This is a genomic window from Pseudorhodoferax soli, assembly GCF_003337555.1.
Classification (GTDB): domain Bacteria; phylum Pseudomonadota; class Gammaproteobacteria; order Burkholderiales; family Burkholderiaceae_C; genus Pseudorhodoferax; species Pseudorhodoferax soli.
Genome location: NZ_QPJK01000002.1, coordinates 560,407 through 671,922 on the forward strand (window position 1 = coordinate 560,407; position 111,516 = coordinate 671,922).

Sequence of the window (111,516 nt, forward strand, 5' to 3'; positions counted from 1 at the left end):
TGTGGATGAACGACGTGGCAGCAGCCTGGCTCATGACCTCGCTGACCACCTCGCCGGTCTGGGTGGCACTGGTGCAGACGGCCGCCACGCTGCCCGTGTTCCTGTTCGGCCTGCCGAGCGGGGCCCTGGCCGACATGCTGGACCGGCGCCGTTTCTACATCGCCACCCAGTTCTGGGTGGCGGGCGTGGCGCTGGTGCTGTGCGCCACGGTGCTGACGGGCACGGTCACGCCGCCGCTCTTGCTCTTGCTGACCTTCGCCAACGGCATCGGCCTGGCGATGCGTTGGCCGGTCTACTCGGCCGTGGTGCCCGAACTGATCCCGCGCACGCAGCTGCCGGCCGCACTGGCGCTCAACGGCATCACCATGAACGCCTCGCGCATCGTCGGCCCGCTGCTGGCCGGCGCGTTGATCGCCAGCATCGGCAGCGCCGCGGTGTTCGTGCTCAACGCCGTGCTGTCGCTGGCCTCGGGCTTCATGTTGATGCGCTGGAAGCGCGAGCACAAACCCGACCCGCTGGGCCGCCAGCGCCTGTGGAGCGCCATGCGGGTGGGCGTGCAGTTCGTGCGCCAGTCGCCGCGGCTCAAGGCCGTGCTGCTGCGCATCGCACTGTTCTTCTTCCATTCGACGGCGCTCATCGCGCTGCTGCCGTTGGTCGCGCGTGGCCTGCAGGGCGGCGATGCCGCCACCTTCACCGTGCTGCTGGCCTCCATGGGCATGGGTGCGATCGCCACCGCCTTCCTGATGCCCCGGCTGCGCCAGCTGCTGGCGCGCGACCAGGTGGTGCTCTACGGCACGCTGCTGCAGTCCGGCGCCACGCTGATGATGGCGTTCGCGCCCAACGTGGCCGTTGCCGTGCCGGCGATGTTCGTGGCCGGCATGGCGTGGATCGCCACGGCCAACTCGCTGTCGGTCTCGGCCCAGTTGGCGCTGCCGGATTGGGTGCGCGCCCGCGGCATGTCGATCTACCAGATGGCCATCATGGGCGCCAGCGCCTTCGGCGCCGGGCTCTGGGGCCAGGTGGCGGCACTCAGCACCGTGCAGCTCAGCCTGCTGGTGGCCGCGCTCACGGGCGGCACGGCCATGTGGCTGGCCACGCGCTTCGTGGTCGACCTGCAGATCGAGGAAGATCTCACGCCCTCGCATGTGCTGCCGGTTCCGGTGGCAGAGCAGCCGCCGGCCACGGGCCATGTGCTGGTCAGCATCGACTACCGCATCGATCCCGCGCGCGCGGCCGACTTCGAGCGCGTGATGCAGGACAGCCGGCGCAGCCGCCTGGCCCAGGGCGCGCTCGAGTGGCACCTGCTGCGCGACATCAGCGACCCGGGGCACTACACCGAGCAGATCGTCGACGAGTCGTGGACCGAGCACCTGCGCCGCTTCGACCGCGTGACGGCTGCCGACATCGCCCTGCGCGAGCGCAAGCTCGCCTTCCACCTGGACGAAGCGCCGCCGCGCGTCACGCGCTACGCCGTCGACACACCGCGCACATAGCGCCGGCGCAGTTCGACGGCGGCAATGCACACGGCCAGCCAGGTCAGGCCGGACGCGAAGCCCGCCAGCACATCGCTGGCCCAATGCACCTGCAGCAGCACCCGGCTCACGCCCATGCAGTAGGCCAGCAGCGCCGCGAGCAGCACGGCCGCAAGATGCCAGCGCGCGGGCAGCAGGCGCACGCACAGATAGGCTAGCATGCCGTAGACCACGACCGAGCCCGAGGTGTGGCCGCTCGGGAAGCTGTAGCCCTCGGCCACCGCGAAGCCATGCTCGTGCAGCGGCCGCACGCGCGCGAAGATCTTCTTGAGGCCCTGGTTCAGCACGCCGTTGCCGGCGCAGGCCACGACCCAGCCCAGCGCGAGCCAGCGGTGCCCGCGCCACAGCAGCGCCACGGCCACTACCACGACGAGCGCCGTCAGCGTGAGCGGATCACCCACATGCGTGGCCGTGCCGACCACGCGCAGCGCCGCAAGCGGCAGGCGCTGCGACAGCACCTCGGCCAGCCGCTGGTCGAACAGGCCGAGTTCCTCGTCGGCGTCCAGGGCCTCCATCGCCTCGGCGAACAGGGCCGCCGTGGCCAGCATGAAGCCGCCGCCCAGCGCGACCCACAGGCCCAGCCAGACCCAGGGCGGCAACCAGGCGCGTGGCGCGCGCAGGTGCAACTGGCGCACGCCCGCGAAGAGCAGGCCGGCACAGGCCAGCGTGGCCAGCAGGCCACAGCCGGCCGCCACCAAGGCATGCTGGCCCAGCCACTCGGCCAACGCCTGTGCCCGCTGTGCGTCTTCAGACATGGCCGGAACCCCGGTCCAGGTCCAGCGCACGGCTGGACACGCAGGCGAAACGCTGAGAGGCCTCGTCGAAATCCCAGCGTTCGACACGCGCCGCCGCCCCCGCGCGGTGCAGCACGTTCACCGAGTTGTTGGCCTCGCGCCGCAGCCGCGAGGAGACGGCGGTGCCGGCCTGCACGCACCACATGCGCCGCGCCAGGCCGGCGTGCAGCTCGTGCAGCGGCAGCACATAGGGCAAGTGGATGTGGCCGCCGGCCACCACGTCCGCGCCGGCAGCGGCCCAGGCGCGCACCGCCTCTTCGTGGCCTCGGAGAAGGTCGCCTGCATCGCGCGGCGTCGGCACCGCCACGGGCTGGTGCACGACCACCACGCGCAATTGCCCGGGCTCGGCCTGGCGCAGGCGGGCCGCCACCCGCGCCGTCTGCTCGCGCGAGACCTGGCCATGCTGGTGGCGCCAGCGGCGCGTCGTCTTCACGCACACCACCAGCCAGTCCGGGCTGGCGTGCACGGGTTCGAGCTCGGGCCCGAAGGCCTGCCGGTGGCGCGCATAGGGCCACAGCAGCCGCGCAGCCAGGTTGACGAGGGGGATGTCGTGGTTGCCGGGGATCGCCAGCACGGGCCGGCGCAGGCGCCTGCAGAACGCCTGCGCCGCGGCGAACTGCGGCACCGTTGCGCGCTGCGTGATGTCGCCCGACAGCACCACGAGTTGGGGCGCCAACTGGTCGGCCAGCGCGAGCAGCGCCTCGACCACGGGCGCACGCTCGGTGCCGAAGTGGGTGTCCGAGACCTGCAGCAGAACGCTCATCGCGAACCTGCGACCTGCCGTTCTTCGGCGCGAGCGCCCACGGGCGGCCGGGCGGCGCTCACGCGGGCTCCACCCGGTCTTCGGGCAATGGCGTCAACAACCACAGTGGCCGCGGCGAGACGCGGAATGTCAGCGGCGCACGCAGCCAGCAGATCTCGCCGTCGGTCGCCACCTTGACGCGTGCAGTGCGGCGCGGCGCGGCAGGCCGCATGCCCAGACGCTCGAAGCCGAAGCGCAGCACATCCTCGGCCTCGCCAAGCCGGCCGAACGCGCCGCGCAGCATCAGCCCGAGCATGGCGAGGGTGCGCACGGGGCGCAGCATCAGCGCGACCAGTTGGCCCTCGGCGAGCAGGTCGGCCTCGGGCACCCCGATCTGCTGCAGTTGCAGGCGGTTGTTGCCCACGAACAGCGTGGACGTTCGCACCGGCTGCTGACGGCCCTGGCATTCGATCTGCAGCCGCAGGGGCCGGTATACGTGCAGCAGCGTGACCAGGGCCGACCAGAGCGCCACCAGGCGGCTGCGCCCGTAGCGCTGCTTGTAGGCCTCGCGGTCTTCCAGCAGCTGCGGGTACAGGCCCACGCTGGCGTTGACGAGGAACAGCCGCTCGTTGACGAGCCCGACCTGCACCGGCTCGGGCCTGGCGCGCAGCAAGGCGCGCGTGGCCTGCTCGGTGTCCGAGGAGATGCCGTGCGCGCGGCTGAAGTAGTTGAAGGTGCCTTGCGGCAGCACGCCGAACGGCAGCCCGGCCGGCAGCACGACCTGGGCCACGGCGTTGAGCGTGCCGTCGCCACCCGCCGCGACCACCGCGCCGCGCCGGCCCTGCGCGCGTCGGACGGCCTCGGCCGCAACCTGGGCCACGTCCATGCCGCGCTCGATGCGCAGCACCTCGTGCGGACGGCCCGCGGCATCCAGGATGGCGGAGATGGTGCGCTGGGTCTCGTCGGCATCGGCACGGCCGGAACCGGCATTGAGCACGATGAGCAGCGGGCCGTCGGCAGCGAACTCGGGTGGGGCAGAGGCGACGGCAGTGGGCAGGGTCACGGGCCGGCAGCTTAGCAGCGCAACGCATGGCCGCATGTCGGACGGGGCCGCTGCCCGCGGGTGCGCACAGTTCTGGTGCAACGTGGACAATCGCGGGCTTCGCGCCGCGACGGCGCACCGGAGACCGGCCATTCGCTCCCACGACAACACCCGCGGCATCCTGGCCATGCTCGGCGCCATCAGCTTTTTCGCCTGGATGGACGCGGTCATGAAACTGCTGGCCGCGCACTACCCTGCCGTGCAGGTTGCGGCCCTGCGCGGCATCGCCGGTCTGCCGCTGGTCTGCCTGTACCTGTGGTGGCGCGGCGAGGCGGGCCGCGTGCTGCAGGTGCGCTGGCCGCTGCACCTGCTGCGCGGCGTGCTGGGCGTGACCATGCTCTCGCTGTTCGCCTACGGCCTGCAGAGCCTGCCGATGTCGGTGGCATACACGCTGTTCTTCATCGGGCCTATCCTGATCGCGCTGCTCTCCGTGCCGGTGCTCAAGGAGCGCGTGCGGCGCTCGCACTGGTTGGCGCTGGCGGCCGGCATGCTCGGTGTGCTGGTGGCTCTGCGGCCGGACCAGGACGCGCTCATGAGTTGGGGCGCGTTGGCGGTACTGGTGGCCGCCTGCTGCTACGCCGTCTCTGCCATCACCGGCCGCGTGCTGACCCGCACCGACTCCAACGGCAGTCTGGTGTTCTGGATGACCCTGCTGGTGGCCGTGGGTGCCGGCGCGTTGGCCGCGCGCGGCTGGGTGCCCCTGCGCGCCGAGCACGGCTGGACCATCGTCGCGCTGGCCGTCACCGGCTTCATCGGCCAGATGTGCATCACGGAGGCCTTCCGCCATGGCCAGGCCGCGGTGGTCGCTCCCTTCGAGTACGCCGCGCTGGCCTGGGCAGTGGGCCTGGACTGGCTGCTGTGGCGCACGCTGCCCGACGCGGCGACGCTCGTGGGCGCCGCCATCATCGTGGCCAGCGGCCTCTACCTCGTGCAGCAGGAGCGCCGCGCGCGCCGCCTCGGCTAGCGCCGCGTGCCCTTCTTCTTGGCATGGCGCTCGTGCCACTCGGCGAGCGAGAAGTCCGGGTAGCTGTCGAAGCGCGGATCGCCGCGCTTGCCCTCCACCACCACCCAGTCGGCCTTGGAATCGAGCAGGATGTGCGCGTTCTCGGGCGGCACGGGCAAGGGCGTGTCGATGGCGCTGGCATGCGGGTGCACCAGCTCGGGCCAGGTCGGGTCCCAGAGCCACAGCGCGCTGCCGCAGCGCCCGCAGAAATGCCGTTGCCCACTGCTCTGGCGGTCTGGCTTGCCCTCCTCGCGCATGACCGCCTGGTACTTGCGCAGGTAGCGCTTGCCACGCACCTTGAGCGTGCCGGCATCGGCCCCCAGGTTGATCGCGTAGCCGCCACCGCCTGCGGTCTTGCGGCAGATCGAGCAGTAGCAGCGCATGAACGGCACGGGCGACGGGGCCTCGACCGAGAACTTCACGCTGCCGCAATGGCAGGAACCTTCGAGTTGCATGCCGGCCTTTCGACAAAGAGATCGTCAGAAAGCAAAACCGCCGGGCAAGGCCGGCGGTTCGGGGGAGCGGGAGAAGATCAGACCGAGAAGCTCGACCCGCAGCCGCAGGTGGTGGTGGCGTTCGGGTTCTTGATCACGAACTGGGCGCCCTGCAGGTCTTCCTTGTAGTCGATCTCGGCGCCGACCAGGTACTGGTAGCTCATGGCGTCGATCAGCAGCGACACGCCGTTCTTGGTCATGGTCGTGTCGTCCTCGTTGCTGATCTCGTCGAACGTGAAGCCGTACGAGAAGCCCGAGCACCCGCCGCCCTGCACGAACACGCGCAGCTTGAGCTCGGGGTTGCCTTCCTCGGCGATCAAATCGGCCACCTTGGCCGCGGCCGCATCGGTGAACAAGATGGGCTCGGGCATGACTTCGATGTTTTCGGCAACTGCGCTCATGGGGGTGTGCTCCGGAGAAAGATTCGGTCGATGCTAATGCAATCGGCCCGTCAGCGCCCTGCCCGTCAACAAGCCGGCAATGCAGGTGCGGTCATTCACAAAAAGAAAAACCGCCCAGGGGGCGGTTCTTCTCGGGTTCGCCAGGGCGCGATCAGCGCTTGGAGAACTGCTTGCGGCGGCGTGCAGAGTGCAGACCGACCTTCTTGCGTTCCACTTCGCGGGCGTCGCGGGTGACGTAGCCTGCAGCGCTCAGTTGCGGCTTCAGCGTCGCGTCCCAGTCGAGCAGCGCGCGCGTGATGCCGTGGCGCGTCGCGCCGGCCTGGCCGGATTCGCCGCCGCCGTGGACGTTGACCTGGATGTCGAAGGTCTCGACATGGTTGGTCAGCACCAGGGGTTGCTTCGCGATCATGATGGAGGTCTCGCGGCCGAAATAGGCCTGGATGTCCTTGCCATTGACCGTGATGTTGCCGCTGCCCTTTTTCAGGAACACACGGGCGACGCTGGATTTGCGACGGCCGGTGCCATTGTTCCAATCACCAATCATTGCGTGGCTCCTCAGATTTCCAGGGCTTTGGGCTGCTGGGCGGTGTGCGGGTGCTCGGCACCACCGTAGACCTTCAGCTTCTTGATCATCGCGTAGCCCAGCGGGCCCTTGGGCAGCATGCCCTTGACGGCCTTTTCCAGCGCGCGGCCGGGGTGCTTGGCCTGCATGTCGCGGAAGTTGGTTGCCGTGATGCCACCGGGATAGCCGGAGTGGCGGTAGTACACCTTGTCCAGGGACTTGGCACCGGTCACACGCAGCCGGGCTGCATTGACGATGACGATGAAATCGCCGGTGTCGACGTGAGGCGTGTAAATGGCCTTGTGTTTGCCGCGCAAACGGAGAGCAACTTCGCTGGCTACTCGTCCGAGGACCTTGTCGGTCGCGTCAATCACAAACCACTCATGCACGACCTCAGCGGGTTTTGCGCTGAAAGTAGTCATGTTTCTCTCTTTGGAAAGATGGGTTTGGGCAGCTCTTTTCCACGGTCGGTGTTTCTCTGAAGGAAACCTCTTAGGTGGGAGATGGTTCTTCGCCGCGGAGCCAGCCTGTCGCTGCGAAACCGCGCATTATAGGCAGAACTGGCCAAAGCGCCAACTAGGAGGCGTCAGGGCGGTGGTTCTCGCGCAGGCGGCGCGTGTTTTCCACGCACACCGGCATGGCCGCATACCGCGCTTGCTGGCAGGCCCGGAACAGGCACATGGGCCGGGTGAAGAAGTTGCTGTCGGGGCAGATCTGCTCGGCCGACAGTGCGCGCGGCGGGGTCGGCGCGCGGCGCGCCGGCGGGGGCGCATCGGGCTGGACGGGTGGCTCGACGGGCGTCAGCACCTCTGGCGGCATCGGCGCGGGCGGCAACGGTGCGGGCGCTGGCGCTGGCGCAGCCACCTCCACCGCAGTATCCGCCTTCGCTGGCTTCCTGGGCGGCGCCGGTGCCACCGCCGCCGGTGGCGGATCGCCCGGCGAGGCCACGATACCGACGGCCGCCAGCAGTCCCAGGACCAGCGCCGCCACCCCGGCCTTGGGCCACCAGGTGCCCCTCGTCGCACGCGTTGCCGTGGGCTGCGGCACCGCCGCCGGCCTCACAGCAGGCGCGGGCACGGTGATGCCCACGGTGCTGCTCTCCAGCGGCGCCTGCCACTGCGTGGGCGCGTCCTGGTGCGCCTGGCTGGTCGTGCGGCGCGGCGCAGACCAGCCCGGGCCGAGTTCGGCGCGCCAGTCGAAGCGCTCCATCCCCGGCACCGGCTGCAGTTGCAGCAGCGCGCCGAACGCAGCCAGGTCGCGCGGCCGCCGCTCCGGGTCGAGCGCGAGCCCGGCCGTCAGCGCCTCCACCAGCGCCGGTGTGTACGCCAGCCCATGCAGGCTGTGCAACTCCTGCGCCAGCTCGGCCGGCGGCCGCAGGCTGTCGCGCAGCACGCGCACGCTGGCCGGCACGGGCGGTGCCTGGTTCAGGCAGCCGTAGACCACGGCCGCCAGCGCGTAGACATCGCTCCAGGGCCCTTGGCGCATGCCCTCGGCATCGGCGTACTGCTCGATCGGCGCGTAGTTCACCTTCAGGATGGCGGTGTGCTGCGGCTCGTCCTGGCCCAGCGCCTGGCGCGCCGCCCCCAGGTCCAGCAAGACGGGCGGGCCGATGTCCTGCAGGAAGATGTTGTCGGGCGAGATGTCGCGGTGCACCGTGCCGCGGCGGTGCAGCAGTTCGAGCGCCTGCAGCACCGACCACAGCAGCTTGCGCAGCCAGGGCTCGGGCGGCGGAGCGCGCATCTGCGCGCAGGCTTCCTTGAGCGTCACGCCCTGGTACAGCGGCATCGCCATGTAGGCCGTGCGGTTCTGCTCCCACACGCGCAGCACCTTGACCAGCGCGGGGTGGTCGAACTGCGCCAGCAGCCGCGCCTCGTTCATGAACGAGCGCAACCCCTCCTCGAAGCGCCGCGCATCGGCCCCGGTACGCAGCGTCACGGCATGGCCGATGCGGTCGGCCAGGCCGCCCGGCAGGTACTCCTTGATCGCCACCGTGCGGTGCAGCGAGTGGTCGTAGGCGCGGTAGACCATGCCGAAGCCGCCCGCCCCGAGCAGGCCGTGCAGCTCGAACTCGGCCAGCCGCGTGCCGGGCGGCAAACCTTGCGAGGGATAGCGGGCGGTGGCGTTCACGGGGCAGGGCTGGCGGGCGGCAACGCCGGCCAGTGTAGAGGGCGCCCGCCGCGACGGCCGCGGCCGCCAGCGCCCCCCGCACTGGCCCCAGTACGGGCCCCAGTACCATTGGCCGATGTTCAGTTACCGCCACGCCTTCCATGCAGGCAACCACGCCGACGTGCTCAAGCACATGGTCCTGGTCGCCACCCTGCGTCACCTTGCCGAGAAGGAGACCGCGCTGGCGCTGCTGGATTCGCACGCCGGCGCCGGCCTCTACCGGCTCGATGGCGACTACGCTGCTACCAGCGGCGAGGCCGCCGATGGTGTGCTGCGGCTGCTGCAGGTGCCCGCCGCGCAGCGCGCGGAGTGGCCCGCCGCGCTGACCGATTACATGGAGCTGCTGGCCGGCTTCAACCCGAGCGGCGGCCACCGCATCTACCCCGGCTCCCCCTTCGTGATGCACCGGCTGGCGCGCCCGCAGGACCGGATCAAGCTGTTCGAGATGCACCCCACGGACGGCAAGACGCTACAGGCCAACATCGACCAGCTCGAGGCCGGCCGCCAGGTCGTGGTGTTCCGCGAGGACGGCTTCGAGGGCGTGCGCCGCTTTCTGCCGCCGCCCTCGCGCCGCGCACTGTTGTTGTGCGACCCGAGCTACGAACTCAAGAGCGACTACGGGCGCGTGGTGGAGCTGCAGACCATGGCACTGCAGCGCTTCCCGACGGGCAGCAGCATGGTCTGGTACCCCATCATCGCGCGCAACGAGGCGCACATCCTGCCGCGCAAGCTCAAGAGCGTGGCCACGCGCGCGGGCAAGCCCTGGCTGCACGCCACGCTGACCGTGAAGGCGGCCAAGCAGGTGGCCGCAGGCGAACGCCGCCCGGGCCTGCCGGGCAGCGGCGTGTTCATCGTGAATCCGCCCTACACGCTCAAGCCGGCGCTGGAGCAGGCATTGCCGCTGCTCGTGAAGCTGCTGGCGCAGGACGAGAACGCCACCCACACGCTGGAGACGCAGGGCGGCTGAGCGGCGCCTCGCGCCGCCTGCTGCCTCAGAAGTGGTAGTCGGCGCGGACCATCGGGGTCTTGGCCAGCGAGCCCGGCACGCTGTGCGGGTTGCCGAACTTGTTGCGCCAGTACTGGTAGCCCACGCCCACGCGGAACGAATTCTTGCTGGCGCCGATGTGCGGCGACACGTCGTAGAACAGCGTCATGTCCAGGTTGGTCTCTGGCGACGTCGGCCCGCCGAACTCGTTCTTGCCCTTGTCGCCGATGTAGTTCAGGAAGCCCTCGAACGACAGGCCGGTGTTGCCCACGGGGATGCCCCAGGCCAGGTTCAGCATCGGGTGCACGTCGTAGGAATACCGGTCCGCGATACCGACCGGCTTGTTGCTCTCCCACAGCGCGTACACGCCGACATTCAGGAAGCCGGCGGGCACATCGACCATGAAGGTCGGACCAGCCACCACCATGCGCTTCTTGGAGCTGTAGCCCGGGTCGTTCTTGGTGTTCACGTCGAAGCCGGCCGTCAGGCCCAGGCCCTTGACCGGCCCGAAGGCGAACGACTTGCCCGTGACCTTGCCCAGGTCCAGCGTGTGGCGGTAGACCACGTAGATCTCCTGCGCATTGCTGTCCTTGCCGTCGGACATCAGAAAGTCGACGTTGAGGAAGTTGCTACCGTACTTGTAGCCGCTGGCATGCGTGAAGTTGACGATGGTCTTCTCGATGTCCTGCGGGTTGTAGGGCTCGGCGAACTTGGTGCCCCAGCGCACGCCCATGGAGGTGTCGCTCCAGTCGGCGGCCTGGGCGCCGATGGCGGCGCAGGTCAGCGCGGCGGCGGCCGCGAAACGGAAGATGTCTTGGTTTTGGTGCATGGGGAAGGTTCCAGTTGTCATCGCACAGCTGTCACAGCAACCAGCGTGCCATGTACTGTGTGAACGATCGTAGCCATGCCCGGCACAAGGACCATCCGGCTTTCAGTGCGTACTCCATACGCAATGGCATATACCGCGCAGCCGCGACGCCCGCCCGTACGCGTGCAGCGTGCCGGGATCAAGGCGGTGCGGCCAGCACCTCGCGCGCCACCGCAACGAACGAGGCCAGCACGGCCAGGCCGGCGTCTTCCTTGCGCCAGGCCAGCGCACCCACTGTCAACGGCACCAGGCCGCGCACGGGCACCAGCCGCGCCCCGCGCATGCCGGCCTGCGCCAGCGAGGCCGGCACCAACGCCACGCCCAGGCCGGCAGACACCATGGCCACCACCGTGAGCCACTGCCGTGCCGCATGGCGCGTGCGCGGATGGATGCCGGCCCGGTTGAACACCGCGATCACGTTGTCGTAGTTGGCCGGCGCCACGTCGCGCGCGAACATCACGAAGTTCTCGTCCGCCAGGCGCTTGAGGTCGAGGCTCTTCTCGCCCGCCAGCGGATGCGCCTCGGGCAGGCAGCACACCAACCGGTCGTCGGCCAGCGGCAGGCTGGCCAGCGCGGCGGGGAAGGCCCTGGCGTTGAGGAAGCCGGCGTGCATCTGCCCATGGCGCAGGGCTTCGAGCTGCTCCGCCGAAGACATCTCGCGCAGATGGACCTCGATGTCGGGCCGGCGCGCGCTGAAGGTCTCGACGATGCGCGGCACCTCGCGGTAGACCATGGAGCCGGTCATGCCCAGTTCCAGCCGGCCGCGCATGCCCGCAGCCACGGCCTGGGCCGCGTCGCGCGCCGCGGCCACCCGCTCCAGCACCAACCGGGCCTCGGCCAGATAGGCCGCGCCGGCCGGCGTCAGCGTCACCTGCTTGCTGTTGCGCTCCAGCAGGCGCACGCCCAGTTCGTCCTCCAGCGCCTTGAGGGCCGAACTCAGCGGTGGCTGGGTGATGGCCAGGCGCTGGGCGGCGCGGCCGAAGTGCAGTTCCTCGGCAAGGACGACGAAGTAGCGCAGCAGGTGCAGTTTCATGGTGGGCCGCGATTGTGCGACCCCTGCTCCTCAATACGACTTGGGCAACCCCAGCACCTTCTCCGCGATGAAGCACAGGATCAGCTGCGGGCTGACCGGCGCCAGCCGCGGAATCCAGGCCTCGCGCATGTAGCGCTCCACGTGGTACTCCTTGGCGTAGCCCATGCCGCCGTGCGTGAGGATGGCGTTCTCGCAGGCGTGGAAGCAGGCCTCGGCGCCCAGGTACTTGGCGGCATTGGCCTCGGCGCCGCAGGGCTGGTGCGCGTCGTAGAGGCTGGCGGCCTTGTGCACCATGAGGTGCGCCGCCTCCAGCTCCATCCACGACTTCGCCAGCGGATGCTGGATGCCCTGGTTCTGGCCGATGGGCCGGTCGAACACCACGCGCTCCTTCGCGTACTGCGCTCCGCGCGCGAGCGCCGCGCGGCCCAGGCCGATGGCCTCGGCCGCGATCAGGATGCGCTCGGGGTTCAGGCCGTGCAGGATGTAGCTGAAGCCCTTGCCCTCCTCGCCGATGCGGTCCTCCACCGGAATGCGCAGGCCGTCGATGAAGACCTGGTTGGAGTCCACCGCCTTGCGGCCCATCTTCTCGATCTCGCGCACCTCCACCGTGCTGCGGTCCAGGTCGGTGTAGAACAGGCTGAGGCCTTCGGTGCCGCGCGCCTCCTCCACGGGCGTGGTGCGCGCCAGCAGCAGGATCTTGTTGGCCACCTGGGCCGTGGAGATCCAGACCTTCTGGCCGGTCACGACATAGTGGTCGCCCTGGCGCACGGCGCGCGTCTTCAGGCGCAGCGTGTTCAGGCCGGTGTTGGGCTCGGTCACGCCGAAGCACGCCTTGTCGCGCCCTGCGATCAAGGGCGGCAGCCAGCGCTGTTTTTGCGCGTCGCTGCCGAACACCACGGCCGGGTGCAGGCCGAAGATGTTCATGTGCACCGCCGAGGCGCCCGACAGGCCCGCGCCAGTGGCGCTGATGGTGTGCATCATCAGCGCCGCCTCGGTGATGCCCAGGCCGGCGCCGCCATAGGCCTCGGGCATGGCGATGCCGAGCCAGCCGGCCTGCGCCATGGCCTGGTGGAAGTCGTCGGGAAAGCCGCCTTCGCGGTCGCGGCGCAGCCAGTAGTCGGAATCGAAGGGTGCGCAGACGCGCTGGACGGCGTCGACGATCTGCTGCTGTTGTTCGCTCAGGTTGAAGTCCATGGCTTTCCTCAGGAGCGGCGCACGCGCGCCGGGTCTTCGCCGTAGGGCGGGCTGTAGATGACGAGCAGGCGTGCAGGCTGCGCACTGGTGACGGTGAAGACGTGCATGGCGTCGGCCGGGAACAGGCAGCAGTCGCCGGGCTGCATCTCGAACACCTCGCCACCGACCTCGGCACGCGCCGTGCCTTCGAGCAGGTAGCAGACCTGCTCCATGCCCGGGTGCGCATGCGGCAGCGCGCCCCCGCCCGCGCCGATGGTGCCCAGCACCACCTCCAGATGGCGGGCGCCATTGGCCGGGCCGATCAGGCGCTGGTTGTGGGTGTGGTCGTGGTTGGCCGGGCTGTAGCTCGGCACTTCGCTGCTGCGCACGAACAAGGGGGATCTCATGGCGTGGTCTCCTGCAATGGTTCGGCCTGGCGGCAGGCGCCGCCGGCCAGCAGTGCTGCGATCTCGGCGTCGGCAAACCCAGCCTCGCGCAGTACCGCCGAGGAATGCTCGCCCAGCCGCGGGGCCGGCCCGGGCTGGTCGGCCGGCGGCGTGCCGCTCCAGCGCGTCGGCACACCGGTGCCGACCAGCCGGCCTTCGCTGGGGTGGTCTAAGCGGCGCACGAAGCCGGTGACTGCGTGGTGCGGGTCTGCAAGCAGATCGGCGGGGCCCATCATCGGCATGTTGGGCACGTCGGCGGCGTCCAGCAGCGCCTGCCACTCGGCCGTGCTGCGCTCGCGCATGAGGCGTGCCACCTCGGCATACACCGCATCGATGTGCTGGGCGCGGGCGCTGTGCGTGGCGAAGCGCGGGTCTTCGGCCAACGCCCGGCCCGGTGGGCCGATGGCCGCAAAGAAGCTGCGCCAGTGCTTGTCGTTGTAGATCAGCACGCACAGGTGGCCGTCGCGCGTGCGGTAGGGGCGGCGGTACGCCGTCAGCAACCGGGCGTAGCCGGCGTCGCCGTGCGGCGGCTCGAAGGCCAGGCCGGCCAGGTGGTCGCCCAGCACGAACTGCGTCATGGCCTCGAACATCGGCACCACGATGGCCTGGCCTTCCCCGGTCTTCTCGCGCGCGAACAGCGCGGCGGTGATCGCGTAGACCGCGTGCAGGCCGGTCACGCGGTCGGCCAGCGTGATGGGGGCGTAGGCCGGCTCGCCGCCCGCGTAGGCCTGCGTCAGCCAGGGAATGCCGGTCGCGCCCTGGATTAGGTCGTCGTAGGCCGGCCGCGCGGCGTAGGGGCCGTCCTGGTCGAAGCCGCAGCAGTTCACGTGGATCAGGCGCGGGTGCGCGGCACGCACGCTGGCCGCGTCCAGGCCGAGGCGGGCCAGGGCCTGCGGGCGCACGTTGCTGATCAGCACGTCGCTCTGCCCGGCCAGCCGCAGCGCGGCGGTGCGTGCGGCGGGCTGCTTCAGGTCGAGCACGATGCTGCGCTTGCCCTGGTTGGCCTGCAGGAAGATGTGGCCCATGCCCGGGTTGCGCATGGGGCCCACGTGGCGCATGTTGTCGCCCTCGGGGCTTTCGAGCTTGGTCACCTCGGCGCCCAGCGAAGCCAGAATCTGGGTGGCGAACGGGCCCATGATGACCGAGCTCAGGTCGAGCACCTTGACGCCCGCGAGCGGGCCTTGCGGGGAACTCATTCCGGCTTTACGCCGGACTGGCGGATCAGCGCGCCCCAATGCGCCAGCTGGTCGGCCACGTACTTGGTGAACTCCTCGGGCGTCTTGGACGGCCACACCTCGAAGCCCAACTGGCGCAGCTTGTCCTGCGTGTCGGGCTCGGCCAGCACCTGCTGCAGTGCGCCGTTGATGCGGTCGACCACCGGCTTGGGCAGGCCGGCCGGACCGAAGATGCCGTTCCAGGAGGTCAGGTCGAAGCCCTTGACCGTGGCACCCACGGGCGGCACGCCGGGCAGGATCTGCGACTCGCGCGCCGTGGTGATCGCCAGCGTACGGATCTTGTCGGTTTTGAGCATGGCCATGCCCGAACCCAGATCGGCCACGTAGACCTGCACCTGGCCACCGACCAGGTCGGTCATGGCCTGGGGGCTGCTCTTGTAGGGAATCTGCGCGATGTCGATGCCGGCGATGCGCTTGATGGCCTCCATGGCCACGAGCGATGTGCTGTTGGGTGTGGCATACGACAGCTTGCCCGGATTGGCCTTGGCGTACGCGATGAACTCGGCCAGTGTCTTGGCGGGCACCGAGGGGTGCACGGCCAGCGCGAACGGCAGCTCGCCCACGCGCGCGATCGGCGTGAAGTCCTTGATCGGGTCATAGCGCAACTCCTTGTACAGCGCCGGGTTGGCGGAGTGCGAGGTGTTGGTGGTCATGAACAGCGTGAGCCCGTCGGGCTTGGCCTTCGCCACGTACTGCGCAGCGACCTGGGCGTTGGCGCCGGGCTTGTTGTCGATGACCACGGTCTGGCCGAGCTTCTCGGCCAGCTTCTGGCCGACGGTGCGGGCCACGGCATCGGTGCCGCTGCCGGCCGCGAACGGCACGACCAGGGTGAGGGGCTGGGGGTTCTGGGCCTGCAGGCTGCCGAACGGCGCGGCAGCAAGCAGCGCCAGCAACAGGCGGCGGTGTCTCCACATGGACTTGTCTCCTCGGGGTGTGATGGGGAACGCGTCCGCATCTTCCCTGGGGCCAAGCATTGGCGTCCAATTGCAAATTCGGCTGGAAGCATTCGTTGTGCGAATGCTTGGGCCGCGCCCGCCGTGGCGGCGGGCGGTGCACCGCTCAGGATGCGCTGTAGTCCACCAGGCCCTTGAGCAGCTTGTCGCTCAGCTTGCGGCGCTCCAGCCTGAACACGCCCACACCCGACCGGCTGCCGTCGTTGTTGGTGTTGCCTTCGACCGTCACGAGACGGCCATCGGGCAGCACGCGCTCCACGATGCCGGCATGCCCGAGCCCGTGGCCGAAATCGCAGATGAACACCTGCCCCGGCTTGACGAGCGAGATGTCGGCCAAGGCCTCGGCGCCCGTGATGCGGACCACGCCCGGCACGAAGCGGGCGCGGCCCCAGTGGTCGAGGCAGCCCGCGGTCCGAGGCACCACATTGGGCGTCCCCAGGTGCACGGCCGCCTGGTGGAAGGCCCAGTAGACGAAGGCCATGCACCAGGCACGCGTGTCCGGGCTGCCGGTCAGCGGAACGCCGGTGACCGTGAGGTAGTGATCGACCATCGGCCCGCGGTTGCTGCCGAGTGGCACCTCCATCTGCCCGATCTGCGACGCTGCGACGCCCAGGGCCTGCAACGCCAGCGGCGACGACGGCGCCGGCACTTCCGTGGCTGCGGCCACGCCGAACAGCGCCCCCCAGGTGAAGCGGCCGATCTCGCCATCGACCACCAGCGCGTTGCCCTGGCTGTCCACATTTTGGGTTTGGAACACCTTGACCACGGCCACCATCTGCGCATCGAACAGACCGGCCGTGAACGGGCCGTAGCCGTGGCCCTTGAGTGCTGTCTGCACGGCCCTGACGAGCGCCGCGTCGGCCTCGCCCTTCTTGATCAGGTGGTTCGGGAACGGGCGGGGGGTCGTCGTTGCCATGGCATTTCTCCTGTGCGGCCGATCCTGCTCCGCGCCGGCAGGCCGCACATCCTTTGCCTTGAGGATGCGCCGAGGGCGCCGCCCTGCGTTCAGGCCAGCGGCACGCGCTGGCGGATCTCGGCCAGCCGCGCCTGGTCGTAGACCGGCTGCGGCGGCATGCCCTCCAGGTGGGCGATGTCGGCCCAGTCCAGGATGTCCAGGCGGTGCGCATCGTCCTTGACAAGCACCTGCACCTGGCTCACGCCGGCATTCGGGATGTGGGCCTCGCGCGGCCCGTCCAGCGAGCGCGCGCGTGCGCTGCGCCAGACCATGTCGAGCACGCCGCCATGCGTGACCACCACCAGCGTCTCGCCGGCATGGGCATTGGCCAGCTCGCGCAGGCCCTGCAGCACGCGGCCATGGAAGCGGCGCGTGCTCTCCCCGCCCTCGAAGGCGTAGTCGGCACGGAAGTCGACCCAGTCGTTCCAGGCTGCCGGGTGCAGGCGCTTGATCTCGTCCACGCTCATGCCGTCGACCACGCCGAAGCTCTGCTCACGCAGGGCCGCGCTTTCGATGGGGTCGGGGCCGCCGCGCCGCGCCAGCAGCTCGGCCAGCGGGGCGGCGGTCTGGCGGGCCCGCGCGAGGTCGCTGCTGACCACGCGGTGCACCTCCCCGCTGGCCAGGCGCCGCGCGACACGCAGCGCCTGCTCGTGGCCGGTGGCGTTCAGCGGCACATCCACCTGGCCCTGAAAGCGCAGTTGGCGGTTCCACTCGGTTTCACCATGGCGCACGAGAATCAGACGGGTCATGCCTGGGATTATCCAAAAGCTGCCAGCGGATAAGCTCAGGTGCTGCACGAGTTCTATCGTTGATTCTGAGCATAAATGGACAAGTTGATCCTGATCCCCGGCCTGGCCTGCGATGGCGGGCTCTGGCATGCGCTGCTGCAGGCCCTGCCCCCGCAGTGGAATGCGCACGTCACGGACGTGGCCGAACGCAGCGCCAGCATCGAGGAGATGGCCGAGCGCCTGCTGGCCGAGCACGACGGCCCGCTGGTGCTGTGCGGGGCCTCCATGGGCGGCATGGTCGCCATGGAAGCGGCGCGCCAGGCCCCGGCGCGCCTGCGCGGCCTGGCCCTGTTGGGCACCTCGGCCCGGCCGGAGACGCCGGACATGCGCCAGCTGCGCGAGCAGGCCATCGGCCTGTTCGAAAGCGGCCGTGCCGACGAGGTGCTGCGCGCCAACGTGCCCTTTGCCTTCGACCGGCGCCACCCGGAGCTCAAGGCCTTGGCGAAGAGCTACCTGGAGATGGTGCTGCGCGTGGGCGCCGCGCAGCTGGTGCGGCAGAACCGCGCCGTGATGGCCCGGCCCGACGCGCGCATCCACCTGCCGGCGCTGCGCTGTCCGGTGCTGGTGGCCAGCGGCGCATCGGACAGCCTGACGCCACCCGATTGCGCACGCGAGATCGCAGCGCTCGTGCCGCATGCCGAGCTGCACCTGCTGCCGCTGTGCGGCCACATGCTGACGATGGAGCAGCCGGCGGCGGTCAACGCGCTGCTGCTGGACTGGCTGGCGCGGTTGCCGTGACCGCCGCCCGGCCGCCCGAAGGCGCTCGCAACGCAGCCGAAGCCGAAGGTTTCCAGTGAACGCTCAGCCCGTGCGGCCCACCTTGGCCAGCAGGCAGCGCAGCACATAGGGCGAGACGAACTTCTCGACCTCGCCGCCCAGCGTCGCGATCTCGCGCACGAAGGTGCTGGAGATGAACTGGTACTTGTCGCCCGGCGTCAGGAACACGGTTTCCACGTCGGGCATCAGCGTGCGGTTCATGCCGGCCAGCTGGAACTCGTAGTCGAAATCGGTCACGGCCCGCAGGCCCCGCACCATGGCCTTGCCGCCCTTGGCCACGACGAAGTCGCGCGCCAGGCCGGCGTAGCTGTCGACCTGCACCTGCGGATACGGCTTGACGGACTCGCGCACCATCTCGATCCGCTCCTCCAGCGAGAACAGCGTCTTCTTGTGGTGGCCAGCCGCCACCGCCACGACCACGGTGTCGAACAGCTGGGCCGCACGCCGCACCACGTCTTCGTGGCCCAGCGTCATCGGATCGAAGGTGCCGGGATAGACGGCGATCACATGGTGGCTCATGGGCGGCTTTCTCCTGGGCTTGTCTCGTGCGGCGCGATTATGCGCGGGCGAGCAGGTGCGCATGCACGGCACCGGCCTTCAGGTGGCGCTCGGCCACGAGGCCATGGCCTGCCAGGCGCTCAGCGCCCCAGAGTTCGGGCGCTTCCAGGTACAGCCGGCCTTGCGGCGTCAGCACGCGCAGCGCTGCGGCGACAGCGGCCGTGTACTGCGTGGTGTCGAACGGCGGATCCACCAGCACCAGGTCGATGCTGGCCGCGCCCAGACGGCCCGCCAACGCCACGCCGTCGCCGCGCGTGACCTGCAGCTGCGTGGCCCCGAGCCGGGTCTTGAGTTGCACGAGTTGCGCCACCAGGGCGGCGTCGGTCTCGAACAGATGCACTTCGGCAGCACCGCGCGAGGCGGCCTCCAGGCCCAGCGCGCCGGTACCCGCGAACATGTCCAGGCAGCGCCAGCCGCTGAGATCCTGTCCGAGCCAGTTGAACAGCGTTTCGCGCACGCGGTCGGGGGTTGGGCGCAGGCCGGGCTTGTCGGCCACGGGCAGCTTGGTGCGCTTCCACTGGCCGCCGATGATGCGGATTTCATTCGGGCGGGCCGGCGCGGCGGTCTTCTTGGTGGTCTTCTGAGCAGTGGGACGGGGCATGCGGCGAGCTTACGCGACGCCGGCGGCCCGCCACGCCAGCCCCGCGGCCAGCACCAGCATGGTGGCGCCGATGAAGCGGTCCAGCCACTGCCAGGCGCGCGGCCGCGCGAACCACGGCGCCAGCCAGCGCGCGCCGAAGCCCAGCGCCGCGAACCAGCCGGCGCTGGCCAGCGCCGCGCCGGCCACGAAGGCCACGCGCGCCAGCGCCGCATGCTGGGCGCCGACCGAGCCCACCAGCAGCACCGTGTCCAGATACACATGCGGGTTCAGCAGCGTGAAGGCCGCCGCCTGGCCCAGCACGGCGACGCGGCCGGCCGATCCCTCCGCGGCGGGCTGCAGCGCGGCAGGCCGCCGGCTGCGCCACAACGCGCGCAGCCCATAGGCGGCCAGGAACACGGCGCCCACCGCAGCCAACGCGCGGGCCAGCAACGGCTGCGCGCCCAGCAGGCTGGCCATGCCGAAGACACCGGCGGCGACCAGCAGCGCATCGGCCAGCGCGCAGAACAGCACGACCTGCGGCACATGGGCGCGGCGCAGGCCCTGCCGCAGCACGAAGGCGTTTTGCGCGCCGATGGCGACGATCAAGGCGAGGCTCAGCGAGAAGCCCTGGAGGAGTGCAGACATGGGTGCGGAGCATGCCGGCGCGGCGCCCGGCGGGCCAGCGCAAACTTCTAAACTCGGTTCAGTTTTTCTTCACCGATGGGGGATGCCGTGCTCGACTATGCCGCCCTTGCCGCGCTGGCCGCCGTGGTCCGCGAAGGCAGCTTCGAACGCGCCGCCCAGGCGCTGCACGTGACGCCATCGGCCGTTTCGCAGCGCGTGCGCCTGCTCGAGGAACGCGTGGGCTGTGCACTGGTCGTGCGCGGCCAGCCCTGCCGCGCCACGGACGTGGGCCAGCACCTGTGCCGCCACCTGGCCCAGGTGCGCCTGCTGGAGCACGATCTGCAGGATGTGTTGCCGGTGGCAGCGCCGACCGCCGAGCGCGCGCGCCTGCCCGTGGCCGTCAACGCGGACAGCCTGGCCAGCTGGTTCGCGCCGGCCGCCGCGCAGTACGCGGCCACGGCGCAGGTGCTGCTCGAACTGACCGTGGACGACCAGGACCACACGGCCGAGCGCCTGCGCAGCGGCGCCGTGCTGGCGGCCGTGACGGCGCTGGCCAAGCCCGCAGCCGGCTGCAACAGCCAGGCCCTGGGCACGCTGCGCTACCTGGCCGTGGGCAGCCCGGCATTCATGGCACGGCATTTCGCCGAGGGTGTGCAGGCCCGCAGCCTGGCGCTGGCCCCGAGCCTGCTGTTCGACCGCAAGGACCAGTTGCAGGCCCGCTGGGTACGCCGGCAATGCCGCAAGGCGGTGCCGCTGCCCTGCCACCTGCTGCCTTCGCCGCAGGCCTTCATCGAAGCCGGGTTGGCCGGCATGGGCTGGGGCATGCAGCCGCTCCCGCTGGTGCAGCCGCTGTTGGCGGCCGGCCGGCTGGTGGAACTGGTGCCGGGCACGCCGCTGGACGTGCCGCTGTACTGGCAGCACGCGCGGGCCGCCTCGGCGCTGCTCGACGGGCTCGGCCGCGCAGTGCTGGTGGCTGCGCGCGCGGCGCTCGGCTGAGCGGTGGCAGTGCGGATCAGGCGCCGCCGACCACCACCGTCACCATGCGCTCGGGCTGCAGCATGCGCGCGAACGCAGCGCGGACCTGCGCCACCGTGATGGCCTCCACACGCTGCGTCCAGGTGTCCAGGTAGTCCAGCGGCAAGCCGTTCCAGGCGATGTTGGCCACGTTGCCGAGCAGCTTGCGGTTGCTGTCCAGCCGCAGCGCGAAGCCGCCGACCAGGTTGTCCTTGGCCGCCTTCAGCTCCTCTTCGGTCGGACCCTCGGCGACGAAGCGCGCCAGTGTCTCGCGCGCCACGGCAATGGCTGCGCCGGCCTGGTCGGCACGGGTCTGCAGGCCGACCGTGAACGCGCCGGCATGGCGGCCCGGCGAGAAGTCGCTGGACACGCCGTAGGTGAGCCCACGCTTTTCGCGCACCTCGTGCGTGAGACGCGAGGTGAAGCCGCCGGCGCCCAGGATGTGGTTGCCCACGAGCACGGCGAAGAAATCCGGGTCATCGCGCTTGATGCCAGGCTGGCCGATCAGCACCTGCGCCTGGTTGGACGCGAACGGGATGCGCCGCTCCTCGGCCTTGCCCAGTGCCGGCACCTCGCCCACGGCTGGCAGCGGCGCGCAGGCGGTCTGCGGCAGCCGCGAGAGCAAGGCCTGCACCAACTGGTCGGCCTGCTGGCGCGTCACGGCGCCCACCACGCTGACCTTGGCGCGGCAGGGCAGGATGCTGCTGGCGTAGAAGGTGCGCAGCTGGTCGACCGAGATGGCGGCCAGGGTCTGCTCCGTGGTCTCGCGGCCATAGGGATGGCCGCCGTAGACCAGCTCCTGGAAGGCGCGGCTCGCCACCGGGCCGGGCCGCGTGTAGGACTCGCGCAGCGCCGCGCCGATGCGCTCGCGGTCGCGCTGCCACACCGCGGCATCGAAGGCCGGCGTGCCCAGCTGGCGCGCGGCCAGCGCGACGGCCTTGGGCAGCAGATCCGGATAGGTCAGCGTGCGCAGCGAGAAGCTCATGCGGTCGCGGCTGGCACTGGCACCGAACGAGGCGCCCAGGTCGGCCCAGGCTTCGCCCAGCGCGTTCTCGTCCAGGGCGGGCTCGGGGCCCTGCGCGGCGATGCCCTTGTTGGCCTGCCCCGCCGTGGCATCGGCCAGACCCGCCTGCGCGGCCGGGTCGCGGCGCGAGCCGGCATCGAAGTCGAGCTGCACGTCGACCATGGGAATGCCCGGGCTTTCGACCAGATAGACCTCGGCGCCACTGGCCTGGGTCCAGCGCTGCAGCGGAATGGCGGCGCTGGCCCAGCCGGCGGCCATGAGCAGGGATGCGGCCAACGACAGCCGCGCGCAAGACATCAGTTTGTTCATCGGCTCGGCTCGCTGGCAGGGGCTTGGCGCGCACCGGCGGGTGCGTTCTTGCGGGTGGCGGCATCCACGGGCTGCGGCCGCAGCACGGCCACGTTGAGCTGGTCGTCGCCGAAGTAGCGGGCCGCCACCGCCTGCACCTGCTCGGCCGTGACCAAGCGCAGCCGCTCGATCAGGCGGTCGGAGAAATCGGGTGCAAAGCCGGTGACCCACTGGCTGCCGAGTTCGCGCGCCTGGTTGAACAGCGAATCGCGCTTGTAGACCTGACCGGCCACCCACTGCGTCTTGACGCGCGCGAGCTCGGCGGCGCTGACACCCTCGCGCGCCACGCGGGCCACCTGCTCGCGCAGCGCAGCCTCCAGCTGTTCGGTGGTCTTGCCGGGCGCCGGCACCCCGTCCAGCACGAACAGCTGCGGGCCGCGGCCCATGAGGCCGTTGCTGGCGCCGGCACTGTCGGCCAGGCGGTCGGGGCCCTGGGTCAGCGCGCGCTCGAGCCGGGCGCCAGGGTAGCCGTCGAGAACGGCGGACAACACGGTCAGCGCCAGCGCGTCCTCGCTGTCCTCGAGCTGGGTGACCTGGGGTACCTTGAACGCCATGGCCAGGTAGGACTGTTCGGCCGGCGCCTTGAGTTCCAGCCGCCGGATGCCGCGCTGCGCCGGCTCCTCGCGCGGCTTGCGGCCCGGCACGGCTGCGGCCGGGATGGCGCCGTAGGTGCGTTCTGCCAGTGCGCGCACCTGCGCCACGTCCACGTCGCCCACGATCACCACAGCGGCATTGGCCGGCACGTACCACTTGCGGTAGAACTGGCGCACGTCGTCGGGCGTGAGGCTGTCCAGGTCGCCCATCCATCCGATGATGGGCCGGCGGTAGGGCGCGGCCTGGTAGGTCATGGCGTAGAGCGCCTCGTACAGCCGGGCGCGCGGTGCATCGTCGGTGCGCATGCGCCGCTCTTCTTTGATGACAGCCAGTTCGCGCGTGAATTCGTCGTCGGCCCAGCGGTTGTGGGCGAAGCGGTCGGACTCCAGGCGCATCACCTCCTCGAGCCGGCTGGACGGGATCTGCTGGTAGTAGCCGGTGTAGTCGAAGGAGGTGAAGGCGTTCTCGGAGCCGCCGATGGCCGCCACGCGGCGCGAGAACTCGCCCGGCTGGAGCTGCTCCGTGCCCTTGAACATCATGTGCTCCAGCGCATGGGCGACGCCGCTGGTGCCATCCACCTCGTCCATGCTGCCCACGCGCAGCCAGACCATGTGCACCGCCGTCGGCGCGCGCCGGTCGGGCTTGATGATCAGCCGCATGCCGTTGGCAAGCTGGAATTGCTGGGCGGCGACCGCGGCGCTGGCGCCTGCGGCCGCCGAAGGCGCTGGGGGTGCTGTCTGGGCCTGCAGGCCGGGTGTCGCCCAGGCCAGCGCGAAGGCCATGGTGCACGCTGAAAGAATGCGTTTCATAGAATCATCCGATTCTAAGAACGCCCCAAATGTTCAGTTTCTTCAAGAAAAAACCGCCCGCACCGGAGCCGGCACCCGCCGAAGCGACGCCCGCCCCTGCGGCGGCCGAGCCGCCGGAGCCCGCCGGCCGCAATTGGCTGCGCAATCCCTTTGGCGGAAGCAAGCCAGAGGCGGCACCCGATCCACCGCCCGCCGAGGTGGCTGCCGAGGTGGCCGCCGAGCCCGCAGCCCGCACCGGCTGGGTGGACCGCCTCAAGCTGGGCCTGCGCAAGACCGGCAGCAGCATCACCACCGTCTTCACCGGCACCCGCATCGACGAGGCGCTGTACGAGCAACTCGAAGAAGCCCTGCTGATGGCCGACGCTGGCGTGAAAGCCACGACGGTGCTGCTGGACGACCTGCGCCGCCGCGTGAAGGAGGCCCGGGCCACCGAGCCTGCCGCCGTGCGCGGACTGCTGGTCGATGCCATCGCCGACATGCTGCGGCCCTTGCAGAAGCCGCTGGTGATCGGTGAGCACAAGCCTACCGTGGTGATGGTGGCCGGCGTCAATGGCGCGGGCAAGACCACCTCGATCGGCAAGCTCACACGTCACCTGGCGGCGCACCAGGCCTCGGTGCTGCTGGCCGCGGCCGACACCTTCCGGGCCGCTGCACGTGAGCAGCTGGCCGTCTGGGCCGACCGCAACTATGTGGAGACCATCAGCCAGCAGGGCGGCGACCCGGCGGCCGTGGCCTTCGACGCCGTCAATGCCGGCCGCGCCCGCGGCAAGGACGTGGTGCTGGTCGACACGGCCGGCCGCCTGCCGACCCAGCTGCACCTGATGGAGGAGCTCAAGAAGATCCGCCGCACGCTGGTCAAGGCCGACACCGCCGGCACCGGCGTACCGCACGAGGTGCTTCTGGTCATCGACGGCAACACCGGCCAGAACGCGCTGATGCAGGTCAAGGCCTTCGACGACGCGATCGGCCTGACGGGCCTGATCGTGACCAAGCTGGACGGCACGGCCAAGGGCGGCGTGCTGGCCGCCATCGCCCAGGAGCGGCCCGTGCCGGTTTATTTCATCGGCGTGGGCGAGAAGCTGGAAGACCTGGAAACCTTCGACGCGCGCGAGTTCGCGCAGGCATTGCTGGGCTGAGCGCCGGGCTGCACACCACCGCTCAGGGCCGCGTCTCGCAATCGCCCTTGAACAACTGGCGGCCGTCGTCGCGCAACAGGCGGGCATGGCGCTTGCGGGTGTCCACGCGCCACTGCGCGCCGACGCCGAAGACGACCTCGTCGCCCGCCACGAAACCCGAACTGAGCCATTGCCCGTTCACGGCCACGGCGTTCTCGGCCGCGCTGTAGCGCACCTCCACGCGCCGCGCCGCGCGCCCGGCATCGGGCTGCATGCCGCAGTACAGGCTGCGGCTGTCGGGCGGACTGCCGCGCGCCGCGAGTTCGGCAGCGATCTGGGCGGCCCGGCCGGGCGCGCCGCTGGCCTCGCAGCTGAACCGGGCCACCAGGGCGGTGCCATCCATGGTGTGCACGGGCTCGAACACCAGACTGGTGAGGTCCGTGCGGCCGCTGCGCCGCGGCGGCTGCACGAAGGGTTGCTCGGGCTCAAGCCGACCCGAAGGCATGACGGAATTGAGGATGGCAATGCGCTGGGGCATGCGGCAATCCACGACGTAGTTCGCATAGCCGACCAGGGGCGACGGCCGCTGGGCATGCACGAGGAAGTACGTGCCGGCCACATGGTCGCGGTCGACCACGTCGAGCGCGATGGCGTCCACGCCGACGAGCATCTCGTCGATGCGCTGCACCATGTGGAAGCTGGCCGGCGCGGTCTGGGCGGCCGCGGACAGGGCGACGAACGAGGCGGCAAGGCAGAAGGGAAGTCGGCAGGACGGCATCAAGAAGTTCAGCGCCCCGCCGGTGCCGCACTCGCGGACCTACATGGCGGGCTTGTCGCTCAAGGCCTTCAGATTGTCGCGCAGCTGCTGGCTCATCGGCAGACCGAGGTTGATGCCGCGCGGCGGGATCGGCGACATGAACCACTTGTTGTACAGCCGCTCGAACTCTCCCGACTTCATGGCATCGGAGAACACGCCATCGACCAGTGCCTTGAAGGCCGGGTCGTCCTTGCGCAGCATGCAGGCATAGGGCTCGACCTGCAGCGAATCGCCAACGACATCGAGCTGGTCCGACATCTTGGAGTTGGCGCGCAGGCCGAACAGCAGGATGTCGTCCATCGCAAAGGCGACGGCGCGGTCGCTCTCGACCAGCAGCAGCGAATCGTCGTGGTCCTTGCCCAGCACCACCGTCATGCCGAGGTTGTTGTCCTGGTTGTACTTGCGGATGACCTGGGCATTGGTGGTGCCGGTGGTGGTGGCCACGGTCTTGCCGGCGAGGTCGGCGTAGTTCTTGACGCCGGAGGTCTTCTTCACCAGCAGGCGTGTGCCGGTGTAGAAATGGTTGATGGCGAAGGCCACGTCCTTGCCGCGCGCGCTGTTGTTGGTGGTCGAGCCGCATTCCAGATCGATCGTGCCGTTGGTGAGCAGCGGAATGCGGTTCTGCGAGGTCACCGCCATGGTGCCCACTTCCAGGCTGGGCTTGTTGAGCTTCTTCTTGACGGCCTCGACAACGGCGTCGGTCAGATCGACCGCGAAGCCCACGGCCTTGGTCGAGCCGGCCAGGTAGCTGAATGGCACCGACGACTCCCGGTACGCCACGGTGATCTTGTTGTTCTCGGCCACCTTCTTCAAGGTGTCGGCATGGACAGCGGACAGGCTCGCGCAACACAGGGCGATGGCACTCAGGCGGGACAAGGCAGGCATGGACTTCCTCGGTCAGGCGAATGGGATTTGCAGTGTAGGTACGCCGCACGCCTGCGGAAGCAAGGGATATGCCTGAGGCCGAGCGATGCGCTGGCCATCGAGACCGGTCGGTGCACGTGCGCGGATTGCGCCCCAAAGGGGCGCCGCTCCACACTGGCCCACGGCCTGGCACGGCAGCTAGCCGCCGGATGTGGGCCGGTAAAACCCGCTCACGCGCACCGCGCAGCTTGCTTACGCTGGCGGCCTTTCACCCACGACAAGGAGATCCGCCACCATGCCACCCGCCTCACGCCGACTGTTGCTGTCCACTGCCCTGCTCGCTCTCGCGGGCAGCAACCTGCCCGCCATGGCGCAACCGGCGGCTTGGCCGAGCAAGCCCGTCCGCATCGTCGTCACATTCCCACCCGGTGGCGCGCCGGACACGCTGGCACGCCTGCTGGCCGACAAATGGAGCGCATTGGGCCAGCCGGTCACGGTGGACAACAAGCCCGGCGCGGGCGGAAACATCGGCGCTGACATCGTCGCCAAGAGCCCGGCTGATGGCGCCACACTGGTGTTGGGCACGGTGGGCACGCACGCCATCAACGCGGCGCTGTACGACAAGATGCCGTACAACAACCTCAAGGATTTCACGCCGATCAGTTTCCTGGCCAGCACACCGAACCTGCTCGTCGTCAACAAGACGGTGCCAGCCAACAACGTCCAGGAATTGGTGGCGCTGGCCAAGCGCGAGCCGCTGGCATTCGGCTCGTCGGGCAGCGGCACCTCGATCCACCTGTCGGGCGAACTCTTCAACACACTGGCCGGCGTGAAGATGCAGCATGTGCCCTACAAGGGCCGCGCCCAGGCGATTCCGGATCTGTTGGGCGGGCGCATCGCCATGATCTTCGACAACATGCCGTCGGCGCTGCCGCTGGTGAAGTCAGGTGAGCTCAAGGCCCTGGGCGTGACCAGTGCGCAGCGCTCACCCGCCGCGCCGGACATTCCGACGATCGCCGAGGCTGGCCTGCCCGGTTTCGAAGCGACCTCTTGGTTCGCGCTGCTCGGGCCGGCCGGCATGCCACGCGAAGTTCAGCTGCGCATCAACCAGGAAGTCGCGCGCGTGCTGGCGCTGCCCGACGTGAAAGAGAAGCTGGCCACCCTCGGCCTGGACCCGAACCCAGGCACGCCAGACGCCTTGATGGCGCTAATGCAGCGCGAGACCGCCAAATGGGCTGGGGTGGTCAAGGCGTCCGGGGCCAAGCCAGACTGAGTTATAATCCCCGGTTCCCTTACTCATCAGCAAGGGAACCGCCTGGCCAGGCAACGCCGAATCTCACGGCGGCACGTCGACAAGATCGCTCACGACGAAAAACGCAGAGTGGTCCTGCATGCGAAAGTGCCGTAAACGTGGACCGCGTAAGAGTCCACGACCAAGTTCCCCCAGGCAAATTCCGAACTGCTGAATCGCCAGTCCATCACTCGACCGACTGGCGTTTTGCGTGTTTGCGCGGCTCTCTCCAAGCCGCCCGCGTGATGGTCGATGCTGCAGTGGGCAAGGCTGTGGACAAGCACCGGTACATCTGCGCAAACCGAGGCCCCATGCGCTCCCCAGCGACGCGGTGTTCGCAAACAGGCAAGAGCCCGCCAAAAGAAAAGCCCCGCTGGTGCGGGGCCTGGAACAGATGCCGAACGCTCATCGACCTAGGTCGGCAAACCCTTGGTGGCATGCCGCTTGTGGTCATCAGCGCCCGCCCGAACCGGTACCGTTTTGCTCGGCACATACGGCACGGTCATCGCGCTGTTCACATGGGTTCTAGGCTCGACGGCCGCCGATGCGGGCGGTGCGGGCTTCGAACTGTCGCTCCTGGTTTGATCGCTCATGCTTGAAGAATCCGGTTCGGTGATCAGGTCAGCGGCGTGCCAAGCGCGCATCAGGTGCACCCAGGCATTCTTTCGCCCAGGTCCTGACGCGTGGGATGCAACATCCGCGCCATGCGCGCGACCGCAATGAAATCAACAGACAACCGTCTGCACCGCAGTCTCGCCCAGTCATTGTGTAAGAAGCTCCGACAGGAAGCACCTCATGCGCACAATTTCATGGTCTCGAAGTCGATCCACGTACGTCACCAAGCGACTGCCACTGACATCGCCAGATGCCCAACCGGGCCACGATCGTCCCAACTTCTTTCAGAAAGGACAGCGATGGGCAACGAAGACATCAACTTGGCGCCGAATGCGACCGGCATTGACCGCATTGACACCAGCTCAGACGAGGCACTGCGCCTTTGGGCAGGCCGACTGAACGCAACTGCGGACCAGATCCGACAGGCCGTCTCGGAAGTTGGAGACCGCGCAAGCGACGTGGAACTGCATCTCAAGGGCAGCCGCAGCACAACGAACGACGACCGGATCAACGCTACCCGGTGACTTGCCAAGGTCTAAGAATGTAGGAAAAGGCTGATGACGGCACACGTTACACACCGGCCGGGAATACCCTAGGAACCGTGCCAAGTGATTGATTTCGAAGGGCGGCACATAGCTTGCTATAGCTGATGGATGATCTCCATTCAACTGCTGAAGCGCCCTTTGATCGCCATTGCATCGCTGCTTGCCGTCTCCGCAGCGTTCGCATTGGGTGCATATCCCGACCTTCCATCGGTCCAAACACTCCCTGGAGCTGCGGCTTCTTGGGCGACCTCCACGTTCAGCGGCGACCATAGCGGAATGTGGGAAGTGGTTGCAGCGCTTGCGGTCATGGCCGTGATCGCCAAGCGCAACGGCAAGGCCTGATCGCTGCGACGCAGTTTTCAGTCTGGTGCGCAGGTGCCATGCAAAAGATGTGCGGCATGTCACATTAGAAACACGGTGTCTTGGTTACGCTCGCGCACCATGAAACAAATTCGCATCTCAAGCACGCGCGAAGTGGCGCAGAACCAAGGCCAACGCTTCGTCTGCGAGTGGATGGAAGGCTCGCTGATGAACCGCTGGCTGCTGAAGAACCGTTTGGCCGAGGCATTGGAAGTGCACGGCGAAGGCAGCCACTGGGTCGAATCGCGCGACACGGAACACGTGCGCCAACCTGCTCACGCCTGACACGCAACGACACCGCCGTGGCTGCACGCGCAGTCGCGGCAGCCCCTCCCAAGGCAGCCGTCAACTGCCAAAGAAAAAGCCTCTGAAGTCATCGACTTCAGAGGCTTTGATTTTGGTGGCGCTTCACGGATTCGAACCGCGGACCTGTGGATTATGATTCCATCGCTCTAACCGACTGAGCTAAAGCGCCGAGCCGCACACTATAGCACGGATTTCACGGAGGTTTCAACTGTTGGTGAAGCCAGCCTTGCGCTTGTTCATGAAGGCGTCCATGCCTTCCTTCTGGTCTGCAGTGGCGAACAAGCCGTGGAACAGCCGGCGTTCGAACATCACGCCGTCGGACAGGCCGCTCTCGAAGGCGCGGTTGACCGACTCCTTGGCGGCCATCACGGCGATCTGCGAGAAGTCGCAGATCGACAGAGCAGCACCCAAGGCTTCATCCATCAGCTTGTCGAGCGGCACCACCCGGCTGACCAGGCCTGCACGCTCGGCTTCGGTCACGTCCATCATGCGGCCCGTCAGAGCCATGTCCATGGCCTTGGCCTTGCCGACCGCGCGCGGCAGGCGCTGCGTGCCGCCGGCACCAGGAATCACACCGAGCTTGATCTCGGGCTGGCCGAACTTGGCGTTGTCGGCCGCGATGATGAAGTCGCACATCATCGCCAGCTCGCAGCCACCGCCCAGCGCGAAGCCACTGACGGCCGCGATGACGGGCTTGCGGATGCTGCGGATCTGTTCCCAGTTGCGCGTGATGTAGTCGCCCTTGTAGACGTCGGCAAAGCTGTACTTGGCCATGGCGCCGATGTCGGCCCCGGCGGCAAACGCCTTCTCGCTGCCGGTGAGCACGATGCAGCCGATGCTGTCGTCATGGTCCAACTGCTTGAGTGCATCGCCGAGCTCGTTCATGAGCTGGTCGTTCAGCGCATTGAGCTGCTTGGGACGGTTCAGCGTGACGATGCCGACTTTGCCGGCTTCCACACGCAACGTGATGGTCTCGTACTCCATGGGTCTCTCCGATGTTCTCAAACAGCAAAAACGCCAGCGACTATACCGAGCAGTCCCAGGTCGCTCAGACCCTTTCGCGACGCAGTTCGCGCCGCAGGATCTTGCCCACGTTGCTCTTGGGCAGCTCATCGCGGAACTCGATGTGCTTGGGGCGCTTGTAGCCGGTCAGGTTGTCCTGGCAGTGGCGCGAAACGTCTTCTTCCGACAGCGAAGGGTCGCTGCGTACCACGAACACCTTGATGGCCTCGCCCTGCTTCTCGTCCGGGATGCCGATGGCAGCGCACTCGACCACGCCGGGACACAAGGAGATGACATTCTCGAGCTCGTTCGGGAAGACATTGAAGCCGCTGACCAGGATCATGTCCTTCTTGCGGTCGACGATGCGAAAGAAACCCTGCGCGTCCATGGTGCCGATGTCGCCGGTGCGCATGTAGCCGTCGGGCGTGAAGGCGGCAGCGCTCTCGTCGGGACGCTGGTAATAGCCGCGCATCACGTTCGGCCCCTTGATGACGATCTCGCCGGGTTCGCCCTGCGCCAGCGACCGGCCTTCGTCGTCCTTGATGGCGATGTCGATGCCGGGCAGCGGCAGGCCGATGGTGCCGCTGAAGGCCGTCGCCGTGACCGGGTTGTTGGTACCAATGGCCACCGTCTCGCTCATGCCCCAGCCTTCGATCATGGGGCAGCCCGTCACCTCGAACCACTGCCGCGCCGTGCCTTCCGAAGCTGCCATGCCGCCGGCCTGCGTGACGCACAGCTGCGAAAAATCCAGGTGCTTGAACTGCGGATGCTGCAACAGTGCATTGAACAGGGTGTTGACGCCGGGCAGAAGGTGGAACGGCCGGGCCTTGAGGGTGTCCACGAACTTGCCGATGTCGCGCGGGTTCGGCACCAGCGTCAGGTGCGCGCCGAGCCGGATCGCCAGCAGGCACAGCGTCAACGCGAAGATGTGGTACAGCGGCAGTGCCGCGATGCTGTTGACCTTGCGCAGATCGCCCACGCGCGCGAGCGCAGGCGAGAACCAGGCCTCGGACTGCAGCACGCCGGCGATCACGTTCGCATGCGTCAGCACCGCGCCCTTGGAGATGCCGGTGGTGCCGCCCGTGTACTGCAGGAAGGCGATGCTGTCCAACGTGGCCTGGCCCGGTCGCAGGCTGCGCCGGCCACCTTCGGCCAGCACCGTGCGGAACGATGTGGCGGTGCGCTCGCCGTTCAGCGGCAGCGTGAACTCCGGCACCATCTTGGCCAGGTGGCGCGCCGCGAAGGTGACCCACGGGCCATAGAAGGTGCCCAGCATGTCGCCCATCGAAGCCACGACCACATGCCGCAGCGGTGTCTCGGCGATCACCGTCTCCAGCGTGTGCGCGAAGTTCTCCAGAATCACGATGGCGCTGGCGCCGGAGTCCTTGAGCTGATGCGCCAGCTCGCGCGCCGTGTAGAGCGGGTTGACGTTCACGCAGGTATAGCCCGCGCGCAACACGCCGGCCATGGTCACTGCGAACTGCGGGATGTTGGGCAGCATGATGGCCACCCGTGCTCCATCCTCCAGGCCCAAGCCCTGCAGCCAGGCGCCGACCGCGGCTGACGCCTCGTCGAGCTCGCGGTAGGACATCCAACAGTCCATGCAGACCGAGAACGGCTGCGCGGCGTTCTTCTTGAACGACTCTTCCAGCAACTGGGCGAGCGAGCGGTAGCGCGCGACATCCACATCGTGCGGCACATTCGGGGGGTAGCTGTCCAACCAGGGCTTTGCCATCTGCATCTCCTTGTGCGGCGGCATTGTGCTCAGCGCCTGCGCCACCGCCAGCGGGGCTTGCCCTAGGGCGACAATGCCCACCGCCCCACCGCACCGCGCCCCCATGCTTGCACGCTTGCAACGACTGCTCTGCCTGCTTCTCGCCTCGCTGGCCCTGGCCTGGCTGGTGGGCTTCTGGTCCGTGTCGCCGCTGCTGGCCCTGGCCGGTCTGGCATGGCCGGCACTGGGCTACGGCGCCCTGCTGGCCGGCGAGTTCGCGCTGCTCGCGCGCCAGCACGGCGACCCCGCACCACGGCCCACGCCGGCGCAACTGCTGACGGCCTGGTGGGCCGAGTTGCGCAGCGGCATGCAGGTGTTCTTCTGGCGTCAACCCTTCCGCGAACATGCCGAGCCCGACCACCTGCCGCCGGGCACGCGCCGGCGCGGCGTGGTGTTCGTGCACGGCCTGTTCTGCAACCGCGGTTTCTGGGCGCCGTGGATGCGGCGCGCCCGCGCGCTGGGCCTGCCCCACGTCGCCGTGAGCCTGGAGCCCGTGACAGGGTCGATAGACGCCTATGTGCCGGCCATCGATGCCGCGGTGGCCAGGCTCATGGCGGCAACCGGCCAGCCGCCGGTGCTGGTGTGCCACAGCATGGGCGGCCTGGCGGCGCGCGCCTGGCTGCGCACTCCAGGGGCCACGGACTGCGTGGCGCACGTGGTCACGATCGCCAGCCCGCACAGCGGAACCTGGATGGCGCAGCTGGGCCATGGTGAGAACGCACGCCAGATGGAGCGCAACAGCCGCTGGCTGGCCCGGCTCGCGCGCGACGAGGCCCAGGCCCAGGCCGTGCCCTTCACCTGCTGGTACTCCAACTGCGACAACGTGGTGTTTCCCGTGTCCACCGCCGCACGGGCCGGCGCCGACAACCGCTTCGTGCCGGGCCATCCCCACGTGGCACTGGCGTTCCAGGAACTGGTGCTGCACGACAGCCTGCAGCTCGTGCGCGCCGCCTGAATCCAGCGGCAAAATCCCCCTCTCGATTTCCTTCAAAGCAGGAGCGGACTTGGAAACGCTGGACAAGCTGGATCGCCAGATCCTGAACGCGCTGCAAACCGACGGGCGCGCCACCTACGAGCAGATCGCCGAGCAGGTGGGCCTGTCGGCCAGCGCCGTGCTGCGGCGTGTCAAGCGGCTGGAGGACAGCGGTGTGATCGACCGCTACGTGGCTCTCGTCAAGCCCGAATCCGTAGGCCTGGCGCTGACGGCCTACCTCAACGTGCGGCTGGAGAAGCTGGCCGAAACCCACAAGCGCAACCCCATGGACCTGTTCCGCGCCAGCGTCGTCACTTGGCCCGAGGTGGTGGAATGCGAGGCCCTGACGGGCGACATGGACTACCTGCTGCGCGTGGTGGTGCGGGACATGGCGCACTACCGCAGCTTCGTGATGGGCACCCTGCTCAAACACCCCAGTGTGCAGGACTGCAAGACCAGCTTCGTGCTGGACCGTGTCAAGGCCACCACCGCCCTGCCGCTGTAGTTCAGTTCAATGGTCGGCGCGCATCTGCGCCGCGTTGCGCACCAGGCCGCGTGGGATATCGGTGCGCAGCACCTCCAGACCGGTGCGCGCATGCTCCTCACGGTCCAGCAGGCCGGAGAACATGAAGCTCACGTCGCTCATGCGCTGGCGCGCCAGCAGCAGGCCCTCATGGTCGGCCAGCGCCGCCATCCAGTCGCCGCGCAAGGCCCACAAGGCTTCCGGACCGGCGGCCGATTTGATGCGGACAGCCAGGTTCGCCCGCTGCTCCGCATGGGCCACCGTTGCGAGCTGGGCCAGCATCAGGCGCCGTATATCTTCCAGGCGGCCGTCCCGTCGGGACCACAGCCAGCGCAACCAGCCCTGGCGTACAGCACGCTGCGCTGAATCGGAGTGATCGCCGGAAGCGTTACCGAGGGTCGTCAAAGGCACGGGGTTCTCCTGCTGCGGACCAACTTCATGCGCCGCAGTATCCAAAGGGCTGGTTACAGCCAGATTGCAGTCCGCACGAAGCTTTGTTTCGTTTGTTGCGTGTGCCAATTGACCTTCAGTCTGGGCCGAAATCCGTGCGGTACTGCCTGCGACGAGGGCGCGTTGGTCGTATATTGCTGCAATGCAGCATAACACCCGAACCCCAGCGCCGTCCGCGGTCGACGGCACATCACGCGCCCATGGGCGAGACGGGGTCGAACAACGCCGCACCGCCCCGGTCATCGTGCCGATCCGCTCCCTGGGCCCGGAGCACCGCGAACGCATTGCACGCCACCTGATGGCATTGAGCCCGCACGACCGCTACCTGCGTTTCGGCTACGCGGCCGCCGACGAGCACGTGCGCCGCTATGTCGACAGCCTGAACTTCACACGGGACGAGATCTTCGGCATCTACAACCGCCGGCTCGAACTGATCGCCATGGCGCACCTGGCCTTCTCCATCGATCCCTCGCTGACCTCGTGCGCCGAATTCGGCGTGTCGGTGTCCGATCATGTGCGCGGGCGCGGCTATGGCGCACGCCTGTTCGAGCGCGCCGTCATGCACGCCCGTAACGAGGGCGTGCAAAGCCTGTTCATCCATGCGCTCAGCGAGAACACGGCCATGCTCAAGATCGCGCGCAACGCAGGCGCCACCGTAGAGCGCGACGGCTCCGAATCCGAGGCCTTCCTGCGCCTGCCGGCTGCCACCCTGGACTCCCGGGTGAACGAACTCGTGCAGCAGCACCTGGGCCTCACGGACTACCATCTCAAGGCCCAGGCCCAGCAGTTCCGCAGCTTCCTGCAGGGCTTGCAGGAGGTGCGCCAAGGCGTGCAGGACGCGCGCCAGAAGTCCGGCCGCTGAGCGCTGCCCGCGCACTCGGCCGGGTGCCCCGGCGGCGATCCGCTATCCTTGCGGTTCCCCCACAGCCGCACGCCGTGCACCCCGTCAGTGTCAGACCCCTATCCTGGGCGCTCCGCGTCCGGTAGTCCAGAGCGCGAAGACAAGCGCAGCTTCCTGCAACGCCTGGCTGAATTCATCCATCCCGGCCCGGACTCGCGGGCGGAATTGATCGAAACACTCAACGACGCGGAACAGAACGACATCATCGGGCCCGACGCCCGCGTGATGCTCGAAGGCGTGATCCGCATGGCCGACCAGACGGCCGGCGACGTGATGGTGGCGGCGACGCGCATGGACTGCCTGGACATCGACGCGCCCTACGAGGAATTGCTGCACCAGGTCATCAACACGGCGCACTCGCGATTCCCGGTCTACGAGGGCGAGCGCGAGAACATCATCGGCATCCTGCTGGCCAAGGATCTGCTCAAGCTGCAGCGCGCGCCCGAGCTGAACCTGCGCGCGCTGCTGCGTCCGGCCGTGTTCGTGCCCGAGAGCAAAGGCCTGAACGACCTGCTGCGCGAATTCCGCGGCAACCGCAACCACCTGGCGGTGGTCATCGACGAGTTCGGCCGCGTGGCCGGGATCATCACGATCGAGGACGTGCTCGAGCAGATCGTCGGCGAGATCGAGGACGAATTCGACATCGTGGAAGACCACGGCGACATCTTCGGCCTGGCCGATCGCACCTACCGCGTCAGCGGCGACACGCCGGTCGAGCGCGTCGAAGAGGCTTTCGCCGTCACGCTGCAGACCGGGCCGGAAGATGACCGCTTCGACACCATCGGCGGCCTGATCGCGCACGAGGTCGGCCATGTGCCGCGCCGCGGCGAGAGCCACGACCTGGCCGGCCTGCGCTTCCTGGTGCTGCACACCAAGGGCGGCGCGGTGCGCTGGTTCAAGGTGTTTCCCGCGGCCGAATCCGGCAACGCGACCCCATGAATTTGCGCGCCCTGCCAGGCGCCTGGGTGGCCATGGCGGGGGCGCTTCTGGCCGGCGGGGCCCATGCGCTGTCCATCGCCGCGCCCTGGGACGGCCAGCCGCAGTGGTGGTTGCAGCTGTTCGCGCTCGAGGTGCTGGTGCGCCTGGTCGACACCGCGCCCACCCCGCGCGCCGCAGCGCTGCGCGGCTTCCTGTTCGCGCTGGCCTGGCTGGGCGGCACCTTCTGGTGGCTGTTCATCTCGCTGCATGTGTATGGCGGCCTGCCGGCCGTGCTCGCCGTGCTGTCGGTGGCGGCACTGGCGGCCTTGCTGGCCCTGTACTACGCGCTGGCCGCCGGCATCGCGCGCCACTGCAACATCCGCAACCCGCTCGGCCGTGCGCTGCTGTGGGCCGCGCTCTGGACACTGGCCGAACTCGCGCGCGGCCTGCTGTTCACTGGATTCCCCTGGGGAGCGGCGGGCTACGCGCATGTGGACGGCCCGCTGGCGGCGTTCGCGCCCTGGGTCGGCGTCTACGGCATCACGGCCATCGCCGCGCTGTCGGCCGCACTGTTGGCCTCGGTCGCCGCCTCGGCACAGGGCCGCCTGCCAGCTGCGCTGGCGCTGGTGAGCGTCATTGCGCTCTCCGTCGGGCTGGGCCGCATCCAGCCTGCGGCAGAGAGCGCCGTCATCGCCCAGCCGCTGCGGGTGAGCCTGCTGCAAGGCAACATCCCGCAGGACGTCAAGTTCGAGCCCGGCATCGGCATCGAGCAGTCGCTGCAGTGGTACGGACAACAGCTGAACCTGGCCTCGGCGCCGCTGGTGGTCGCGCCGGAGACGGCGCTGCCGCTCTTGCCGGAGCAGTTGCCGATCGGCTACTGGCAGGCGTTGCAGGCGCGCTTCGCGGCGGGTGGCCAGACCGCGCTGATCGGCATGCCCATGGGCGACATGCGCAGCGGCTACATCAACGCGGCCGTGGGTTTCACCCCGGGCCGCACGGCCCACTACGAATACGCCAAGCACCACCTGGTGCCGTTCGGCGAATTCATTCCCCCGCTGTTCCGCTGGTTCACCGAGATGATGCACATCCCGCTCGGCGACTTCCGCCGCGGCGATGTAGGCCAGGCCTCCATGGTGCTGGGCGCACAGCGGCTCGCGCCCAACATCTGCTACGAAGACTTGTTCGGCGAGGAACTCGCAGCGCGCTTCGTCGACCCGGCCAGGGCGCCCACCATCTTCGTGAACATGAGCAACATCGCCTGGTTCGGCGACAGCATCGCGATCGATCAGCATCTGTCGATCTCGCGCATGCGCGCGCTGGAGTTCCGCCGGCCCATGCTGCGCGCCACCAACACCGGCGCCACCGCCATCGTCGACGCACAGGGCCAGGTCACGCATGCGCTGCCGCGCCTCACGCGCGATGTGCTGACGGGCGAGGTCTACGGCCGCACCGACATCACACCGTTCGCCTGGTGGGCGGGACGCTTCGGCCTGGCACCGCTGTGGGGGCCGGCGCTGGCCATCGTGGCGCTGGCGCTCTGGATCGGACGGCGCAGGCAGCGCCCGTAGAATCTGCGGTTTGCGCGCCCACGGCGCGCCGCCTTCGACTCCATTGCCGGCCCTGGGCCCGGCGCCGCATCGATGCTGTCATTCCAACAAATCATCCTCAAGCTGCAGACGTACTGGGCCGAGCAAGGCTGTGCACTGCTCCAGCCCTACGACATGGAAGTGGGCGCCGGCACCTCGCACACCGCCACCTTCCTGCGCGCACTGGGCCCTGAGCCGTGGAAGGCCGCCTATGTGCAGCCCAGCCGCCGCCCCAAGGACGGCCGCTACGGCGAGAACCCGAACCGCCTGCAGCACTACTACCAGTACCAGGTGGTGCTCAAGCCCGCCCCCAGCAACATCCTGGAGCTCTACCTGGGCTCGCTCGAAGCGCTGGGCTTCGATCTCAAGAAGAACGACATCCGCTTCGTCGAGGACGATTGGGAGAACCCCACGCTGGGCGCCTGGGGCCTGGGCTGGGAGGTGTGGCTCAACGGCATGGAGGTGACGCAGTTCACCTACTTCCAGCAGGTCGGCGGCATCGACTGCAAGCCCATCACGGGCGAGATCACCTACGGCCTGGAGCGCCTGGCGATGTACCTGCAGGGCGTGGACAACGTCTACAACCTGAAGTGGACCGAAGGCCTCAGCTACGGCGACGTCTACAAGCAGAACGAGGTGGAGCAGTCCACCTACAACTTCGAGCACTCCGACGCCGACTTCCTGTTCACCGCCTTCGCCGCGCACGAGAAGCAGGCCAAGCACCTCATGGAACAGCAGCTCGCGCTGCCGGCCTATGAGCAGGTGCTCAAGGCCGCGCACAGCTTCAACCTGCTGGATGCCCGCGGCGCCATCAGCGTGACGGAGCGGGCCGCCTACATCGGCCGCATCCGCAACCTCGCGCGCGCCGTCGCGCAAAGCTATGTGGACAGCCGCGAACGCCTGGGCTATCCGATGGCACCGCGCGAATGGGTCGCGCAGATCCCGAAGAAAGACAAGGCGGCGGCCTGAACATGACTGCACAGAACCTCCTCGTTGAACTGTTCGTCGAAGAACTCCCGCCCAAGGCCCTGCGCAAGCTCGGCGATGCGTTTGGCAGCCAGCTGCTCGAGCACCTGCGTGCCCAGGGCCTGGCCGGCGCCGATGCGCAGCTGACCGCATTTGCCTCGCCGCGCCGCCTGGCCGCCCACGTCACGGGCGTGCTCGCACGCGCGGCCGACAAGCCGCAGTCGACCAAACTCATGCCCGTCTCGGTGGGCCTCACCGCCGAGGGCCAGCCCACGCCGGCGCTGCTCAAGCGCCTGGCGGCGCTGGGCGCCGACGCTTCGGCCGTGCCGCAACTCAAGCGCGCACCCGACGGCAAGGCCGAAGCCCTGTTCTTCGACAGCGTGCAGGCCGGTGTGGCCCTGGCAGAGGGCCTGCAAAAGGCCTTGCTCGAGGCCATCGCCAAGCTGCCCATCCCCAAGCTCATGAGCTACCAGCTGGAAGAAGGCTGCGAACTGCCAGGCTGGACCAGTGTGAGCTTCGTGCGCCCGGCCCATGGCCTGGTGGCACTGCATGGCAGCGCCGTCGTGCCGATCGGTGCGCTGGGACTGCAAGCCGGCAACAGCACGCAGGGCCACCGGTTCGAGGCGGCCAAGTCACCCGTGGTGCTGGCACACGCCGACTGCTACGCCGAAACGCTGGCCGAAGACGGTGCCGTGATCGCCGGCTTCGATGCGCGCCGCGCCGAGATCGCACGCCAGCTGGCTGCCGCGGCTGCGCAGGTCGGTGGCGGTGTGCGCGCCATCGAGGACGAGGCCCTGCTCGACGAAGTGACCGCCCTGGTCGAGCGTCCCAACGTGCTGGTCTGCGCCTTCGAGGAAGAGTTCCTCGGCGTGCCGCAGGAGTGTCTGATCCTCACGATGAAGGCCAACCAGAAGTACTTCCCGCTGCTGGACGCCGAGGGCCGGCTCACCAACCGCTTCCTGGTGGTCAGCAACATCCGCCCCGCCGACGCCAGCGCCGTGACCGGCGGCAACGAGCGCGTGGTGCGCCCGCGCCTGGCCGACGCCAAGTTCTTCTACGACCAGGACCGCAAGAAGACGCTGGCCGCCCGCGTGCCCGGGCTGGACAAGGTGGTCTACCACAACAAGCTGGGCAGCCAGGGCGAGCGCATCGCCCGCGTGCGCGCCATCGCGGCAGCCATCGCGCAACAGATCGGTGGCGCCGACCTCGCGGCCCAGGCCGACCAGGCCGCGCAACTGGCCAAGAGCGATCTCGTGACCGACATGGTCGGCGAGTTCCCCGAGCTGCAGGGCACCATGGGCCGCTACTACGCGCTCAACGACGGCCTGCCGCAGGCCGTGGCCGACGCCATCGAAGACCACTACAAGCCCCGCTTCGCCGGCGACGCGCTGCCGCGCAACGACGTGGGCCTGGTGGTCGCGCTGGCCGACAAGCTGGAAACGCTGGTCGGCATGTTCGGCATCGGCAACCTGCCCACCGGCGACCGCGACCCGTTCGCGCTGCGCCGCCATGCGCTGGGCGTGCTGCGCATGCTGTCCGAAAAGGACCTGCCACTCGCGCCCGAGGCGCTCGTGCGCGCGGCCGTGCCAGCCTTCGGCGACAAGATCCAGGACCCGACCGAGGCCCTGCTGACCTTCCTCGACGAACGCCTGGCCGGCAGCCTGCGCGAGCAGGGCTACAGCGCCCAGGAAGTCGACGCCGTGCTGGCCCTGCGTCCCGCGCGCCTGGGCGAGGTGCCCAAGCGCCTGGCGGCCGTGCGCGCCTTCGCCGCATTGCCCGAGGCCGCTGCCCTGGCCGCAGCCAACAAGCGCGTGTCCAACATCCTCAAGAAGGCCGGCGAGGTCGATCCGCACGTCAGCGAACTGCTGCTGCAGGAGCCCGCCGAGAAAGACCTGTACGCCGCGCTGCAGCGCATCGCGCCCGCAGCCGACGCGCAGTTCGAAGCCGGCGACTACACCGCCTCGCTGCAGACCCTGGCAGCCTTGCGCGCGCCGGTCGATGCCTTCTTCGACGGCGTGATGGTCAATGCCGAGCAAGCCGACCTGCGCCTGAACCGCCAGGGTCTGCTCAAGTCCCTGCACGCCGCGATGAACCGCGTCGCCGACCTCTCGCGCCTTGCCTAGTTCCGCCATGAAACTGGTCATCCTGGACCGCGACGGCACCATCAACGTCGACAGCGACGAGTTCGTCAAGTCGCCCGAGGAATGGGAGCCGCTGCCCGGCGCGCTGGAAGCCATCGCCCGGCTCAACCATGCCGGCTGGCATGTGGTGATCGCCACCAACCAGTCGGGCCTGGGCCGCGGCCTGTTCGACGTGGTCTCGCTCAACGCCATCCACACCAAGATGCACAAGGCCTTGGCCGCGCTGGGTGGCCGCGTGGACGCGGTGTTCTACTGCCCGCACACGCCCGACGAGCACTGCGCCTGCCGCAAGCCGCAACCCGGCCTGTTCCTGCAGATCGGCGAACGCCTGGGCGTCGACCTGAAGGACGTGCCCACGGTGGGTGACAGTGCGCGCGACCTGCAGGCCGGCGTCGCGGCCGGCTGCGAACCGCACCTGGTGCTGACCGGCAAGGCCGCCGCCTGGCGCGACCAGGGCACGGCACCGCCGCTGCCCAACGACTTTCCCGCCCACACCATCGTGCACCAGGACCTGGCGGCCTTCGCCGAGTTCCTGACCGCGCGCGAACTGCTGCAACGCCAGGCCCCTGCACCATGAGAAAAGCCCCCACGCTCCCCCGCTGCGCGAGGTCCGACGCCCCTCGCGGGGGCGCTTCTCATCTTGGGGCGGCCCGGCGATGAGAAACGGCCTTTCCCCCGGCGCCTGGCTGCTGGCCTTCGTGCGTTCGGTGCTGCACCTGCTCTGGATGGTGGTCACCATCGTGCCCTGGGCCACCTTCGCGATCCTCGCCTCGGTGTTCGTGAGCCCCACGCGCATGTACTGGATCTGCGCCGGCTGGCTCAAGACCGCCGTCAACGGCGGCCAGTGGATCCTGGGCATCCGCAACCGCATCACCGGCTTCGAGCACCTGCCCCACGGCTCGCTCGACGCCGCCGTGCTGCTGGTCAAGCACCAGTCGACCTGGGAGACGCTGGTGATGCCGGCCATCATGCCGCACCCCCTGGCCTACGTGTTCAAGCGCGAGCTGCTCTACATCCCGTTCTTCGGCTGGTCCATGGCGCGCATGGACATGATCCACATCGACCGCAAGGACGGCTCGCGCGCCTTCGCCAAGGTGGTGCAGCAGGGCCGCCGGCTGCTCAAGCAGGGCAACTGGGTCATCATGTTCCCCGAAGGCACGCGCATCCCGCGTGGTGGGGTGGGCAACTACAAATCGGGCGGCACGCGGCTGGCGATCGCCTGTGGCGCGCCGGTGGTGCCGATCGCCGTGACCTCGGCTAAATGCTGGCCACGCAAGGCTTTCGTCAAGCGGCCCGGCATCGTCGACATCTCCATCGGCAAGCCCATTCCCACCGAGGGCCGCAAGGCCGACGAACTCATGCGCGAAGTGCAGGCCTGGATCGAGAGCGAGATGCACCGGCTCGACCCCGAGGCATACCCGGGACTGAAGTGAAGCCGCTGGTCCAGCTGGCGCTCGACTTCTTCGCGCCGCCCGCCGCGCCATCGCCTGCGCCCGCAGCGGCGCTGCCGGACGCCGCGACGGTCGTGCGCTTCTCGCATCCGCAAGCGAACCGCCAGGCCCTGCTCGGCCCGGCGGTGGTCGACTACCTGTTCCGGCGCGCCAAGCGGCGCAGCATCGGCTTCGTGGTGACGGCCGACGGCCTGGTCGTCAGCGCGCCGCGCTGGGTGCCGCTGCCGGAAATCGACACGGCCGTGCGCGACAAGAGCGGCTGGATCCTGCGCAAGCTCGGCGAGTCCCAGACGCGCCAGCAGCGCATGGCCGATGCCCGCATCGTCTGGCAGGAGGGTGCCGCGCTTCCCTTCCTGGGCCAGCACATCCGGCTCGAACTCGACCCCGGCCACCGCTTCGCCGGCAGCGGCGGCGCCGCGCTGGACGCCGAGCGCGGCGTGCTGCAGCTGGCACTGCCCGGCCATGCCGCGCCCGAGCAGATCCGCGACACCGTGCAGGCCTGGCTCATGCGCCAGGCGAAGCACCTGTTCACCGAACGGCTGCAGCACTACGCGCCGCAGCTGGGCGTGCAATGGACCAAGCTCACGCTGTCCAGCGCCGGCACGCGCTGGGGCAGCGCAAGCAGCAGCGGCTCCATCCGGCTGAACTGGCGGCTGGTCCACCTGCGCCTGTCCATCATCGACTACGTGGTCGTGCACGAACTCAGCCACCTGCGCGTGATGGACCACAGCCCCCGCTTCTGGGATACGGTGGCTTCCATCGTGCCCGACTACGCCGCGCTGCGCGGCCAACTCAAGGACGAGCCCATTCCCCAATGGCCATGACGCAATGACCGAACTCCTGCTGCTGCTGGCCGTGCTGGGCGTCGTCGCGCAGGTGCAGAAGACGCGCGAACAGCAGGCCCGCGTGGTCCTGCTGGCCCAATACCTGCGCCCCTATCAGATCGAACAGCAGATGGAGGCGCTGACAGACGGCTACCTGCGCTGGCTCGGCGAGGCCGACGAAGAGCGCGCACGCCAGGTGCGCGGCGTGCTGGCCGGAACCGAGCAGGCGCTGGCCGGCCAGTTCCAGCGCTTCGCCACCGACGTCGCCACCATGCCCGCCCCGCAGGCCCAGGTGAGCAAGCTGCCGATGTGGATTCCCTGGGCGCAGCAGCTGCTGCCGCGCTACCGGATGTTCGACGTGCGCGAGGCGTTCAAGATCCACGCGCGCGGCATCGCCGAGGTGGCGGCCAACAGCACGGGCCTGGCCGAGAAGACCGTGGCGCGCCGCATGATGGCCGAGCTGCTGCTCATGCAGCACACCTGCCACTGGTTCTGCCGCTCCAAGGCCGTGGCCGATGCACGGCTAGTGCTGCGCCACCAGACCGCCTGGCAACAGGCGCTGGACACGGCCTCGCCGCAGACGGCGCGTGCCTACCGCGAACTGCTGGGCCTGCCTTCCGCCTGAGGGCGGTCCGCTGTCAATTGGGCGTGCCCGCCACCCGCACGGCCTCGGCAGCCTGACGCACCCCGCGCGCGCCCTGCACCACCAGTTGCAGCCGGCGCTGCAGCCAGGGCAGCAGCGGCGCCTGCGGATCGGGCCAGTCCAGGCCCGCATCGGCCATGCCGCCCACGCCGGACTCCACGGTTCCGGCCAGCACCCCCGCCACCTCGGCCTGCGCCGCCACCAGCGCCTGGCGCGCCGAGGGCGCGTCGAGCCGCTCGCGCCTGCGCTCCAGCATCGTGCGCACGGCCGACAGCTGCGCCAGCAGCACATGGCAGCGCGTGAGCAGCGTGGCCATCGCGGGCACCGGCAGCTGCACGCGCGTGGGCTCGGCATGGCTGCGCTGCGCGCTTGCGGCGATCGAGCCGATGGCCTCGTAGAACTCGCGCCGCGCCAGCCGCAGGGCCAGGTCGGACTCACCGGGCTCGGGCCAGCGCAGCGCCTCGGCCGCGAGCACGCGCGCCGCCTCCTGCACCCGCGCGCCCAGCCGCGTGAGGCTGCGCCGCTCCCAGGCCGGCAGCACATAGCAAAAGCCCCAGGCCAACAGCGCGCCCAGCAGCGTGTCGGCCAGGCGCTCGCCGATGGCATAGCCGCCGGCCGGGTGCGCCATGTGGGCCTGCAGCAGCGCCATCATGGTCGCGGCCGTGGCGGTGACGAGGTAGCGCACGTTGACGAAGGCGTGGGCCACGCCCACGGCCAGCAGGAAGGCCGCGCCGGACAACCAGGTCTGCCCCAGCCAGGCGAACAGCAGCACCAGCAGGCAGCCCAGCACGGTGCCGGCCACGCGCGCGTCGCGCCGGGCCAGCGTCTGGTCCAGGTTGCCGCGCAGCACCACGGCCACGCTGAGCACCAGCCAGTGCGGATGCGAGGCCCAGGGCAGCGCCAACGCCAGGAAATAGGCCGTCCCAAGCGCCGCGGCGCTGCGCAGCGCTTGGCGCAGGATGGGCGAGGACAGCCGCCGGTGCGGCGCCAGCGCGGCCAGCGGCCAGCCTTCCGGCGAGACGAAGAACTGCAGCTCGGCCGCGCTCAGGGGCGTGGGCTGGGCCTGCCCGCGCCAGGTCTGCAGCATGCGGTTGAGGTCGTCGGCGATGTGCTGGGCCCGCTCGCCCAGGGCGGCGGCCAGCGCGCTGCGGCGCGGATCGTCGGCAAAGGCGGTCAGCGCGGCCTGCAGGCCCTGGTCGCCGACCGGCGCGGCGGCCATGGGCCGGTCCCACTGCACGGCCTGGGCGAGCCAGTGCAGCGTGTCGGCCGTGGCCGCGATGCGCGCGGCCAGCGCCAGCCGCAGCCGTTCGGCCGCGGCATCGTCGCCGAGCAGGTCCAGGTCGAGCTCGCTGCCCAGGAGCGTGTCGCGCAGCGCGATGGCGTGCAGCAGGATCGCGATCTGGCGCTGCGCGCCGTGCGCCTCGGTGGCCGAGAACAGCAGGTCGCGCGCCGGCTGCAGGCGCTCGTCCAGCGCGACCTGCCGCTGCATCCAGTCCTGCAGCGGCAGCGCCCCTGCGATCTCGCGCGGGCCGGCCGAGAGCATGGCGGCCCGTGAGCGCAGCAGCGCGGCCGTGCCCTCGACCACGGCCGCCAGCGCCAGCGCCCGGTAGCGAGGCTGCAGCCAACGCGAGGCCACGAGTGCCCAACCCAGGTAGACCAGGCTGCCGAACGCTGTCCACAGGGCATGCGCGGCCTGGGCCTGCCAGGAGACCGGCGCCGGCCCGGCCATGGTGAACACGATGGCCAGCACCGGCACGAAGGAGATCGGCCCGGCGCGGGGCCCCCAGGCCAGCAGCATGCTCGCGCCGAACGCCAGCAGCGCGACCACCCCGCCCAACGCCACCGCATGGCCGCGCAAGGCCGTGATCAGCACGCTGGAAACCAGGCCCACGGCCGCGGCCATCGCCACGCGGCGCCAGGTGCGGTGCGGTGGATTCGGCGTGTCGGCCAGGCTGGCGTAGATGGCGCCGCCCGAGGCCAGCAGCGAGGCTTCCAGGCCACCCAGCGCCCCCGCCAGCAGCTGCACGAGCAGCACGCCCAGCGCCGTGCCGATGCCGTTGAGGCCATAGGCGGGCAGTTGCACCAGCCAGCGGCGCACGGCTTCGAGGGGAGATGTCAACGCGGGGCCTCCATGAGGCCGGCGATCTTAGACGCCGCCGGTGGCACATAAGCGGCCCATCCGGCCTCGGGCGCCCGCATGGCCTCGGCCAGGTAGGCCACCATCGAGGCGATGCGCACCGACACGGCCGACTGCTGGTGGTAGACCGCGTGCACGGGCCGGGGCTTGTGCAGTGTGGCCTGCGGCAGCACCTCCACAAGCCGGCCCTGCGCGATGTCGCGCGCAATCATGAAATCGCCCAGGTAGGTGATGCCCATGCCCGCGATCGCCATCTGGCGCAGCGTCTCGCCGCTGGACGCCAGCAGCGTGGGCTGCACGCGCGCCGCCCTGCCATCGGCATGCTGCAGGGGCCACAGGTTCAGCACCTCGGGCTGGCTGAAGCCCAGCAGTTCATGCGCGCGCAGCGCCTCTGCATTGGCCGGCGTGCCGCGGCGGGCCAGGTAGTCCGGGCTGGCCACGAGCCGGTTGCGCACCTGGCCCAGCAGCCGGCTGTGCAGCGTCGAGTCCTTGAGTTCGCCGATGCGGATGGCCAGGTCCACACGCCGCTCCAGCAGGTCGATGAAGCCCTCGTTGCTGTTGAGCACCAGATCCACGCCCGGATGCAGCGCGCGGTAGCCCGGCAGCAGCGGCACCAGCACATGGAGCATGAACGGCGAGGCCGCATCGATGTGCAGCGGCCCGGCCAGCCGGCCGCGCCGCGCCATGAGCCGGTCTTCGGCCACGCGCACCGACTCCAGGATCTGGCGCGCATCCTGCGCAAAGTTGCAGCCCTCGTCGGTCAGGTCCAGCCGCCGGGTGGTCCGGCGCAGCAGGGTGGTCTGCAATTTCTCTTCGAGCCGCGCCAGCAGCCGGCTCGTGGTGGAGACGGGCTGGCCCAGGTGCTCGGCCGCGGCGGTCAGCGAGCCCATGTCCACCACGGTCAGGAACACGGTGACTTCTTCAAGAGTCAGTTTCATCTTCTCAGCCGTAGCAAAAGTATTTTCGAAATTCTGCCGTTTACTGGAAAGGTCTGCATCGCCACAATCGCCAACCTCGGGTTAACCCTAGACACACCACCCTGGCCATGCAAACCACCACCTCCTCTGCCCCGGCTGCGGCCGGCGATTCCCACCGCAGCGCCACGGGGCCGCTGCTGGCCCTGGCCATCGGCTCCTTCGGCATCGGCACGACGGAGTTCGGCCCCATGGGCATGCTGTCGTCCATCGCCGCGGGTGTCGACGTGTCCATCCCTTCCGCCGGCCTGCTGGTCTCGGCCTACGCCATCGGCGTGACGCTGGGCGCGCCCTTCATGACACTGCTGCTGGGCCATTGGTCGCGGCGCAAGGCCTTGATGGTGCTGATGGCCATCTTCACGCTGGGCAACCTGCTGTCCGCACTGGCGCCCGGCTATGCCAGCCTGATGGTGGCGCGCGTGGTGACCAGCCTCACGCACGGCGCCTTCTTCGGCATCGGCGCGGTGGTCGCGGCCAGCCTGGTGCCGCCGAACAAGCAGGCCAGCGCGGTCGCCACCATGTTCATGGGCCTCACGCTGGCCAACATCGGCGGCGTGCCGGCCGCCACCTGGCTGTCGGACAGCGTAGGCTGGCGCCAGTCCTTCGCCGCCATCGCGGCGCTGGGCGTGTTGGCCATGCTCGCACTGCGACTGGCGTTGCCGCGCGACCACGCGCCGCGGGCGCGCACCGACGTGCGGGCCGAGATCCGCGTGCTCACGCGGCCCGTGGTGCTGGCCGCCATGCTGACCACGGTGCTGAGCTCGGCCGCGATGTTCTCGCTCTACACCTACATCACGCCTGCGCTGAAGACCTTCAACGCCGCATCGCCCGCGCTCATCACCGGCCTGCTGGCGCTGGCCGGCGTCGGCTTCACGATCGGCAACAGCCTGGGCGGCAAGTTCGCCGACCGCTCGGTGGACAAGACGCTGATCGGCTTCCTGTTGCTGATCGCTGCCAGCATGCTGGCCTTCCCATGGCTGGCGCAGACGCACATCGGCGCGGCCGTGGGCGTGCTGGTCTGGGGCATCGGCGCGTTCGCGGTCGTGCCGCCGATCCAGATGCGCGTGATGCGCTCTGCGGCCGAGGCCCCGGGCCTGGCCTCCGCCGTCAACATCGGCGCGTTCAACCTCGGCAATGCCGTGGGTGCCGCCATGGGCGCGGCGGTGCTGAGCGCGGGCTTCGGCTATGCGGCCGTGATGGTCGCAGGCGCTGCGGTGGCAGTGCTGGCGCTGGCACTGGTGGTCTGGTCCGCGCGCCGTGCAGGCGGGACGCATGCATTGCCCGCCACGGCGCACAACGCCTGCTGCTGACTAGCCTTCGCGGGTGCAGGCCACGCTGTAAGCCCAGGGCGCGACCGATAGCGTGAACCGGTAGCCGGCCTCGGGCGCGTCGATGGCGAAGGCGATGGGCACGACATCCAGCAAGCCGGCCGCGGTGCCCGGCTGCCGGTGGTAGTCGCCCAGGTGCAGGCGCAGTTCGTAACGGCCCATGCGCAACGGGGCGCCGGCCAGCAGGGTCAGGCCGCAGCCCTCCTCCACGGATGCGGCCAGCAGGGCGCCATCGGCGTCGTGCAGCGCCACGCGCAGGCCCTGGGCCGGCAGGCCACGCCGGCTGTCCAGCACATGCGCCGCCACGCTGCCATGCAGGCCGTCCAGGCCGTGGTCGGCGATGCGCTCGGCCAGCCGCAGCCGCGTGATGCGGCCGATCTCGGCCAGCGTGCCGGCCAGTTCGGTGGCCAGATCGTTGGCCAGGCGCGCCTCGAAAACGGCCAGCGCCGTGGCCCGCGTGTGCCGCTTGATGCACAGGATGAACGGAAAGCCGAAGCGCGCGCGGTAGGCCGCGTTCAGCGCATCCCAGCGCGCGCCGTCTGCCGCGTCCAGCGCGCCCAGCGCCAGGCCGCCCTGCTCGCGCACCGAGTCGGAGGTCATCTGGCCCAGGCGCGCGGCCGCGCCGGCCAGTTCGGGGTGGCCGTTGAACAGCGCCACGCGCGCCTCCTCGGGGCATGCGGCCACGGCGGCCAGCATGGCGCGGTGCAATGCGTCCGTGCTGGCGAATGGCCGCTGGCCGACGACGGCCGCGGCCACCCAGGGCGCGTGCTCGAACACCCCGCCCAGATGGTCCAGGAAGGCGGCGGCGTCTGCCGCGTTCAGTTGCGCAAGCGTGGGCAGGGCTGGCAGGGTTCGGAGCGGCATGGCGATGGGTCGGGTGCGGGAATGGGGCGGATCGTAGAAACCGCCTGCATTGCCGTCCATCACCGATTCAGCAGGCTTGCATTCGAAAAATGCGTATGCTTTGCGGCCATGCCGCAATCCCTTGTCTCCGCCAACCTGCGCTACCTGGACCAGGTTGCACGGTCCGGCTCCATCCAGGCGGCCGCCAAGGAACTGCATGTGGCGGCGTCGGCCATCAACCGCCAGATCCTGCAGCTGGAGGAGCAGCTCGGCGCGCCGCTGTTCGAGCGGGTGCCGCGCGGCATGCGGCTGACGGTGGCCGGCGACGCCGTCGTGACGCTGGCCCGGCGCTGGCGCCAGGACGAGCGCCGGCTCGAGAGCGAGATCCGCCGCTACCAGGGTGTGCACCAGGGCCAGGTGACGCTGCACGCCATGGACAGCCACTCCACCAGCGTGCTGCCGGCCTTGGTCGCCGCGCTGGGCGAGAGCCACCCGCTGATCTCGCTGTCGGTCAACCTGGGCAGCACCGATGAGGCGCTGGCCGCCGTGATGGCGGGCACGGCCGACCTGGTGGCCGCCTTCAACCTGCCGCCGCGGCGCGAGCTGCTGGTGCTGTGGCGCACCGAGCTGCCGTTCGGCTGCGTGGTCGCGCCCAGCCATCCGCTGGCCGGCGCGCGTTCGGTCAGCCTGCAGGAGGCGGCGGCCTACCCGGTGGCGCTGCAGAGCCGCGCGCTGGCGATCCGGCGCTACCTGGACGCGCAGTACGGCTGGCTGTTCACCGAGGCGCGCGGGCGTTTCGAAAGCAACTCGCTGCAGCTGGTCAAGCAGCTGGCGCTCGGCGGTCGCCATGTGGTGTTCACCTCGGAGCTGGACGCCGCGCCCGAGCTGGCCGCCGGCCTGCTGCGCTTCGTGCCCGTGCGCGACAAGGGCGCGGAGCCGCAGACCATCGGCATCGCGGTGGACGCGACACGCCCGCCGGGCCCGCTGGTCAAGGTGGTGGCCGAGCACTTGCAGGCCGCCATCGAACGGGCATTGGAGGCCAGCCGCGCCGGGGCTTCTAAAATCGCACCCCCAGCCTCTGGATGAACACCATGAACCGCTGCCGTACTTCGCTTGCGCTGATCGCCACCACCGCCTTCCTCCTCGCCCCTGCCGCACAAGCCCAGGTGCGCGAGTTCCCCGCCCCCGCGCTGCGCGGGGTGCTGCAGGTCACCCAGCCGCCTGACATCGTGCTGGACGGCAAGGCCGACCGGCTCTCGCCCGGCGCGCGCATCCTCGGGGTGCGCAACGAACTCGTGATGTCGGCCAGCATCGTCGGCGAGCGCCTGGTGGTGAACTACACGCGCGAACCCAACGGCATGGTCCACCAGGTGTGGCTGCTGAACCAGCAGGAGGCCGCGCTCAAGCGCCCCAGCGCCACGCGCGAGCGCAACTTCCTCTTTGCCTCCGAAGAAGACACCCGGCCCAAGGACGACGGCAAGACGCCGTTCCATCTGCTGCCCAAGTACGGGCAGTGAACGCCACCATTGCCATTCGAGGAGAGCGGCAGACAGCCGCCCCTTCGCCCATTCCCCGCGAGACCGCCATGACGAAAAAAGTCTTCATCAAAACCTTCGGCTGCCAGATGAACGAGTACGACTCGGACAAGATGGCCGACGTGCTGCACGCTGCCGAGGGCTACGAGTCCACGCAGGACGTGGACGAGGCCGACCTGATCCTCTTCAACACCTGCTCGGTGCGCGAGAAGGCGCAGGAGAAGGTGTTCTCCGACCTCGGCCGCGTCAAGCACCTGAAGAAGAAAGGCGTGCAGATCGGCGTGGGCGGCTGCGTCGCCAGCCAGGAGGGCGAGGCCATCATCGCCCGCGCGCCCTTCGTCGACGTGGTGTTCGGCCCGCAGACGCTGCACCGCTTGCCCGAACTGCTGCGCCAGCGCCGCACGCAGGACCGTGCGCAGGTCGACATCAGCTTCCCCGAGATCGAGAAGTTCGACCACCTGCCGCCCGCGCGCGTCGAAGGCGCCACCGCCTTCGTCTCGATCATGGAGGGCTGCTCCAAGTACTGCAGCTACTGCGTCGTGCCCTACACGCGCGGTGAAGAAGTCTCGCGTCCGTTCGAGGACGTGCTGGTGGAGATCGCCGGCCTGGCCGACCAGGGCGTGAAGGAGGTCACGCTGCTGGGCCAGAACGTCAACGCCTACCGCGGGCGCATGGGTCCACCTTCCAAGGGTGACAGCGAGATCGCCGACTTCGCCATGCTGGTCGAGACCGTCGCCGAGATCCCCGGCATCGAGCGCATCCGTTACACCACCAGCCACCCCAACGAGTTCACGCCGCGGCTGATTGAGGCCTACGCGCGCGTGCCCAAGCTGGTGAGCCACCTGCACCTGCCGGTGCAGCACGGCTCGGACCGCATCCTGATGGCCATGAAGCGCGGCTACACGGCGATGGAATACAAGTCGACCGTGCGCAAGCTGCGCGCGATCCGCCCCGACATGGCCATGAGCAGCGACTTCATCGTCGGCTTCCCGGGCGAGACCGAAGAGGACTTCGGCAAGATGATGAAGCTGATCGACGACATCGGCTTCGACAACAGCTTCTCGTTCATCTTCAGCCCGCGCCCCGGCACGCCGGCCGCCAACCTGGCCGACGACACGCCGCACGACGTGAAGTTGAAGCGCCTGCAGCACCTGCAGGGCGTGATCGACACCAATGTGCGTGCCATCGCCGCACGCCGCGTGGGCACGGTGCAGACCATCCTGGTCGAAGGCCCGTCCAAGCGCAGCCATGCCGGCCAGCCCGAACTCATGGGCCGCACCGAGTGCAACCGCGTCGTCAACTTCGCCGGCCCGCAGCGCCTGGTCGGCCAGATGGTGGACGTGCGCGTGACCGAGGCGATGTCGTACTCGCTGCGCGGCGAGGTCTGCACGCGCGAGACCGCGCCGGCCGCGTGAGCCGCCCGCGCCTGTCCTTCCGCCAGCTGCTGCTGCTGGCCTTCCTGCTGATCGCCGCGCTGCTGGGCGGCGTGGCGGTGCGCGCGGTGTTCACCTTCGACATCCTGATGCAGCGTAGCCTGGGCTTCTCGGCACGCACGCTGCAGCTCAACGGCGTGGCGCAGACGCTCAGCGAACGCAGTGCCACGGCCGAGCGCGCCGCGCGCCAGTCGCTGATCTTGAACGACGCGCTGCTGCGCCGGCGCTTCGCCGACAGCGCGCGCGACGCCCAGGGCCTGGTGGCCGGCCTGCAGCCGGCCGACCTGCCGCCGGCGCTGGCGGCGCGCTGGCGTGGCCAGATGGGCAAGATCGAGCAGCTCATGGAGGGCCCGACCGAGACCGCACTGGACCGCGAGCGCGCCGTGGCAGCCGAGTTCCGCGAACTCGACGTGCTCAACGTGACGCTGGCCCAGCAGATGCAGGCCGCCATCGAGCAGCGCCGCCAATCGCTCAACGCCGAACTCGACGCCAGCCGCATGCAGCTCACGCAGCAGGTGATCGGCATGGTGGTGCTGGCCGTGCTGCTGGCCATCGCGCTGGGCCTGTGGCTGGCCCGCCCGCTCAAGCGCGTGGAGCGCGCCATCATCGGCCTGGGCGAGAACCGGCTCGACCAGGCCATCGAGATCCAGGGCCCCTCCGACGTGCACCGCATCGGCCAGCAGCTGGACTGGCTGCGGCTGCGGCTGTCCGAACTCGACGCCGACAAGGCGCGCTTTCTGCGCCACATCTCGCACGAGCTCAAGACGCCGCTGGCCGCGCTGCGCGAGGGCGTCTCGCTGCTCGAGGAGGGCGTGGCCGGCGAGCTCAACGACAACCAGCGCGAGGTGGCCGGCATCCTGCGCCAGAACACGGTGCAGCTGCAAAGCCAGATCGAGGCCCTGCTGCGCTTCAACGCAGCAGCCTTCGAGGCGCGCCAGCTCAAGCGCGAGCGGGTCGACCTGCTGGAACTCATCGAGGCCCAGGTCGACGCCCAGCGCCTGCAGTGGCGCGCCAACCAGCTCACGGTGCAGGTCGAGGGCGAAAGCCTCACGACGCGTGTGGACGCAGACAAGATCGGCACGGTGCTGGCCAACCTGCTGTCCAACGCGATCCGCTTCTCGCCGCCGCGCGGCCGCATCCTGATCCAGCTGCAGCAACACGACCAGATCGTGCAGATCGATGTGCAGGACGAGGGCCCCGGCGTGGCCGAGCCCGACCGCGAGCGCATCTTCGAGCCCTTCTTCCGCGGCCAGCGCCAGCCCGAGGGCGCCGTGAAAGGAACAGGCATCGGTCTTTCCATCGTGCACGAGTACATCGCCGCGCACGGTGGCAAGATGGCGCTCTTGTCCGGCTCGCCCGGCGCCCATTTCCGCATCGAACTACCCCATGTGTCCTGAACCACGCGCGGCACGCGCGTCTTCCCCCCTGGTGTGCGCGCTGGCCGCGGCGCTGCTGGCCGGCTGCGTCGTGCCGCCGCCCGCGCCGCCGCCTGCCCCGCCACCGCCGCCGGCGGTGGCCCCGGTGCCGCCGCCGCCCGCCGCGCCGCCGGTCGAATCGGCCGTGCCGCGGCCGGTACAGGGCGGCCAGCCCGGCGGCGTGCGCACCGACAGCAGCACCGTCGCCCAGGCCTTGCTCGTGTATGCCGACCGTGTGCGCCGCATGGCGGCAGCCGAACTGGCGCAGGAGGTCACGCGGCTCACCGACATCCCCGAGGCGCAGCGCCAGCCGGCCGAGGAGATGCAGCTGGCGATCGCCCTGGCGCAGACACGCGTGCCGGCCGATCTGGTGCGCGCCCAGGGGCTGGCCCAGCGCGTGCTGGGCAATCCGCGCGAGGAAGCGCGTGGCCTGTACCCGCTGGCCGGCATGCTGGTGGCACGCTATGCCGAGCAGCGCCGGGTCGAAGAGGCCCTGGACCGCCAGGCCCAGCAACTGCGCGAGCAGCAGCGCCGCATCGACCAGCTGACCGAAAGGCTCGAAGCCGTGCGGGCCATCGAGCGCAGCCTGACCTCGCGCCCGCCCCCGCCCAACGGTGGCCACCGCGCGGTGCAGCCCTGACATGCCGGGCACAGAATCCGCCGCGGCGCGCACCAACATCCTCGTCGTCGACGACGACGCGGACATGCTGCGCCTGCTGTCCATGCGGCTCACGGCCGCCGGCTACCGCGTCACGGCGGTCGGTTCCGCCGAAGCCGCGCTGAACCAGCTCGACATCGAGCAGCCGCAGCTGGTGCTGTCCGATGTGCAGCTGCCCGGCCGCGACGGCCTGGCGCTGTTCGACCTCGTGCGTGCGCGCCATCCGGCCCTGCCGGTGATCCTGCTGACGGCGCACGGCACGATTCCCGATGCCGTGGAGGCCACGGCGCGCGGCGTGTTCACCTACCTGACCAAGCCTTTCGACGGCAAGGCCCTGCTCGACAAGATCGCGCAGGCGCTGGCGCTGTCGGCGCCCACGGCCGCCGTCGTGCCCAAGGGCGGCCACGACGAGAGCTGGCGCGACGAGATCGTGAGCCGCTCGGCCCGCATGGCCGAGGTCTTGGCCGAGGCCAAGATGGTGGCCCAGTCGGACGCCAGCGTGCTGATGCTGGGCGACAGCGGCACCGGCAAGGAGCTGCTGGCCCGTGCCATCCACAAGGCCAGCAGCCGCGCCAAGAAGCCTTTCGTGGCCGTGAACTGCGGCGCCATCCCCGAGGCGCTGCTGGAGTCCGAACTGTTCGGCCACATGCGCGGCGCCTTCACCGACGCCGTGACCAACCACAAGGGCTTGTTCCAGACCGCCGACGGCGGCACGCTGCTGCTCGACGAAATCGGCGACATGCCGCTGGCGCTGCAGGTCAAGCTGCTGCGCGTGCTGCAGGAGCGGGCCGTGCGGCCGCTGGGCTCCAGCCAGTCGATCCCGGTGGACGTGCGCATCCTGTCGGCCACGCACCGCGATCTGGAGGTGGCCATGGCCGCCAAGGAGTTCCGCGAGGACCTGTACTACCGGCTCAACGTGGTCACCCTCACGCTGCCGCCCTTGGGTGAACGGCGCGAGGACATCGCACTACTGGCCCAGCACTTCCTGCAGACGCTGGCGACCAAGTACAGCAAGCGCCTGTCGGGCTTCGCCCCTGAAGCGCTCAAGGCCCTGACCACCGCCACCTGGCCCGGCAACGTGCGCCAGCTGCACAACGTGGTCGAGCAGGTCTGCGCGCTGTCGACCACGCCGCTGGTGCCGCTGGCCCTGGTGCAGCGCGCGCTGCGCCAGCCCGCCATCGAGGTGCTGCCCTATGCCGAGGCCAAGCGCAAGTTCGAGCGCGAGTACCTGATCAACCTCTTGAAGCTGACCGACGGCAATGCCGCCGACGCGGCCCGGCTGGCCGACCGCAACCGGACCGAGTTCTACCGGCTGATGCAGAAGCACGAACTCACGCCGGGGCTGTTCAAAGGGGATTCTGCGGCTTCTGGCGAACCCGTCGCCGAACCGCGACAAGGCTAAGTCCTTGTTTTTCCTGGATATCGCCACACAGCGACCGCAACCTGTCGCTGTTCGGCGACAAAAACCGGGGTTTTGGGGGCCGTTTTCCGCACGAACCCGTGAAAACCCCGACAAACCCGTCCAAGCCGTTGATCCATAAGGTTTTCTAGCGTTGGCATGGGGATTGCGATGAGAGAGGCATATGAGCTCTGTCTCTCCCTCCTCCTCTCACCGCGAGAACACCATGGAACAACCCAACGTCGCCCGCGTCGGCCGGCAAATCGTCGGTCGTGCCTGGGACAAACAGCGCAGCCCGCTGCGCGCCGAGCGCCACCCCAATTCCGTCACCGCGCCGCCCGTGAACCGCGGCTCCATGACGCCCCGCCCCTGGCGCGGCTTCTGGAACAGTCTGGGCACGGCACTGCTGATGTCCATCCCCGGCATGGGCCCGGCCGCCCCCAAGGCCGCCAGCCCCGCACCGGAAGCCTGGCAACAGGCGGCCAGCCGCCGCCGCATGGCGCTGATGCTGATCGTGCTGGTCACCACCGCGCTGGCCACCAGCCTGTTCGCCAGCATGCAGCCCGACTACGACAGCGTGCTGCTCGAAGTCGGCCAGCTGTCGCTGTTTGCGCTGCTGTCGGCCTGGATCGTGTCGGGCTTCGGCACGGCACTGATGGGCTTCTTCGTCGTGCTGCGCGGCGACAAGCACGCGCTGTCGGCCAAGGAGGTGCGCGACCACGCGATGCCCACCGGCGCCGACGAGCGCACGGCCATCATCATGCCGATCTGCAACGAAGACGTGGCCACGGTATTCGCCGGCCTGCGCGCCACCTGCGAATCGGTGCTGGCCACGGGCCACGGCCGCGCATTCGACGTGTTCGTGCTGTCCGACAGCAACGACCCCGAGAAGCGCCGCGCCGAACGCGCCGCCTGGGAAGACCTGCGCGCCGTGCTGGCCCAGGAGTCCAACGGCGGCCCGTCCATCGAGGTCTACTACCGCCTGCGCACCCGCCGCACGCACCGCAAGGCCGGCAACGTGGCCGACTTCTGCCGCCGCTGGGGCAATGACTACAAGTACATGGTGGTGCTGGACGCCGACAGCGTCATGAGCGGCGACTGCCTGACTTCCATGGTCAAGCTCATGCAAGCCCATCCCCGCGCCGGCATCATCCAGACCGCCACGCAGTCCATCGGCCACCAGACCCTGCACGCCCGCGCACAGCAATTCGCCTCGCGCATGACCGGCCGTTTGTTCACGCTGGGCATGCAGTACTGGCAGTTGGGCGAGTCCCACTACTGGGGCCACAACGCGATCATCCGTGTCAAGCCCTTCATGGAGCACTGCGCGCTGGCCCCGATCAAGGGCACGGGCGGCCTGTCCGGCGGCATCATGTCGCACGACTTCGTCGAAGCCGCGCTGATGCGCCGTGCCGGCTTCCACGTGTGGCTGGTGTCCGACCTGGTCGGCAGCTACGAGCAGCAACCGCCGGACCTGCTGTCCGAACTGCAGCGTGACCGCCGCTGGTGTCAGGGCAACCTGCAGAACGCCCGCCTGATGGCCGAGCCCGGCATCGCCGGCGTGCACCGCGCCATGTTCATCACGGGCACCATGTCCTACCTGTCGGCGCCGCTGTGGCTGGCCTTCATGACGCTGGGCACCACGCTGTGGCTGTCCGGCCATGCCCAGGCCACCGGCCTGGCCAGCGTGACGCACGCCTTGTCGGCGATCCCGGCCGAGCTGATCGGCCTGTGGATCTGGACCCTGGCCGTGCTGTTCCTGCCGCGCCTCTTGGGCATCGCCGCCGTGCTGATCCAGGGCGAGCAACGCCGCTATGGCGGCACCGCTGGCCTGATCAAGAGCGCCGCGCTGGAAAGCGTGCTGGCCATGCTGCAGTCGCCAGTGCGCATGCTGGCCCACTCGCTGTTCGTGCTGGTCGCGCTGACCGGTGTGAAGCTGGAATGGAAGTCGCCCCCGCGGGACGCCGAAGCCCTGCGCTGGCGCGATGCGGCCCGCAGCCTGGCACCCATGAGCGGCATCATCGCCCTGCTGGCTGGCGGCATCGCGCTGATCGACCCGAGCGCGCTGGTCTGGCTGATCCCGGTGGGCCTGCCACTGCTGCTGGCCATCCCCGCCAGCGTGCTGACCAGCCGCAGCGACCTGGGTGCCGCCATGCGCCGCCAGCGCTGGCTGCTGATTCCCGAAGAAAGCTGGTCCCCGGCAGTCCTGCGCCGCGCCTGGATGCACGCCAAGCTGCCGCTGCGCCAGCAGCCGCTGGCCCTGGCCGCCTGACCTGCATCGCCCCGCAGCAACGCCCCTCGCCGAGGGGCGTTTCTGTTTCTGCGGGCCGTGCGCTTTTTGCGCACGGGCAGCGCGAAAATCGGCGCTTGGAAGCAGCACCGGCCTTGCCTAGGATGCGGCGCATTCCAATCGATCAGGGCACTCCCATGACATCCTTCCGCGCACCGGTATTTCCCCTGGCCTGGCTGGCAGCTGCAGCGCTGCTGGCCGGCTGTGCCGCAGGCCCGAACGCACCGGCACCGCCGTCGGCCGGTATGGCCACGCCACCCGCCCAGGCCGCGGCGCCGGTGCGCGTCAAGGTCTTCGTCGCAGCGATGTTCGAGATCGGACAGAACACGGGCGACCGCGCTGGCGAGTTCCAGCACTGGTACGAGCGCTACTGGAAGAACGCCACGCCGGTGCGCGTGCCCGGCGCCATCGCGCCCGTGTACTGCAACAGCGACGGCGTGTGCGGCGCCGTGCTGGGCATGGGCAAGGTCAATTCCTCGGCCTCGATGCAGGCCATCCTGCTGAACCCGGCCTTCGACTTCTCGCAGGCCTACTACCTGATCACCGGCGTGGCCGGTACGCCGCCTGCGCGCGGCACCATCGGCGACGTGTCCTGGGGCAGCTGGCTCGTGGACTACGACCTGGGCCACCGCTGGGCACCCGAAGAAAACACGCCAGGCGCGCCCACCTTCATGCCACGCAAGGGCTATGAGGAATACCGGCGCTTCCAGCTCAACCCGGCGTTGCTGGGCTGGGCCATGCAGCTGTCGGCCAAGACACCACTCCGGGACTCGGACAGCGCCCGCGCCTACCGGCTGCGCTACCCCGAGCCGCGCGCGCGCCAGGCACCGTCGGTGGGCCAGGGCACGCACATGACGGGCGACACCTTCTTCCACGGCCCCGGCATGTCCAGCCAGGCCCAGTACATCGCCAAGCTGTACGGCGCCGACGACTACGTCATCACCGAGATGGAAGCCGCCGCCATCACGCTGGTGATCCAGCGGACCCACGGCACGGACCGCGTGATGAGCCTGCGCGGCGCCGTCAACTTCGACCAGGGCAATCCGCGCGAGACCACCTTGCAGCACCTGGACCCAGCGCCCGGAGAGACCGCGGGCGGCTTCGCCGAGACGGTGGAGAACATCGCGCGCGTGGGCGAGCGCGTGGTCGACCACATCGTGAGCCAGTGGCCGGAGTGGTCGGGCGGCGTGCCACCGCGCTGAGCGCCTGATGCACGCCAGCGTCCTCAGGTACTTCATCGAGGTGGCGCGCAGCGGCTCGGTGCGCAAGGCATCGGAGCGGCTGCACGTGGCGGCCAGCGCCGTCAACCGCCAGATCCTGAACGTGGAGGAAGAGCTCGGCACAGAGCTGTTCGACCGCCTGCCCGGTGGCATGCGGCTGAATCCGGCCGGCGAGCGGCTGCTGCGCCACGCGCAGGAGACGCTGCACGGCTACCAGGTGATGCGCACCGAGCTCGACGCGCTGCGCGGCGAGCGCAGCGGCCATGTCAAGCTGGCGGCCATGGACTCGTGCTTCGAGGATCTGCTGCCCGCCGCGGTGGCGGAGTTCTCGCAGCTGTTCCCCGCGGCCACCTACACCATCGTCTCGACCCAGCCCATGGAGGTGCCGCAGCTCGTGGCCTCGGGCCAGGTAGACCTGGGGCTGAGCTTCGTCACGCGGCTGCCGGCCGGCGTGGTGGCCGTGAGCCTGGCACACCTGCCCCTGGGCGTGGTGATGCCGCCGGGCCATCCGCTCGCCACGCATGAGCGCGTGGCACTGCGCGACTGCGCGCGCCATCCCTTCATCCGCTCGGGCGCGCAGCCGGTGTTTGGCCCCACGCTGTCGGCCGAGTACACGGCCTTCTGGGAGGTGATGGAGCCGGTCGCGACCTGCAACTCCACCCCGCTGGTCAAGCGCCTGGTGATGGCGGGCAAAGGCATCACCACCTTCTCCAAGCTCGCGTTGCTGGACGAGTTGCGCCGCGGCGAGCTGGTCTGGAAGCCCTTCGCACTGCCGGTGCTGAACCAGCTGCAGGTCGGCATCGTGGTGCCGGCGCAGCGCGCGCTGCCACAGCTCACGCAGAACTTCGTGGGCCGGCTCGCGCGCCGGCTGGCGCAGCTGGAGCAGGAGGCGGCCGCGCTGTAGCGGCCCGGCCTGGTCTCAGAACGGCAGCTTGGGCATGCCGCCCCCGCCCAGGCCCTTCATGCCGCCCATGCGCTTCATCATCTTCATGAGGCCGCCGCCCTTCATCTTCTTCATCATGTCCTGCATCTGGCCGAACTCGTTCAGCAGGCGGTTGACCTCCTGCACCTGAACGCCGGCACCGGAGGCGATGCGGCGCTTGCGCGTGGCCTTGATGAGCTCGGGCTTCCTGCGCTCCTGCGCCGTCATGCTGTGGATGATGCCCTGCTTGCGGCGGATCTCGCGCTCGGCGCGGTCCATGTCGACCTGGCCGGCCTTGGCCGACATCTGCGTGGGCAGCTTGTCCATGAGGCTGGACAGGCCGCCCATCTGGTTCATCTGCTGGATCTGCGCCAGGAAGTCGTTCAGGTCGAAGCTCTCGCCGCTCTTCACCTTGGCCGCCAGCTTCTGCGCCGCCGCCATGTCCACGTTGGCCGTGACCTGCTCGACCAGGGCCACGATGTCGCCCATGCCCAGCACGCGGCCGGCGTGGCGCTCGGCGTCGAACACCTCCAGGCCGTCGATCTTCTCGCTGGTGCCGGCGAACTTGATCGGCACGCCCGTGACATGGCGGGCCGACAGCGCGGCACCGCCGCGCGAGTCGCCATCGGTCTTGGTCAGCACGATGCCGGTGAGCGGCAGCGCTTCGCCGAAGGCCTTGGCCACGTTCATCGCGTCCTGGCCCTGCATGGCGTCGACGACGAACAGCGTCTCCACCGGGTTCAGCGCAGCGTGCAGTTCGCGGATCTCCTGCATCAGCGCCTCGTCCACCGCCAGGCGGCCGGCGGTGTCGACCAGCAGCACGTCGAAGTAATGGCGCTTGGCGTGGTCCAGCGCGGCGCGCGCGATGTCCACGGGCTTTTGCTCGCCGGTGCTCGGGAACCACTCGGCACCGGCCTGCTTGGTGACGGTCTTGAGCTGCTCGATGGCGGCCGGGCGGTAGACGTCGGCCGACACCGTCAGCACCTTCTTCTTGCGCCGTTCGGTCAGCAGCTTGGCCAGCTTGGCCGTGGTGGTGGTCTTGCCGGTGCCCTGCAGCCCGGCCATCAGCACCACGGCGGGTGGCTGGGCGGCGAGGTTGAGTTCGGCACCCGGCAGGCCCTGGCCCATGGTGGTGGCCAGCTCGCGGTTGACGATGCCGACCAGGGCCTGGCCCGGCGACAGCGAGCCCAGTACCTCCTGGCCCAGCGCCTTTTCCTTCACGCGGGCGATGAAGTCGCGCACCACGGGCAGGGCCACGTCGGCCTCGAGCAGCGCCATGCGCACCTCGCGCAGCATGTCGGTGACGTTGGCCTCGGTGATGCGGGCCTGGCCGCGCATCTCCTTGACCAGACGCGAGAGTTTTTCGGTGAGGGCGGACGCCATGGAGGTCCTTTGCTCCAGCACGGGGAGCGCAGTTGGGGGAAGGGGGAAGCGGCCGGCGGCTGGAAGGCGTGCCGGTAAACTGAGCAGATGATTTTAGCGAGCGCCTCCATGGCCACCGTGTTGCTGTCGGCCGCCGCTGCCGCGGCCTATGCGGTGCCTGCGGCGGTGGCGTCCCGCCTGCAGCCCGAGCGCAGCCGCCACGCCCTGTTGCCGGCCTGGGTGCTGCACGCGCTGCTCTTGTGCTGGGGCCTGTGGTTCACGGCCACGCCGCGCTTCGGCTTCGCGCCGGCGCTGTCGGTCACGGCCTGGCTGGTCCTCACGGTCTATGCGGTGGAAAGCCATGTGTTCCCGCAGTTGCGCGCACATTGGGCGCTGGCCGGCTTCGGCGCCGTGGCCGTGCTGATGGCGCTGGTGTTCCCCGGCACGCCCCTGCACGAGAACGCCTCGCCCTGGCTACCCCTGCACTGGGCGCTGGGCATCGCCTGCTATGGCCTGTTCGCCGCAGCCGTGCTGCATGCCTGGCTGATGCGCCGCAGCGAGCGGGCCATGCGCGACGCCGGCCCCTCGTTCAGCGGCGTGCCGCTGCTCACGCTGGAGCGGCTGACCTTCCGCTTCGTGCAGGCCGGCTTCGTGCTGCTGACGGCCACGCTGGCGGCCGGCTGGCTGTTCGGCGAGTCGCTCTACGGCGCGGGCGCCGGCCGCTGGCGCTGGGACCACAAGACGGTGTTCTCGCTGCTCTCGTGGCTCAGCTTCGCGGTGCTGCTGGTCGGCCGCGCGCGCTTCGGCTGGCGTGGCCGCACTGCCGTGCGCGTGCTCTATGCGGGCGCAGCGCTGCTGCTGCTGGCCTATGTGGGCTCGCGGTTCGTGCTCGAAGTGTTGATCGGCCGGGGAGCCGCATGAAGTTCCTGATCGTCCTGCTGGTGGTGGCCTTCGGCATCTGGCTGTGGCGCTCGCGCCGGCCGCCGCCACCGCCGGCCAAGCCGCGCAGCCGCACGGGCCTGCCCGCCGAGATGGCGCGTTGCGCCGCCTGCGGCCTGCACCTGCCCTTGGCCGACGCCGAGCGGGGCCCGCGCGGCGTCTACTGCAGCAAAGAGCACCGCCGCCAGATCGAGGGCTGAACCGGCGTGACCGTCCTCGACGACGCCTGGCCACCGTCCGACTTCGACCCGCGCGCGGCTGTCCTGGCGCCGGTCGGCGACCTGGCCCTCACGCGTGCCTGGTACGGCTTCATGACCGCGCGCGTCACGATCGCGCTGGCCCTGCTGCTGCTGCAGGCCACACAGTACGCGTTGACGGCCACCGCGCCGGCCTGGGTGCTGGCCATGTGTGCGCTGTACCTGGCCAGTGCGCTGGCGACGCGGCTGCTGGCGCGGCCCCGCCTGCCGCGCCATGCGCTGGAGCCGACCTGGCTGCTGACGGTGGGCATGGACGTGCTGGTCATCGCGCTGCTGCAGCTGTTCCAGTCCGGCGCCATCAGCTACACCCCCTTGCTGGGCGTGCCCGTGCTGCTGACGGCCGTGCTGGGCACGCGGCCCATGGCCATCGGCATGGCGCTGGCCATCACCTTGCTGCTGCTGCTGGAGACGTGGTGGACTTCCGCGCACGGCATCACCGAGAGCACGGGGCGCTACCTGCAGGCCGGGCTGGCGGGCCTGGGCTACCTGCTGGTGGCCTTCCTGGCCAACCAGCTGGCGGCCCGGCTCATGCGCGAGGAGCAACTCGCGCTCGCCGGCCTGCACGCCGCCCGGCTGCAGGCCCAGGTGAACCAGCTCGTGATGGAGACGCAGACCGACGGGGTCGTGGTGGTGGACACGCACGCCCGCATGCGCACCGCCAACCCGGCGGCGCGCGCACTGCTGGGGCTGGACACGGCGGGCCTGCGGCCTGCGCTGGACGCGCAGCCCAGCTGGGCGCCGCTGCTGGAACTGGCGCGCGCCACGTTCGAGCAGGCCACGCCGCAGGCGGCCGACCTGACGCTGCGCAGCGCCAGCCGCGGCGCCAGGCGCCTGCGCGTGCACACCCGCATGACCGAGGCGCCGGGCCGCGCGCACGAGCGGCTGTGCGTGATGTTCCTGCACGACCTGCGCGAGGCCGAGGCGCGCACGCGCACCGAGAAGATGGCGGCCATGGGCCGCATGTCCGCCGCCGTCGCGCACGAGATCCGCAACCCGCTGGCCGCCATCGTCCAGGCGAATGCGCTGCTGGACGAAGAGCTGCAGGCCCCCGGCCAGCGCCAGCTCACGCAGATGATCCAGCACAACGCGCAGCGCCTGTCCAAGATCGTCGACGAGGTGCTGGACGTGGCCCGCGTGCCCGAGGCCGGCCGCACGGCACCGCCCACCCTGGTGCTCGATGCCAGCGTGCAGGACATCTGCGCCGACTGGGTGCAGCGCGCGCCGCAACGCCGCCGCGTGCAGCTCGACCTGGCCACCGGTGGGCTGCCCGTGGATTTCGACAGCGAGCACCTGCGCCGCGTGTTGGTCAACCTGCTGGACAACGCGCTGCGCTATGCGAGCGGGCGGCCGGCCGCGATCCAGGTGACCACGCGGCTGTCGTCCGACCGCCAATCCAGCCTGCAGGTCTGGAGCGACGGTGCACCGCTGGAGGAATCGGTCGAGCGCCACCTGTTCGAGCCCTTCTTCTCCTCGGAGAGCCGCTCCAGCGGACTGGGGCTGTACATTTGCCGCGAACTCTGCGAGCGCCATCGCGCCAGCATCGGCTACCAGCGCAGCGCGCGGCAGCGGGGCGGCGCGAGCGTCCAGGGCAACGAGTTCTCCGTGCAGTTCCGTCCCCCGAAACCCGCAGAGCGCACCACGCCCGCCCATTGAGCCATGCCGCCGCACACGCAAGCCCCTTCCGCGTCGTCACCTGCCAGCGTCCTGGTGGTGGACGACGAGCCCGACCTGCGCACGCTGTACGAGCTCACGCTGCTGCGCGAGGGCCACCGCGTGGAGACGGCCGGCACCCTGGCCGAGGCGCAGGCGGCGCTGCAGGAGCAGCGCTTTCGTGCCGTCATCACCGACATGCGGCTGCCCGACGGCCTGGGCCTCACGCTGCTGCAGGAGTTGCGTGCGCAGCAGCGCACCGAGCGCTGCATCGTCATCACGGCCTACGGCTCGGCCGAGAACGCCGTGGAGGCGCTCAAGGCCGGCGCCTTCGACTACCTGACCAAGCCGGTGGACCTCAAGCAGTTCCGCGCCGTGGTGGCCTCGGCCCTGCAGGAGCACGACGCGGTGGCGCCACGCCCGGTTGCGCGCAGCAGCCAGCCCGGCGGCACGGCCCCGACGGCGCCGGCGCTGGACCGGCTGGTCGGCGAGTCCGAGCCCATGCGCCAGGTCAAGCAGCGCATCCTCAAGGTGGCGCGCAGCATGGCACCGGTGCTGGTGCGCGGCGAGTCGGGCACTGGCAAGGAACTCGTGGCCCAGGCCCTGCACGCCGCCAGCCACCGCGCCGCCGCGCCGCTGGTGGCCGTGAACTGCGGCGCCATTCCCGAGAACCTGCTCGAGGCCGAGTTCTTCGGCGCCAAGAAGGGCTCCTACACCGGCGCGCTGACCGACAGGCTGGGCTACTTCCAGGCCGCGCGCGGCGGCACGCTGTTCCTCGACGAGATCGGCGACTTGCCGCTGGCCATGCAGTCCAAGCTGCTGCGTGCCATCCAGGAGCGCAGCGTGCGGCCACTGGGCTCCACCCAGGAGGACACGGTGGACGTGCGCATCGTCAGCGCCACCCACAAGGACCTGGCGGCCGAGGTCAAGGCCGGCCGCTTCCGGCAAGACCTGTACTACCGCCTCAATGTGATCGAGATCGTGGTGCCGCCGCTGCGCGAGCGCCGCGACGACCTGCCGGCACTGTGCACGGCCCTGCTGGGCCGCATCGCGCACGAATCCGGGGTGCACGTGCCGCCGCCTTCCAGCGCGCTGCTGGCCGAACTGCAGCAGCATCCGCTGGCCGGCAACGTGCGAGAACTCGAGAACCTGCTGCACCGCGCCGTGGCCATGAGCGAAGGCGATGAACTCAGCGCCGATTTCCCCGACAGCGCCAGCCAGGCACTGGCGCCACTGCCGGCAGCCGACGAGGCCACGCCCAGCGACCTGCAGGCCTACCTGGACCGGCAGGAGCGCGCCATCCTCGTACGGGTGCTGCACGAGACCGGCTTCAACCGCACCGCCGCGGCGGCGCGGCTGGGCCTGTCGCTGCGGCAGATCCGCTACCGCATCGCGCGGCTCAACATCGCCACGCCGCAGGACAACGAACCCCATGACGAGTGAGCCGGCGGCGCCGCTTGAGGCACTCTGGCGGGGCGGCTGGTACCGTTTCGCACGGCACCAGCCCTCGCCCAACTTCGGGCCGCGGCCGGCCGGCGCGCGCATCGACCTCGTGGTGCTGCACTCCATCAGCCTGCCGCCGGGCCAGTACGGGGGCGACGAGATCCTGGCCCTGTTCGACAACCGGCTCGACTGGGAAGCCCACCCCTACTTCGCGCAGATCCGCGGCCTGCAGGTCTCGGCGCATTTCCTGATCCGGCGCGGCGGCGAACTCTGGCAGTTCGTCGATGCCGACGCGCGTGCCTGGCATGCCGGCCGCTCGCATTGGCGGGGCCGCGACGAGTGCAACGACGACTCCATCGGCATCGAACTCGAGGGCCTGGAGGGCGAGCGCTTCGAGGCGGCCCAGTACGACACCCTGACCAGCCTGTGCACGGCGCTGGCCCAGCGTTACCCGATCGCCCATGTGGCCGGCCACGAGCATGTGGCGCCCGGCCGCAAGCAGGACCCCGGACCGGGTTTCGATTGGGCCGCGCTCGAGCAGGGCACGGGCTGGCCGGCCGACTGGTTTCCGCTTGCGGTGCGCCGATCCGCCCCCATCTAGAACAGGTTGCAGGAACGCGCTGCGAAGGCCCTCGCGGGCAGGCCCAGCAACCATGCCGCCTGCGAGGCGGAATGGGGCGCCATCCCGCATGGAGCCTCATCTTTGCGCGACCATGGCGCACCACTGCTGGCGCTGCGCGGGGTCCTTGGAAATTCCACACAAAAAGCTGCAGGACACGCTACCTGTAGTGGCTAGAATGCCTGCGGACCCTAGATATGGGGCCCGGCCCGGAGCTCTTTTCTGGTGCGCCCAGGCCCCGTTTGCGGTGACGACACACCGCCAGATTTCGACCCCGTACCCAGCACACACAAGGAAGCCATGCAAACTGCAGCTCACCTCCCATCCGCCTCGCAACTGTCTCCCATGGCCGCTGCTGCACGCGCCGCCACCGCCGACAGCACTGCGCCGAACGCGCTGGCGCATTACCAGATCATTCGCCGCAATGGCGCCGTCGTGCCGTTCGAGCCCAACAAGATCGCCGTGGCCATGATGAAGGCCTTCCTGGCCGTGCACGGCACCCAGGGCGCGGCCTCGGCCAGCGTGCGCGAGACCGTGGACGGCCTCACGCAGGCCGTCACGCGCGCGCTGATGCGTTCGCGCCCGGGCGGCGGCACCTTCCACATCGAGGACGTGCAGGACCAGGTCGAACTGGGCCTCATGCGTGGCGGCCACCACGAGATCGCCCGCGCGTATGTGCTGTACCGGGAACGTCGCACGCAGGAACGCGCCCGCCAGGGCGAGCAGGAGCAGCCGGCCGCTGCCCCCACGCTGCATGTGCTGGACGGCGGCGAGCGCGTGGCGCTCAACCTGGCCGACCTGCAGCAGCTGATCGCCAACGCCTGCGCCGGCCTGGGCGCGGACGTCAAGCCCGATCCCATCGTGGCCGAGACCATGCGCAACCTGTACGACGGTGTGCCGCTCGAAGAGGTGTTCAAGGCCGCCATCCTGGCCGCCCGCACGCTGATCGAGAAGGACCCCGACTACACCTACGCCACGGCCCGGTTGCTGCTGCACACCATCGTCAAGGAAGTCCTGGGCCGCGAAGTGCTGCAGGCGGACATGGGCACGGCCTACGCCGACTACTTCCCGCACTACATCAAGAAGGGCGTGGAGAACGAGCTGCTGGACGAGAAGCTGCTGCAGTACGACCTGGCCCGCCTGGGTGCGGCGCTCAAGGCCGAGCGCGACATGAAGTTCGACTACCTGGGCCTGCAGACCCTGTACGACCGCTACTTCCTGCACGTCAAGAAGGCCCGCATCGAGCTGCCGCAGGCCTTCTTCATGCGCGTGGCCATGGGCCTGGCGCTGGGCGAGATCGACCGCGAGGCGCGCGCCATCGAGTTCTACGAGGTGCTGTCCTCGTTCGACTTCATGTCCTCCACGCCCACGCTGTTCAACAGCGGCACGCTGCGCTCGCAGCTGTCCTCCTGCTACCTGACCACCGTGCCCGACGACCTGGACGGCATCTACGAGTCGATCAAGGAGAACGCCCTGCTGTCCAAGTTCGCTGGCGGCCTGGGCAACGACTGGACGCGCGTGCGCGCGCTGGGCTCGCACATCAAGGGCACGAACGGCGAATCGCAGGGCGTGGTGCCCTTCCTCAAGGTTGTCAACGACACGGCCGTGGCCGTGAACCAGGGCGGCAAGCGCAAGGGCGCGGTCTGCACGTACCTTGAGAGCTGGCACCTGGACATCGAGGAGTTCCTGGAGCTGCGCAAGAACACCGGCGACGACCGCCGCCGCACGCACGACATGAACACGGCCAACTGGATTCCGGACCTGTTCATGCGCCGTGTCATGGAGAAGGGCCAGTGGACCTTGTTTTCGCCCTCCAACGTGCCTGACCTGCATGATCTCTTTGGCGCCGACTTCGAGAAGGCCTACGTGGCCTACGAAGAGAAGGCTGCGCGCGGCGACATCAAGCCCAGCAAGACCGTCCCGGCCACCGACCTGTGGCGCAAGATGCTCTCGATGCTGTTCGAGACCGGCCATCCCTGGATCACGTTCAAGGACGCCTGCAACGTGCGTTCGCCCCAGCAGCACGTGGGCGTGGTGCACTCGTCCAACCTGTGCACCGAGATCACGCTGAACACCAGCGACACCGAGACCGCCGTCTGCAACCTGGGTTCGGTGAACCTGCTGCAGCATCTGAAGGACGGCCCTGACGGCAAGTCGGTCGACCACGAGAAGCTCAAGAAGACGATCTCGACGGCGATGCGCATGCTCGACAACGTGATCGACATCAACTACTACGCCGTGAAGAAGGCGCGCGACTCCAACCTGCGCCACCGCCCCGTGGGCCTGGGCGTGATGGGCTTCCAGGACGCGCTGTACGAGCTGCGCATCCCCTACGCCAGCGACGCTGCCGTGCAGTTCGCCGACACCTCGATGGAAGCCGTCTGCTACTTCGCCTACTGGGCCTCGACCGACCTGGCAGCCGAACGCGGCCGCTACTCCAGCTTCAAGGGTTCGCTGTGGGACAAGGGCATCTTGCCGATGGACTCCTTGAGCCTGCTCGAGCAGGCCCGCGGCGGCTACGTGGAAGTCGACCGCTCGGCCACGCTGGATTGGGACGCGCTGCGCGCCAAGATCAAGCAGGACGGCATGCGCAACTCCAACTGCGTGGCCATCGCGCCGACCGCGACCATCTCCAACATCATCGGCGTGGACGCCTCCATCGAGCCCTGCTTCGGCAATCTCTCGGTGAAGTCCAACCTGTCGGGCGAGTTCACGGTCATCAACCATTACCTCGTGGCCGACCTCAAGCGCCTTCACCTGTGGGACGACGTGATGGTCATGGACCTCAAGCACTTCGACGGTTCGCTCGAGCCCATCGACCGCGTGCCGCAGGAGATCAAGTCGCTGTACGCCACGGCCTTCGAGGTCGAGCCGGCCTGGCTCGTCGAAGCCGCGGCACGCCGCCAGAAGTGGATCGACCAGGCCCAGTCGCTGAACATCTACATGGCTGGCGCCTCGGGCAAGAAGCTCGACGACACCTACAAGCTGGCCTGGACGCGCGGCCTGAAGACCACCTACTACCTGCGCACGCGCAGCGCCACGCACGCAGAGAAGTCGACGGTCGCACCGGGCCGTCTGAACGCGGTGTCTTCGGGTGCCGGCGCAGCACCCGGCATGAGCGCGCTCGATGCCGCAGCGGCCAAGGCGCGTGCACAGATGGACGCGCAGATGAATGCGCCGCTCGCCGCATCGGCGGCCACCGATGTGAAGTTCTGCGGCGTGGACGACCCCACCTGCGAAGCCTGTCAGTAAGACCGCGATGAAGCGCTGAGCGCAACACCTGTCGCATCGCATTTCGCCTACGCGTTTTTGCGATGCACAGGAGCAACAAACATGCACGGCGCCCTTGGTGAAGCCTTTGCTTTTCAGGGCGCCGCTTTCATAATCTCGGCACTGGAAAATCTATGCTTACCTGGGACGACGAAGTCAAGCCCTCCTCGCAATCCACACCACACGGCGGGTCCTCGGGACACCGCGAGGCAGCGGTCCCTCCCAAATCCGTGAATGCCGTTCCCGCCGCCGCAACGGCCGCGGTTCAAGCCTCCACTTTCAACGCTGCTGCAAGCGCATCGCGCCTGCCCGATGTCGCACTGCCGCCGGTCGCCGCACCGCGCGCCGCCGAAGCCGCAGGTGCCAGCGCACGCCGCGTGAACGCGGCCGACAAGCGCATCATCAACGGCCAGACCGACGTCAACCAGCTGGTGCCGTTCAAGTACAAGTGGGCCTGGGAAAAGTACCTCGCCACCTGCGCCAACCACTGGATGCCGCAGGAAGTGAACATGAACCGCGACATCGCGCTCTGGAAGGACCCGAACGGCCTGACGGAGGACGAGCGTCGCATCGTCAAGCGCAACCTCGGCTTCTTCGTGACGGCCGATTCGCTGGCCGCCAACAACATCGTGCTGGGCACCTACCGCCACATCACGGCGCCCGAGTGCCGCCAGTTCCTGCTGCGCCAGGCCTTCGAGGAAGCGATCCACACGCACGCCTACCAGTACATCGTGGAGTCGCTGGGTCTCGATGAATCCGAGATCTTCAACGCCTACAACGAGGTGCAGTCGATCCGCGACAAGGACCAGTTCCTGATCCCCTTCATCGAGGCGATCATGGACCCGAACTTCCACACCGGCACGCCCGAGAACGACCAGACCCTGCTCAAGAGCCTGATCGTGTTCGCATGCCTCATGGAAGGTCTGTTCTTCTACGTCGGCTTCACGCAGATCCTGGCGCTGGGCCGGCAGAACAAGATGACGGGTGCGGCCGAGCAGTACCAGTACATCCTGCGCGACGAGTCCATGCACTGCAACTTCGGCATCGACCTGATCAACCAGCTGAAGCTGGAGAACCCGCACCTATGGACACCCGAGTTCAAGGCCGAGATCAAGGTGTTGTTCGAGAAGGCCGTCGCACTCGAGTACCGCTATGCCGAAGACACCATGCCGCGCGGCGTGCTCGGCATGAACGCCTCGATGTTCAAGGGTTACCTGCGCTACATCGCCAACCGGCGCGCCACGCAGATCGGCCTGGAGCCGCTGTTCCCGAACGAAGAGAACCCGTTCCCCTGGATGAGCGAGATGATCGACCTGAAGAAGGAACGCAACTTCTTCGAGACGCGCGTCATCGAGTACCAGTCCGGCGGCGCGCTGTCCTGGGACTGAGACACCGACAACAACATGTTCTACCGCACGTCACGCCCTCCGAACCGCACCGACAGAGTGCCGGCGTGTACGTGTCCTGAATCCATGGCGCTGGGGCTTTCGGCCCCAACGCCATGCATCGCTTGTGGCGCCCCAACGCGCCCCAAGTGCTCTTTGTAATCCGATCAAGGAGAAAACCATGGCAACTGCGAAGAAACCGGCCGCTAAGAAGGCCGCCCCGGCGAAGAAGGCCGCTGCTCCGGCGAAGAAGGCCGCTCCGGCCAAGAAGGCTGCTGCTCCGGCGAAGAAGGCCGCTGCTCCGGCCAAGAAGGCTGCGCCTGCGAAGAAGGCCGCACCGGCAAAGAAGGCTGCACCTGCGAAGAAGGCAGCACCGGCGAAGAAGGCTGCGCCTGCGAAGAAGGCAGCACCGGCGAAGAAGGCTGCGCCCGCCAAGAAGGCCGCTCCGGCCAAGAAGGCTGCGCCCGCCAAGAAGGCCGCTCCGGCCAAGAAGGCTGCGCCCGCCAAGAAGGCCGCTCCGGCCAAGAAGGCTGCCGCTCCGGCCGCCAAGAAGGCCGCTGCTCCCGCCAAGAAGGCTGCTGCCAAGAAGGCCGCTCCGGCCAAGAAGGCGACCGCCAAGGCCGCCCCTGCCAAGAAGGCTGCTGCCAAGAAACCTGCAAAGAAAGCGGCCCCTGTGCCTGCTGCCGCTGCCCCTGCAGCGTCCACGCAGACCACGCTGAACCCGCAGGCCGCCTGGCCGTTCCCAACGGCCAGCAAGCCCTGAGCGTTGCGCTGCAAGGCGCGACCAAGCCCGGTGCCGCAAGGCCCCGGGCTTTTTCATTTCATGCGGAGCTCGCAGGCTGGGTCACAGGCCCCATGCCGCGCGGTCCACGCTGTAGTTCTGCGGGCCGCGCTGGGCGATCTTCAAGGCCCCGATGCGGCTGCCCAGCTCAGCGCAACGCGCCAGCGGCCAGCCACGCTCCAGCCCGTACAGCAATGCGCCGCGGTAGGCGTCGCCGCAGCCCGTGGGATCGACGAGTTCGTCCACTGGCACCGGCGCGACCAGCGTGCGCTCGCCAGCGATCCAGACCTCGCTGCCTTCGCCGCCCAGCGTGACCACCAGCCCCTGCACCTGGCGCGAGAGCTCGGCGAAACCCAGGCCGGTGCGGTCGCTGAGCATCTTGCCCTCGTAGTCGTTGACGGTGACCCAGGTGGCCAGCGAGACGAAATGGCGCAGCGCAGCGCCATCGAACATCGGCAGGCCCTGCCCCGGATCGAAGACGAAGGGGATGCCGGCGGCGGCGAACTGCTCGGCATGCTGCAGCATGGCATCGCGCCCGTCGGGCGAGACGATGCCGAGCTTCACGTCGCTGCGCGCTTCGATGCGCGTCTGGTGCGCCTGCATCATGGCGCCGGGGTGGAAGGCCGTGATCTGGTTGTTGTCATGGTCCGTCATGATCATGGCCTGGGCCGTGTAGCTGCCCTCCACCACGCTCACGTAGTCGGTGGCGATGCCCAGGTCCTTCATGCGCTGCAGGTAGTCGGCGCCATCGGTGCCCAGCGTGGCCATGGGCAGCGGGTCGCCACCGAGTTGCTTGAGCGCGTAGGCGATGTTGCCGGCGCAGCCGCCGAAGTCCCGCCGCAGGCTCGGCACCAGGAAGGACACGTTCAGGTTGTGGATCTGGTCGGGCAGGATCTGGTCGGAGAACCGGCCCTCAAACCGCATGATGGTGTCGAACGCGAGCGAGCCGCAGATGATGCTGGCCATGGGAACTCCTGGAAGGTGGAAGGTCAGGGATAGAAGGGGTCGAGGCGGTAGCCCACCACGCGCGCGCGGCCCGCGCTGTCGGCGATCTGCAAGTCAGCGCCCGCCGTCCATTCGCCATGGGCATCCAGTGCCTCGGGCGGGCTGCCGAGTTCCTGCGGCATCAGCACGCGGCGCAGCACAGGCTGCTCGGCGATGTCGGTCAGCGTCAGCGCAATGGCCGGCAGTGCCACGGGGTGTGCGGCGCGGTTGCGCAGCGTCAGGCTGAGCCGGTAGCCGCTGTCGCCCAGGGCCTGGAAGGCCGAGCCGTCGATGACGATGGCATCGATGCGGCGCAGCGGCTGTACGCTGCAGGACAGCGGCGCGCACAGCGCGCCCAGCAGCGGGCGCAGGCCGGGCGCCCTGGCGGCGAGGCGGTCGCGCTCGTGCACCGCCCACTGCCACAGCAGCAGCACCAGGGCCAGGCCCGCGGCCAGCGACCAGAACAGGCGCGTGCGCGGCACCGCCGCCGCCGGTGCCGCCGTCGGTGGCTCGGGCACGGCATCGCGCAGGAACGAGAGTTCGGCATGCGCCGGATCCAGCGGAACGGGCCGGGCCACAGGCGGCGCAGCCACCACGCGCGCAGGCATCGGGGCGGGCCGCGGCGCGTCCTCCGCCGCCGCGCGCAGCGGCAGCGGCATGGCGTGGCCGGCGCTGGCCGTTCGCAACGGAATGGACGCGGACTCTTCCGTCAGCGACACCACGAGGCGGCCCGGCCGGTCGTCCGGGACGCGGGCGGCCGGGCCGGCAGCGCCGAGCGGTTCGGCGCTGACGCGGTGCAGCTCTGGCACGAAGGCCGTGCCCGGCCCAGGCAAGCCCACGCCGGGTTCGGGCACCGGTGCGGCGGCCTGCGCCTGCACGTAGTCGGCCAGATCCTGCTCCAGCGACGCGACGGAATCGGTCACCGGGATCTCGGCGGGGGCATGGGGCAGCCAGGGGGGCACGTCCTCGTCGGCCACGGGCCAAGGTGGCGCGTGCTCGGGCGCCGGCGCAAGATCTTCGGTCTCGGCAGGCGGCGTCTGCGGCAGCGCCGGCTCGGCGGGCACAGGCTCGGCCGTCGGCAGTGCCGCCTGCGCGGTCTCCTCAGGCGCGCCCAGGTGCCGGGCGGCGTCGAAGACCTCGGCGCAATGGCCGCAACGCACCCAGCCTTCGGAGATGCGCAGCTGATCGGGCACGACCCTGAAGCGGGTTCCGCATGCAGGGCAGCGCGTGATCAGCTGGGCCATGGGCGCGCTCAGCGCGGTGCGCCGCGCGTGGCCGTCATGAGGATCCAGCCGTCTTCCTCGTCCGCCACCTGCAACGACAGGTAAGGCGCGTAGGCCGCCTTGAGTTCGTCGGCCTGGCGCGCCAGGATGCCGGCCAGCACCAGGGCACCGCCAGGTGCCACATAGGCACTGAGCAGGGGCGCCAGCATCTTGAGCGGCGTGGCCAGGATGTTGGCCAGAACGACCTGGTAGGCGCCGCTCGAGGCATCGGGCAGGCCGGCCCGCAGGTGCACGCCATTGGCGCGGGCGTTGTCGCCGGTGGCCTGCACGGCGGCCTCGTCGATGTCGACCGCATCCACCTCGGCGGCACCGTGCTTGGCGGCCGCAATGGCCAGGATGCCAGAGCCGCAGCCATAGTCCAGCACGCGGCCCCAGTCGCCGCCCGCACCGCGGCCCGCGATCCATCGCAGGCACATGCGCGTGGTCGGGTGCGTGCCGGTGCCGAAAGCCAGGCCGGGGTCCAGCCGCAGCACATGCTGCGCCGCGGCCGGCGGCTCGTGCCATGTCGGCACGATCCAGAAGGCCGGCGTGATCTCGACCGGCGCGAACTGCGATTGCGTCAAACGCACCCAGTCTTCATCGGGCACGGCGCTCACGCCCTGCAGCGTGCAGGCCGCGAAGAAATCCTGCGCCTGCAGCAGCAACGCAGCCTCGTCGGCCAGCGCCTCGGTGGCGAACAAGGCCACCAGGCGCGAGCGCTGCCAGCCCTCGGCGGGGGGCGGCATGCCCGGCTCGCCGAACAGGGCCTGCTCGACGGCGGTATCGCCGTCGGCGTCCTCGACGCTGACGGACAGCGCGTCCAGCGCCTCCAGCGCATCGCTCAGGGTCTCGACCCGGTCCTCCGGGCACAGCAGGCGCAGTTCGAACATGGCGCTCACCGCTTGTGCTGTGCCAGCCACTCTTCCAGGTAGTGGATGTTGGTGCCCCCGGCCATGAACTTGGCGTCGACCATCAGCTCGCGGTGCAGCGGGATGTTGGTGTTGATGCCTTCGATGACGGTCTCGGCCAGCGCCGTGCGCATGCGTGCCATGGCCTGCTCGCGCGTGTCGCCGTGTACGATGATCTTGCCGATCATGGAGTCGTAGTTGGGCGGCACGAAGTAGTTGCTGTAGGCATGCGAATCCACGCGCACACCCGGCCCGCCCGGCGCATGCCAAGTCGTGATGCGGCCCGGCGAAGGCGTGAACTTGTACGGGTCTTCCGCGTTCACGCGGCACTCGATGGCGTGGCCGCGGATCTCGATCTGGCGCTGCGTGAACGGCAGCTTCTCGCCGGCCGCCACCATGATCTGCGTGCGCACCACGTCCACGCCGGTGATCAGCTCGGTCACCGGATGCTCGACCTGCACGCGCGTGTTCATCTCGATGAAGTAGAACTCGCCGTTCTCGTACAGGAACTCGAAGGTGCCGGCGCCGCGGTAGCCGATGCGCTTGCACGCCGCCACGCAACGCTCGCCAATGCGCTCGATCAGCTTGCGCGGGATGCCCGGCGCGGGCGCTTCCTCGATGACCTTCTGGTGGCGCCGCTGCATGGAGCAGTCGCGCTCGCCCAGGTACACGGCGTTCTTGTGCTTGTCGGCGAGGATCTGGATCTCCACGTGCCGCGGGTTCTGCAGGAACTTCTCCATGTAGACGGCCGGGTTGCCGAAGGCCACGCCGGCCTCGGCCTTGGTCATCTGCACCGCGTTGACCAGCGCCGCCTCGGTGTGGACCACGCGCATGCCGCGCCCACCACCGCCGCCGGCGGCCTTGATGATCACCGGGTAGCCGACGGTCTTGGCGATGCGGCGCATCTGCACCGGATCGTCGGGCAGTTCGCCATCGGAACCCGGCACGCAGGGCACACCTGCCTTGATCATGGCCTGCTTGGCGGCGACCTTGTCGCCCATCGTGCGGATGTTCTCGGGCGTCGGGCCGATGAACTGGAAGCCGCTCTTCTCGACGCGCTCGGCGAAGTCGGCGTTCTCGCTCAGGAAACCGTAACCGGGGTGGATGGCTTCGGCATCTGTCACCTCGGCGGCCGAGATGATGGCCGGCATGTTGAGGTAGCTCTGCGCCGAGGGCGGCGGACCGATGCAGACGGCCTCGTCCGCCAGTCGCACGTACTTGGCGTCGCGGTCGGCCTCTGAATAGACCATCACCGCCTTGATGCCCAGCTCGCGACAGGCGCGCTGGATTCTCAAGGCGATTTCGCCGCGGTTGGCGACCAGGATTTTTTTAAACATTGCGGCTCCGCGGCGAAATCGCCCCGCACGCTGCGCGTGCCAACGCGGTGTGCCGGACTGCGTCCGTCCGCGCCGCGACGCGAGCGCCGCGGTTGGCGACCAGGATCTTCTTGAACATGAGACGGCTTATTCGATGACGAACAGCGGCTGACCGTACTCGACGGCCTGGCCGTTCTCGCACAGGATCTGCGTGATCGTGCCGGCCTTGTCGGCCTCGATCTCGTTGAGGATCTTCATGGCCTCGATGATGCAGACCGTCTCGCCTTCCTTGACCGTGCTGCCGATCTCGACGAAGGCCTTGGCGCCCGGGCTGGGCGAGCGGTAGAAGGTGCCGACCATGGGCGACTTGGCCACATGGCCCTTGATGGCTGGAGCTGCGGCGGGAGCCGCCGGCGCCGCCGGGGCGGCTGCCGCTTCCGCCGCGGGCTGCGCGGCCGGCACGGGTGCGGCCACGTAGGCCATGGGGCCGGGCGGGACGCCCTTGACGATGCGAACCTTGCCTTCGGCTTCGGTGATTTCCAGCTCGGAGACGTTGGAGTCCGAGACCAGGTCGATCAAGGTCTTGAGTTTGCGTAAATCCATGAAGGCTCCTGACGCCCAGACGAAAAGGCTGGAATCTAACTCAAATCCAGCGAACTTTCGCCTATTGCAGGCATTTTTGATGTTCTTCGCCGATCAACGGCGAACAGACTTGCGCCAGCGGGGCTAGGAAACGCTTATTTGCGTCGCCCAACGTTGCAAATCTTGGGGGGTGATTTGCCCTATTTTACGTTCGGCCACATGTCCGGTCGCATCCAGCACCAAGGTGAAGGGCAAACCGCCGGCGGCATTGCCGAGTTCTTTCACCACGGACAGGCCCGTCAGACCCAGGATGCCCACCGGGAAACCGACCGGCGTCTTGCCCAGGAACTTCTGTACGGCGGCCGGCTTGTCCACCGCCAATCCGACGACTTGCCAGCCGTTCGGCGCATGTTGACGAAAGAAGGCGTCGATCATCGGCAACTCCTCCACGCACGGCGGGCACCACGGCGCCCAGAAGTTGACCAGCAGCGGACGCCCCCGGAATCCGGCCATCGGCAGCGTGCCGCCCTCGGGCCGTTCGCTTTGCAGCGCCCACAGGCCGGCACTTTCTGCCGGAACCGAAGCGCCTGTGCGGCGCAGCCACCAGGCGGAACCTGAGCCGGCCACCAGCGCCACCGCGCCAGCGCCCAGCAACACACCGCGCCGCGCGGGGGAAAACATGCGTGCGCTCATGGCGTCGCCTCCTGTGCAACGAGCCTGCGCACGGCCTCCAGGCTGCCGCGAAGCGTGCGGCCGCGCGTATCGGGCTTGAGCGCGCCGCGCAGGTCTCCCAGATCGTGCACCAGCAGGTGCACGCCGATGGTCTCGCCAAGCTCGGGGCACTGGCTCTGCAGGCTCAAAGCCTCGACGGGATCGCCGCGGAAACCCGGCACGGTGCTGGGCTCGTAGCGCACGCCGCGGTCGATCAGCAGGATCTCGGTGGACTTGGAGTCGTCGCAGAACAGCTGCAGGTAGATGTCGGACCGGCGCGTGGCCGTGCCATGCCAGACGGCACCCGCCAGGTGCGGGCGGAAGGGCTCCAGCCGCTCCATCCAGGTCAGCGCCAGCCGGCGCAGTGCGGCCAGTTCCCGCGGCTGGGTGTCGGCGCAGAAGACGGCGATGTGCTCGCGCACAGCGTCTTCCAGTTCATCGTTGCCCGGCAACCGCGCGCGCGAGCCCAGGCCCAGCTGCTGAACGGCGCGCCGCTTGGCGGCACCCCACTCCAACCCGTCGTCGACCACCATGCGCGCCGCAACGGCCGCAATCTCAGCACTTGCGTTGTCCATGGACAGATTGTGCGCCCCACCCGAACAGCCCCTGCGCCACTCCTAGAATCCCGCGATGCACATCCATATCCTCGGCATCTGCGGCACCTTCATGGGCGGCCTGGCGGCGCTCGCGCGCAGCGCAGGCCACCGCGTGACCGGCTGCGATGCCGGTGTCTACCCTCCCATGAGCGAGCAGTTGCGGGCGCTCGGCATCGATTTGATCGAAGGCTTCGGCGCGGACCAGTTGGCCCTGGCGCCCGATGTCTTCGTCGTCGGCAACGTCGTGTCGCGGGCCCGGCTGGCCGACGGCACACCCAAATTCCCGCTCATGGAGGCCATCCTCGATGCGGGCGCGGCCTATACCAGCGGCCCGCAATGGCTGGCCGAGCACATCCTGCGGGGCCGCCATGTCCTGGCGGTCGCCGGCACGCACGGCAAGACCACCACGACCTCGATGCTGGCCTGGGTGCTCGAATGCGCCGGCCTGAACCCGGGCTTTCTGGTCGGCGGCGTGCCGCTGAACTTCGGCATTTCGGCGCGGCTCGGCGCGGGTGACGGCTGCTTCGTGATCGAGGCCGACGAGTACGACACGGCCTTCTTCGACAAGCGCAGCAAGTTCGTGCATTACCGCCCGCGCACGGCCGTGCTGAACAACCTGGAGTTCGACCACGCCGACATCTTCGACGACCTGGCCGCCATCGAACGCCAGTTCCACCACCTGGTGCGCACCGTGCCCGGCCAGGGGCGCGTGGTCGTCAACGCCGGGGAAGCCAGCCTCGGCCGCGTCCTGGCCCAGGGCTGTTGGAGCGAGACCGTGGGTTTCGGCGCGGGCGGGCGCTTCACGGCCGAAGGCACGGCCGAGCGCTTCAGCGTGCACGACCAGGGCCGGCCAGTGGCAGAGGTGCATTGGGCGCTGTCGGGCCTGCACAACCGGATGAACGCGCTGGCAGCCATCGCTGCGGCTGAACACCTGGGCGTGGCGCCCGCGGTGGCGGCCGAGGCGCTGCAGCGCTTCGAGAACGTGCGCCGGCGCATGGAACTGCGCGGCGAAGTCGCGGCCAACGGCGAGACGGTGCGTGTCTACGACGACTTCGCCCACCACCCCACGGCCATCCGCACCACGGTGGACGGCCTGCGCGCGCAGATCGGCCCGGCCGGCGGTCGCATCCTGGCCATCTTCGAGCCGCGCAGCAACACCATGAAGCTGGGCAGCATGAGCGCCAAGCTGCCGTGGAGCCTGGCGTCGGCCGATCTGGCGTTTTGCCACGCGGCCGGGCTGGGCTGGGACCCGCGCGAGGCCCTGGCCGAGATGGGCACGCGCCTGCAGGTGGCCGACAGCATCGACGAGCTGCTCGCCCAGGTGCTGGCCGCCGTGCGGCCTGGCGACCACCTGCTGTGCATGAGCAACGGCGGCTTCGGCGGCGTGCACGCCCGCCTGCTCGACGCGCTCAAGGCGCGCTTCGCTCAGTAGCTGACGGTCAGCTGGTCCAGGTCGAGCCGCACGACCGGCTTGGCCAGGGCCGCGCTCGCGGCACGCGCAAAGCGCGCGAACCACTGCGGATCGGCGAGCAGTTCGGGCCCGGCGGCGCGCGCGATCGCGATCAGCTTGTCGGCCAGCAGCACCTTGCCGGTGGCACGCAGGGGCTCGCATTCCAACTGCACGAACTGCGTGTCCAGCCAGCTGCGCGCCTGCTCCTGCGGCATGGGCGCGGCATCCTCGAGATCGAAACGCAGCTCCTGGCCACCGGCCAGCCGCACGGACACTTCACTGCGCATGGCTTCCCCCAAAAGCCTTCAGCATCGCCGCGGCACCGGGCCGCGGCAATCGACGCAAACCCCACTTCAGGATGAGGTGGCCGCAGCCCGGCGCTTCGCCACGGCCCGGGCCAGGGTCTCCAGCACATCGACCGAAGGCTCCCAGCCCAGGCAGGCATCGGTGATGCTCTTGCCGTAGGCCAGCGCGCGCACGTCGTCCTTGCCCGGCGTGAACTTCTGCGCGCCGGCCACAAGGTGGCTTTCCACCATCACCCCGAACACCTGGCGCGAGCCACCGGCGATCTGGGCCGCGATGTCGCCCGCCACCTCGGTCTGCTTCTCGTGCTGCTTGCTGCTGTTGGCGTGGCTGCAATCCACCATGAGCTTGGGCTGCATGCCCGCCGCCTCCAGCTCCTTGCAGGCAGCAGCCACGCTGGCGGCGTCGTAGTTGGGGGCCTTGCCGCCGCGCAGGATCACATGGCAATCCTTGTTGCCGTTGGTCTGCACGATGGCGACCTGGCCGTTCTTGTGCACCGACAGGAAGTGGTGACCGCGCGCAGCCGCCTGTATGGCGTCGGTGGCGATCCGGATGTTGCCGTCCGTGCCGTTCTTGAAGCCGATCGGTGCCGACAGGCCCGAGGCCAGCTCGCGATGGACCTGGCTTTCGGTGGTGCGCGCGCCGATCGCACCCCAGGCGATCAGGTCGCCGATGTACTGCGGTGAGATCACATCCAGAAACTCACTGCCGGCCGGCAGGCCGAGCCGGTTGATGTCGATCAACAGCTGCCGCGCGATGCGCAGTCCTTCGTCGATGCGGTAGCTCTCGTCCAGGTAGGGATCGTTGATCAAACCCTTCCAACCCACGGTGGTGCGCGGCTTCTCGAAGTAGACCCGCATGACGATCTCCAGGTCGTCGGCGTATTTGTCGCGCAAGGGCTTCAGGCGCCGCGCGTACTCCAGTGCAGCGGCCGGGTCGTGGATCGAACACGGTCCGATGACCACCAGCAGGCGGTCGTCCTGGCCGGCCATGATGTCGTGGATGCGCCCGCGGGTGCGGCCGATCAGCGCCTCGACCGGCGTCCCGCGGATCGGGAAGAAGCGGATCAAGTGTTCGGGAGGCGGGAGCACGTTGATGTCCTTGATGCGTTCGTCGTCGGTCTGGCTGGTCTTGTCGACGGTCGCGTACCAGGCGTCTGGGGTCTGTTGCGTGCTCATGGTCTCTTCCTGTGGTTGTGAAATCGTTGGGGCCAAAAAAAACCGCCGGTCCTTGCGGTACCGGCGGTTCTTGGAGGTTCTGTCGTCTGCTGTTTACGCGCGCGCCTCTCGTCCGCCGGATTCCGGGAACCAAAAGTAGGCAAAGTAAAAGGCGCGGGAGGCAGACATCGGGCGCGACTCTAGCACACCGATCGCATCAGGCCGTGCCGCCGACCGTGAGGCCGTCGATGCGCAGCGTGGGCTGGCCCACGCCCACGGGCACGCTCTGGCCTTCCTTGCCGCAGGTGCCCACGCCCGAATCGAGCTTCATGTCGTTGCCGATCATGGACACGCGCGTCAGCGCGTCCGGGCCGTTGCCGACCAGCGTGGCGCCCTTGACCGGGTACTGGATCTTGCCGTTCTCGACCCAGAAGGCCTCGCTCGCGGAGAACACGAACTTGCCCGAGGTGATGTCGACCTGGCCACCGCCGAAGTTGCTGGCGTACAGGCCCTTCTTGATGCTGGCGATGATCTCGGCCGGCTCCCTGTCGCCACCCAGCATGTAGGTGTTGGTCATGCGCGGCATCGGGATGTGGGCGTAGCTCTCGCGCCGGCCGTTGCCGGTTGGCTTGGTCTTCATGAGGCGCGCGTTCATCGCGTCCTGGATGTAGCCCTTGAGGATGCCGTCCTCGATCAGCACGTTGCGCTGGCTGGTGTTGCCCTCGTCATCGACGTTGAGCGAGCCGCGGCGGTCGGCGATCGTGCCGTCGTCCAGCACCGTCACGCCCTTGGCGGCCACGCGCTGGCCGATGCGCCCGCTGAAGGCGCTCGATCCCTTGCGGTTGAAGTCGCCTTCCAGCCCGTGGCCGATGGCCTCGTGCAGCAGGATGCCGGGCCAGCCGGCGCCCAGCACCACCGTCATCTCGCCAGCCGGCGCCGGGCGCGCTTCCAGGTTGGTCAGCGCGGCCTGCACGGCCTGGTCCACATATTCGTCGATGCGTGCTGAATCGAAGTAGGCCAGGCCGAAGCGGCCACCGCCGCCGCTGGAGCCGACCTCGCGGCGCGTCTGGCCGCCCACCTGGGCCTCGGCGATCACGGTCACGGACAGGCGCACCAACGGGCGCACGTCGGCCGCCAGCGTGCCGTCGGCGCGCGCCACCAGCACCACGTCGTATTCGCTCGCCAGCCCCGCCATGACCTGCACCACCCGCGGGTCCTTGGCACGCGCGCGCTGCTCCACCTGTTCGAGCAGCTTGACCTTGGCCGTGCTGTCCAGCGTGGCGATGGGGTCCAGGCCGTCGTACAGCGAGCGGCTGCGGGCGATCTTTTGCGCAGGCACCTTGGCGCGCTTGTTCTGCGCAGCGGAAGAGATCGCGCGCACGGTGCGCGCGGCGTCCAGCAGCGAAGCCTCGGAGATGTCGTCGGAATAGGCGAAGGCCGTCTTCTCGCCGCTGACCGCGCGCACGCCCACGCCCTGGTCGATGCTGAAGGAGCCGGTCTTGACGATGCCCTCCTCCAGGCTCCAGCCCTCGCTGCGCGTGTACTGGAAGTACAGGTCGGCATCGTCGACCTTGTGCGCCTGGATCTCGGCCAGCGCGCGCTGCAGGTGCGCGGGCGTGAGGCCGAAGGGATCGAGCAGCAGTTGCTGGGCGGTGGCGATGCGGGCCAGGGTGGGTTCGCGGGAGATCATCGGGCCATTCTAGGAGTCCGCCGATCGCCGCGCCGCCGTCAGGTCTGCAAGAGGCGCTTCGATTTGGCGATGGACATCAGGATGCCCAGGCCCATGCCCAGCGTGACCATGGCCGTGCCGCCATAGCTCACGAAAGGCAGCGGAACGCCCACCACCGGCAGCATGCCGCTGACCATGCCCATGTTGACGAAGGCGTAGGTGAAGAAGATGAGCGTGACGGCCCCGGCCAGCAGGCGCGAGAACAGCGTGGGCGCCTCCAGTGCGATGACCAGGCCGCGCAGGATCAGGAACACGAAGGCCAGGATCAGGAAGCCGTTGCCCAGCAGGCCGAATTCCTCCGAGTAGGCCGCGAAGATGAAGTCGGTGGTGCGTTCGGGGATGAACTCCAGGTGCGTCTGCGTGCCCTGCATGAAGCCCTTGCCGAACACACCGCCCGAGCCGATCGCGATCATGCCCTGCAAGATGTGGAAGCCCTTGCCCAGCGGATCGCGGGTGGGATCCATCAGCGTGCAGATGCGCTGCTGCTGGTACTCGCGCAGCACCACCCAGCGCACGCCGTCCTGGCACAGGTCGGACGAGAACCAGACCACAAGGCCGATGCCGATCACGCCCAGCAGCACGGGCGGCACGATGAGCCGCCAGGGCAGCCCGGCGAAGAAGATGACCGACATGCCCGCCGCCGCCACCAGGATGGAGGTGCCCAGGTCGGGCTGGTGCATGATCAGCAGCACCGGCACGGCCAGCAGCGCGAACGCCACGAGGAAGTCCAGGGGCTGGCGGTGTCCTTCGCGCCGCTGGAACCACCAGGCCAGCATCAGTGGCGTGGCGATCTTGAGGATCTCGCTGGGCTGGATCACCAAGCCGACATTGATCCAGCGCTGCGCACCCTTCTTGGTGATGCCGAAGAACTCCACGCCCAGCAACAGCACCACGCCCACCACGTAGACGGGCACGGCGAATTTCATGAGTTGCTGCGGCGGCACCTGGGCCACGACGAACAGGATGGCGCCGGCCAACAGCATGTTGCGGCCGTGGTCGACGAAGCGCGTGCCATGGTCGTAACCCGACGAGTACATCGCCAGCAGACCGGCCGCGCACAGCAGCAGCACGGCGCAGGCGAGCAGCGCATCGAAGCCGCGGAACAGCGGCAGCGCGCGGCGCCACAGCGGGGGATTGTCGAGAACAGCGGCCATGGGGGAAGAAAAAATCCGAGGCCGGATTATCCGGCGCGCGCGGGCCGCGGCCCGCATGGCACCGCGATCATCCGGCCCTTTGCCGGCCCATCACCCGCCCAACACGCGGTTCTTTCCGGTGCGCTTGGCCAGGTACATGGCCGCATCGGCGCGCTTGAGTGCGTCGGCCATGGCCTCCTCTTCGCCCAACTGGGCCACGCCTGCGCTGAAGGTGATCAGCACCTTGTCCTTGCCATTGAGGAAGTAGCGCGTGGTCAGTTCGCGCTGCAATCGCGTGAGGATGGCGATGGCGTCGGCCAACACGGTGTCGGGCAGCACGATCACGAACTCCTCGCCGCCGTAGCGGGCGAGCGAATCCTGTGGCCGGATCGCCATGCGCGCCACCTCGGTCAGGTGCAGCAGGGCCTTGTCGCCCGCGTCGTGGCCGAGCTGGTCGTTCAGGCGCTTGAAGTTGTCCACGTCCAGCAGCGACACACACAGCGCCTGGCTCTTGCGCCGGGCCGAGGCCACCTCGCGTTGCAGGGTCTCGTCCAGGCCGCGGCGGTTCAGCACGCCGGTCAGCGCGTCGTGGCGGGCCAGCGCGCTCACCCGGTCCAGCTCCACATGCAGCTGGACGATCTGCGCCTCGGCCTCCTGGGTCTTGGCCCGCATGGCCTGCAGCTCGTCGCGCGAGTGCACGGTGTCGCGCGCCATCGCGCGCGTGGCGCTGATGGCCTCCTGCAGCACCGGGCCCAGTTCCTCGAGCGTCGTTGCCTGCTCGATCTGCCGCGCGCACTGCTCGATCTTGGCGTGGTAGGTGCTGCTGGTTTCCGTCATCAGCGAGAGGCGGTCGACGAAGGTGGCCAGCAGCTGGCGCATCTGCAGCTGCGCCTCGTAGGCGCGGCCCTTGGCCTCGGTCTGCTTGAAGATGACGTCTTTGAGCCGGCGCTCCACGTCGTCGAGCCGGCGCAGGTTCAGCGGCGGCGTGGCGGCGCTGCGCAGCGCGTCGATCTGGCCGCGCATCCAGCGGTCGTCCATGCACAGCTCGCCGATGTTCTCGAACACCAGGTTCAGCAGGTTCAGCAGGCCGTTGCGGATCTCGGCCTGGTCCTCGGCCGCGAAGGACAGCCGAAGCGCGTAGTTGCCCAGCACCGAGCGCGCGTCGCGCAACTGCAGCTGCGGCCGGCGCAGCAGCTGCAGCACGTCGACAGTCTGTTCAGCAAAGCGCGCATCCTCCTTGCCCAGGGCCGGCTGCGCGCATTCGATCAGCCGCGCCACCTGCTCCAGCACCAGGGCGGTGGTCGCATCCGGGTCCGCGCCGCCGCTTGCCGGCTCCAGCGCGGCGAAGGAAGAAGGCCCGACTGCAAAGCCGCCGTAGGCCACCAGCGCGGCCTCGACCTTGTCCCAGCTGCGCTGGCCGATGGCCGACTCCAGCAGCCCCAGCTGCTTCTCCTGGCCGGGGTTGCGCGCCGGCATGGCGGCCGCGATCTGGCGCAGCGATTCGAACGGGAAGTGGGCCGGTGGCAGCGTGCCCGCGACCTCGTGGTACAGCGTCTGGTAGTTCTCGGGCGTGGGCGGCAGGCGCTTCTCCGCCAGCCGCTTGAAGGCTTCTCTGGCGATTTCGCTGGGCGATCGGTCGAGCATGGAGCGACGGGCAAGCAAGTCGAAAGCGGGACGTTGGGTGCACTGGAGGGGCCCGCGATCGTACCCAATTCGGCACCCGGCATCCAATTTGTGTGTACAAGCAACAGCTTCGGGGGCTTAAACGTCGAGAAAGGGGCGCTTGCGCAAACGCAAATAGCCGTCGTACGCCGCGCTGGCCACACTGCGGCCACAACGCGAGGAGACGACCCATGAAGACCACGCAGCCCCTGGCCCTGGTGCTGGCCCTGCTGGCGGCCATGCCCGCCACAGCCCAGGACAAGCCGGCCGAACTCCGGATCGGCATCACCACCTTCCTGACCGGCGCCGCCTCGGTGTTCGGCGTGCCCGGCAAGGCCGCGGCTGAAATCCTCATCGACGAGCTCAACGCGCAGGGCGGCATCGGCGGCGTAAAGCTGGTGCCGACCTTCATCGACGAGGGCATCGGCGGCGACAAGATGCTCAGCGAGTACCGCCGCCTGGTGCAGGAGCAAGGCGTGAAGGTCATGCTCTCGGGCATCTCCAGCGGCAACTGCAACATCGTCGCGCCGGTGGCCGAAGACCTCAAGGTGCTCAACGTGCTTTGGGATTGCGGCACCGAGAAGCTGCTGGAGTCCAAGCGCTACCAGTACGTGGTGCGCACCCAGGCCAATGCCACCACGGAGATGGTGGCCACCGTGGTCTACCTGCTACGGCACCGGCCGGATTTCAAGACCGTGGCCGTGGTGAACCAGGACTACGCCTGGGGCCGCGATTCCTGGGAGATCTTCCTCAACACGCTGCGGGCGTTCAAGCCCGACGTGAAGGTGGTGGCCGAGATGTTCCCCAAGCTCGGCGCCTCGGACTTCTCCACCGAGATCAGCCGCCTGCAGGCGCTCAAGCCCGACGTGGTGCTCAACACCTCCTGGGGCGGCGACCTGGACACCTTCGTGCGCCAGGCCAGCCAGCGCGGCCTGCTCAAGCAGGGTGCCACCTTCGTGCTGCCGCTGGCGGAAAGCTCGCTCGAGCGCCTGGGTTCGGCGCTGCCGGAGGGCGTGATCGTCGGCGCCCGCGGAGAGCACTACTGGCTGCACCCCGAAACGCGCGACGATGCCAAGCACAAGGACTTCATCGCCAAGTTCCGCGCCAAGACCAACGCCTACCCGATCTACCCGACCTACCACATGGCCCAGGCGCTGGTGGGCCTGAAGACCGGCTACGAGGCCGCCATCGCCGCCAACGGCGGCAAGTGGCCCGGTCCGGAGCAGGTGGCGGCCGCCATGCGCAAGATGGAGTTCAAGGCCTATGGCCGCACCGTGAAGATGCGCGAGGACGGCCAGGGCCTGGAAGACCAGTTGCTCGGGCTCACGCGCAAGGTGCCGGAGTACCCCTTCATGGTCATGGACAAGATGCTGCTGGTGCCAGCGCCGCTGGTCACCACGCCGGTGGGCCAGCAGTCGACCGACTGGGTCAAGACGCTCAAGCCCGAACTGCTGCAGAACGCCGGCCTCAAGACCTACAGCCACCGCTGAGCATGAACGCGAGCCTGGTCGCGCTCGCGCTGATGGACGGCGTGTCCTATGCGGCCCTGCTGTTCCTCGTGGCGCTGGGGCTGACGCTGGTCTTCGGCGTGATGAACATCCTGAACATCGCGCACGGCAGCCTCTACGCCTGGGGCGGCTACCTGGCCGCCACCTTCGGCATCGCCATCACGCAGCACGGCTGGCCGGCGGCGCTGGCGCTGCCGCTGCTGTTCGCCGCCGCGCTGCTGGTCGGCCTGGTGCTGGGCAGCGTGCTGGAGATCGGCCTGTTGCGCCGCATCCTCGACAAGGACCCCATCTTGCAGCTGCTGGTGACCTTCGCCGCCTTCATGATGCTGGAAGACCTGCAGCGCATGGTCTGGGGCGGCCAGCCCTACTTCGTCTCCGACGTGGTCAACCAGCTCGGCACGCTGGAGGTGGCCGGCGTCACCTACACGCGCTACCAGCTGCTGGTGCTGCCCACGGTGGCCTTGCTGGCCTACGGCGGGCTGCGGCTGTTCCTGGAGCGCACGCAGCTCGGCCGGCAGATCACCGCCGTCACGCACCACCGCGAGGTGGCCACCGCGATGGGCGTCAACGCCGCGCGCGTGTCCTGGCTGACCATGGTGATCGGCGCGGCGCTGGGCGCACTGGGCGGCGCGCTGGCCTCGCCCACCACCTCGCTGACGCCCGGCATCGGCGCCGAGATGATGGTGCTGTCGTTCGCGGTCGTGGCCACCGCCGGGCTCGGGCAGATCGGCGGCGCGGGGCTGGCGGCGCTCCTGATCGGCATCGTGCGTTCGTTCTCGATCTACTTGCTCCCCGAGATCGAGGTGCTGGTGCCCTACCTGATCATGGTGGCCGTGCTGCTGGTGCGGCCGCAGGGCATGTTCGCGAACGTGGCGGCCAGGCGCATCTAGCCATGTTGCGCCAACGCCTCTTCGTCCTGGTGCTGCTGGCCATCGCCATCGCGCTGCCGCTGGTCTTCCCCTGGCTCAAGACGCCGGTGCTGCTGGCCCTGTCCAGTGGCCTCGCGGTGCTGGGCGTCATCGTGCTGATCCGCGCTGGCCAGGTTTCGTTCGGCCACGCCATGTACGCCTGCCTGGCCGGCTACACCGTGGGCTTCGGCGCGCGGCATTGGCAGCTCGACGCCCTGCTGCTGATCGGCCTGGGCACGGCCGTGGCGGCGCTGGCCGGCGGGCTCATCGGCCTGTTCATGGTGCGCTACCGGGGCATCTTCTTCGGCATGCTGAACCTGGCCTTCTCGATGGTGCTGTTCTCGGTGCTGGCCAAGTCCGGCGCCGTGACGGGCGGCACCGACGGCCTGCGCTTCGACCGGCCCACCCTGGCCGGCGCCACGCTGGACCGCGACGGCTTCGAACTCGCGCTGCTTGCCATGGCACTCGTCTGCGCGCTGGCGGCCGGCGGCCTGGTGCAGCGCTACTTCGCCTCGGTACCGGGCCAGGCGCTGGCCGCCATCAAGACCAACGAGACGCGGCTCGAATACCTGGGCATCTCGGCCAAGCGCGTGTTCTGGGGCGGCTATGTGCTGTCGGCCACCCTGTGCGGCCTGGGCGGGAGTTTCTTCGCGCTGACGCAGGGCCTGGTCACGCCCGAGATGGGCTACTGGGTGCGCAGCGGCGAGATCGTGTTCGTCGCCATCCTGGGCGGCTCGGCCCACGCGCTGGGCGCCTTCATCGGCGCCTTCGTGTTCGAGTTCGTCAAGCTCTACGTGGCGGCCTGGCTCACGGGCAGTTGGCAGCTGGTGCTGGGCGCCATCCTGCTGGTGATGGTGTTCGCTGCGCCGGGCGGGCTGTACAGCCTCATCGCGCCCTGGCTGCGCGGCAGGAAGCCGGCATGACGGCGCTGCTTTCCACGCAAGGCCTGTCGCTGTCGTTCGGCGCCGTGGTGGCCTGCGACGCCATCGACTTCAGCCTGCAGCGAGGCGAGCGCCTGGCCGTCGTGGGCCAGAACGGCGCCGGCAAGACCACCTTCCTCAACATCGTGACGGGCTACCTCAAGCCGTCGGCCGGCAGCGTGCATTTCGACGGCGCCGACATCAGCGGCCTGGCGCCGCGCGCGATCACGCTGCGCGGCATCGGCCGCTCGTTCCAGCTGCCGCAGCTGTTCACCGAGCACACGGTGCGCGAATGCCTGCTGCTGGCGGCCTCGGCGCGCGCGCCACGGCGTGGGTGGTGGCCGCCGCTGGCGCAGGCCGTGGACGCGGAGCGTGTGGACGCCACCTTGGCGCTGCTGCAACTGGCACCGCGTGCGCACGACCTGGCGGGCGCGCTGCCCGAGGGCCAGCGCAAGCTGCTGGACGTGGCGATGGCGCTGATCCTGGAGCCGAAGTTGCTGATCATGGACGAGCCGACCAGCGGTGTCTCGACCGATGAGAAGCACGGCCTCATGCAGGTGCTGATGCGCGCGCTGGATGCACGCCAGGTGAGCTGCATCTTCGTCGAGCACGACATCGACATCGTGCGCGCCCACGCCACGCGGCTGTGCGCCTGGATCGCCGGGCGCATCGCAGCCGACGGGCCGCCCGCGCAGGTGCTGGCCGACCCCATCGTGGTCAAGAACGTGATCGGCGAGTGATGGACGCCCTGCTGGAACTCGACGCCGTCAGCGCCACCATCGCCAACGTGGCCGTGCTGCGCGGCATCAGCGTCCGGCTGCAGCGCGGCACCACGGTGGCCGTGGTCGGCCGCAACGGCGCCGGCAAGACCACGCTGCTGCGCCTGTTGATGGGCTTCGTGCCGCGCCACGGTGGCCGCGTGCGCTTCGACGGCCGCGACCTGGCCGAGGTGCCGGCACGCCTGCGCGCCAGCCTGGGCATCGGCTACGCGCCGGAAGACCGCGTGCTGTTCCCCAGCTTCAGCGTGGAGGAGAACCTGCGCTTTCCGTGCACCACGACCGGCATGGCGCGCCCGGCCATCGCCGCGCGGCTGCAGCAGACGCTTGCCATCGTGCCCGAGCTGCAGCCGCTGCTGGGCCGCTCGGGCGCTGCGCTGTCGGGCGGCCAGGGCAAGATGGTGGCGCTGGGCCGCGCCATCATGGCCGGCGAGCGCCTGGTGCTGCTGGACGAGCCGTTCCAGGGCCTGGCGCCGGTGCTGGCCCAGCAGTACGGCGCCTCGCTGCAGCGGCTGCAGCAGCTGCGCCCCGAGCTCTGCGTGCTGGTGACCGAATCCAACCGCAGCCTGCTCAAGGACATTCCCGACGTCACGCTCGTCCTGGAGCGCGGCGCCATCACCGCCTGAGAGGAGAGACACATGCGACTGCAAGGCAAGACCGCCATCGTCACCGGCGCCGCCAGCGGCTTCGGCGCCGAGATCGCGCGCCAGTACGTGGCCGAGGGCGCCCGCGTGGCGCTGGCCGACATCAACGAGGCCGGCGCGCGCGCCGTGGCCGAACCGCTGGGCGCGGCCGCCATCGCCGTGCGCTGCGACGTGACCCAGCGCGCCGACATCGATGCTGCCATCGCCGCAACCCAGAAGGCCTTCGGCCGCGTCGACATCGCCGTCAACAACGCCGGCTGGACGCACCGCAACCAGCCGCTTCTGGACGTGGGCGAGGACGAGTTCGACAAGGTCTACGCGATCAATGTCAAAAGCATCTTCCACATGGTCCGCGCCGTGGTGCCGGCCATGCGCGCCCAGGGCGGCGGCGTGATCCTCAACGTGGGTTCCACCGCAGGCATCCGCCCGCGGCCCGGCCTCACCTGGTACAACAGTTCGAAGGGCGCGGTGAACCTCATGAGCAAGTCGCTGGCGGTGGAGCTGGCGCCCGACCGCATCCGCGTGAACGTGATCTGCCCCGTGATGGGCGCCACTGGCCTGCTGGAGTCGTTCATGGGCATGCCCGACACGCCCGAGAACCGCGCCCGCTTCATCGCCACCATCCCGCTCGGCCGGCTGTCCGAGCCGCGCGACATCGCGCGCGCCGCCGTCTACCTGGGAAGCGACGACGCCGAGTTCATCACCGGCGTCGAATTCCCCGTGGACGGCGGGCGCACCGTCTAGTTCAGCGGATGGCGATCGGGTTGACGATCGCCTGCACGCCGCCCGTGAAGCGGCTGGCGCCCAGCACGAACATGAACTCCCAGGCCTTGTCCTTCACGAGCTCGGCCGTGTCCACGTTCTCCAGGATGTAGATGCCGTTCTTGGGGATCAGGATCTGGTGGATCTCGAAGATGCCCACGCCCTTCTCGAACGGGATCGCCTCCACGCCCCAGGTGTCGGCGCCCACGGCCACTACCTGCTTGCTGGCCAGGTACTCGGCACCCTCCTTGCCGACGCCCGGCTCGCCGCCGATGTAGCGCTTGTCGTCCTTGCCAACCAGGCTGAGCCAGCCGCTGTAGAACAGCACCACGTCGCCCTTCCTGATCTCCACGCCCTGGCGCTGGGCCTGCTCGTCGATTTCCTTGCGGTTGTAGGCCGTGCCCTCGGCCACCGGGTTCTGGCCGTAGTAGGCCGTCATGTCGAGCACCACGCCGCGCGTGACGATGGCCGGCACCTTCTCGATGCCCAGCTTGGTCAGCCCGTTGGCCTGCACGAATTCGCTGTTCTTGTTGCAGTTGTAGTAGACGTTGTCCACGCCGATGTGGCCCATGCCGTCGATCTGCGTGCCGGTGCCCACGTAGCCCATGTAGATGTCGTCGTTGTAGTTGGTCTTGGTGGGACCCAGGCCGACACCACCGACCTGGCCCGGCTGGTTGATCACCAGCGCCCAGCTGCGCGGCCCGTAGGCCGGCGTCTTGGCATTGGTCTCCACGCCCAGCCGGTAGGTCTTGCCGGTCTTGATGAGCTTGGATGCAGACAGCGCCAGCTCAGAAGTCATCAGGTTGCCGGCGCCGACCTCGTCGCCCGCGCCCCACTTGGACTTGCACCAGTCGGGTTGTGGCGGTTGCTGCGCGCACGCGGGCAGCACGGCCAGGCTGGCCGCGGCCAGCAGCAGCGGAACGATGCGGTACGGGGTTCCCATGGCGTCTCCTCCTTGGCGAGGGCCGGCGGCAGGTTCGGTGCTGGTCGCCCCCCGCGGATCTCCTCGTGAACATGCCGGCGCACGGGGGGGGCCGGGCCATCATCGCCAAAGGGCCGGCGGCGCGGTATTAAAAGATGGCAAAGGGGGCCTCAACACGGCGCTTAAAGCCGCCTGAAGGGCCGCTTGCCGAAAACCAAATGGACGCGCCGCGCCCGCAACGCCAAGCTCGCTGCATGAGGGATGACGACGTGCAGGCCACACTGCGCCGGCTGCGGGGCCGCTGGACACAGCGCGTGGACGAGGTCACGTCTGCCCCGCTGGCTGCGCTGGCGGCCACGCTCGACCATGCCGAGCAGCCGCCGCTGCCGGGCGATGCACTGCCACCGCTCGCGCATTGGCTGTTCTTCTGGCCGCTGCGCACCACCAGCGGCGTGGAGCGCGACGGCGAGGCCTGCCCCGACGCCGAATTGCTGCCGCCCGAATGGCCGCAGCGCCAGTGCACCGGCGTGCGCTTGCGCTTCCACCACGCGCTGCGCGTGGGAGACGAGATGCTGCGCCGCTCCGGCGTGCAGCAGGCACAGGCACTGCCCGAGGGGGGCGTGCGGCTGACCCTGCGCCACGAGATCACCAACGCGCAGGGCCTGGCGCTCGAGGAAGAGCAGGACCTGGTCTGCCGCGCGGCCGGCGCCCGCCCCGGCGCCCTGCCCCAGCCGGCACCGGCCGAGGCCCATTTCACCCGGCTGCTGACGCCCGGCGCCGTGCTGCTGTTCCGCTACGCGGCCCTGCGCTTCGACAGCCACGCGGCACTCGACGGGCCCGCGGCCCTGTTGCCCCCGGCCCTGCTCGCCACGCTGGCGGTGGACTTGCTGCGGCGCGAACGGCCGGCCGTGGCCCTGCGCGCGCTGGACTTCTCGCTGCTGCGCCCGGTGCCGGCCGGCCAGCCGCTGCGCCTGGCCGGCCGCGACGACAGCCCGCGGCACCTCACGCTGTGGGCCCAGGACGCCGCCGGGCAGCTCGCGCTGCAGGCGCATGCCGAGTACGCAGGCTGATCAGGCCGGCTGCAGCAGCTGCGCCCGCGCCGAAGCCGCGTCGGCCACGAGCAGATCGACCAGGTCGCGCGCGAACGGCGGCAGCGCCTTCAGGCTGCGCACGCAGATCTGCTGGGCGCGCACGGCCCAGTCGTCGGCCAGCGGCAAGGTGCGGATGGCCATCGCCTGCGCATGGCGCTCGGCGGCGCTGGCCGGCAGCACGGCGATGCCGGTGCCGGCTTCGATGAGCCGGCAGGCCGTCTCGAAGTTGCCGACCTGGATGCGCACCTGCATGGGCCGGTGCAGGCTGTCGCACACGCGGCGCAGGAAGCCGTGCAGCGCGCTGGCCTCCGACAGCCCGATGTGGTCGCAGTCCAGCGTGTCCGCGAAGGCCATGCACGGCGCCTGGGCGAAGGCATGGCCGGTTGCCACCACGAGCACGAGCCGGTCCACGCGGTAAGGGATCACCTCCAGGTTCTCGGTGCGCACCGCGCCAGCCACGAGGCCGATGTCCGTCTGCCCCTCGGTGACGGCGCGCACCGTGTCCGGGCTCAGCTTCTCGCGCAGGTCGACGTTCACGTCGGGATGGCCGACCAGGTACTCCTTGAGCACGCCCGGCAGGTACTCCAGTGCCGTGGTGTTGGCGAACACGCGCAGATGGCCTTTCACGCCCTTGGCGTACTCCTGCAGTTCGCCGCGCAGGTGCTCGAGCTGCGCCAGCACCAGGCGTGCGTGCTGCACCATGGCCTGGCCCGACGGTGTCAGCGTCACCCCCTGGCTGGTGCGGTAGAGCAGCTTGGTGCCCACGCTCTCCTCCAGGTTCTTCACGCGGATGCTGGCGCCAGGCAGCGAGATGTGCGAAGCCTCGGCCCCGCGCGTGAGGCTGTTGGCTTCGGCGATGCGTACCATCAGGCGCAGATCGACGAGGTCGAAATGAACGGCCATGCGGGTCTCCTCCGCGTGTTTCTTGTCGGCCGCGATTCTGTGTTGGCCGCGGCCACTGCGGCGCATCCCGAAACACTTGCTCACACCATGCCCCATCCTCCGCTCACCCATCTGCTCTATCTGCACGGCTTTCGCTCCTCTCCGCAGTCGACCAAGGCCCGCCTGATGGCAGCGCGTGTACAGGCGCAGCACCCCGCGCTCACCTGGTGGTGCCCGCAGCTGCCGCCCTCGCCGCGCCAGGCCATGCAAGAGCTGCTGGCGGGCGTGCAGGACTGGCCGCGCGCGCGCATGGCCGTGGTCGGCTCCTCGCTGGGCGGCTTCTACGCCACCTGCGTGGCCGCGCAGACCGGCTGCCGCGCCGTGCTGCTGAACCCGGCCGTGCACCCGGCGCGCGACCTGTCGCGCCACATCGGCGAACACAGCGGCTGGCACGACCCGGCGCAGCGCTTCGTCTTCACGGCGGAGCATGTGGCCGAACTGCGGGTGCTGGAGCAAGCCGCCGCCGCGGCCGACACCGCCCGCATGCTGGCCATCGTGGCCAAGGGCGACGAGGTGCTGGACTGGCGCGAGATGTGCGCACGCTATCCCGATGCCCGCATCCGGCTGCTCGAAGGCAGCGACCACGCCATCAGCGAATTCCCGCAGTACCTGGACGAAGTCTTCGAATTCCTGCTGGCCGCCTAGACGGGCATCCGCCTCGGGGACAATACGGGCCATGTACGCATTGTTCGAAGAAGCCGGCAAGTTCATGACCGGGCGGGTGCTGTCCGAGGCCGACGCCTCGGCCCAGGTGGAGCTGGACAGCGGCAAGCGGGTCAAGGTCAAGGCCGCCAACCTGCTGCTCAAGTTCGAGAAACCCACGCCGCAGCAGCTGTTGGCCGAGGCCCGTTCGCAGGCCGAGTCCATCGAGCTGGAGCTGGCCTGGGAGTTCGCCAGCGACGACGAATTCGGTTTCGCCGACCTGGCGAAGGTCTATTTCAGCGACAACGCCACGCTGGCCCAGCAGGTCGGGGCGCTGCTGCGCCTGTTCGAGGCGCCGCACTACTTCCGCCGCGCCGGCAAGGGGCGCTTCCGCAAGGCGCCGGCCGAGCAGATCCAGCAGGCCCTGGCCGCCATCGAGAAGAAGCGGCTGCTGCAGCTGCAGATCGACGACTGGGCCCAGGAACTGGCCGAGGGCCGCTGCCCCGCGCCGATCCGCGACCAGCTCTACCGCATCCTGTTCAAGCCCGACAAGAACGGCCCCGAGTACAAGGCCGTGGTCGAGGCCTCGCGCGCCACGCAGACCGCGCCGCTGGACCTGCTGCAGCGCGCCGGCGCGATCGATTCGCCCTACGAGTTCCACTGGCGCCGCTTCCTGTTCGACCAGTTTCCGAAGGGCACGGGCTTTGCCGCGCTGCAGGCGCCGGCCATTGCGGACGAACTCCCCGTGGCCGCTGTGCGCGCCTACTCCATCGACGATTCGCAGACCACCGAGATCGACGACGCGCTGTCGCTGCAGGGCCTGGGCACGGACGAGGTCACGGTCGGCATCCACATCGCTGCGCCTGGCCTGGCCATCGCGCCGGGCACGGCCATCGACCAGGTGGCGCGCACGCGCCTGTCCACGGTCTACATGCCCGGCCACAAGATCACCATGCTGCCCGACGAGGTGGTGCAGAGCTACACGCTGCAGGAAGGACGCGACTGCCCCGCCGTCTCGCTGTACGCGCGCTTCGATGCGCAGACGCTGGCGCTGCGCGGCACCGAGACGCGCCTGGAGCGCGTGCCGATCGCCGCCAACCTGCGCCACGACCAGCTCGATGCGCTGATCACCGAGGAGTGGCTGGCGCAGGAGACGCCGCCGGCCCTGCCGGATCTCCCGGCAGGCGTTCAACCGGCCGAGCTGGCCTTCCTGTACCGCCTGGCGCGCCACCTCAAGGCCCAGCGCGAGGTCGTGCGCGGCAAGCCCGAGACCTTCAACCGGCCGGACTACAACTTCCGCCTGGTCCATTCGGACGAAGCGCCGCTCGGCGACGAGCCGGCCGGCCGCGAGCGCGTGGAGATCAGCGTGCGCAAGCGCGGCGCGCCGCTCGACCTGATCGTGGCCGAGGCCATGATCCTGGCCAACAGCAGCTGGGGCCAGTGGCTGGCGGCGTGCGGCGTGCCCGGCATCTACCGCAGCCAGGCCAGCCTGGCGCCCGGTGTGAAGGTGCGCATGGGCACCAAGGCGCTGCCGCATGCGGGCATCGGCGTGCCGGCCTATGCCTGGAGCACCTCGCCGCTGCGCCGCTACACCGACCTCGTGAACCAGTGGCAGATCATCGCCTGCGCGCGCCACGGCAAGACGGCCGCGCTGGCCGCGCCGTTCAAGCCCAAGGATGCCGACCTGTTCTCGGTCATCTCCAGCTTCGACGCCGCCTACAGCGCCTACAACGGCTTCCAGGGCGGCATGGAGCGCTTCTGGACGCTGATGTACCTGCAGCAGAACGGCATCACCGAGATCGACGGTGCCGTCATCAAGGACGGCCTGGTCCGCGCCGACAACCTGCCGCTGGTGCTGGGCGTGATGGGTGCGCAAGGCCTGCCGCGCAACGCCCATGTGCGGGTGAAGCTCGGCGCCATCGACCTCATCACGCTGGACGTGGCCGGCACCGTGGTCGAGCGGCTGGATGCGCTGGACGCGCCCGCGGCCGCCACCGACGAGGAGCCGGAGGACGAGGAAGCCGCGGCCGGGCCCATCGCCATCGCGGTGGACATGAATGCGCCTGCCGTCCCGGCCGAGGACGCACCCACGCCATGAGGCTACCGGGCTGGCTGCGCCGACTCAGCACGCTGCAGGCGGCGCTGCTGTTCTCGGTGGCCGCGCACGCGGCATTGCTGGCCGTGCGCTTCGCCGACCCGGCCGCATTCGACCGGCTGTTCCAGGACACCCCGCTGGAGGTGATCCTCGTCAACGCCAAGTCCGACGAGCGCCCCGACAAGGCCCAGGCCATCGCCCAGGCCTCGCTGGCCGGCGGCGGTGACGCCGCAGCCGGGCGTGCCACCTCGCCGCTGCCCCCCTCGCCGCGCGCCGACATCGGCGACGCCATCGAGGAGGCGCAGCGCCAGGTCGAGGCCATGCACCAGCAGCAGACCCTGCTGCTGGCCCAGGTCACGCGCATGCTGGCTGCGCTGCCGCCGCCCGACCCGCGCAACATCAGCGAATCGGCCGAGGCGCGCGCGCAGGACGAACGCCGACGCCAGCTGCTGCAGCACCTGGCCGAGATCGAGCGCCGCATCGAGATCGAGAACGCCCGGCCCAAGCGCCGCGTGGTCAGCCCGTCCACGCGCGAGGAGGTCTACGCCGTCTACTACGACACGCTGCGCCGCAGGGTCGAGGAGCGCGGCACCCAGAACTTTCCCGAAAGCAACGGCCGCAAGCTCTACGGCGAGCTCGTCATGATCATCACCGTGGACCACACCGGCCAGGTGCTGTCGACCGAGGTCGCCGAAAGCTCGGGCAACCGCCTGCTCGACCAGCGCGCCCAGGCCATCGCACGCGCCGCCGGCCCTTACGGCGGCTTCACGCCGGCCATGCGCATGCAGGCCGACCAGATCCTCGTGGTCTCGCGCTTCCGTTTCGCGCGCGACGCCACGCTGCAAACCAACGTCAGCACACCGCCATGAGCACCGCCAGGCCGCCCCAAGGTGCTCGCACCGCAGGCCGCCAGGCCAAAGGTTTTTGAATGCACTTTGATTACTGCGTCATGGGCAACCCGGTCGCGCACAGCCGCTCGCCCTGGATCCATGCCCGCTTCGCCGAACTGACGGGCCAGGCGATGGCCTACGACCGGCTGCATGTGGAACTGGACGGTTTCACGGCCGCGGTGCAGGCCTTCCGTGCGCGCGGCGGCAAAGGCTGCAATGTGACGGTGCCCTTCAAGCTGGAAGCCGCGGCGCTGGCAGCAGTGCACTCCGAGCGCGCGCGCCTGGCTGGCGCTTGCAACACCCTGCACTTCAGGCCCGAAGGCATCTACGGCGACAACACCGACGGAGCCGGCCTGGTGCAGGACATCACGCAGCACGCGGGCCAGGCGATCGCCGGCAGCGATCTGCTGCTGATCGGCGCGGGCGGCGCTTCGGCTGGCGTACTGGGGCCACTGGTCGAGGCCGGTGCCCGGCGCATCATGGTGGCCAACCGCACGGCGGGCAAGGCCCAGGCGCTGGTGGAGCGGCACGCCGCGCTGGCCGTGCCGCGCGGCTGCGTGCTGTCGGCCTGCGGGCTCGACGAAGTCCCGGGCCACTACGACATCGTCGTCAACGCCAGCGCCAGCAGCCTGGCCGGAGCCGAAGTGCCGGTGGCCGCCAGCGTGCTGGCCGATGGCGCGCTGGCCGTGGACATGATGTACGGCCCCGCCGCCGCGCCGTTCCTGGCCTGGGCGCGCGCCCACGGCGCACGCGCGCGCGACGGCCTGGGCATGCTGGTCGAGCAGGCCGCCGAATCCTTCGCGCTGTGGCGCGGCGTGCGCCCGCCTTCCGCGCAGGTGCTCGCCGAGCTGCGCGCCACCGTGGACGCCTGAACGCATGCGCCAGATCGGCCGCTGGCTGCTGCTGCTCGCCGTCGCGGCGCTTGCGCTGCAGCTGTTCTTCGTCGGGCGCATCGCGCTCATGGCGGTGATGGCGCCGCAATCCACCGCGTTCCAGCGCTCCGAAGCCTGGCGCCTGGCCACCTCGGGCGGCAGCTTCCACTGGCGCCAGCAGTGGGTGGATGCCGACCGCATCTCCGACCAGCTCAAGCGCGCGGTGATCGCCTCGGAGGACTCCGGCTTTCCCGACCACGACGGCGTGGACTGGCAGGCCCTGGAGAAGGCCTGGGAGAAGAATGAGAAGGCCGCCGAACGCGCCACGGCCCGGCCCAACGCCAAGCCCGCCAAGATCGTCGGCGGCTCCACCATCACGCAGCAGCTGGCCAAGAACCTGTTCCTGTCGGGCGAACGCACGCTGCTGCGCAAGGGCCAGGAGTTCGTGCTGACGCTGGTGCTGGAAGCCCTGCTGGACAAGCGCCGCATCCTGGAGATCTACCTCAACAGCGTGGAATGGGGCGAAGGCGTGTTCGGCGCCGAGGCCGCAGCGCGCCATTACTTCAAGAAGAGCGCCGCCCAGCTGAACGCCTACGAGGCCGCGCGGCTGGCCGTGATGCTGCCGCGGCCGCGCCACTACGAGAAGCTGCCCAATTCGGGCTACCTCGCCAGCCGCGCGCGCACCATCGTCGCCCGCATGGGCGACGTGCAGCTGCCATGAGCGCCGGCACGCGCGCCAAGCTCGTCGGCTGGCTGCTGCTGGGCCTCGTGCGCCTGCTGACAGGTGCGCAGGCACGCTGGTGGGGCTGCCCGCCCAAGGCCGAGCAGCGCATCTACTTCGCCAACCACCAGAGCCATGCCGACCTGGTCATGATCTGGGCCGCGCTGCCGGCCGAGCTGCGCGGCATCACGCGTCCCATCGCGGCCAAGGACTACTGGACCAAGACGCCGCTGCGGCAATGGATCACCACGGCCGTGTTCAATGCCGTCTACGTCGACCGCGAGCGCACCGAGGGCCAGGACCCGCTGGCGCCGCTGGTGCAGGCGCTGGACGCGGGCGACTCCATCATCCTGTTTCCCGAAGGCACCCGCGGGCACGCCGAGGAGCCGCAGCCCTTCAAGGCCGGGCTGTACAACCTGGCGCAGCGCTTCCCGCAGGTGGTGCTGGTGCCGGCCTGGATCCACAACGTGCAGCGCGTGATGCCCAAGGGCGAGGTCGTGCCCGTGCCCATCCTGTGCTCGGTGACCTTCGGTGCGCCCATGCAGTTGCAGGCCGATGAAACCCGCCAGGACTTCCTGGCCCGCGCGCGCGGCGCCGTGATCGCGCTGAGGGACGTATGAGCAGCTGGCTGCGCGGTCTGAGCCCCAGCGAGCAGGTCGGCGCGCTGTTCGTGCTCGTGTTCGGCCTGCTGGTGCTCGTGACGGGTGCGCTGGTCACGCTGTCGGTGCGCAGCCGCCACGACGCCGACGAGGCACGCCAGGCCGCGCATGCCGACTGGTGGGCGCTGCTCAAGACCAGCTGGTTCATGGTCAGCATCTTCTGGATCGGCTGGGTGCTGGGTGAGACCGCTGCCACCGTGCTGTTCGCGCTCGTGGCCTTCCTGGCGCTGCGCGAGTTCATCACCTTGTCGCCGACGCGGCGCGGCGACCACCGCAGCCTCGTGCTGGCCTTCTTCGCCGTGCTGCCCGTGCAGTTCTGGCTGGCGGGCAGCAAGCACTTCGACCTGTTCACGGTGTTCATCCCCGTCTACGTGTTCCTGGCCATCCCCGTGGTCAGCGCGCTGGCCGACGATCCGCAGCGCTTCCTCGAGCGCAACGCCAAGCTGCAGTGGGGCATCATGGTCTGCGTCTACGGCATGAGCCATGTGCCGGCGCTGCTGCTGCTGAACCTGCGCCACTACGAGGGCCGTGGTGCCTTCCTGGTGTTCTTCCTCGTCTTCGTGGTACAGACCTGCATGCTGGTGCAGCACCTGGCAGCGCGGCACTTTCCGCGGCCGCCCGCCGCGCCCCATGTGAGCCGCAGCTTCAACTGGACCACCTGGGCCGTCGCCGTGCTGGCCGCCAGCAGCCTCGGCGTGCTGCTGTACGCGATCACGCCCTTCCGCCCCCTTGAGGCGCTGGCCATGGGCGCCGTCGCCTGCGTGGCGGGCAGCATGGGCCACCTCGTCATGAAGGCGCTCAAGCGCGACCGCGGCGTGACCAACTGGGGCCCGCAGGGCCGCTCGGTGACGGGCGCCAACGGCCTGCTCGACCGCGTGGACGCGCTGTGCTTCGCGGCGCCGGTGTTCTTCCATTCGGCACGCTGGTACTTCGGAGCATGAAAGCCGCATGAGGATCCTGGGCATCGACCCCGGCCTGCAGTGCACCGGCTTCGGCGTGATCGACGCCGACGGCCCGCACCTGCACTACGTGGCCAGCGGCACCATCCGCACCACCGCGCAGGACATGGGCGACCTGCCGGCACGGCTCAAGGTGCTGTTCGACGGCATCGGCGAGATCAACGAACGCTATGCGCCGCAGACGGCGGCGGTGGAGATCGTGTTCGTCAACGTCAACCCCCAATCCACGCTGCTGCTCGGCCAGGCGCGCGGCGCCTGCGTCACGGCGCTGGTGGCACGCAACCTGCCGGTGGCCGAGTACACCGCCCTGCAGATGAAGAAGGCCATCGTCGGGAGCGGCCGGGCCGACAAGAGCCAGGTGCAGGAGATGGTCAAGCGCCTGCTGCAACTGCCCGGCATCCCGGGCAAGGACGCGGCCGACGCGCTGGGCATCGCGATCACGCACGCCCATGTAGGCCAGGCGATGGCGCGGCTGGCTCAGGCCACGCCGCTCAAGCGGGCGACGACGGGGATGTACAAGGGCGGGCGGACGCGCTGAGCAACGCTCAGGCGATGCGCTCGAGGATGAGCACCGCGAAGAAGCCCAGCGCCGCCAGCACCGTCCACTTGAGCGTGAGCAGGCCCCAGCGCTTGTAGTGCGGCCGCCCGGTGCCGGCGTAGAACGCGAACATCACGCCCGCGGCCAGCAGCAGGAAGAAGATCGCCCAGCGGAACAGCAGCATCGGCCCGGCGGCCTACCAGGCCCGCAGCGGCTGGGCGAAGCCCTTGGGCGCCTTGCGCTCGTCGTCGAAGCTGACGATCTCGTAGCACTCGGGGTGGGCCAGCAGTTCGCGCAGCAGCTTGTTGTTCATGGCATGGCCCGAACGGAAGGCGCTGTAGGCCGCCAGCAGCGGCTTGCCGACGATGTAGAGGTCGCCCATGGCGTCGAGGATCTTGTGCTTGACGAACTCGTCGTCGTAGCGCAAGCCGTCGCTGTTGAGCACCTTGTAGTCGTCCATGACGATGGCGTTGTCCAGCCCGCCGCCCAGGGCGAGGCCGTTGGCACGCATCATCTCCACGTCCTTGGTGAAGCCGAAGGTGCGCGCCCGCGCGATGTCACGCGCATAGGAGTCGGACGACATGTCGAATTCCACGCGCTGGCCGGTGGAGTCCACGGCCGGGTGGTGGAACTCGATCTCGAAGCTGAGCTTGAAGCCGTGGTAGGGCTCCAGGCGCGCCCACTTGAGGTTGACGCCCTCGCCTTCGCGCACCTCGACGGGCTTGGTGATGCGGATGAAGCGGCGCGCAGCGCGCTGCATCTCGATGCCGGCGCTCTGCAGCAGGAACACGAACGACGCGGCCGAGCCGTCGAGGATGGGCACCTCTTCGGCGCTGATGTCCACGTACAGGTTGTCGATGCCCAGGCCGGCACAGGCCGACATGAAGTGCTCCACCGTGTGCACCTTGGCGCTGCCGTTGGCGATGGTGGAGGCCATGCGCGTGTCGCTCACCGACTGGGCCGTGACGGGAATGTCCACGGGCTCGGGCAGATCGACGCGGCGGAACACGATGCCGGTGTCGGGCTGCGCCGGGCGCAGCGTCAATTCCACACGCTGGCCGCTGTGCAGGCCCACGCCCACGGCCTTAGTGATGGATTTGAGGGTGCGTTGCGCAAGCATGGGCATGATTTTAAAGGGCATGGTGCCTGCCTGCGCCTTGCAGGGCCATCGCATTGCCGATGGCCCGCATTGCGAAGATCAATCGGCCTGCTTGCGCAGGAATGCCGGGATCTCGTAGTCGTCCATGCCGCCGGAAGACAGCGCGTCCACGCGCGCCGTGGCCTGCGTGCGGTTCGGCGTGCGCCAGACGGCCGGGCCGCGCAGCGACTCGTAGTCGGGCTGGACATTGCCCATGCCCGCCATGCCGCTGGCCGCGGTCAGCGTGGGGATGGCGAAGCCCTGGTTGTCGGTGCCGGTGCGCTGCACGACCTGCAGCGGCGGCGCCACGCGGCGCTGGTTGCGCGCCAGGCCGGTGGCGACCACGGTCACGCGGATCTGGTCGCCGAGGCTTTCGTCGTAGGCCGTGCCGTAGATCACATGCGCTTCGGCCGAGGCGTAGGCGCGGATGGTGTTCATGGCCAGGCGAGATTCCGACAGCTTCAGCGAACCCTTGGCCGCGGTGATCAGCACCAGCACGCCCTTGGCACCGGACAGGTCGATGCCCTCCAGCAGCGGGCAGGCCACGGCCTGCTCGGCGGCGATGCGCGCGCGGTCCGGGCCGGCGGCCAGGGCCGTGCCCATCATGGCCTTGCCGGGCTCGCCCATCACGGTGCGCACGTCTTCGAAGTCGACGTTCACATGGCCGGGCACGTTGATGATCTCGGCGATGCCGCCGACCGCGTTCTTGAGCACGTCGTTGGCGTGGGCGAAGGCCTCGTCCTGGGTGGCGTCGTCGCCCATGACTTCCAGCAGCTTCTCGTTGAGCACCACGATCAGCGAGTCGACGTTGGCTTCGAGCTCGGCCAGGCCGGCGTCGGCGTTGGACATGCGCTTGGGGCCTTCGAAGTCGAAGGGCTTGGTGATCACGCCGACCGTCAGGATGCCCATTTCCTTGGCCACGCGGGCGATCACGGGGGCCGCACCGGTGCCGGTGCCGCCGCCCATGCCGGCCGTGATGAACAGCATGTGCGCGCCGCTGATGCTCTGGCGGATGTCGTCGATCGCCGCCTCGGCCGACTCGCGGCCCTTCTCGGGCTTGCTGCCGGCGCCCAGGCCGGTGGTGCCCAGCTGGATGGTCTTGTGCGCTGCGGTGCGCGTGAGCGCCTGGGCATCGGTGTTGGCGCTGATGAACTCCACGCCTTGCACGCCGCAGCCGATCATGTGCTCGACGGCATTGCCGCCGCCGCCGCCGACGCCGATCACCTTGATTTGCGTGCCGAGGTTGAACTCTTCGACTTCGATCATTTCGATGGGCATGTTCTTTTCCTTCAATCTTTAAAAATGTTGCAGTTGCCTGGTGTGTTCTGACGTTCTAGATGCTCTTGTGTTTTCGCTGCGGGGGCGGGTGCGGGCTTCGCCATCGCCCCCCGTCCCCGGCATGCCAGGGACCGGCGCGCGCCGGTCGCGCGGACCGTCTTTGCTGGATGAGTCGGTGTGACATGGCCGGTTCTCAGAAGTTGCCGATGAACCAATCCTTTACACGGCCCATGGCGGTCTTCATCGAGCCCGCCTTCTGCGCCACCTTGTAGCCGCGCATGCGCGCCACGCGTCCCTCTTCGAGCAGGCCCATGACGGTCGCCGCACGCGGCTGCGCGATCATGTCGGCCAGCGCACCGCCGTACTTGGGCACGCCGCGCCGCACCGGCTTCAAGAAGATGTCCTCGCCGAGTTCCACCATGCCGGGCATGACCACGCTGCCACCCGTGAGAACGATGCCGGAGGACAACACCTCCTCGAAGCCCGACTCGCGGATCACCTGCTGCACCAGCGAGAAGATCTCTTCTACGCGCGGCTCGATCACGCCGGCCAGCGCCTGGCGGCTCAGCATGCGCGGGCCGCGGTCGCCCAAGCCCGGCACCTCGACCTGGGTGTCGGGGTCGGCCAGCAGCTGCTTGGCGCAGCCGTTCTCGACCTTGATGTCCTCGGCGTCCTTCGTCGGGGTGCGCAGCGCCATCGCGATGTCGCTGGTGATCAGGTCGCCGGCGATCGGGATGACGGCCGTGTGGCGGATCGCGCCGCCCGTGAAGATCGCCACGTCGGTGGTGCCGGCGCCAATGTCGACCAGCGCCACGCCCAGCTCGCGCTCGTCCTCGGTCAGTACCGACAGGCTGGAGGCCAGCGGATTCAGCATCAGCTGGTCCACGTCGAGCCCGCAGCGGCGCACGCACTTGATGATGTTCTCGGCCGCGCTCTGCGCGCCCGTGACGATGTGCACCTTGGCCTCGAGCCGGATGCCGCTCATGCCGATCGGCTCCTTCACGTCCTGGCCGTCGATCACGAACTCCTGCGGCTCCACCAGCAGCAGGCGCTGGTCGGTCGAGATGTTGATGGCCTTGGCCGTCTCGACCACGCGCGCCACATCGGCCTGCGTGACCTCGCGGTCCTTCACGGCCACCATGCCCGAGGAGTTGATGCCCCGGATGTGGCTGCCCGTGATGCCCGTGTAGACATGGGCGATCTTGCAGTCGGCCATGAGCTCGGCCTCCTTCAAGGCCTGCTGGATGCTCTGCACGGTGGCGTCGATGTTGACGACCACGCCACGCTTCAGGCCATTGCTGGGCGCCACGCCGAAGCCGGCCAGCTTGAGCTCTCCCCCAGGCATGACCTCGGCCACCACGGCCATCACCTTGGCCGTGCCGATGTCCAGCCCCACCACCAGATCTTTGTATTCCTTCGCCATGTCGATTCCTGTTGTTGGCGTCTATTTGCGTTTGGGCGCCGCCGCCGTGACCGTGGTCACGCCGCGCAGCTTGAGGGCAAACCCGGTCGGGTAGCGCAGGTCGGCCGATTCCAGCGCGTCCGCGCCGCGTCCGTACTGGCGCGCCACCGTGGGTACGGTCTTCACGAAACGTTCGAGACGCTCGGTGATCTCCTCGGGCGTGCCGCGGCCCAGCTCCACCACCGCGCCCGATCCGAGCAGCGCGCGCCAGCTGCCCCGGCCCGTGAGTTCCAGTTGCGTGATCTCGGTGTCGAGCGGGTCGAACAGCGGCGCCAGCGTGCGGTACATGCCCAGGATCTGGTCCGACTCGCCATCCGGCCCCAGCAGGCGCGGCAGGTCGCTGCGGTGCACCTCGTCCACATTGGCCTCGAACACCTCGCCGAAGCTGTTGAGCAGTTGCGAGCCGCTCTCCGGCCCCCAGTAGGCGGCTGCCCGGTGTTCCTGCAGCGTCACGCCCAGCCGGTTCGGAAACTCGCGGCGCACGGTGGCGCGGCGCACCCAGGGCACGGCCTCGAAGGCACCGCGCGTCTCGTCCAGGTTCACCGTGAAGAAGGTGCCGCGCAGGTGCGGTGCCACGTTGGCCTTGAGCGTGAGCACGTTGTTGTGCGTGACCTCGCCGCGCACCTCGATGCCGCCCAGCGCGAACACCGGCTGGCGCAGCACCCACAGGCACAGCGCGCCCAGCGTCAGGCCGGCGAAGATCAGGAACAGCACCGAGGCGGTGATGTTCATGAGCTTGACGTCCATCGGCGCTGGCAGCGTGGCGTTCATGCGGCGGCGGCTCCCGGGGAATCCAGCGCGGCCGAGGCCAGCACGCGCAGGCACAGGTCGGGGTAGGCGATGCCGGCCGCGCGCGCGGCCATGGGCACGAGCGAGTGGCCGGTCATGCCGGGCGAGGTGTTCATCTCCAGCAGGAAGGGCTTGCGGTCGCTGGCGCGGATCATCAGGTCGGCCCGGCCCCAGCCGCGGCAGCCCAGCGCGCGGTAGGAGGCCAGCACGATGCGCCGGATCTCCGACTCCTCGGCCTCGGGCAGGCCGCTCGGGCACAGGTAGCGCACCTCGTCGGTGAAGTACTTGTTCTGGTAGTCGTAGGCGCCTTCGGGGGCCTGGATGCGGATCACGGGCAGCGCCTCGGCGCCGGCGCCCGCGCCCAGCACGGCGCAGGTCACTTCCTCGCCTTCGATGAACTCCTCGCACAGCACGTCGGGGTCGTATTGCGCCGACAGGCGCACGGCGTCCAGCATCTGCGAGTAGCCCTGCACCTTCGTCACGCCGATGGACGAACCCTCGCGCGGCGGCTTGACGATCAGCGGCAGGCCCAGCGCATCGGGCACCTGGCGCACGTCGGCCAGTTCCTGGCTGCCGGGCTGCAGCACCACGTGGCGCGGCGTGGGCAGGCCGCAGGCCTCCCAGATGCGCTTGGTCATGACCTTGTCCATGGCGATGGCGGAGGCCATCACGCCGGAGCCGGTGTAGGGGATGCCCAGCAATTCCAACGCGCCCTGCACCGTGCCGTCTTCGCCGTGGCGGCCGTGCAGCGCGATGAAGCAGCGCGCGAAGCCCTGGCTCTTGAGTTCGTGCAGGCCTTGCTCGGCCGGATCGAAGGCGTGCGCGTTGACGCCGGCCAGGCGCAGCGCGTCCAGCACACCGTTGCCCGACAGGAAGGAGATCTCGCGCTCGGCCGAACTGCCGCCCATCAGGACCGCGACCTTGCCCATGCTGGCTGCCAGGCTCGTGCTCATGCCGTCACCCCCAACTCCACGACTTTGGCGGGCACACCCCCGATGGAGCCCGCGCCCATGCACAGCACCACATCGCCATCGCGCGCATTGCTGCGGATGGCCTGCGGCATCGCGCCGATGTCGTCCACGAACACCGGCTCGACCTTGCCGGCCACGCGCAGCGCGCGCGCCAGCGCCCGGCCGTCGGCCGCGACGATGGGCGTCTCGCCGGCCGCATAGACCTCGGCCAGCAGCACGGCATCGGCCTCGCCGATGACCTTGACGAAGTCCTCGAAGCAATCGCGCGTGCGGGTGTAGCGGTGGGGCTGGAAGGCCAGCACCAGGCGCCGGCCCGGGTAGGCGCCGCGCGCGGCGGCCAGCGTCACCGCCATCTCGACCGGGTGGTGGCCGTAGTCTTCGATCACCGTGTAGTGGCCGCCATCTGCCGCCGGCTGCTCGCCGTAGCTCTGGAAGCGCCGGCCGACGCCGCGGAACTCGGCCAGGCCCTTGAGCACAGCCGCATCGGGCACGTTCAGTTCGACCGCCACGGCGATGGCCGACAGCGCGTTCAGCACGTTGTGGCGGCCGGCCAGGTTCAGCACCACCTGCAAGTCGGGCAGCGTCACGCCATTGCGGCGCTGCACGGTGAAGTGCATCTGCGTGCCGACAGCGCGCACGTCCACGGCGCGCACCTGGGCGTCCTCACCGAAGCCGTAGCTCGTGATCGGGCAGGTCACCTGGGGCACGATCTCGCGCACGGCGGCATCGTCGGTGCACAGGATGGCGGTGCCGTAGAACGGCATGCGGTGCAGGAAGTCGACGAAGGCGGCCTTCAGCCGGCCGAAGTCGTGGCCGTAGGTCTCCATGTGGTCGGCGTCGATGTTCGTCACCACCGCCATCACCGGCAGCAGGTTCAGGAACGAGGCGTCCGATTCGTCGGCCTCCACCACGATGTAGTCGCCGCCGCCCAGCTTGGCGTTGGCCCCGGCGCTGTTGAGCTTGCCGCCGATCACGAAGGTCGGGTCCAGCCCGGCCTCGGCCAGAACGCTGGCCACCAGGCTGGTGGTGGTGGTCTTGCCGTGCGTGCCGGCGATCGCGATGCCCTGCTTCAGGCGCATCAGTTCGGCCAGCATCAACGCGCGCGGCACCACCGGGATGCGCATGGCACGGGCCTGCTGCACCTCGGGGTTGTCGGCCTGCACGGCGGTCGAGGTGACGACGGCGTCGGCACCGGCCACATGGGCGGCGTCGTGGCCGACGAAGGTCTGGATGCCCAGGTCGGCCAGCCGGCGAAGCGTGGCGCTGTCGGACATGTCCGAGCCCGAGATCTGGTAGCCCAGGTTGCGCAGCACCTCGGCGATGCCGCTCATGCCGGCGCCGCCCACGCCTACGAAGTGAATGTGACGGATGGCGTGCTTCATGCGCGGGGAGCCAATGCTTCGATCTGGTCGGCGACACGTGCGGCCGCCTGGGGTTTTGCCAATGCGCGCGCCTTGGCCGCCATGGCCTGCAGCGCGTCGCGCGAGAGCCCGGCCAGCAGCTGTGCCAGCCGGCCCGGGTTCAATTCGGTTTGCGGCAGGTGCATGCCGGCGCCCTGCCCGGCCAGCCACTGCGCGTTGTCGCGCTGGTGCGAGGTGGTGCTCACGATCAGCGGCACCAGCACGGCCGCCACACCGGCCACGCACAGTTCGCTGACGGTGATGGCGCCGGCGCGGCAGACCACCACGTCGCAATCGGCCAGGGCCTGCGCCATGTCGTCGATGAAGGGCACGGCCTGCGCCGTGACGCCGGCTTGCACGTAGGCCTGGGCCACGGCCGCGTCGTTGCCCTGGCCGCACTGGTGCAGCACCTGGGGCCGCGCTGCCGGGTCCATCGCCGCCAGGGCCTGCGGCAGGCATTCGTTGAGCACGCGCGCGCCCAGGCTGCCGCCGACGACCAGCACGCGCAGCGGCCCGCTGCGGCCGGCGAAGCGCTCGGCCGGCGCCGGCAGGGCCTCGATCTCGGCCCGCACCGGGTTGCCGGTGACCTGCGATTTTTTGACGCGCGCCACATCCGGCCCGTCGAAGCCGAAGGCCACCGCGTCGGCCACGGGCAGCAACGCCTTGTTGCTCATGAGCAGGGCCGCGTCGGCATTGACGAGGGCCAGTGGCTTGCCGAGGGCGGCCGCCATCAGCCCGCCCGGGAAGCAGACATAGCCACCCATGCCCAGCACCACGTCGGCACGGCGACGGCGCAGGATCTGCAGGCAGGACCAGAACGCGCCCAGCATGCGCATGCCGCCGGTCAGCGTGTGCACCAGCCCCTTGCCGCGCAGGCCCGAGAAGCCGATGGTGTCCAGCGCGATGCCGGATGGCGGCACCAGGCGGTTCTCCATGCCGGTGCGCGTGCCCAGCCAGCTGACAGTCCAACCGCGCGACTGCAGCTCGCGCGCCACCGCCAGGCCCGGAATCACGTGCCCGCCCGTTCCCGCCGCCATGACGACAAGGTGGCTCATTGAGGCACCCTTCGGCCTGCGGCCTGTTGTCCGCCCAAGCGGTAGCGAGCTTGTTTGGGGCGGCCCGGCACTGCGCTCATAGCCCACGCCCCCCATGCATGAGTTGGCGGCTCTCATAGTCCACGCGCAGCACCACGGCGATGGCCACCACATTGAGCAGGATGGCCGAACCGCCGAAGCTCATGAGCGGCAGCGTGAGCCCCTTGGTGGGCAGCGCGCCCAGGTTCACGCCCATGTTGATGAAGGCCTGGAAACCCATCCACACGCCGATGCCCTGGGCCACGAGGCCGGAGAACACGCGGTCCAGCGCGATGGCCTGGCGGCCGATGTGCATGATGCGGCGGATCAGCCAGAAGAACAGCGCGATGACACACATGACGCCGACCAGGCCGAACTCCTCGCCGATCACGGCGAGCAGGAAGTCGGTGTGGGCCTCGGGCAGCCAGTGCAGCTTCTCGACGCTGCCGCCCAGGCCGACGCCGAAGATCTCGCCGCGCCCGATCGCGATCAGCGAGTGCGAGAGTTGGTAGCCCTTGCCCAGTGCGTGCTTCTCGTCCCAGGGGTTGAGGTAGGCAAAGATGCGCTCGCGCCGCCACTCGGACGTCAGGATCATCAGGCTGAAGGCCACCAGCAGCACGGCGGCGATCAGGAAGAACATGCGCGCGTTGACGCCGCCCAGGAACAGGATGCCCATGGCGACGATGGCGATCACCATGAAGGCGCCCATGTCGGGCTCCAGCAGCAGCAGCACGCCGACCAGCGCGATGGCCACGCCCATGGGCAGCACGGCGCGCCAGAAGTTCTCCTTCACTTCCATCTTGCGGACCATGTAGGCCGCGGCATAGAACACCACCGCCAGCTTGGCAAGCTCGGACGGCTGGAAGTTCATGATGCCGATGGAGATCCAGCGGCGCGCGCCGTTCACGCCCTTGCCGATGAAGGGCACCAGCACCAGCACCAGCAGCGCGACCGAGAACACGAACAGCCAGCCCGAGTACTTCTCCCAGGTCTGCATCGGCACCTGGAAGGCCAGCAGCGCGGCGACGAAGGCCACGCCGATGGCGATGGCGTGGCGGATCAGAAAATGCGTCTGCGTGTAGTTCTTGAAGCGCGGGTTGTCCGGCATCGCGATGGAGGCCGAATACACCATGACCAGGCCCCAGGCCAGCAGCGCCACGCAGACCCACAGCAGGGTCTGGTCGAAGCCCAGCACGCGCACGGGCGTGGCGCGCGTTTGCGCGTAGCCGCCCAGGCCCAGGCGCACGGGCAGCGCGTCGGCGGCGGCCTGCGGCAGGCCGCGGAACCAGTTGGGCAGGCGCAGCGAGGGCAGATTCACAGGGAGCCTTCCATGGCCACGCCAGCGGCGTCGGCCAGCACGCCCACCGCAGCGCGGAAGACCTCGGCGCGGTGTTCGTAGTTGCGGAACATGTCGAAGCTGGCACAGGCCGGCGACATCAGCACGGCGTCACCGGGCTGGGCGCGTTCGGCGGCCAGGCGCACGGCTTCGTCCATGCTGGCGGCGTCGAGCAGCGCGACGCCGGCATCGGCCAGCGCGGCGCGGATCAGCGCTGCGTCGCGGCCGATCAGCACCACAGCGCGCGCGAAGGCGGCCACGGGCCGCGCCAGCGGCGCGAAGTCCTGGCCCTTGCCCTCGCCGCCCAGGATCAGCACCACGCGGCGCTCTGCACCCAGGCCGTTCAGCGCGGCAACGGTGGCGCCCACGTTGGTGCCCTTGCTGTCGTCGAAGTACTCGATGTCTTCGACGATGGCGATGGGCTCGACGCGGTGCGGCTCGCCGCGGTACTCGCGCAGGCCGTAGAGCATGGGCGCCAGCGCGCAGCCGGCGGCGTTGGCCAGTGCCAGCGCGGCCAGCGCGTTGACGGCATTGTGGCGGCCGCGGATGCGCAGCGCGTCGGCCGGCATCAGGCGCTGCAGCGTCAGTTCCTCGGGCGCCTCGGAGCGCTTGCGCTTCAGGCCATCGCTCTCGCGGGCGCGCACCAGCCAGGCGATGCCGCTCACGACCTCCAGGCCCCAGTCGCCCGGGCGCTGCGGCAGTTCTCCGCCGAAGCTCTGGTAGTCGCGCGGCACGGGCTTGGCCTTGGAGCCCTTGGCGGCCACCGGCTTGGGCAGCATGGCCATGACGGCGTCGTCGTCGCGGTTGAGCAGCATCAGCGTGCGCGCGCCGAAGATGCGCGCCTTGGCCTGGGCGTAGGCGGCCATGCTGCCGTGCCAGTCCAGGTGGTCTTGCGTGAGGTTGAGCACGGTCGCGGCCGTGGGCTCGAACTGGCTGGACGCG

The 111,516-nt window shown here is 69.4% G+C and carries 109 protein-coding genes and 1 tRNA gene (2 of these 110 cut by a window edge); 55 read left to right on the plus strand and 55 right to left on the minus strand.

Going from position 1 to position 111,516, the window contains the following annotated elements; all coding sequences use genetic code 11:
• A protein-coding gene (locus DES41_RS09310) for an MFS transporter (protein ID WP_114467347.1) crosses the window boundary here: on the plus strand, positions 1–1,493 show its 3' portion. 136 nt of this gene lie to the left of the window's left edge; only the last 1,493 of its 1,629 coding nucleotides appear in the window; the start codon falls outside the window, past its left edge; the stop codon is at positions 1,491–1,493.
• Here the strand turns inward: DES41_RS09310 and DES41_RS09315 are convergent.
• The 3 genes from DES41_RS09315 to DES41_RS09325 are packed head-to-tail and all read right to left on the minus strand — an operon-like array spanning position 1,466 to position 4,131.
• On the minus strand, positions 1,466–2,287 hold the full coding sequence (locus tag DES41_RS09315; protein ID WP_170168131.1) for a phosphatase PAP2 family protein: 822 nt from the start codon (positions 2,285–2,287) through the stop codon (positions 1,466–1,468). The genes DES41_RS09310 and DES41_RS09315 overlap by 28 nt on opposite strands.
• Positions 2,280–3,089 (minus strand): metallophosphoesterase family protein, encoded by an 810-nt coding sequence (locus DES41_RS09320; protein ID WP_114467348.1) that lies wholly within the window; start codon positions 3,087–3,089, stop codon positions 2,280–2,282. The genes DES41_RS09315 and DES41_RS09320 overlap by 8 nt, the downstream gene beginning before the upstream one ends.
• Positions 3,090–3,147: 58 nt before the next feature.
• Entirely contained in the window at positions 3,148–4,131 is a 984-nt protein-coding gene (locus DES41_RS09325; protein ID WP_425466346.1) for a diacylglycerol/lipid kinase family protein, read from the minus strand.
• Between the two features lie 82 nt (positions 4,132–4,213).
• On the opposite strand from DES41_RS09325, the gene DES41_RS09330 reads away from it, so the two are divergent.
• Positions 4,214–5,134 carry a DMT family transporter gene (locus tag DES41_RS09330; RefSeq protein WP_425466347.1) on the plus strand — a complete coding sequence of 307 codons (921 nt, stop codon included), beginning with the start codon at positions 4,214–4,216 and terminating at the stop codon, positions 5,132–5,134.
• Here DES41_RS09330 and DES41_RS09335 read toward each other — a convergent pair.
• From DES41_RS09335 to DES41_RS09355, 5 genes are all read right to left on the minus strand, one after another.
• Entirely contained in the window at positions 5,131–5,628 is a 498-nt protein-coding gene (locus DES41_RS09335) for a GFA family protein (RefSeq protein ID WP_114467351.1), read from the minus strand. The genes DES41_RS09330 and DES41_RS09335 overlap by 4 nt on opposite strands.
• A 77-nt stretch (positions 5,629–5,705) precedes the next feature.
• Positions 5,706–6,068 (minus strand): iron-sulfur cluster insertion protein ErpA, encoded by a 363-nt coding sequence (gene erpA / locus DES41_RS09340; protein WP_114467352.1) that lies wholly within the window; start codon positions 6,066–6,068, stop codon positions 5,706–5,708.
• Positions 6,069–6,219: 151 nt separating this feature from the next.
• A complete protein-coding gene (rpsI, locus tag DES41_RS09345; protein WP_114467353.1) occupies positions 6,220–6,612 on the minus strand; it encodes a 30S ribosomal protein S9 in 393 nt (130 codons plus the stop codon).
• A gap of 11 nt (positions 6,613–6,623) precedes the next feature.
• The gene (gene rplM / locus DES41_RS09350; RefSeq protein WP_114467354.1) at positions 6,624–7,052 is read right to left on the minus strand and encodes a 50S ribosomal protein L13; all 429 of its coding nucleotides are present in this window, start codon (positions 7,050–7,052) and stop codon (positions 6,624–6,626) included.
• 154 nt (positions 7,053–7,206) lie between these two features.
• Positions 7,207–8,757 carry a serine/threonine protein kinase gene (locus DES41_RS09355; RefSeq protein ID WP_114467355.1) on the minus strand — a complete coding sequence of 517 codons (1,551 nt, stop codon included), beginning with the start codon at positions 8,755–8,757 and terminating at the stop codon, positions 7,207–7,209.
• A 115-nt stretch (positions 8,758–8,872) separates the two neighbouring features.
• On the opposite strand from DES41_RS09355, the gene DES41_RS09360 reads away from it, so the two are divergent.
• Positions 8,873–9,763, plus strand: a complete 891-nt coding sequence (locus DES41_RS09360; RefSeq protein ID WP_114467356.1) for a 23S rRNA (adenine(2030)-N(6))-methyltransferase RlmJ — start codon at positions 8,873–8,875, stop codon at positions 9,761–9,763.
• 25 nt (positions 9,764–9,788) lie between these two features.
• Here the strand turns inward: DES41_RS09360 and DES41_RS09365 are convergent, their stop codons facing one another.
• The 8 genes from DES41_RS09365 to DES41_RS09400 form a co-directional block, all read right to left on the minus strand.
• The gene (locus tag DES41_RS09365; RefSeq protein WP_114467357.1) at positions 9,789–10,610 is read right to left on the minus strand and encodes an outer envelope protein; all 822 of its coding nucleotides are present in this window, start codon (positions 10,608–10,610) and stop codon (positions 9,789–9,791) included.
• A gap of 178 nt (positions 10,611–10,788) precedes the next feature.
• Positions 10,789–11,682, minus strand: coding sequence for a LysR family transcriptional regulator (locus tag DES41_RS09370; RefSeq protein ID WP_114467358.1), 894 nt, complete (start codon positions 11,680–11,682; stop codon positions 10,789–10,791).
• A 30-nt stretch (positions 11,683–11,712) separates the two neighbouring features.
• The gene (locus DES41_RS09375; RefSeq protein WP_114467359.1) at positions 11,713–12,876 is read right to left on the minus strand and encodes an acyl-CoA dehydrogenase family protein; all 1,164 of its coding nucleotides are present in this window, start codon (positions 12,874–12,876) and stop codon (positions 11,713–11,715) included.
• Positions 12,877–12,884: 8 nt separating this feature from the next.
• A complete protein-coding gene (locus DES41_RS09380; protein ID WP_114467360.1) occupies positions 12,885–13,262 on the minus strand; it encodes a cupin domain-containing protein in 378 nt (125 codons plus the stop codon).
• Positions 13,259–14,497: a CaiB/BaiF CoA transferase family protein gene (locus tag DES41_RS09385; RefSeq protein ID WP_114467361.1), complete on the minus strand. Its 1,239-nt coding sequence runs from the start codon at positions 14,495–14,497 to the stop codon at positions 13,259–13,261. The genes DES41_RS09380 and DES41_RS09385 overlap by 4 nt, the downstream gene beginning before the upstream one ends.
• A complete protein-coding gene (locus tag DES41_RS09390; RefSeq protein WP_114467362.1) occupies positions 14,494–15,450 on the minus strand; it encodes a Bug family tripartite tricarboxylate transporter substrate binding protein in 957 nt (318 codons plus the stop codon). The genes DES41_RS09385 and DES41_RS09390 overlap by 4 nt, the downstream gene beginning before the upstream one ends.
• A 145-nt stretch (positions 15,451–15,595) precedes the next feature.
• Complete coding sequence (locus tag DES41_RS09395) at positions 15,596–16,405, minus strand: CHAP domain-containing protein (RefSeq protein WP_114467363.1); 810 nt, start codon at positions 16,403–16,405, stop codon at positions 15,596–15,598.
• An 89-nt stretch (positions 16,406–16,494) separates the two neighbouring features.
• On the minus strand, positions 16,495–17,193 hold the full coding sequence (locus DES41_RS09400) for a histidine phosphatase family protein (RefSeq protein ID WP_114467364.1): 699 nt from the start codon (positions 17,191–17,193) through the stop codon (positions 16,495–16,497).
• Positions 17,194–17,268: 75 nt separating this feature from the next.
• Between DES41_RS09400 and DES41_RS09405 the strand changes: the two genes are divergently transcribed.
• Positions 17,269–17,970, plus strand: a complete 702-nt coding sequence (locus DES41_RS09405) for an alpha/beta fold hydrolase (RefSeq protein WP_114467365.1) — start codon at positions 17,269–17,271, stop codon at positions 17,968–17,970.
• Positions 17,971–18,033: 63 nt separating this feature from the next.
• Here the strand turns inward: DES41_RS09405 and coaD are convergent, their stop codons facing one another.
• From coaD to DES41_RS09420, 3 genes are read right to left on the minus strand one after another with little or no spacing between them, the layout of a single operon-like run.
• Entirely contained in the window at positions 18,034–18,528 is a 495-nt protein-coding gene (coaD, locus tag DES41_RS09410) for a pantetheine-phosphate adenylyltransferase (RefSeq protein ID WP_114467366.1), read from the minus strand.
• A gap of 37 nt (positions 18,529–18,565) precedes the next feature.
• Positions 18,566–19,168, minus strand: a complete 603-nt coding sequence (gene rsmD / locus DES41_RS09415) for a 16S rRNA (guanine(966)-N(2))-methyltransferase RsmD (protein WP_114467367.1) — start codon at positions 19,166–19,168, stop codon at positions 18,566–18,568.
• A gap of 9 nt (positions 19,169–19,177) precedes the next feature.
• Positions 19,178–19,792 carry a LysE/ArgO family amino acid transporter gene (locus DES41_RS09420; RefSeq protein WP_114467368.1) on the minus strand — a complete coding sequence of 205 codons (615 nt, stop codon included), beginning with the start codon at positions 19,790–19,792 and terminating at the stop codon, positions 19,178–19,180.
• An 87-nt stretch (positions 19,793–19,879) separates the two neighbouring features.
• Here DES41_RS09420 and DES41_RS09425 point away from each other — a divergent pair, with 87 nt between their 5' ends.
• Positions 19,880–20,767 (plus strand): LysR family transcriptional regulator ArgP, encoded by an 888-nt coding sequence (locus tag DES41_RS09425; protein ID WP_114467810.1) that lies wholly within the window; start codon positions 19,880–19,882, stop codon positions 20,765–20,767.
• Between the two features lie 16 nt (positions 20,768–20,783).
• Here the strand turns inward: DES41_RS09425 and DES41_RS09430 are convergent, their stop codons facing one another.
• Both DES41_RS09430 and DES41_RS09435 read right to left on the minus strand, forming a co-directional pair.
• Complete coding sequence (locus tag DES41_RS09430) at positions 20,784–22,118, minus strand: M16 family metallopeptidase (RefSeq protein ID WP_114467369.1); 1,335 nt, start codon at positions 22,116–22,118, stop codon at positions 20,784–20,786.
• Positions 22,115–23,560, minus strand: a complete 1,446-nt coding sequence (locus DES41_RS09435) for a M16 family metallopeptidase (protein ID WP_425466348.1) — start codon at positions 23,558–23,560, stop codon at positions 22,115–22,117. Before DES41_RS09435 ends, DES41_RS09430 begins: the two co-directional genes overlap by 4 nt.
• Before the next feature lie 29 nt (positions 23,561–23,589).
• On the opposite strand from DES41_RS09435, the gene ftsY reads away from it, so the two are divergent.
• Positions 23,590–24,696 carry a signal recognition particle-docking protein FtsY gene (gene ftsY, locus DES41_RS09440; protein ID WP_114467371.1) on the plus strand — a complete coding sequence of 369 codons (1,107 nt, stop codon included), beginning with the start codon at positions 23,590–23,592 and terminating at the stop codon, positions 24,694–24,696.
• Positions 24,697–24,718: 22 nt separating this feature from the next.
• On the opposite strand, the gene DES41_RS09445 is transcribed toward ftsY, so the two are convergent.
• Positions 24,719–25,453 carry a hypothetical protein gene (locus DES41_RS09445; protein WP_114467372.1) on the minus strand — a complete coding sequence of 245 codons (735 nt, stop codon included), beginning with the start codon at positions 25,451–25,453 and terminating at the stop codon, positions 24,719–24,721.
• 39 nt (positions 25,454–25,492) lie between these two features.
• Positions 25,493–26,377, minus strand: coding sequence for a transporter substrate-binding domain-containing protein (locus DES41_RS09450; RefSeq protein ID WP_114467373.1), 885 nt, complete (start codon positions 26,375–26,377; stop codon positions 25,493–25,495).
• Positions 26,378–26,651: 274 nt separating this feature from the next.
• Between DES41_RS09450 and DES41_RS09455 the strand changes: the two genes are divergently transcribed.
• The 4 genes from DES41_RS09455 to DES41_RS37735 all read left to right on the plus strand — a co-directional run bounded on the left by DES41_RS09455 (position 26,652) and on the right by DES41_RS37735 (position 29,452).
• Positions 26,652–27,629, plus strand: coding sequence for a Bug family tripartite tricarboxylate transporter substrate binding protein (locus tag DES41_RS09455; protein ID WP_114467374.1), 978 nt, complete (start codon positions 26,652–26,654; stop codon positions 27,627–27,629).
• A 932-nt stretch (positions 27,630–28,561) separates the two neighbouring features.
• On the plus strand, positions 28,562–28,786 hold the full coding sequence (locus tag DES41_RS09460) for a DUF3606 domain-containing protein (protein WP_114467375.1): 225 nt from the start codon (positions 28,562–28,564) through the stop codon (positions 28,784–28,786).
• Between the two features lie 129 nt (positions 28,787–28,915).
• On the plus strand, positions 28,916–29,149 hold the full coding sequence (locus DES41_RS37730) for a hypothetical protein (protein WP_147282822.1): 234 nt from the start codon (positions 28,916–28,918) through the stop codon (positions 29,147–29,149).
• A gap of 99 nt (positions 29,150–29,248) precedes the next feature.
• Positions 29,249–29,452 carry a hypothetical protein gene (locus tag DES41_RS37735; RefSeq protein ID WP_147282823.1) on the plus strand — a complete coding sequence of 68 codons (204 nt, stop codon included), beginning with the start codon at positions 29,249–29,251 and terminating at the stop codon, positions 29,450–29,452.
• A gap of 113 nt (positions 29,453–29,565) precedes the next feature.
• Here DES41_RS37735 and DES41_RS09465 read toward each other — a convergent pair.
• The 3 genes from DES41_RS09465 to DES41_RS09475 form a co-directional block, all read right to left on the minus strand.
• Positions 29,566–29,642 (minus strand) — tRNA-Met (locus DES41_RS09465).
• Positions 29,643–29,677: 35 nt separating this feature from the next.
• On the minus strand, positions 29,678–30,457 hold the full coding sequence (locus DES41_RS09470; RefSeq protein ID WP_114467376.1) for an enoyl-CoA hydratase: 780 nt from the start codon (positions 30,455–30,457) through the stop codon (positions 29,678–29,680).
• A 64-nt stretch (positions 30,458–30,521) separates the two neighbouring features.
• Entirely contained in the window at positions 30,522–32,210 is a 1,689-nt protein-coding gene (locus DES41_RS09475) for an AMP-binding protein (protein ID WP_114467811.1), read from the minus strand.
• Between the two features lie 115 nt (positions 32,211–32,325).
• On the opposite strand from DES41_RS09475, the gene DES41_RS09480 reads away from it, so the two are divergent.
• Together DES41_RS09480 and DES41_RS09485 are read left to right on the plus strand one after the other, a co-directional pair.
• Positions 32,326–33,204: an esterase/lipase family protein gene (locus DES41_RS09480; protein WP_342769644.1), complete on the plus strand. Its 879-nt coding sequence runs from the start codon at positions 32,326–32,328 to the stop codon at positions 33,202–33,204.
• A gap of 49 nt (positions 33,205–33,253) precedes the next feature.
• Entirely contained in the window at positions 33,254–33,727 is a 474-nt protein-coding gene (locus DES41_RS09485) for an Lrp/AsnC family transcriptional regulator (RefSeq protein WP_056663203.1), read from the plus strand.
• A 6-nt stretch (positions 33,728–33,733) separates the two neighbouring features.
• Here DES41_RS09485 and DES41_RS09490 read toward each other — a convergent pair whose 3' ends face one another.
• Complete coding sequence (locus DES41_RS09490; RefSeq protein WP_211332937.1) at positions 33,734–34,264, minus strand: hypothetical protein; 531 nt, start codon at positions 34,262–34,264, stop codon at positions 33,734–33,736.
• 73 nt (positions 34,265–34,337) lie between these two features.
• Between DES41_RS09490 and DES41_RS09495 the strand changes: the two genes are divergently transcribed.
• The 9 genes from DES41_RS09495 (at position 34,338) to DES41_RS09535 (ending at position 43,607) form a co-directional block, all read left to right on the plus strand.
• A complete protein-coding gene (locus DES41_RS09495; protein WP_114467379.1) occupies positions 34,338–35,057 on the plus strand; it encodes a GNAT family N-acetyltransferase in 720 nt (239 codons plus the stop codon).
• Positions 35,058–35,144: 87 nt separating this feature from the next.
• A complete protein-coding gene (locus tag DES41_RS09500; protein ID WP_114467380.1) occupies positions 35,145–36,035 on the plus strand; it encodes a CorC family transporter in 891 nt (296 codons plus the stop codon).
• Positions 36,032–37,582: an apolipoprotein N-acyltransferase gene (gene lnt, locus DES41_RS09505; RefSeq protein ID WP_114467381.1), complete on the plus strand. Its 1,551-nt coding sequence runs from the start codon at positions 36,032–36,034 to the stop codon at positions 37,580–37,582. Before DES41_RS09500 ends, lnt begins: the two co-directional genes overlap by 4 nt.
• Positions 37,583–37,654: 72 nt before the next feature.
• Entirely contained in the window at positions 37,655–38,569 is a 915-nt protein-coding gene (gene glyQ / locus DES41_RS09510; RefSeq protein ID WP_114467382.1) for a glycine--tRNA ligase subunit alpha, read from the plus strand.
• 2 nt (positions 38,570–38,571) lie between these two features.
• The gene (gene glyS / locus DES41_RS09515; protein ID WP_114467383.1) at positions 38,572–40,689 is read left to right on the plus strand and encodes a glycine--tRNA ligase subunit beta; all 2,118 of its coding nucleotides are present in this window, start codon (positions 38,572–38,574) and stop codon (positions 40,687–40,689) included.
• A 7-nt stretch (positions 40,690–40,696) separates the two neighbouring features.
• Positions 40,697–41,284: a D-glycero-beta-D-manno-heptose 1,7-bisphosphate 7-phosphatase gene (gene gmhB, locus DES41_RS09520; protein WP_211332938.1), complete on the plus strand. Its 588-nt coding sequence runs from the start codon at positions 40,697–40,699 to the stop codon at positions 41,282–41,284.
• Between the two features lie 112 nt (positions 41,285–41,396).
• Positions 41,397–42,140: a lysophospholipid acyltransferase family protein gene (locus DES41_RS09525; protein WP_114467812.1), complete on the plus strand. Its 744-nt coding sequence runs from the start codon at positions 41,397–41,399 to the stop codon at positions 42,138–42,140.
• On the plus strand, positions 42,137–42,982 hold the full coding sequence (locus DES41_RS09530) for a M48 family metallopeptidase (protein ID WP_114467385.1): 846 nt from the start codon (positions 42,137–42,139) through the stop codon (positions 42,980–42,982). The genes DES41_RS09525 and DES41_RS09530 overlap by 4 nt, the downstream gene beginning before the upstream one ends.
• A gap of 4 nt (positions 42,983–42,986) precedes the next feature.
• A complete protein-coding gene (locus DES41_RS09535; RefSeq protein ID WP_114467386.1) occupies positions 42,987–43,607 on the plus strand; it encodes a hypothetical protein in 621 nt (206 codons plus the stop codon).
• Positions 43,608–43,620: 13 nt separating this feature from the next.
• Here the strand turns inward: DES41_RS09535 and DES41_RS09540 are convergent, their stop codons facing one another.
• Positions 43,621–45,744 carry an FUSC family protein gene (locus DES41_RS09540; protein ID WP_147282825.1) on the minus strand — a complete coding sequence of 708 codons (2,124 nt, stop codon included), beginning with the start codon at positions 45,742–45,744 and terminating at the stop codon, positions 43,621–43,623.
• Positions 45,741–46,700, minus strand: a complete 960-nt coding sequence (locus DES41_RS09545) for a LysR family transcriptional regulator (RefSeq protein ID WP_114467388.1) — start codon at positions 46,698–46,700, stop codon at positions 45,741–45,743. Before DES41_RS09545 ends, DES41_RS09540 begins: the two co-directional genes overlap by 4 nt.
• A gap of 107 nt (positions 46,701–46,807) precedes the next feature.
• Here DES41_RS09545 and DES41_RS09550 point away from each other — a divergent pair, with 107 nt between their 5' ends.
• On the plus strand, positions 46,808–48,046 hold the full coding sequence (locus DES41_RS09550; protein ID WP_114467389.1) for an MFS transporter: 1,239 nt from the start codon (positions 46,808–46,810) through the stop codon (positions 48,044–48,046).
• Here the strand turns inward: DES41_RS09550 and uraD are convergent, their stop codons facing one another.
• Positions 48,047–48,928 carry a 2-oxo-4-hydroxy-4-carboxy-5-ureidoimidazoline decarboxylase gene (gene uraD / locus DES41_RS09555; RefSeq protein ID WP_114467390.1) on the minus strand — a complete coding sequence of 294 codons (882 nt, stop codon included), beginning with the start codon at positions 48,926–48,928 and terminating at the stop codon, positions 48,047–48,049. It lies immediately after the preceding gene.
• 108 nt (positions 48,929–49,036) lie between these two features.
• Between uraD and DES41_RS09560 the strand changes: the two genes are divergently transcribed.
• From DES41_RS09560 to DES41_RS09600, 9 genes are all read left to right on the plus strand, one after another.
• Positions 49,037–49,993 (plus strand): LysR family transcriptional regulator, encoded by a 957-nt coding sequence (locus DES41_RS09560; protein ID WP_170168132.1) that lies wholly within the window; start codon positions 49,037–49,039, stop codon positions 49,991–49,993.
• A 5-nt stretch (positions 49,994–49,998) separates the two neighbouring features.
• On the plus strand, positions 49,999–50,424 hold the full coding sequence (locus tag DES41_RS09565; protein ID WP_114467392.1) for a hypothetical protein: 426 nt from the start codon (positions 49,999–50,001) through the stop codon (positions 50,422–50,424).
• A 68-nt stretch (positions 50,425–50,492) separates the two neighbouring features.
• The gene (miaB, locus tag DES41_RS09570) at positions 50,493–51,857 is read left to right on the plus strand and encodes a tRNA (N6-isopentenyl adenosine(37)-C2)-methylthiotransferase MiaB (protein WP_114467813.1); all 1,365 of its coding nucleotides are present in this window, start codon (positions 50,493–50,495) and stop codon (positions 51,855–51,857) included.
• Positions 51,854–53,272 (plus strand): HAMP domain-containing sensor histidine kinase, encoded by a 1,419-nt coding sequence (locus DES41_RS09575; RefSeq protein ID WP_245965636.1) that lies wholly within the window; start codon positions 51,854–51,856, stop codon positions 53,270–53,272. The genes miaB and DES41_RS09575 overlap by 4 nt, the downstream gene beginning before the upstream one ends.
• Positions 53,262–53,930, plus strand: coding sequence for a hypothetical protein (locus DES41_RS09580; protein ID WP_245965637.1), 669 nt, complete (start codon positions 53,262–53,264; stop codon positions 53,928–53,930). Before DES41_RS09575 ends, DES41_RS09580 begins: the two co-directional genes overlap by 11 nt.
• Before the next feature lies 1 nt (position 53,931).
• On the plus strand, positions 53,932–55,350 hold the full coding sequence (locus tag DES41_RS09585) for a sigma 54-interacting transcriptional regulator (protein ID WP_114467393.1): 1,419 nt from the start codon (positions 53,932–53,934) through the stop codon (positions 55,348–55,350).
• Positions 55,351–55,573: 223 nt separating this feature from the next.
• A complete protein-coding gene (gene mdoH, locus DES41_RS09590; RefSeq protein ID WP_245965638.1) occupies positions 55,574–57,619 on the plus strand; it encodes a glucans biosynthesis glucosyltransferase MdoH in 2,046 nt (681 codons plus the stop codon).
• 155 nt (positions 57,620–57,774) lie between these two features.
• Positions 57,775–58,839 carry a purine-nucleoside phosphorylase gene (locus DES41_RS09595; protein WP_114467395.1) on the plus strand — a complete coding sequence of 355 codons (1,065 nt, stop codon included), beginning with the start codon at positions 57,775–57,777 and terminating at the stop codon, positions 58,837–58,839.
• A gap of 7 nt (positions 58,840–58,846) precedes the next feature.
• Positions 58,847–59,761 carry a LysR family transcriptional regulator gene (locus DES41_RS09600; RefSeq protein WP_114467396.1) on the plus strand — a complete coding sequence of 305 codons (915 nt, stop codon included), beginning with the start codon at positions 58,847–58,849 and terminating at the stop codon, positions 59,759–59,761.
• A gap of 15 nt (positions 59,762–59,776) precedes the next feature.
• On the opposite strand, the gene ffh is transcribed toward DES41_RS09600, so the two are convergent.
• On the minus strand, positions 59,777–61,162 hold the full coding sequence (ffh, locus tag DES41_RS09605) for a signal recognition particle protein (protein ID WP_114467397.1): 1,386 nt from the start codon (positions 61,160–61,162) through the stop codon (positions 59,777–59,779).
• Positions 61,163–61,249: 87 nt separating this feature from the next.
• Here ffh and DES41_RS09610 point away from each other — a divergent pair, with 87 nt between their 5' ends.
• From DES41_RS09610 to DES41_RS09645, 8 genes are all read left to right on the plus strand, one after another.
• Positions 61,250–62,062, plus strand: a complete 813-nt coding sequence (locus DES41_RS09610) for a cytochrome C assembly family protein (protein ID WP_114467398.1) — start codon at positions 61,250–61,252, stop codon at positions 62,060–62,062.
• Positions 62,059–62,280, plus strand: coding sequence for a PP0621 family protein (locus DES41_RS09615; RefSeq protein WP_114467399.1), 222 nt, complete (start codon positions 62,059–62,061; stop codon positions 62,278–62,280). The genes DES41_RS09610 and DES41_RS09615 overlap by 4 nt, the downstream gene beginning before the upstream one ends.
• A gap of 6 nt (positions 62,281–62,286) precedes the next feature.
• Complete coding sequence (locus DES41_RS09620) at positions 62,287–63,990, plus strand: sensor histidine kinase (protein ID WP_245965639.1); 1,704 nt, start codon at positions 62,287–62,289, stop codon at positions 63,988–63,990.
• Positions 63,991–63,993: 3 nt separating this feature from the next.
• Positions 63,994–65,430 carry a sigma-54-dependent transcriptional regulator gene (locus DES41_RS09625; protein WP_114467400.1) on the plus strand — a complete coding sequence of 479 codons (1,437 nt, stop codon included), beginning with the start codon at positions 63,994–63,996 and terminating at the stop codon, positions 65,428–65,430.
• Positions 65,420–66,031 carry a 1,6-anhydro-N-acetylmuramyl-L-alanine amidase AmpD gene (gene ampD, locus DES41_RS09630; protein WP_114467401.1) on the plus strand — a complete coding sequence of 204 codons (612 nt, stop codon included), beginning with the start codon at positions 65,420–65,422 and terminating at the stop codon, positions 66,029–66,031. Before DES41_RS09625 ends, ampD begins: the two co-directional genes overlap by 11 nt.
• A gap of 363 nt (positions 66,032–66,394) precedes the next feature.
• The gene (locus DES41_RS09635) at positions 66,395–69,301 is read left to right on the plus strand and encodes a ribonucleoside-diphosphate reductase subunit alpha (RefSeq protein WP_245965640.1); all 2,907 of its coding nucleotides are present in this window, start codon (positions 66,395–66,397) and stop codon (positions 69,299–69,301) included.
• Positions 69,302–69,453: 152 nt separating this feature from the next.
• Positions 69,454–70,707: a ribonucleotide-diphosphate reductase subunit beta gene (locus tag DES41_RS09640; protein WP_114467403.1), complete on the plus strand. Its 1,254-nt coding sequence runs from the start codon at positions 69,454–69,456 to the stop codon at positions 70,705–70,707.
• A gap of 178 nt (positions 70,708–70,885) precedes the next feature.
• Positions 70,886–71,467 (plus strand): histone, encoded by a 582-nt coding sequence (locus DES41_RS09645; protein ID WP_114467404.1) that lies wholly within the window; start codon positions 70,886–70,888, stop codon positions 71,465–71,467.
• Between the two features lie 81 nt (positions 71,468–71,548).
• On the opposite strand, the gene DES41_RS09650 is transcribed toward DES41_RS09645, so the two are convergent.
• The 7 genes from DES41_RS09650 to DES41_RS09680 form a co-directional block, all read right to left on the minus strand.
• On the minus strand, positions 71,549–72,451 hold the full coding sequence (locus DES41_RS09650; protein ID WP_114467405.1) for a carbohydrate kinase family protein: 903 nt from the start codon (positions 72,449–72,451) through the stop codon (positions 71,549–71,551).
• A 23-nt stretch (positions 72,452–72,474) separates the two neighbouring features.
• Entirely contained in the window at positions 72,475–73,713 is a 1,239-nt protein-coding gene (locus DES41_RS09655; protein ID WP_114467406.1) for a DUF3426 domain-containing protein, read from the minus strand.
• Positions 73,714–73,721: 8 nt separating this feature from the next.
• A complete protein-coding gene (prmA, locus tag DES41_RS09660) occupies positions 73,722–74,621 on the minus strand; it encodes a 50S ribosomal protein L11 methyltransferase (protein WP_114467407.1) in 900 nt (299 codons plus the stop codon).
• Positions 74,622–74,626: 5 nt separating this feature from the next.
• On the minus strand, positions 74,627–75,976 hold the full coding sequence (accC, locus tag DES41_RS09665) for an acetyl-CoA carboxylase biotin carboxylase subunit (protein WP_114467408.1): 1,350 nt from the start codon (positions 75,974–75,976) through the stop codon (positions 74,627–74,629).
• Positions 75,977–76,102: 126 nt separating this feature from the next.
• On the minus strand, positions 76,103–76,558 hold the full coding sequence (gene accB / locus DES41_RS09670) for an acetyl-CoA carboxylase biotin carboxyl carrier protein (RefSeq protein ID WP_114467409.1): 456 nt from the start codon (positions 76,556–76,558) through the stop codon (positions 76,103–76,105).
• 123 nt (positions 76,559–76,681) lie between these two features.
• Positions 76,682–77,230 carry a TlpA family protein disulfide reductase gene (locus tag DES41_RS09675; RefSeq protein WP_245965641.1) on the minus strand — a complete coding sequence of 183 codons (549 nt, stop codon included), beginning with the start codon at positions 77,228–77,230 and terminating at the stop codon, positions 76,682–76,684.
• A complete protein-coding gene (locus DES41_RS09680) occupies positions 77,227–77,823 on the minus strand; it encodes a hypothetical protein (RefSeq protein ID WP_114467410.1) in 597 nt (198 codons plus the stop codon). Before DES41_RS09680 ends, DES41_RS09675 begins: the two co-directional genes overlap by 4 nt.
• Positions 77,824–77,878: 55 nt before the next feature.
• On the opposite strand from DES41_RS09680, the gene mpl reads away from it, so the two are divergent.
• Positions 77,879–79,276, plus strand: a complete 1,398-nt coding sequence (gene mpl / locus DES41_RS09685) for a UDP-N-acetylmuramate:L-alanyl-gamma-D-glutamyl-meso-diaminopimelate ligase (RefSeq protein ID WP_114467411.1) — start codon at positions 77,879–77,881, stop codon at positions 79,274–79,276.
• Here mpl and DES41_RS09690 read toward each other — a convergent pair.
• The 5 genes from DES41_RS09690 to DES41_RS09710 all read right to left on the minus strand — a co-directional run bounded on the left by DES41_RS09690 (position 79,270) and on the right by DES41_RS09710 (position 85,260).
• The gene (locus DES41_RS09690) at positions 79,270–79,581 is read right to left on the minus strand and encodes a hypothetical protein (RefSeq protein WP_114467412.1); all 312 of its coding nucleotides are present in this window, start codon (positions 79,579–79,581) and stop codon (positions 79,270–79,272) included. The two genes, mpl and DES41_RS09690, sit on opposite strands and share 7 nt — an antisense overlap.
• Positions 79,582–79,647: 66 nt before the next feature.
• Positions 79,648–80,775: a 3-deoxy-7-phosphoheptulonate synthase gene (locus DES41_RS09695; RefSeq protein WP_114467413.1), complete on the minus strand. Its 1,128-nt coding sequence runs from the start codon at positions 80,773–80,775 to the stop codon at positions 79,648–79,650.
• A 196-nt stretch (positions 80,776–80,971) separates the two neighbouring features.
• Positions 80,972–82,444 (minus strand): metalloprotease TldD, encoded by a 1,473-nt coding sequence (gene tldD, locus DES41_RS09700; RefSeq protein ID WP_114467414.1) that lies wholly within the window; start codon positions 82,442–82,444, stop codon positions 80,972–80,974.
• A gap of 38 nt (positions 82,445–82,482) precedes the next feature.
• Positions 82,483–83,637, minus strand: coding sequence for a rod shape-determining protein RodA (gene rodA, locus DES41_RS09705; protein ID WP_114467415.1), 1,155 nt, complete (start codon positions 83,635–83,637; stop codon positions 82,483–82,485).
• A 90-nt stretch (positions 83,638–83,727) separates the two neighbouring features.
• Entirely contained in the window at positions 83,728–85,260 is a 1,533-nt protein-coding gene (locus tag DES41_RS09710) for a GGDEF domain-containing protein (RefSeq protein ID WP_114467416.1), read from the minus strand.
• A gap of 209 nt (positions 85,261–85,469) precedes the next feature.
• On the opposite strand from DES41_RS09710, the gene DES41_RS09715 reads away from it, so the two are divergent.
• The 6 genes from DES41_RS09715 to DES41_RS09740 are packed head-to-tail and all read left to right on the plus strand — an operon-like array spanning position 85,470 to position 90,778.
• Positions 85,470–86,768: an ABC transporter substrate-binding protein gene (locus DES41_RS09715; protein ID WP_114467417.1), complete on the plus strand. Its 1,299-nt coding sequence runs from the start codon at positions 85,470–85,472 to the stop codon at positions 86,766–86,768.
• 2 nt (positions 86,769–86,770) lie between these two features.
• The gene (locus DES41_RS09720) at positions 86,771–87,676 is read left to right on the plus strand and encodes a branched-chain amino acid ABC transporter permease (RefSeq protein WP_114467418.1); all 906 of its coding nucleotides are present in this window, start codon (positions 86,771–86,773) and stop codon (positions 87,674–87,676) included.
• Positions 87,677–87,678: 2 nt separating this feature from the next.
• Complete coding sequence (locus DES41_RS09725) at positions 87,679–88,617, plus strand: branched-chain amino acid ABC transporter permease (RefSeq protein ID WP_114467419.1); 939 nt, start codon at positions 87,679–87,681, stop codon at positions 88,615–88,617.
• Positions 88,614–89,354, plus strand: coding sequence for an ABC transporter ATP-binding protein (locus DES41_RS09730; protein ID WP_114467420.1), 741 nt, complete (start codon positions 88,614–88,616; stop codon positions 89,352–89,354). The genes DES41_RS09725 and DES41_RS09730 overlap by 4 nt, the downstream gene beginning before the upstream one ends.
• Complete coding sequence (locus DES41_RS09735) at positions 89,354–90,016, plus strand: ABC transporter ATP-binding protein (RefSeq protein WP_245965642.1); 663 nt, start codon at positions 89,354–89,356, stop codon at positions 90,014–90,016. The genes DES41_RS09730 and DES41_RS09735 overlap by 1 nt, the downstream gene beginning before the upstream one ends.
• 12 nt (positions 90,017–90,028) lie before the next feature.
• Complete coding sequence (locus DES41_RS09740; protein ID WP_114467421.1) at positions 90,029–90,778, plus strand: SDR family oxidoreductase; 750 nt, start codon at positions 90,029–90,031, stop codon at positions 90,776–90,778.
• Position 90,779: 1 nt separating this feature from the next.
• Here the strand turns inward: DES41_RS09740 and DES41_RS09745 are convergent, their stop codons facing one another.
• The gene (locus DES41_RS09745) at positions 90,780–91,739 is read right to left on the minus strand and encodes a cyclase family protein (protein WP_114467422.1); all 960 of its coding nucleotides are present in this window, start codon (positions 91,737–91,739) and stop codon (positions 90,780–90,782) included.
• A gap of 233 nt (positions 91,740–91,972) precedes the next feature.
• Here DES41_RS09745 and DES41_RS09750 point away from each other — a divergent pair, with 233 nt between their 5' ends.
• The gene (locus DES41_RS09750; RefSeq protein ID WP_147282827.1) at positions 91,973–92,788 is read left to right on the plus strand and encodes an HTD2 family dehydratase; all 816 of its coding nucleotides are present in this window, start codon (positions 91,973–91,975) and stop codon (positions 92,786–92,788) included.
• Here DES41_RS09750 and DES41_RS09755 read toward each other — a convergent pair whose 3' ends face one another.
• Positions 92,789–93,712 (minus strand): LysR family transcriptional regulator, encoded by a 924-nt coding sequence (locus DES41_RS09755; RefSeq protein ID WP_114467424.1) that lies wholly within the window; start codon positions 93,710–93,712, stop codon positions 92,789–92,791. It abuts the gene before it with no gap.
• Between the two features lie 87 nt (positions 93,713–93,799).
• On the opposite strand from DES41_RS09755, the gene DES41_RS09760 reads away from it, so the two are divergent.
• From DES41_RS09760 to ruvC, 8 genes are read left to right on the plus strand one after another with little or no spacing between them, the layout of a single operon-like run.
• Positions 93,800–94,396 (plus strand): YqiA/YcfP family alpha/beta fold hydrolase, encoded by a 597-nt coding sequence (locus DES41_RS09760; RefSeq protein WP_114467425.1) that lies wholly within the window; start codon positions 93,800–93,802, stop codon positions 94,394–94,396.
• Between the two features lie 31 nt (positions 94,397–94,427).
• The gene (locus tag DES41_RS09765) at positions 94,428–96,491 is read left to right on the plus strand and encodes a ribonuclease catalytic domain-containing protein (protein WP_114467426.1); all 2,064 of its coding nucleotides are present in this window, start codon (positions 94,428–94,430) and stop codon (positions 96,489–96,491) included.
• Positions 96,488–97,357, plus strand: coding sequence for an energy transducer TonB (locus tag DES41_RS09770; RefSeq protein ID WP_114467427.1), 870 nt, complete (start codon positions 96,488–96,490; stop codon positions 97,355–97,357). Before DES41_RS09765 ends, DES41_RS09770 begins: the two co-directional genes overlap by 4 nt.
• A 59-nt stretch (positions 97,358–97,416) precedes the next feature.
• Positions 97,417–98,250 carry a shikimate dehydrogenase gene (aroE, locus tag DES41_RS09775; RefSeq protein WP_114467428.1) on the plus strand — a complete coding sequence of 278 codons (834 nt, stop codon included), beginning with the start codon at positions 97,417–97,419 and terminating at the stop codon, positions 98,248–98,250.
• Between the two features lie 4 nt (positions 98,251–98,254).
• The gene (mtgA, locus tag DES41_RS09780) at positions 98,255–98,971 is read left to right on the plus strand and encodes a monofunctional biosynthetic peptidoglycan transglycosylase (protein ID WP_114467429.1); all 717 of its coding nucleotides are present in this window, start codon (positions 98,255–98,257) and stop codon (positions 98,969–98,971) included.
• Positions 98,968–99,591, plus strand: coding sequence for a lysophospholipid acyltransferase family protein (locus DES41_RS09785; RefSeq protein WP_114467430.1), 624 nt, complete (start codon positions 98,968–98,970; stop codon positions 99,589–99,591). Before mtgA ends, DES41_RS09785 begins: the two co-directional genes overlap by 4 nt.
• Entirely contained in the window at positions 99,588–100,571 is a 984-nt protein-coding gene (locus DES41_RS09790) for a phosphatidate cytidylyltransferase (RefSeq protein ID WP_114467431.1), read from the plus strand. Before DES41_RS09785 ends, DES41_RS09790 begins: the two co-directional genes overlap by 4 nt.
• Positions 100,572–100,578: 7 nt before the next feature.
• A complete protein-coding gene (ruvC, locus tag DES41_RS09795) occupies positions 100,579–101,127 on the plus strand; it encodes a crossover junction endodeoxyribonuclease RuvC (RefSeq protein ID WP_114467432.1) in 549 nt (182 codons plus the stop codon).
• 7 nt (positions 101,128–101,134) lie between these two features.
• Here ruvC and DES41_RS38335 read toward each other — a convergent pair whose 3' ends face one another.
• The 10 genes from DES41_RS38335 to murD form a co-directional block, all read right to left on the minus strand.
• Entirely contained in the window at positions 101,135–101,311 is a 177-nt protein-coding gene (locus tag DES41_RS38335; protein WP_170168133.1) for a hypothetical protein, read from the minus strand.
• A 12-nt stretch (positions 101,312–101,323) separates the two neighbouring features.
• Positions 101,324–102,247, minus strand: a complete 924-nt coding sequence (lpxC, locus tag DES41_RS09800; RefSeq protein ID WP_114467819.1) for a UDP-3-O-acyl-N-acetylglucosamine deacetylase — start codon at positions 102,245–102,247, stop codon at positions 101,324–101,326.
• Positions 102,248–102,325: 78 nt separating this feature from the next.
• Entirely contained in the window at positions 102,326–103,543 is a 1,218-nt protein-coding gene (ftsZ, locus tag DES41_RS09805) for a cell division protein FtsZ (protein WP_114467433.1), read from the minus strand.
• Positions 103,544–103,736: 193 nt separating this feature from the next.
• Positions 103,737–104,966, minus strand: a complete 1,230-nt coding sequence (gene ftsA, locus DES41_RS09810; protein ID WP_114467434.1) for a cell division protein FtsA — start codon at positions 104,964–104,966, stop codon at positions 103,737–103,739.
• A 21-nt stretch (positions 104,967–104,987) separates the two neighbouring features.
• On the minus strand, positions 104,988–105,776 hold the full coding sequence (locus DES41_RS09815; protein ID WP_114467435.1) for a cell division protein FtsQ/DivIB: 789 nt from the start codon (positions 105,774–105,776) through the stop codon (positions 104,988–104,990).
• A complete protein-coding gene (locus tag DES41_RS09820) occupies positions 105,773–106,747 on the minus strand; it encodes a D-alanine--D-alanine ligase (protein ID WP_114467436.1) in 975 nt (324 codons plus the stop codon). Before DES41_RS09820 ends, DES41_RS09815 begins: the two co-directional genes overlap by 4 nt.
• Positions 106,744–108,147 carry a UDP-N-acetylmuramate--L-alanine ligase gene (murC, locus tag DES41_RS09825; RefSeq protein ID WP_114467437.1) on the minus strand — a complete coding sequence of 468 codons (1,404 nt, stop codon included), beginning with the start codon at positions 108,145–108,147 and terminating at the stop codon, positions 106,744–106,746. The genes DES41_RS09820 and murC overlap by 4 nt, the downstream gene beginning before the upstream one ends.
• Entirely contained in the window at positions 108,144–109,220 is a 1,077-nt protein-coding gene (gene murG / locus DES41_RS09830; protein ID WP_114467438.1) for an undecaprenyldiphospho-muramoylpentapeptide beta-N-acetylglucosaminyltransferase, read from the minus strand. The genes murC and murG overlap by 4 nt, the downstream gene beginning before the upstream one ends.
• Positions 109,221–109,296: 76 nt before the next feature.
• Complete coding sequence (gene ftsW / locus DES41_RS09835; RefSeq protein WP_114467439.1) at positions 109,297–110,556, minus strand: putative lipid II flippase FtsW; 1,260 nt, start codon at positions 110,554–110,556, stop codon at positions 109,297–109,299.
• Positions 110,553–111,516 carry the 3' portion of a UDP-N-acetylmuramoyl-L-alanine--D-glutamate ligase gene (gene murD / locus DES41_RS09840; protein WP_114467440.1) on the minus strand. 788 nt of this gene lie beyond the right edge of the window, so 964 of the gene's 1,752 nt are visible here — the last part of the coding sequence; its start codon lies off the right edge, out of view; its stop codon occupies positions 110,553–110,555. The genes ftsW and murD overlap by 4 nt, the downstream gene beginning before the upstream one ends.

Bases quoted from the DNA above. Each gene is read 5' to 3' on its own strand.
- DES41_RS09650 (WP_114467405.1), bottom strand. From the start codon at position 72,451: ATGGCCAGCATCATCTGCGGCTCGCTCGCGTTCGACACCATCATGCGG.
- ruvC (WP_114467432.1), top strand. From the start codon at position 100,579: ATGAGGATCCTGGGCATCGACCCCGGCCTGCAGTGCACCGGCTTCGGC.
- DES41_RS09690 (WP_114467412.1), bottom strand. From the start codon at position 79,581: ATGCGCAGTGAAGTGTCCGTGCGGCTGGCCGGTGGCCAGGAGCTGCGT.
- DES41_RS09785 (WP_114467430.1), top strand. From the start codon at position 98,968: ATGAGCGCCGGCACGCGCGCCAAGCTCGTCGGCTGGCTGCTGCTGGGC.
- DES41_RS09455 (WP_114467374.1), top strand. From the start codon at position 26,652: ATGCCACCCGCCTCACGCCGACTGTTGCTGTCCACTGCCCTGCTCGCT.
- DES41_RS37735 (WP_147282823.1), top strand. From the start codon at position 29,249: ATGAAACAAATTCGCATCTCAAGCACGCGCGAAGTGGCGCAGAACCAA.
- DES41_RS09445 (WP_114467372.1), bottom strand. From the start codon at position 25,453: ATGCCGTCCTGCCGACTTCCCTTCTGCCTTGCCGCCTCGTTCGTCGCC.
- DES41_RS09595 (WP_114467395.1), top strand. From the start codon at position 57,775: ATGACATCCTTCCGCGCACCGGTATTTCCCCTGGCCTGGCTGGCAGCT.
- gmhB (WP_211332938.1), top strand. From the start codon at position 40,697: ATGAAACTGGTCATCCTGGACCGCGACGGCACCATCAACGTCGACAGC.
- coaD (WP_114467366.1), bottom strand. From the start codon at position 18,528: ATGAGCCACCATGTGATCGCCGTCTATCCCGGCACCTTCGATCCGATG.
- DES41_RS09625 (WP_114467400.1), top strand. From the start codon at position 63,994: ATGCCGCCGCACACGCAAGCCCCTTCCGCGTCGTCACCTGCCAGCGTC.
- DES41_RS09475 (WP_114467811.1), bottom strand. From the start codon at position 32,210: ATGGCAAAGCCCTGGTTGGACAGCTACCCCCCGAATGTGCCGCACGAT.
- murG (WP_114467438.1), bottom strand. From the start codon at position 109,220: ATGAGCCACCTTGTCGTCATGGCGGCGGGAACGGGCGGGCACGTGATT.
- DES41_RS09720 (WP_114467418.1), top strand. From the start codon at position 86,771: ATGAACGCGAGCCTGGTCGCGCTCGCGCTGATGGACGGCGTGTCCTAT.
- DES41_RS09405 (WP_114467365.1), top strand. From the start codon at position 17,269: ATGGACAAGTTGATCCTGATCCCCGGCCTGGCCTGCGATGGCGGGCTC.
- DES41_RS09820 (WP_114467436.1), bottom strand. From the start codon at position 106,747: ATGAGCACGAGCCTGGCAGCCAGCATGGGCAAGGTCGCGGTCCTGATG.
- DES41_RS37730 (WP_147282822.1), top strand. From the start codon at position 28,916: ATGATCTCCATTCAACTGCTGAAGCGCCCTTTGATCGCCATTGCATCG.
- DES41_RS09695 (WP_114467413.1), bottom strand. From the start codon at position 80,775: ATGAGCACGCAACAGACCCCAGACGCCTGGTACGCGACCGTCGACAAG.
- uraD (WP_114467390.1), bottom strand. From the start codon at position 48,928: ATGCCGCTCCGAACCCTGCCAGCCCTGCCCACGCTTGCGCAACTGAAC.
- DES41_RS09380 (WP_114467360.1), bottom strand. From the start codon at position 13,262: ATGAGATCCCCCTTGTTCGTGCGCAGCAGCGAAGTGCCGAGCTACAGC.
- DES41_RS09430 (WP_114467369.1), bottom strand. From the start codon at position 22,118: ATGAACAAACTGATGTCTTGCGCGCGGCTGTCGTTGGCCGCATCCCTG.
- DES41_RS09545 (WP_114467388.1), bottom strand. From the start codon at position 46,700: ATGAAACTGACTCTTGAAGAAGTCACCGTGTTCCTGACCGTGGTGGAC.
- mdoH (WP_245965638.1), top strand. From the start codon at position 55,574: ATGGAACAACCCAACGTCGCCCGCGTCGGCCGGCAAATCGTCGGTCGT.
- DES41_RS09755 (WP_114467424.1), bottom strand. From the start codon at position 93,712: ATGGCCGTTCATTTCGACCTCGTCGATCTGCGCCTGATGGTACGCATC.
- DES41_RS09730 (WP_114467420.1), top strand. From the start codon at position 88,614: ATGACGGCGCTGCTTTCCACGCAAGGCCTGTCGCTGTCGTTCGGCGCC.
- DES41_RS09640 (WP_114467403.1), top strand. From the start codon at position 69,454: ATGCTTACCTGGGACGACGAAGTCAAGCCCTCCTCGCAATCCACACCA.
- DES41_RS09760 (WP_114467425.1), top strand. From the start codon at position 93,800: ATGCCCCATCCTCCGCTCACCCATCTGCTCTATCTGCACGGCTTTCGC.
- DES41_RS09710 (WP_114467416.1), bottom strand. From the start codon at position 85,260: ATGCTCGACCGATCGCCCAGCGAAATCGCCAGAGAAGCCTTCAAGCGG.
- DES41_RS09815 (WP_114467435.1), bottom strand. From the start codon at position 105,776: ATGAACGCCACGCTGCCAGCGCCGATGGACGTCAAGCTCATGAACATC.
- DES41_RS09655 (WP_114467406.1), bottom strand. From the start codon at position 73,713: ATGGCCCAGCTGATCACGCGCTGCCCTGCATGCGGAACCCGCTTCAGG.
- mtgA (WP_114467429.1), top strand. From the start codon at position 98,255: ATGCGCCAGATCGGCCGCTGGCTGCTGCTGCTCGCCGTCGCGGCGCTT.
- prmA (WP_114467407.1), bottom strand. From the start codon at position 74,621: ATGTTCGAACTGCGCCTGCTGTGCCCGGAGGACCGGGTCGAGACCCTG.
- DES41_RS09420 (WP_114467368.1), bottom strand. From the start codon at position 19,792: ATGTCTGCACTCCTCCAGGGCTTCTCGCTGAGCCTCGCCTTGATCGTC.
- DES41_RS09585 (WP_114467393.1), top strand. From the start codon at position 53,932: ATGCCGGGCACAGAATCCGCCGCGGCGCGCACCAACATCCTCGTCGTC.
- DES41_RS09360 (WP_114467356.1), top strand. From the start codon at position 8,873: ATGTTCAGTTACCGCCACGCCTTCCATGCAGGCAACCACGCCGACGTG.
- DES41_RS09680 (WP_114467410.1), bottom strand. From the start codon at position 77,823: ATGGACAACGCAAGTGCTGAGATTGCGGCCGTTGCGGCGCGCATGGTG.
- glyS (WP_114467383.1), top strand. From the start codon at position 38,572: ATGACTGCACAGAACCTCCTCGTTGAACTGTTCGTCGAAGAACTCCCG.
- DES41_RS09460 (WP_114467375.1), top strand. From the start codon at position 28,562: ATGGGCAACGAAGACATCAACTTGGCGCCGAATGCGACCGGCATTGAC.
- DES41_RS09550 (WP_114467389.1), top strand. From the start codon at position 46,808: ATGCAAACCACCACCTCCTCTGCCCCGGCTGCGGCCGGCGATTCCCAC.
- DES41_RS09725 (WP_114467419.1), top strand. From the start codon at position 87,679: ATGTTGCGCCAACGCCTCTTCGTCCTGGTGCTGCTGGCCATCGCCATC.
- ampD (WP_114467401.1), top strand. From the start codon at position 65,420: ATGACGAGTGAGCCGGCGGCGCCGCTTGAGGCACTCTGGCGGGGCGGC.
- DES41_RS09610 (WP_114467398.1), top strand. From the start codon at position 61,250: ATGATTTTAGCGAGCGCCTCCATGGCCACCGTGTTGCTGTCGGCCGCC.
- DES41_RS09495 (WP_114467379.1), top strand. From the start codon at position 34,338: ATGCAGCATAACACCCGAACCCCAGCGCCGTCCGCGGTCGACGGCACA.
- lnt (WP_114467381.1), top strand. From the start codon at position 36,032: ATGAATTTGCGCGCCCTGCCAGGCGCCTGGGTGGCCATGGCGGGGGCG.
- DES41_RS09600 (WP_114467396.1), top strand. From the start codon at position 58,847: ATGCACGCCAGCGTCCTCAGGTACTTCATCGAGGTGGCGCGCAGCGGC.
- DES41_RS09435 (WP_425466348.1), bottom strand. From the start codon at position 23,560: ATGAAACGCATTCTTTCAGCGTGCACCATGGCCTTCGCGCTGGCCTGG.
- accB (WP_114467409.1), bottom strand. From the start codon at position 76,558: ATGGATTTACGCAAACTCAAGACCTTGATCGACCTGGTCTCGGACTCC.
- tldD (WP_114467414.1), bottom strand. From the start codon at position 82,444: ATGATCTCCCGCGAACCCACCCTGGCCCGCATCGCCACCGCCCAGCAA.
- DES41_RS09675 (WP_245965641.1), bottom strand. From the start codon at position 77,230: ATGAGCGCACGCATGTTTTCCCCCGCGCGGCGCGGTGTGTTGCTGGGC.
- DES41_RS09560 (WP_170168132.1), top strand. From the start codon at position 49,037: ATGCCGCAATCCCTTGTCTCCGCCAACCTGCGCTACCTGGACCAGGTT.
- rodA (WP_114467415.1), bottom strand. From the start codon at position 83,637: ATGGCCGCTGTTCTCGACAATCCCCCGCTGTGGCGCCGCGCGCTGCCG.
- DES41_RS09770 (WP_114467427.1), top strand. From the start codon at position 96,488: ATGAGGCTACCGGGCTGGCTGCGCCGACTCAGCACGCTGCAGGCGGCG.
- DES41_RS09470 (WP_114467376.1), bottom strand. From the start codon at position 30,457: ATGGAGTACGAGACCATCACGTTGCGTGTGGAAGCCGGCAAAGTCGGC.
- DES41_RS09335 (WP_114467351.1), bottom strand. From the start codon at position 5,628: ATGCAACTCGAAGGTTCCTGCCATTGCGGCAGCGTGAAGTTCTCGGTC.
- DES41_RS38335 (WP_170168133.1), bottom strand. From the start codon at position 101,311: ATGCTGCTGTTCCGCTGGGCGATCTTCTTCCTGCTGCTGGCCGCGGGC.
- rpsI (WP_114467353.1), bottom strand. From the start codon at position 6,612: ATGATTGGTGATTGGAACAATGGCACCGGCCGTCGCAAATCCAGCGTC.
- DES41_RS09375 (WP_114467359.1), bottom strand. From the start codon at position 12,876: ATGGACTTCAACCTGAGCGAACAACAGCAGCAGATCGTCGACGCCGTC.
- accC (WP_114467408.1), bottom strand. From the start codon at position 75,976: ATGTTTAAAAAAATCCTGGTCGCCAACCGCGGCGAAATCGCCTTGAGA.
- DES41_RS09750 (WP_147282827.1), top strand. From the start codon at position 91,973: ATGAGGGATGACGACGTGCAGGCCACACTGCGCCGGCTGCGGGGCCGC.
- mpl (WP_114467411.1), top strand. From the start codon at position 77,879: ATGCACATCCATATCCTCGGCATCTGCGGCACCTTCATGGGCGGCCTG.
- DES41_RS09740 (WP_114467421.1), top strand. From the start codon at position 90,029: ATGCGACTGCAAGGCAAGACCGCCATCGTCACCGGCGCCGCCAGCGGC.
- DES41_RS09390 (WP_114467362.1), bottom strand. From the start codon at position 15,450: ATGTGGAGACACCGCCGCCTGTTGCTGGCGCTGCTTGCTGCCGCGCCG.
- DES41_RS09400 (WP_114467364.1), bottom strand. From the start codon at position 17,193: ATGACCCGTCTGATTCTCGTGCGCCATGGTGAAACCGAGTGGAACCGC.
- glyQ (WP_114467382.1), top strand. From the start codon at position 37,655: ATGCTGTCATTCCAACAAATCATCCTCAAGCTGCAGACGTACTGGGCC.
- erpA (WP_114467352.1), bottom strand. From the start codon at position 6,068: ATGAGCGCAGTTGCCGAAAACATCGAAGTCATGCCCGAGCCCATCTTG.
- ffh (WP_114467397.1), bottom strand. From the start codon at position 61,162: ATGGCGTCCGCCCTCACCGAAAAACTCTCGCGTCTGGTCAAGGAGATG.
- murC (WP_114467437.1), bottom strand. From the start codon at position 108,147: ATGAAGCACGCCATCCGTCACATTCACTTCGTAGGCGTGGGCGGCGCC.
- DES41_RS09395 (WP_114467363.1), bottom strand. From the start codon at position 16,405: ATGGCAACGACGACCCCCCGCCCGTTCCCGAACCACCTGATCAAGAAG.
- ftsY (WP_114467371.1), top strand. From the start codon at position 23,590: ATGTTCAGTTTCTTCAAGAAAAAACCGCCCGCACCGGAGCCGGCACCC.
- DES41_RS09450 (WP_114467373.1), bottom strand. From the start codon at position 26,377: ATGCCTGCCTTGTCCCGCCTGAGTGCCATCGCCCTGTGTTGCGCGAGC.
- ftsZ (WP_114467433.1), bottom strand. From the start codon at position 103,543: ATGCCCATCGAAATGATCGAAGTCGAAGAGTTCAACCTCGGCACGCAA.
- DES41_RS09535 (WP_114467386.1), top strand. From the start codon at position 42,987: ATGACCGAACTCCTGCTGCTGCTGGCCGTGCTGGGCGTCGTCGCGCAG.
- lpxC (WP_114467819.1), bottom strand. From the start codon at position 102,247: ATGCTTGCGCAACGCACCCTCAAATCCATCACTAAGGCCGTGGGCGTG.
- DES41_RS09645 (WP_114467404.1), top strand. From the start codon at position 70,886: ATGGCAACTGCGAAGAAACCGGCCGCTAAGAAGGCCGCCCCGGCGAAG.
- DES41_RS09365 (WP_114467357.1), bottom strand. From the start codon at position 10,610: ATGCACCAAAACCAAGACATCTTCCGTTTCGCGGCCGCCGCCGCGCTG.
- DES41_RS09580 (WP_245965637.1), top strand. From the start codon at position 53,262: ATGTGTCCTGAACCACGCGCGGCACGCGCGTCTTCCCCCCTGGTGTGC.
- DES41_RS09790 (WP_114467431.1), top strand. From the start codon at position 99,588: ATGAGCAGCTGGCTGCGCGGTCTGAGCCCCAGCGAGCAGGTCGGCGCG.
- rsmD (WP_114467367.1), bottom strand. From the start codon at position 19,168: ATGCCCCGTCCCACTGCTCAGAAGACCACCAAGAAGACCGCCGCGCCG.
- DES41_RS09320 (WP_114467348.1), bottom strand. From the start codon at position 3,089: ATGAGCGTTCTGCTGCAGGTCTCGGACACCCACTTCGGCACCGAGCGT.
- DES41_RS09385 (WP_114467361.1), bottom strand. From the start codon at position 14,497: ATGAGTTCCCCGCAAGGCCCGCTCGCGGGCGTCAAGGTGCTCGACCTG.
- miaB (WP_114467813.1), top strand. From the start codon at position 50,493: ATGACGAAAAAAGTCTTCATCAAAACCTTCGGCTGCCAGATGAACGAG.
- DES41_RS09370 (WP_114467358.1), bottom strand. From the start codon at position 11,682: ATGAAACTGCACCTGCTGCGCTACTTCGTCGTCCTTGCCGAGGAACTG.
- rplM (WP_114467354.1), bottom strand. From the start codon at position 7,052: ATGACTACTTTCAGCGCAAAACCCGCTGAGGTCGTGCATGAGTGGTTT.
- DES41_RS09565 (WP_114467392.1), top strand. From the start codon at position 49,999: ATGAACCGCTGCCGTACTTCGCTTGCGCTGATCGCCACCACCGCCTTC.
- DES41_RS09745 (WP_114467422.1), bottom strand. From the start codon at position 91,739: ATGGGAACCCCGTACCGCATCGTTCCGCTGCTGCTGGCCGCGGCCAGC.
- DES41_RS09735 (WP_245965642.1), top strand. From the start codon at position 89,354: ATGGACGCCCTGCTGGAACTCGACGCCGTCAGCGCCACCATCGCCAAC.
- ftsA (WP_114467434.1), bottom strand. From the start codon at position 104,966: ATGGCGAAGGAATACAAAGATCTGGTGGTGGGGCTGGACATCGGCACG.
- DES41_RS09315 (WP_170168131.1), bottom strand. From the start codon at position 2,287: ATGTCTGAAGACGCACAGCGGGCACAGGCGTTGGCCGAGTGGCTGGGC.
- DES41_RS09715 (WP_114467417.1), top strand. From the start codon at position 85,470: ATGAAGACCACGCAGCCCCTGGCCCTGGTGCTGGCCCTGCTGGCGGCC.
- DES41_RS09615 (WP_114467399.1), top strand. From the start codon at position 62,059: ATGAAGTTCCTGATCGTCCTGCTGGTGGTGGCCTTCGGCATCTGGCTG.
- DES41_RS09765 (WP_114467426.1), top strand. From the start codon at position 94,428: ATGTACGCATTGTTCGAAGAAGCCGGCAAGTTCATGACCGGGCGGGTG.
- aroE (WP_114467428.1), top strand. From the start codon at position 97,417: ATGCACTTTGATTACTGCGTCATGGGCAACCCGGTCGCGCACAGCCGC.
- DES41_RS09635 (WP_245965640.1), top strand. From the start codon at position 66,395: ATGGCCGCTGCTGCACGCGCCGCCACCGCCGACAGCACTGCGCCGAAC.